This is a genomic window from Micromonospora palythoicola (genome assembly GCF_036689795.1).
In the GTDB taxonomy this organism is placed as follows: domain Bacteria; phylum Actinomycetota; class Actinomycetes; order Mycobacteriales; family Micromonosporaceae; genus Micromonospora; species Micromonospora palythoicola.
This window is the reverse complement of the sequence record NZ_JBAGKI010000004.1, coordinates 57,672-173,014: the sequence shown is the minus strand read 5'-3', so window position 1 is coordinate 173,014 and position 115,343 is coordinate 57,672. Positions and strand designations below refer to the sequence as shown.

Genomic DNA, 115,343 nt, shown 5'->3' with positions numbered 1-115,343 from the left:
CGGCGTCGGACCGACCGGCCGGAACCCGCCGCCCTGGCCGGTAATCGCTACGCTGCCCGGTCGTGCTGAGAACACGGCTCGACACCGCCCGGATCCGGGCGGCCCGCCGAATCATCGACCCGGTCTTCCTCGACACGCCGCTGTACCGATGTGCGGCGCTGGAGCCCGACCTGGGATGCGCCGTGAGCATCAAGCTCGAGACGGCGAACCCGGTCCGCAGCTTCAAGGCGCGTGGCACCGAACTTGTCGTCAACCGGCTCGCCGACGACGGGCCACCCGCGGTGGTGTGTGCCAGCGCGGGCAACCTCGGCCAGGCCCTCGCCTGGTCCGGTGGCCGTCGAGGAATCGACGTCACGGTCGTCGCCACCCGCCACGCGACCGCCGCCAAGCTCGACCGCATCCGCGCCCTGGGCGCCACCCTGGAGTTGGTCGACGGCGACCACGAACTCGCCCGCGACCGGGCGGCGGCCCTCGCGCGGCAGCGCGGCATCCGACTGCTCGAAGACAGCCTGGACGTCGAGACCTGCGAAGGCGCCGGCACCATCGGCCTGGAGTTGGTGGACCGCGCGCCGACTGTCGACGCCGTGCTGATCGCGCTCGGCGGCGGGGCGCTGGCCACCGGTGTGGGTCACGTGCTGAAGGAGCTGACACCCCACGTCGAGGTAATCTGCGTCCAGCCGCTGGGCGCACCCGCGATGACCCGTTCCTGGCACCTGCGGCGCGTCGTCACCACCGAATCGACGAACACCATCGCGGACGGCGTCGCCGGACGGCGACCGATCCCGGCGGTCCTGGACGACCTGCTCCTGGTCGCCGACGACGCCATCCTCGTCCGGGAGGCCTCGATCATCCGCGGCATGCGGATGCTGCTCGACCAGGCCGGCCTCGTCGCCGAACCGTCCGCCGCGCTCGGCATCGCCGCGATCCTGGAAGACCCCGACCGCTTCGCCGGTCGACACGTGGTCACCATCGTGTGTGGCAGCAACGTGGACATGGCCGCTTTCCACCGTTGGGTCGACCCGGGCCAGCGGTAGCGGACGTGATTGCCGCAGGTTCGAGGGGGACTGCGGCAAATCGCAGCCTGTCAGCGGTCACGGCGACCAGCGCCGCGCTCGCACGGAAGCGGCGACGCAGCGCGTCCGGCTGGTGGTCGACCGGTCCGGTCACCGGGAGCAGCGTATGGTGGCTAACCATGTCATAGCGGTCGAGATACCCCAGAATCTGGCGGAGGGGAAATGAAGCAGAACTACCTACGGTTCGGGCTGGTCCTGGCGATCAGCCTGGCGGTCATGTTCGTCCTGACCTTGTCCCAGATCCGCAACTGGTCGGACTTCTACCTGAATTTGAGCAACTTCTACATGTCACTGATCATGGTGGCCGCCATGGGGCTCATCATGATGGGCGTCATGCACCAGATGTTCGCCGCCCGGCGCCTCAACGTCGCCCTCTACATCGCGCTGGGCGTGCTCTTCGTGGGCGGGTTCGCGGCCGTGCGTACGGAGCCGTTCGTGGGCAACGAAGCGTTCCTCAAGTCCATGATCCCCCACCACTCCCGGGCCATCCTCGTGTGCCAGGAGTCCCAGATCACCGACCCCGAGATCGTCCGGCTGTGTGACCAGATCGTCCGGTCACAGCAGGAGGAGATCGACCAGATGAAGCAGATCCTCGACGACCGCTACTGACACTCCCGCCGACGAGCACTGGGGCCGATCGTGGCCACGACTCGTACCGTCGGCTTGACGATCCTGCCCGGGACGACCAAATGCCCCGAACCGGGCGTACGGCCGCTGCCGACTCCATAGTCTGCGGAAAGGCCGGTTCCGCTCGCCAGTGATCGGATCCCCGGCCCTCACCTCGAGCAGGAGGAGACGGCGTGGCAGCTGATCGTCGCGGCCGACCCCGCCGGCGAACGCCGTACCGCCGCATCGCCGGGGATGCGACGGGCGGCACCCGTCGGCGGGTCGGGGCCGTCGTGCGGTTGTTGACCGCGCTGGTGCTGGCCGGCGGGGTGTACGCGGTCTTCGCGCCCGCGGCGCGGGCGCAGGAGGAGCCACGATTCAGTGGCGCGGCCGCGGAGGGTGAGGCGCTGTTCAACGTCGGTTGCATCACCTGTCACGGGCGCAGCGCCGGTGGTGTCGAGGGGCGCGGACCCAGCCTCGTGGGGGTGGGCGCGGCGTCGGTCGAGTTCCAGGTCGGCACCGGGCGGATGCCACTGGCGCGGCAGGAGGCGCAGGCGTTACGCAAGCCACCGCAGTACACCGACGAGGAGATCCGGCAACTGGCGGCATACATCCAGGAGATCGGCGGAGGCCCGGTGGTGCCCGACACCGTCGAGCAGCAGTTGGACGACGCCGATCTGGCCCGGGGCGGAGAACTGTTCCGGATCAACTGCTCACAGTGCCACGCCTTCGGCGGCGGCGGAGGCGCCCTGTCCTCCGGCAAGTTCGCGCCGAGCCTGTATCCGGCGTCGGATCGGACGATCTACGCCGCGATGCTCAGCGGCCCGCAGAACATGCCGGTGTTCGGCGACAGTCAGCTGACCCCGGAACAGAAGGCCGACATCATCGCCTACATCCAGCAGGTCGTGCAGGAGGGTCCCGACCCGGGCGGGTTCAACCTCGGCCGCTACGGTCCGTCCACCGAGGGCTTGGCGATCTTCCTGGTCGGCATCGTCGCTCTCGTCTTCGCGAGCCTGTGGATCGCGGGCAAGTCGTGACCACCGGCCCCCGGCGACCCGGCCGCGAGCCGACGGACGTCAACGACCCCGGCGTGACCCGCTTCGAGGTGGTTCGCGAGGGTGCCCGCCGCGACGACATCGAGATAGTCCATTACGAGCCGCAGGTCACCGCCGGTTCGAAGGCCGAGCGACGGGTGGTCCGCACCGTGACGGCTCTCTTCCTGGTCGCCGGGCTGTCCGCCACCGCCTTTCTCGTCGTCTACATCTGGTGGCCGTGGCGCTATCGGCTGGTCGGTGACATCGAGGAGTACTACACCCCGCTGCTGGGTCTGACCCTCGGCGTCGCGCTGCTCATGCTGGGTTTCGGTGTCCTGGTCTGGGGCAAGCGGCTGCTGCCGAAGGAGGTGTCGATCCAGGACCGGCACGAGGGGCCGGTACCCGCCGACGATCGGCGCATCACCGGCCAGACCATGCTCTACATGGCCGACGAGCTCGGCGTGAAACGGCGTCCCCTGCTCGGCGTGTCCCTGCTCGCGGGCCTGGTCCCGGTCGGGGCGGTCGTCGCCGCCCCCCTGGTCGGCGGCCTCATCAAGGATCCGCACGACAACCGGGAACTGTTCCGCACCGGCTTCGCCCCGGCCGACGACAACGGCGCCGTCACCAGGATCCGCCTCGTACGGGAGGACCGGCGGCCCGTCCGGCCGCTGGAGCTGCTGCCCGGCGGCCAGGTCACCGTGTTCCCGGGCATCCCGCACGGCGTCAGCAACCAGTACGCCGACTCCGTCACGCTGCTCATCCGGTTGCGCGCCGAGGACGCCCTCGTCGCGCGGGAGAACAACCGTCGAGCCGGCAAGCAGGACTGGATGTGGGGTGACTTCATCGCCTACTCCAAGATCTGCACCCATGCCGGCTGCCCCGCCAGCCTCTACGAGCAACAGACCAACCGGTTGCTCTGCCCGTGCCATCAGTCCCAGTTCCTGATCACCGACAACGCGCGACCCGTCTTCGGGCCCGCCAGCCGGCCGCTGCCACAGCTGCCCATCGAGGTCGACGAAGAGGGCTTCTTCGTCGCCAGCTCCGACTATCGCGAGCCCATCGGTCCTGACTTCTGGGAGCGCCCCTGACGCGCTCCTGAGACGGAGTGCGGAACACGCGAGGAGGCACCGTGACGCGACTGGCCCGAGCGCTCCGGCGGGTGTCGCTGCCGGGCGCGGCACTTGCCGTGTCGCTGCTCGCCGGCTGCGGCGCGGGTCAGATCGCGGAGACGGCCGAGAAGGAGCCCTCCATCCAGGGCGTCAACCTGATGACCGACAACGGCGAGTACGCCGTTCGCGGTCTGCTGATCGAGTTTCCTGGCGCTGACGGCTACCGCGCCGGGGAGGACGCGTTGCTCAGCGCCGTCATCTACAACGACTCGAAGGATGCCGTCACGGTGACCGTGACCACGCAGGACGCCCGGGACATCGTCATCGTCGATGCTGTCCGGCCCGTCCCTCCCCGGTCGGGCACGCCCGCTGCGCCCAGTCCCACCATCGCCAGCCCGACGGCGACGGACACCTCCCCCGCCCCCGGCGGATCGCCCGGTGGCGCCGCGCCGGATCCACGGACCGGGCCGGCCCGGATCGAACTTCCCCCGCTGAGTTTCGTCCGGTTCAACGCGCAGGCCGGCCGGTACTTTCAGCTCCTCGACCTCGACGAGTCGCTGCGTTCGGGACAGAACGCCAGCGTCACCTTCGACTTCGGCGACGGACACCGGGTCACCGGCCCGGCACCGGTCGCCGCGGCCCTGACTCCCGTGCCGCCGCCACCGCCGATCGTCGAACCCGAGGAGGCCGAGACCCACGAGGGAGCCGACCACGGCGATTGAGGGCGCTGGGCGCGCTGCCCGGGCTCGGGCTCCACCGGCCCGGATGGTGTGTCGCGCAATCCGAGATTCCCCCGGCGGTGACTGCCTAAGGTGAAGACGCGACGGACACCACCGGTCGGCCGCCGAGAACGATGGGCAGCACCATGGCGCGGTTCCTGGAAATACTGTGGGACACGAGCAGCGTGAACGGTCGCCTCGTGACCAGTGTGGTGCTGGCCCTGCTGGCGCTCGTCGTCGCCGTCCTGGCCGGCCGACTGGCCACGATCAAGGTGCAGGACACCACCAACCGCTACTACCTCCGCAAGGCGGTGCACTACCTGACCGTGGTGGCGCTGCTGTTCGCCCTGGCCCTGCTGTGGCGGCCGTTCGCCGGTCGCATCGGTGTGGTCGTCGGCCTGCTCGCCGCCGGCCTCGCGCTGGCCCTGCAGGAGGTCCTCGGCGCCTTCGCCGGCTGGGTGAGCATCCTCACCGGTCGGCAGTTCCGGGTCGGCGACCGCATCCAGATGTGCGGCGTACGCGGCGACGTCCTGGACATCACCCCGCTACGGACCCGGATCCTGGAAAGCGGATCCTCGTCCGATCCGGAGTCCTGGATCCGTGGCCGCCAGTACACGGGGCGAGTGGTGTCACTGTCGAACCGGTTCGTGTTCACCTCGCCGGTGTTCAACAGCAGCACGGTGCTGGACCATCTGTGGGAGGAACTGACCCTGCCGGTCCCCTACGAGGCGGACTGGCATCTGGCCGAACGCATCCTGTGTGAGGAGGCGCAGAACATCTCCGCCACCGCCGACGCCCAGCACGCCATCGAGCAGATGCGCCACCGCTACCCGGTCGCCGATGCCGAGGTGGATCCTCGGGTCTTCATCCGCGCCACCCCGAACTGGATAGAACTGTCCGCCCGGTTCGTGGTGCCGGTACGCGCCGCCCGACAGGTCAAGGACCAGGTCACCAGGCGAGTGCTCGACCGGTTCGCCGAGAACGGCCTCCGGGTCGCCTCGGTGACCCAGGACATCACGGTGCGTCCGCCGCCACCAGGAGCTTCCACCCGGCCCGCCGCACCCGCTACCGGACGCCCCTGAGCCGCTGCCACCCTCCGCCCGGGTCGTCCGGTGGCTACCCCCGTCACCGGGGTCTGTGGTCTGATGTCGCCACCCAGCAGGAAGGAGACGCGAACATGGCCGTCGACCCGACCGGTCCGGATCTGAAGGAGTTCCTCACCACCGACCCCGAGGCGCCCGTGGTGATGCTCAACCTGCTGCGCTTCGCCGACGGTGGGCGGGAATCATACGAGCGGTACGCCGCCGCGCTGAGCGAGACCTTGCTCCCCCGGTACGGCGGCAAGGTGCTCTACGCCGGCGACGGCGGGCCGGCCCTGGTCGCGGAGGAGGGCCAGGAGTGGGACGCGGTGCTGCTGGTGCGGTATCCCAGCCGGACGGCGTTCAGCCGGATGGTCGCCGACCCGGAGTACCAGCAGGTCACCACGTTGCGGACCGTCGCCCTACAGGAGGCCGTCCTGCAACCGACCACGCCCTGGGGCCGCGGCTGAGCCGCGCGAGGCCGGCGGTCGACACCGGCGGACCAGCCTCCGCCCCGGGCCGCCGCCCCGTGCCGCGAGCTAGGCGCCGGCGACGGCGCGGGACGGGAGGTGCCGATCACCGACCTCAGTTGCTGCCCTTGACCTGGACAGCATGGGTCAGGGTCATCAGGAGCAGGCCACCCAGGAGGTTTCCGGCACCGGAGAGGACGATGTTGAGCCCGAGATCCGGATAGGAGACCGGGGCGCCCAGCCAGACGCCGAACAGCAGATGCAGCCCGGAGACCACGACATGGTCGAACGGGCCGAGGGCGAGGAAGAACCCCACCACGTACGCCAGGAGCATCCGGCCGCTCACCGATCCGACGGCGTGCAGCAGGTAGGACAGCAGGGTCAACAGGGTGCCGGCGGCGATGCCCCGGGTGAAGGTCGCCAAGCCCTCCTTGGCGGCGATCTCCTCGGCGACCAGGGCGAGGGTGTGGTGGGCGCGACCGGGCAGCGTGCCGGGAACGGTGAACACGGCGGCCATCACCGCCCCGCCGACGAAGTTCATCACGAGCACCAGCAACCACAGCCGGGCCAACGGCCACAGCGCGGCGAGCCGCCGACGGGCCACCGCGGCGGCGACCGGATCGAAGAAGTTCTCGGTGAACAACTCGGTGCGTCCGACCACCACGAAGATCAGACCGATGCCGAAGGCCAGCGCGCCGACCAGCTGCCCCACGCCGGAGGCGAAGTCGGGTGCGGCAAGTTCCCGGGCCACGCCCAGCGCCACGATGCCGAAGACTATCGTGACCCCGGCGATGAACCCGGTGGAGGCCTGCTCCAGAGCGCTGCTGGACAGTCGCCGCTCGCCCTCGGCGCGGGCGCTGTCGTAGATGTCCTCCGGGGATGGTGCTCGTGCCATCTTGACCGGGTACCCGCGAGGTCGCCACCGAATCACCCCTGATCGGGCACGTCGCCCTCGATCGGGTCGGGACAGCAGCTCGCGTCGTCGCCACGGCCGGGACGTCGGATCACCGCGGCCGGGTCAGAGATGTTGGCGACGCCACTCACTGGTGGCCTGCTCGGCCACCCGTTCCTCCGCGTGCACCGACGCCTTGATCCGCGCCCGCGCGTCAGCGGCGCTGTATCGCTGGATCACCGCGAGGACACCGCAGACCGCCACCAGCACGGCCAGCGCCACGAGGGGGGTGAGCGCGGCCGCCGGCACCGTCAGCAGGCTGACGACGACCGCCGCAGCCAGTGCGGTGGCGCGCAGCCGACGGAACGTACGCGCCGCGACGGCCACCCCCATCAGCAGATAGAGGGCGACACTCCCGTACAGGACGGACACGGCCGGCCAGGGCAGCGGTTCGGTCTCGCGCATGGCCACGACTTCGAGGACGAGCTTCAGCCCGAGGGCGGTCCCGACGATCGCGACGATGGTCACGAAGTGCAGGTAGGAGAAGACGTCACGGGCCAGGGCGATCCGCTCGGGGCCCCGGGTGCCGTGCATCGCCTGCTCGACGCTCGGCAGCAGGGTGTCGAAGTGCAGCCACCACAGCGTCGCCAGCAACGCGATACCGAGCACGGATCCGGTGATCACCGGCGCGGTCAGGGTGAGTCGGTCGAACCGGCCCGGGCCGAGCCCGAGCGAGATGACCGCCTCCCCGAGGGCGATGATGACGATCAGCGAGTGCCGCTCCGCCCAGTGCCCGGCCGAGGCGACGGCCCAGCGGGCGTACGGCAGGAACAGACCGACCGAGTACTCGACCAGCATGGCCGCCGCCCACAGCGCGAGACGCACGTCGAGAACGGCCTCGGCCGGTGCCCAGCGGCTCGCGGAGACCGCCAGGCCGACAAGCACTGCCGCCACCACCGCCGGAAGGCTGATCACCATGAGTTGCCGGCGGTTACCGTCGACGGCGCTCAGCGCGTACAGGAACGTGACCAGGGTGAGGCCGCGCAGGACCAGGTAGGCGACGGCGAACACCACCGGACCGGTCAGGTCGTCCGGTTGGTTGACGAACGCCTGCGGGATGGCGATGGCCAGCACAAAGGCGGCGGCCATGACGCCGAAGCCGAGCAGGGGCAGCAGTCCGTAGTCGGCGCGGACCAGGTTGCCCAGGGTGGCGAACGTCGTCCAGCAGAACCAGAGCAGCGCCAGCACGACCACGCCGGACAGCACCGCCTGCATGGTCACCTCGACGGACACCAGGCCAGCCACGTTGAGAAACGCGAAGACGAAGATCAGGTCGAAGAACAGCTCCAACCGCGTGACCCGGGAACCGGGCATGACCGGCCGGAGCCAACGGGACCGGCGCAGCTGCGGTGGAGCGCTCACCCGGTCATTCTGCGCGCAACGGCCTCAGCCGAACTCTGATTCGTACCGATTGCCGGAGTGCGGTGTCCGCTCGGCTGCCCGAGTGGCCCCCGTCGGCCCGGTACGACATGATCCGGTCAGGGGCGGCCGTCAGGGTGCAGGTCGAGGAGGTTACCGACGGCGACCGGCCCCGGCGCGACCGGCAGCCCCGCGCCGCCAGCAGGACCCGGACCCCGAGGAGGTACGACATGAACCGGAGCACCGAGCAGGTGTTGCGGGACCACCTGCGCCGCCGCAGGGACGGCGATCTGGAGGGTGACCTGCGCGTGAACTACCACCCGCAGGTGCGGCTGCTCTCCGCCGAGGGCGTGCACCACGGTCACGACGGGGTGCGGTATCTCGCCGGGATCCTGCGTAGCTACGTCGAGGACGGGGACTACAGCTACCGGCAGGTACTCACCGATGGCGACGTCGGCATGCTGGTCTGGTCAGGCCGCTGCGTGGCCGACGACATCGCCCTGCACGACGGTGTGGACTCGTACGTGGTGCGGGACGGGCTGCTGGTGGCGCAGACGATCCACTACTCGTCCGCCCCGCTGGACCAGCACCCCGACTCGTGACCACTCGTCACCCCGCCGACCGCTGGGAGTGAGCGCCTCGCTCAGGCGCGGGTGGGCTGACGGCCGAACGCGCGCATCGCGAGCGCGCCGACGGCCGGGCCCGGGGCGAGCAGCAGGAACGCCCACCGCCAGCCGACCGCGTCGGCCAGGACGGGAACGAGTTGGATGGTGACCACGGTAAGCGCGAACCCGATGGCCGTCTGCGCGGTGAGCGCGGTGCCGACGTACCGCTTGTCGGCGACCTCACTCAGGGCGGTCGAGAAGACGCCGGAGTCCGCGATCACCGCGGCACCCCACACCACACCCAGCAGTACGACGGCGCCGGGCGGCGCGGCGAAGAACAACGGTGAGGCCAGGCAGCAGGCGCCGCTGACCACCAGGGCGGTGACCGCGGCCCGGGGTCGCCCGAACCGGTCGGCGGCCCAGCCGCCGGCGAGGCATCCGGCGACCCCGGCGATCCCGATGGCCAGGAACGCGAGCAGGCTGACGTTCGCGTCGTCGCCACCGGTGCGGGCCGCCGTGCCGGCGATGAGGAAGCTGGGCAGCCAGGTCCACAACGCGTACAGCTCCCACATGTGTCCGAAGTAGCCCAGGTTCACCAGCCGGGGACCACGTTGGCCGAACATCGCCAGGGCGTACCGGGGGTACGGACGCGGCGACGTGCCCGGGGCGAACTGCGGACCTTCCCGCACCAGGGTCACGGCCAGCACCGCGCCGAGCAGCGCACAGCCGGCCGCGGTGCCCATCACGCCGCGCCACGGCAGGTCGCCCAGCCCGCCGATCAGATGCGGCAGCGCCGAGCCGAGGGTCAGCGCGCCGATCATGACGCCGAACGCGAGCCCACGGCGGGCCGGCGGCGCCCAGGACCCGGTCAGCTTCATGCCGACCGGGTACACCCCGGCCAGGAAGACACCGGTGAGGAAGCGCAGCGGGATGGCTCCGGCCAACCCGTGGACGGTGAGGGCGAAGACGCCGGTGCAGGCGGCGGCGAGCGTCGCGCTGCCGGCCATCAGCAGGTGTGGCCTGACCCGGTCGGCCAGGTTCAGCACGGTCGACGCCACGGCACCGGCCACGAAGCCGAGTTGCACGGACGCGGTCAGCCACACCGAGGCGGCGGCGCCGATCTGCCACGACTCGCGTAGCGCCGGCACCACGGCGGAGGCCGAGAACCACACCGCCAGGCTGAGCACCTGGACGGCAGCGATGAGGGCGCGCTGTACCCCGGGTCGTGACGTCATCCGCGCTCCTCCGCTGCCAGCTGGAGATCAGCTTGGTGCCTCGACCCGGGGCCGCGCCACCGCCCCTCGCGGCCGTCGCGGACGCCCTTGCCGTGCCCCGGCCCAACTTCGCGCAGGTGCCCGCCTCTGCGCCACCTGGCGTGACGCCACCCACAACCGCTACGCCATCCTAGGATGATGGTGTCCCGCTCTGGACGCCGGACGTCCGCTGCGGCAGACACCTACGGGAGCAGGACGATCTTTCCCACGTGACGGCGGTGGGCGAGTTCCTCCTGGGCGTCGGCGGCCTGGCGCAGCGGGAAGGTCGCCGCGACGACGGGCGCGATCTCGCCTCGCCGGGCCAGGTCCATCAGGAGTTCGAAGTGGGCCGGGCTGTGCATCGCGGAGCCGATCAGCTGCGCGTTGTGCAGGTAGAGGCGGCGCACGTCGAAGCCCACCTGGTAGCCGCCGAGCGCGCCGGCGACGACCCATCGACCGCCGTCGCGCAACAGGGGCAGACCCTCGTCCACGAGATCGCCGGCGACGACGTCGAGTCCGACGTCGATGCCCTCCGGGGCGACGGCGCGGACCTGCCCGACGACATCCTTCGCGCGGTCCACCACGTCGTGCGCCCCCGCCGCGCGCACCGCGTCGATCTTTTCCCCGCTGCTGATGGCGAGGACCCGCGCGCCGCGTGCCCGCGCGATCTGCACCAGCGCCAACCCCACGCCACCGGAGGCGCCCGAGACCAGGAGGGCGCTCTCGCCACCCGACCACTCGCCCTCGACACCCTGGCGGAGAGCATCGACGTGGCGCGCGGCCTCGTTCGCGCCAGCCTCCCTACCGGCGGACGGGACGGCACGGGACGATGATCCGACGTCAGTCGTCTCCGACGACCTTGACGTCCTTCCAGAACGCGACCCGGTCGCGGATCATCTCGGCCTCGGGCAGCGGCTGCGGGTAGTACCAGACCGCGTCCACGCTGGTCTGCCCGTCGTGCTCCAGCGTGTAGTACGACGCGGTGCCCTTCCATGGGCAGACCGTGTGAGTGTCGGAGTCCCTCAGCAGGTCGTCGCGGAGCGCGGCACGGGGAAAGTAGTGGTTGCCCTCGACCACGACGGTGTCCGGGCTCTCGGCGATGACCAGGTCGTTCCAGACGGCTTTCGGCATGCTCCCAGACTAGGTCGGCCCGCGCCCCGGCGGCGGCTCGCGCCTCGTCCGCAACGGTCGACTGGCGCTTGTCGGCGGCACGGCCAACCGGGTCGGGCGGCACGATCCGATGAGAGCGGTGTGGGGACGCGGCGCTAGCGCGGCACCTCGTGCAGCGTGACGGCGTCGAGCCGACCGTCGGCCAGTTCGGCGGTGAGGTACGTCGCGTACGGCTGGCGGCGCCGGTCGGTCGGCGAGCCGGGATTGAGCAACCGCGGGCCGCCGGGGGCCTCGCTGTCCCAGGGGATGTGGGAGTGGCCGAAGACGAGCAGGTCGCAGTCGGGGAAGCGAGCCGCGCACCGCCGCTCCCGGCCGCTCGCCGGCCCGGTCTCGTGCACCACCGCGATCCGCATCCCGCCGATGTCCGCGCGGGCGATCTCCGGCAGTCGGGCCCGCAGGTCGGGACCGTCGTTGTTGCCGTGCACGCCGATCAGCCGGGCGCTGCGCCGCTCCAGGTCGTCGAGCAGGGCGACGCTGACCCAGTCGCCGGCGTGGATGACAAGGTCTGCGGCGTCGACGGCGGCCCACAGCCCGGACGGCAGGTCCCGGGCACGTTTCGGCAGGTGGGTGTCTGCCATGATGACCAACCGCACCCGGTCAGCGTAGCCCCGCCCCGGCCCCGGCCCGCCCGCGTCGGCCGACCGCCGTCGAGAGGGTCAGACGCGACCGCGTACGAGCGGCAGGAAGACCTCGTCGACGATCTCGACCAGGGTCTCGTCGGGGACCGGAGGGGTGCCGCGCATCGCGTACTCGGCTCGCAGCAGCATCATCGGCGTCGCCGCGACCCGTGGGTGCACGGCCGTCGGCGGTGCCTCACCGCGGGCGACCGCCCGGTCGAGCATGGTCAACCAGGCGCGGTCCATGGTGTCCGCGCCTGACCGCTCGCGCATCAGGTCGAGCAGCGCCGGGTCGTCCGCCGCCGCGGCCAGCAGGCTGCGCAGGACCGCTCCGTGCGGCGAGGACCACGTCTCGTTCGCCTTCCGCAGCATCTCGAGCGCGTCGCCCCGCAGCGTGCCGGTGTCGGGGTTCGGCATCGCGACGTCGGAGAGGTGGCGGTACGCGGCGATGCCCAACGCCGCCCGATGCGGCCATCGGCGGTAGATGGCGTTCTTGTTGGTCCCCGCCCGGGCGGCGACCCGGTCCATGGTCATCCCCGCGTAGCCGGACCGGCGCAGTTCCTCCGCCGCCGCCCGCAGGATCGCCCCTTCCAGTTCCTCGCCCCGGCGTCTGGTGCCCATGCCTTGCAGGGTACTAGACGTACCCTATAAGGTACGCCGCGTACCCTTTGGTGAGGAGAGCTGCTGTGCGCGTCTTCGGCATGAACTACGACACCGGCTTCGTGAGCGCCGGTTCCACCACCCACGAGCCGTTCGACCCCGAGACGGTGCGGCGCGACCTGCGCGTCATCCGCGAGGAGTTGCACTGCGACGCGGTGCGCATCACCGGCGGTGTCCAGGATCGACTGGAGCTGGCCGCGCGACTCGCCGCCGAGGCGGGGCTCGAGGTGTGGTACTCCCCCTTCACCAACGGCCTCGACCGCGACGGACTGATGGTGTTCCTGCTCGACGGCGCCGAGCGGGCCGAGCGGCTCCGCCGCGCCGGCGCCTCGGTCGTGTACCTCACCGGCTCCGAGATCTCCCTGTTCACCGACGGTTTCCTGCCCGGTCGCGACCTGGCCGAGCGGCTGGCACTGTTCGCGGATCCGACGCGGATGCGGGAGGCGGTCCCGGTTGCCCGAACCGCCGTACGCGACTTCCTCGCCGAGGTGGTGCCCAGGGTGCGGGAACGCTTCGGCGGCCTGGTCGGCTACGCCTCGCTCCCGCTGGAGGGTGTCGACTGGACACCGTTCGACATCAGCGCCAGCGACGCCGGCTATCGTGACGCGACAAATGCCGCGGCGTTTCCGCAGACCCTGGCCGCGGCGGTGGGGCAGGGCAGGCCGTACGCGGTGACCGAGTTCGGCTGCTGCACCTTTCATGGCGCGGCCGAGGTCGCGGGCGCGACGGAGCCGGTGACATACGACGGGCAGGGCCGCGCCGCGCGGCTCACCGCCGAGCTGGAACGTGACGAACAGGGCCAGGCCCGCTACCTGCTGGATCTGCTACGCGATTACGAGCGCGGCGGTGTGGAGGCGGCGTTCGTCTACACGTTCGCGAACCGGCACCTACCGACCACGGAAGACCCGGCGCACGACTACGACCTGGCCGCGCGCGGAATCGTGCGGGTGTTGCCGGACGGCTCGTGGACGCCGAAGGCCGCCTTCCACGCCCTGGCCGAATACGGCCGCATTCGCGCCAGGACCTCGACCTGCTCCTGACGCGCGGCAAGCAGTGGGCTCTTTTCACCTGGTGCGCGCGACGGTGAGCCGTACCGCCATGTCCCGGAGCCTCAGGCGGCTCCGGCGGCGGCCTGCGCGTCCCACATGCTGACGACCACGCCGAACACGAAGAGCTGCAACGGCGTCGCGAGCCCCGGCAACGCGATCGCGATGTCGCCGCGCCAGAAGCTGGTCTTGCGGACCGAGCCCACCCGGGTGTCGCCGAGGACCAGTTCCTCCTCGCCGCCCCAGATGGACTTACGCCGGAAGTGGTAGGTCTGCCCGGCCGCCTCGACGGTCCACCGCTTACGACCCACCCGTTCGGCCGAGGCGACCAGTGTCCCCGCGTCGTCGACCATGGTGTAGCTGGTGCCCCAGGCGTTGGAGCGGACCTGGAAACGCCGCCCGTCCAGCTCGAACTCGCCACCGCTGCGCCACACCGAACTGTCCCAGACGGCGATCTCCCGACCTCGGTCCGTCACCACGTAGCGGCTGCGCCAGACGCTGACCCTGCGAGCTTGCATGCGACCAGGTTAGGCAACAGGACCCGCGGGTCGCGCGCGGAGGACATCGGGCGCCGCGACCGGCGACCACGCGGCAGCCAACCCTTGCTCCTCACGCGGCGTGATGCCCGATAGTCGTGCCATGACGGAGCACCTGACCGTGGGACGGGTCGCGGAGCTGGCCGGCGTCAGTGTCCGCACCCTGCACCACTACGACGAGATCGGCCTGCTCGAACCGTCCACCCGCACCGCGGCCGGGCACCGGGCCTACTCCCCCGACGATGTGGAGCGGCTCCGGGAGGTGCTCGCCTACCGGCGGCTCGGCTTCGGCCTGCGGGAGATCGCGGAGCTGGTCGACGATCCGACCACCGACGCGGTCGCGCACCTGTGCCGGCTGCGGGGCCTGCTGATGGACCAGCGCGATCGGGCTGCCGCCATGGTGACGGCCATCGACCGGGAACTGGACGCACGAGACAGGGGAATCAGGACCACACCGGAGGAGCAGTTGAGAGTGTTCGGGACGCAGTTGTACGACGCCATCGGATCCGCCTACCCCGCCACCCGGCGCACCGAGCCACGGATCGCCGCGCGCATCTGGGCCGCCCTGGGTGACGCCCGGACGGTGCTGAACGTCGGAGCCGGCACCGGCTCGTACGAGCCACCCGACCGCGACGTCACGGCGGTGGAGCCGTCGGCGGTCATGCGGGCGCTGCGGCCGCCGGGCGCGGCACCGTGCGTGGCCGCGGCCGCGGAGAGATTGCCGTTCGAGGATCAGTCCTTCGACGCCGCGATGGCGGTCAGCACCGTCCACCACTGGCCGGACCCGGTCGCCGGGCTGCGCGAGATGCGGCGGGTGGCCCGCCGCGTGGTGGTGTTCACCTACGACGCGGACGACACCCGCTGGCGGCAGCGGTTCTGGCTCACCCGCGACTACCTCCCCGAGTTCGCGGACCTGCTCGTCGGGTGGCCGTCGCTGGCCGACCTGACCGGGGCGATCGGCGGACGCGCCGAGCCGGTGCTGGTGCCGTGGGACTGCGCCGACGGGTTCTTCGAGGCGCACTGGCGCCGGCCTGAGGCGTACCTGGACGACCACGTCCGCCGCGCGGTGTCGGTGTGGACCAGGCTCGGGGAACAGGCCGAGCGGCGGGCCGTCGGCAGACTCCGCCAGGACCTGGCCTCGGGCCGGTGGGCCGAGCGCAACCGCGACCTGGTCACCCTCGACGCGGCGGAACTCGGTCTCCGTCTTCTCGTGGCCTGAACCACCGGGTGGTATCCGGTTATTCGCCGGCCAGCCACCGCGCGGCGAGTTCGGTGATGACCGCCCCACCGTGGTCGTTGAGGTGAACGTGGTCGACGTGCAGTTCGCGTCCGCCGTTGCTGGCGACCTCGTCCCAGCTTCGGCCGAGCAGGTAGTGCTGGGTCGCCGCGCCGAAGGCCAGCGGGAAACTGAAGTCGTACGGGGCCGGATCGTTCACGCGCTGCCGGAGAATGTCGGCCAGCTGCTCGTGTACCGGCAGGTAGTCGATCCGGGCGCGGGTCGCGGTCTGCGCGATCACGGTGTTGTACCTGCTGAGTTTCCGGTTCAGTTCGGAGTCCAGGTCCTCGCCCAGCGGCGGCAGCGACAGCAACGCGATCCGGGCGCTGGTGCGGGACGCGACCCGGTCGACGATCGCGCCGAGGTTGTCCCGGTACTGATCCAGCGGTACGTGGTCCCGCACGTCGTTGCCGCCGATCAGGATCAGGACCGCGGCGGGGCGGCACGCGACGATGTCGGTGTCGACCCGCCGGCGTAGGTCGGCGCTGGTGTCGCCGTTGACACCGGCGTTGACGAACTCGTAGCGACGATGGTCGGGCCGGTCACGCAGCGCACCCACCCAGTCGGCGCCGAGCGTGCCCTGCGTCGAGCTGGAGCCGGCGGCGACGACCGCGGGACGCGCGTCCGGCTTGCGGCCGTCGCCGCAGGCTTCGGCCGGTGGATTGGCGGCCGACCGGCCGAACGCGAGGTACGCGACGGTGCCGGCGGCGCCGAGTACGCCGACGAGCAGCAGGCACGCGGCGATGATGATCCGCTTCTTCATCCGTCAGTACCCCACCGAGACGGTGTGGCCGGCGGTGGTGGGGTCGTCCAGAGCGGCGAGGATGGCGTGCGCGAGATCGACGCGGGCGATGGTGAAGCCGCCGCGGACGTTGCGGTCGACGGCGGTGCGGTAGGGGCGGTGTCTGCCGTCGGTGAGACGGGGCGGGCGCATGATCGTCCAGTCGAGGTCACTGTCCCGGACGGCCTGCTCGGTGCGGGCGAAGCCGGCGAACTCCTCGCGGAGGTACCGTCGCAGCAGGGGCTTGACCACCGTTCGGGTGAACCGGTTGTCCCCGGCGTCGACGACATGCCCGCTCGCGGTGACGACGACCAGCCGCCGGATGCCCTCGGCGCGCATCGCGGTGATGATCGCGCGGGTGCCGTCGGCGCACACCGAGGCATCCGTCCGGGCGCGTGGGCCCAGCGCCGACACGATCGCGTCCTGGCCGGAAACGGCTGGCCGGATCGCCTCGGGATCCAGCGCGTCGGCGACCACAGTTTGGAGTCGCGGGTGGTCGAGCCGCGGCAGACGCGCCGGGTCGCGTACCACGGCGGTGACGTGGTGACCGGCGGCGAGCGCCTGGCGGGTGACATGGCGTCCAGTGCCGCCGGTGGCGCCGAAGACGGTGAGGCGCATGCCTGCCTCCAGGGGGTTAGTGATTACTAATCTCGATAATGGGCTAGTAATCACTAACCTGTCAATCGACGAGACGAGGCGACATGGGCACCCGGGAGCGGATCCTCGACGCGGCCGAGCAGATCCTGCGCACGCGCGGCGTCGCACTGGCCACGACGAAGGAGATCGCGCAGGCGGCGAAGGTCTCGGAACCCACGCTCTACAAGTACTTCGAGGACAAGGAGCGACTGCTGCTCGCGGTCCTCAAGGAGCGGCTGCCCGGCCCGGCCCGGATCCCGGTCCAACCAGGCGTCGGCGATGTCGAGGACAACCTCACCGAACTCGCGCACGCGGCCCTGGACTTCTACCAGCAGTCGATACCCATGCTGGGCGCGCTCCTCGCCGACCCGAAGCGGATGGCCGCACACCGGATCGCGATGAACCGGCACGGCGGTGGCCCCGACAAGGCGGCCACCATCTTCGCCAGCTACCTCCGGGCCGAGCAGGCGATCGACCGGATCAGCCCCGGCGCGGACCCGGACGCCGTCGCGGCTCTCCTGATCGGCGCCTGCTTCCACACGGCGTTCCTGCGCTACTACTCCGAAGGGCCAACCGCCACCGCCGCCCCGCGCGCAACCGCCGAGGCGTTGACCCGGGCCGTGGTCCGTCCACTCCTGCCCCCGTCCGCTCCGCAGGGATGACCAGCCGCCGGCGATCGATGGACGCCGCTGGCGTGCGGCTCGGTCGCGTCGTGGTGTGCGGGGACGCCGGCACTGTCAGAATCGGACTCAGGAGCCGGTACGCACTGGTCGAGAGGAAGACATGAGCGACTGGAACGACAAGGTCATCGCCGAGTTTCGCGCCAACGGCGGGCAGGTGGGCGGCCACTTCGCTGGCCAGCCGCTGCTGCTGTTGCACACGGTCGGCGCCAAGAGCGGCCAACCCCGCGTACACCCGATGATGTACCAGGAGGTGGACGGCGGCTATGCCGTCTTCGCCTCGAAGGCCGGCGCGCCCACCAACCCCGACTGGTATCACAACCTGCTCGCGCATCCGCACACGCAAGCGGAGATCGGCACGGACACGGTCGAGTTGGTCGCCCGCGTCGCCAGCGGAGACGAGCGGGAACGGATCTGGAGCGCGCAGAAGGCCGCGTACCCGTTCTTCGCCGACTACGAGCGGAAGACCAGCCGCCAGATTCCGGTCGTCGTACTGGAACCCGCACCGTAGCGGGCGACGTTCGAATCCCGCGTCGGGGCTCGGAAGGTCGACAAGTCCCGGTCACGGTGCCGAGGCCGGCGCCCGTCGGGGCATACCCCGCAAGACCGCCCTACGCGGAAGGTGGTCGTGGCGGTCCTCGTGCCGATCAGCCGGCCAGCTTCTCGAAAAGCTCGGTCGTCGTGTCGTAGTACCTCGTCGTTCGGCCGAGGCGCGTCATGCCGAGCCGGCGGCAGACCGCCTGGGAGGCATGGTTGTCCGGGTTCGTGACCGCGATGACCCTCGTCAGACCTCGGCCGAACACGTCGTTCAGAGCCGCCGCCGCTGCTTCGGTGGCGTAGCCGTGTCCCCAGGCGTTCGGATGCAGGTGCCAGCCGATCTCGACATCGGCCGGCCCGCCGGCAGGTTCGCCAACCGACAGGGGAATCGGTTTGAGCAGAAGGTTTCCTACCAGTTGGCCGTCGGTAGCGGTGGTGATGGCCCAGATCCCGTGCACCGGATCGTCGATGGCGCGTCGGCGTGCGATCGAGGCGAGAGCCTCCTCACGGCTGTTCATGGTTGTCGGCTGCGCGCCGAGAAACCGCACGACCTCCCAGCGCGACTCGAGGTCCAACACGAAGTCGGCGTCCTCGTCACGCCAAGGACGCAGCAGCAGGCGGTCGCTCGCGATGGTGCGCATCTGGTCCAACCTAGTGTTCTGGCCGGGGGCCGAGGGCCTGCGGAAGCGGATGTCACTGTGGCGGGCGGGGCTCGATGACACTGCTGGCCCGTTGTCGGTGAGGTCGCCATGGATGAGCAGGACTTCTGGACACGGATGGAGTTCCGCATCCGCGCCGAGTTCCAGGGCTTCGCGGACCGGCATCTTCGGTGGTACTGGTGCGATGGTCTGGTAGCCGAGCAGTACGAGTTACTGACCGCCGATCCGTGTATCCGTGGCCGGGCCTGGTCCGGGTCTACCGGCCAGGAGCCTTGGCGGTTCGTGCTGCGCATCGGCCGGGGCGCGCGGACGCGCGCGGAGATCCCTTGGACCGCGCTGCTTCCCGGCGAGCAGGCAACGGGATGGCTGTCGGCCGACCCGCGACGCAGAATCATGCTGATAAGCCCGCTGGTCGGCCACCCCGAATGACCATTCGATGCTGCCGTGAAGCGCTCGTCACCTGGCTCTGTGCGACAGTGGCTCATGCCGTTGCGCAGGTACGACCTCAGAGCGTCAATCGCGGTGTCCGACATCGAACGGGCAGTCGCGTTCTACGAAGGCAAACTCGGCCTTCAGGCAGTGCGGTCCGGACCCAGCGCGGACATCCCCGACGGCAGCCGCATCTATGGTTGCGGGGGCAGGCCGGCCCTGAATGTCTACCAGTCGGTCACCGCCGGAAAGAGCCCCGCGACACTCGCGACCTGGTACGTCGACGACATCGACCAGATCGTCGACGAGCTCGTCTCGTCCGGCGTCGAGATCATCCGGTACGACCAGTTGGAACATGACGCCAGGGGAATCACCGCGCGGGCCGGCGGTGGGCGCATCGCATGGTTCCAGGATCCGGACGGCAACACCTTCGCCCTCGAAGCCGACGTCTGACGACCGGCTACAGATTCCCGGACTCCGGCCAATCGGACCAGTGGGTGTTCGGCGGTGCGCCGGGCGCGCACCGGGTGAGATCGCCGGTGGCCAGCACGTCGGCGATCTGGCGGACGGTCTCCGACTCGCTGGGGCGCAGCCCGGCCGCCACGTCGGGATGGTGCCATGGCGCGCCGACGCGCGCTACCGGCGTCGGTTGCGGGGGTGGTTCCTGGCCGTCCGCTCGTTGCCGCGTCGGTAGTCGCCGGTGAGGCGCGCCATCAACTCCTGCGGATCTTCCTCGTGCACGTCGAGCAGGAATCGGGCCGCGGCGGCACCCCTGAGCACCACGGCGGGGCGGCCGTGGTGGAGCAGTTCCACCTCACCGTTCTTGCGGAGGCGGTAGGTGAATCCCTCAGGCACACCGGGCATCGCCGTATCGTCCTCGCAGGTGGAGCCGCACGCGACCGAATTACGCTGCCCGGCCGGACCGGGTCGGCCTCGGGCACCGGCGATGCTTCGTCGACCCGGGGGTGGGATGCTTCTTGCATGCCGTCCTATCCACCCACCTTCGCCGACCAGGTCGTCGCCCAGCCGGCGCAGGCCCAGTTCGAGGCGTTCATCGACGAGCACCGCAGGGCGCTCACCAGTTGCCTGGACGGGCTGACCGAGGAACAGGCACGCCGGTCGTTGGTGGTCTCCCGGACCACGCTGCTGGGTCTGGTGAAGCATGCCACCTTCGTGGAGAAGGTCTGGTTCGACGAAGCCGTCACGGGCCGGTCGCGCGCGGAGATCGGCATCCCGGCGACGCCGGACGACTCGTTCATCCTCGACGACGGCGACACGATCGCCAGCGTCCAGCACGCGCACCGCGAGGCCTGCGCGGCGTCCCGCCAGGCGACGTCGTCCCTGGGGCTGGACGACATTCTGCCCGGCAACCGGCGCGGCCCGCTACCACTGCGCTGGGTGTATCTGCACGTGCTGCGCGAACTTGCCCAACACTGCGGGCACGCCGACATCCTCCGCGAGCAGCTCCTGCACGAATGACGCCGTGGTGCCTCCCCCCGGTGCAGACCCTCGATGCCGGCGGTGAGGACGAGACAGGAGCCGTACGACTGTGGCCAGGGCTCCTTCCCATGCGGCTCGTACTGTCCGTCGCACAGGGACATGCCCGACCGTCCGGTTCGGCCGACCGGCCAGGTGCCGAGCGCGTCCCGACACCCGCCGGAAACGGAGGTCGTCCGATGCCACTGCCCCCGGACAGCCATGTGCACAGCGAGTGGTCGTGGGACACCCCGGTCGGTGACATGGAAGGATCGTGCGCGCGGGCCGTCGAACTCGGTCTGCCGGCGATCGCCTTCACCGAACACCTGGACCACACCGCGTGGCGGGTCGCCACCGAGGGCCCGTACGTCTCGGACCACCTCACCTCGCTCGCCGACGCGAGCGGGATACTGACGCCGCCCGCTTTCGACGCCGCCGGGTACCTGGCAGCGGTGCACCGCTGCCGGGAGCGATTCCCCCAGCTGCGCATCCTCAGCGGTCTCGAGCTGGGTGAACCCCATCGCCACGCCGATCAGATCGCGCGGGTGCTGGCCACCGGCCGATTCGACCGCCTCCTCGGTTCCCTGCACACCCTGCCCGATCAGGACGGCTTCGCCGAGCCCTGGGCGATCTACCCGCACCGCGATCCCTATGAAGTGGTCCGGGCGTACCTCGCCGACGTCGCCACCATGGTCACCACCAGCGACACGTTCGACGTGCTGGCGCACATCGACTATCCGGTCCGCTCCTGGCCGACCGACGACGTGGGCCCCTTCGATCCCACCGTCGTCGAGGACGAGTTCCGCGAGGCGTTGCGGGTGACCGCGCTGTCCGGTCGGGCGCTGGAGGTGAACACCCGACTGCCGTTGCACGCGACCGTGCTCGGCTGGTGGCACCAGGAGGGCGGCGACGCGATCACCTTCGGCAGCGACGCCCACCTGCCGGCTCTCGTCGGCCACGGCTTCGGTGAGGCCGCTCAACTGGCGCAGGCGCACGGCTTCCGACCCGGCAGGAATCTCCACGGCCTCTGGGGCCGAGGGTGAACGGCATCCGGACCCCGACCGAGATCGTGCTGGTCCGGCACGCCCGGTCCGTCCCACCCACCGCCGACGGTCCGGACGACTTCACCCGCCCGCTGACCACGCGCGGGCTGCGGCAGGCGCAGGAACTGGTGACGGCCCTCAGCGAGCCGCGACCGGCGGCGGTCTGGTCCAGCCCGTACCGGCGGGCGATCCAGACGGTCCAACCGACCGCCGACGCGCTCGGCCTACCCGTCCCGTACCCGGACCGAGCTGCGCGAGTGGGACGACGGGCTCGCCTTCACCGAGCTCTGGGAGTCGCACCACGTCAGAAGCTGGACGGATCTCTTCTACGCACGCCCGGGCGGCGAGAGCCTCGATCAGCTCGGCATCCGTGCCGTCGCCGCCCTGCGGACACTCGTCCGGCGCCACCCCGGCCGGGTGGTTCTCGTCGGCAGCCACGGCACCTTCATCTGCCGCGCGTTGGCCGGCTTCGGCGTGCCGGTCGACTGGCCCGGGGCGCGACAGATGCCGATGCCCGCGGTCTACCGACTTCGGTTCACCGACCCGCACACCGGGCCCGAGATCTCCGGATGGGCCTGATCTCCTCGGCTCGCCGTCACCCGGTCGCCGACCGCCGGCACACCTTCGGGTAGGCGAAGGTCGGGCGAACGACGTTCCGGCCGCAGGTCAGGGCAGCTCGAACGGGAGGCTGATGCCGTCCAGGCTGTGCGGACACGGGCAGTCCCGCCCAACCGGAAGTGCGGCGACCGCGTCGAGCAGCAGCCCGCGCAGCCGCTCGGTGTTCTCACCGAAGACCCGGAACACCTCCTGCTGGGTCACCCCGTGACCGCTCCGCACACCGGCGTCCAGGTCGGTCACCAGGGCGATGGAGCTGTAGCAGAGGGCCAGTTCCCGGGCGAGGACCGCCTCCGGGTGGCCGGTCATGTTGATGACCGCGCCGCCGATCGCCGCGTACCACCGGGACTCGGCGCGGGTCGAGAAACGTGGCCCCTCCACCACCACCATCGTCCCGCCGTCGTGGGCGGGCACCGACCGGCCGGTGGCGGCCGCCAGCAGGGTACGCCGACCGACCGGGCAGTACGGGTCGGCGAAGGAGACGTGCACCGCGCCCTGCTCGTAGTACGTCTGCACCCGGCCGCTGCTCCGGTCGACGAGCTGGTCGGGTACCACGAACGTGCCGGGCCCGAGGTCCGGCCGCAGGCCACCGACGGCGCACGGAGCGAGTATCTGGCGTACCCCGAGCGACCGCAGCGCCCACAGGTTGGCCCGGTAGGGAATCCGGTGCGCGGGATGCCGATGATCGCGGCCGTGCCGGGGCAGGAACGCCACCCTACGGCCGCCGACCTCGGCGATCGTCACCGCGTCGGAAGGCTCACCGTGCGGTGTCCGGACGACGTGTTCGGTCGCGCCGTCGAGCAGCGCGTAGAGTCCCGAGCCGCCGATGACGGCGAGTTCCGCGGATGGGGACACGCTCACCTCCAGTTCGCTACCGGCCGGGTCACGGCCGCCTACCACGTGGTCAGCAGCAGGTGGTTGATCGTGAGGGCCACCGCGGCCTGCGCGGTGAGCCAGGTACGGCGGCCGGTGGCGGGAATCAGGGCGGCGCCGGCCATGAGCCACCCGGTGAAGGGCAACCAGATGCGTTCGACCTCGGCCTTGCTGTAGCCGGACAGGTCCGCGGCGACGATCGCCGCCGTCGCGGCGAGCGGCAGCAGCCAGCAGGCGTACCCGAGGGTGCCGTGCCGCGGTCGCGGCAGACCACTGCCCGGCCGGAGCGACGAGACCGCCCGCCATCCGGCGACCGCCGCGCGGCTGAGGATGACGGCGACCGCCGGGCCGGCGGCGACGGTGACGATCGCCAGGTTGGCCCAGACCCAGTAGCCGTACGCGCGTCGGCTGGCGATGCCCTGGTAGTAGCGCTCGACGACCAGGTGGTAGCCGGTCAGCCAGTCGAAGCCGGCGGCCGTGAACGCACCCGCCACAAGTGCCGCCCCGCCGAGCGCCCACCAGGCGGCGGGCCGGTGCCGGTGACCCAGGATCACCACGGCGACCGCGATCGGGACCATCAGCACCAGCCCGTAGGAGAGGTAGCAGCCGAAGCCGAGCAGCGCGCCGCCGCCGAGCGCGCCGAGCGCGCTGCCCCGGGTGACGCCGTACGCCAGCAGCGCGACGCCGGTGGCGGTCACCCCGGCGAACAGGCCGTCGGCGGACACGCCGGACCAGACCGCCCCCGGGAACAACGCCGCGAACGGCAGCACCGCGCGCGCCGCGTCGTCGGTGCCGAGCAACCGCACGGTGTGTGGCACGGCGACGGCGGTGAGCGCCGCCGTCAGGATGCACAGCATCCCCGCCCAGCCGCCGCCGCCCAACCCGACCCGGTCCAGCCAGACGAACACCAGCAGCGCTCCGGGCGGGTGCCCCGACACGTGGGTGGTCCAGGAATCCGGTTGGAAGTCGAGGATCCGGGTGGTGAAGGTGCCCAGCATGGCCGGGATGTCGGTGACGCCGGGCACCTCGTGCAGGTACTCGTGGCGGGTGCTCAGCCGGCCGGCGATGCCGCGTTGCCAGCCGTCTACCAGGGCGAGGGACAGCGTCCACGCCAGCGCGGTGGCGTAGGACAGGACGAGCAGCCGCCGCCACGGCAGCCGGGTCGCCAGGGCGGGTCCACGCCAGCAGACCAGCACGGCCACCGCCACCGCCAGCGGGGTACCGGGGCCGACGTGCGGTCGCCAGTGCGCGAACAGCGGCGCCGCGCTGGCGTGCACCGGACGCCCCAGCAGGTGCAGCAGGCCACCGACACCGGCGGCGGCGGCGAACAACCCGACGGCGACGCCGACGGCGACCAGGTCGGCCCGTGCGGTGGTACGCCGCAGTCGGGCGGGCAGCGGTGTGCTCATCCGCGCAGCGGTGCGTGGGCGAACTGCCGGACTCCGTCGGCGAGGCGGACCGCCGCGCGGAACCCCAGTTCGTTCTCCGCACGGGCCGGTGAGGCGACCACGTGGCGTACGTCGCCGAGCCGGAACTCGCCGGTGACCACCGGCGTGGGCCCGCCGGTGGCCCGGGCGAGTTCGGCGGCCATCTCGCCGATGCTGGCCGGCTGGCCGGAGGCGACGTTGTAGGCCCGCCAGCCGGTGCGGCTGCCGGTGGCCGTCACCGCGGCGAGGTTGGCCGCCGCCACGTCGTCGACGTGGACGAAGTCGCGTCGCTGTCGGCCGTCCTCGAACACCCGCGGGGCCCGTCCCGCCGCCAGCGCGGACCGGAAGATCGCCGCGACGCCGCTGTACGGCGTGTCGCGCGGCATGCCGGGACCGTAGACGTTGTGGTACCGCAACGCCACCACGGTGCCACCGGTCTGCCGGCACCAGGCCGCCGTGAGGTGCTCCTGCGCCACCTTCGTGGCGGCGTACCCGCTGCGCGGGTCCAGTGGCGCCTCCTCGTCGACGAGTCCCGGCTCCAGGGCGGCGCCGCAGGTGGAGCAGGCGGGCTCGAAGCGGCGGGCGGCCAGGTCGGTGGCGGCGCGTGGGGCGGGGCGCACCGCGCCGTGCCGGACGCAGGTGTAGGCGCCCTCGCCGTAGACCACCATCGAGCTGGCCAGCACGAGCCGGTGGATGCCCGCGCGGGCCATCTCGGCGAGCAGCACGGCGGTGCCGAGGTCGTTGCAGCCGACGTACTCGGGCAGGTCGTCGAGGTCCACGCCGAGCCCGACCATGGCCGCCTGGTGCACGACCACGTCGACGCCGGTCAGGGCGGCGGCGACGGCGGTCCGGTCGCGCAGGTCGGCCTGGCGCAGCGGGGCGCCGGCCACGGTGTCCGGCAGCGGTGCGCGGTGCGCGCCGGGGTGACCGGCGTCCACGACGGACACCTGATGGCCGGCCTGGTGCAGCGCGGCGACGACGTGGGTCCCGATGAAGCCGGCTCCGCCGGTGACGAGTACGTGGGTCACGGCGCCGACGCTAGAGCCAGCCGGGCGCCGGCGGTGGCCGTGACGGGCAGCCGTCAGCGTCTCGTAAGACTTCATCATCGGCTGGTAATACCTGCCCGGCTCGATGCTGGTTAGCGTCCGCGACATGACCGATGTGGTACTTCCCTGCCGGAACGAGGCACCGGCCCTGCCCGGCCTGCTGGCCCGGATACCGGCCGGCTACCGGCCGATCGTGGTGGACAACGGCTCGACCGACGACTCGGCCGAGGTGGCGCGGGCCCACGGCGCGGAGGTGATCAGCGTCGCCGAACCCGGCTACGGCGCTGCCGTGCACGCCGGGGTCGAGGCGGCCGACCCGGTCGACGGGGTGGTGTGCGTGATGGACGCCGACGGCTCCTTCGACCCGACGCAACTGCCCCGGCTGGCCGGGTGCGTACGCACCGGTCAGGCGCAGCTGGCCACCGGCCGCCGCCGCCCGGTCGGACGGGGGGTGTGGCCGCTGCACGCCCGGGCCGCCAACGCCTTCCTCGCCCACCGGCTGCGCCGCACGACCGGCCTGGACGTCCACGACATCGGCCCGATGCGGGCGGTACGCCGCGACGACCTGCTGGCGTTGGGGCTGCGCGACCGGCGGTTCGGCTACCCGTTGGAGTTGCTGATCGCGGCGGGCCGGGCCGGTTGGCGGGTGGTCGAGATCGACGTCGACTACGGTCCCCGGGCGGCCGGCACCCGCTCGAAGGTGACCGGCACCCTGCTCGGCACCGCCCGCACGGTGCGCGACATGAGTGCGGTGCTGGCCCGGTGAGCGCCGCCCAGGTTCTGGTGCTGGCCAAGGCGCCGACACCCGGACGCGTCAAGACGCGACTCTGCCCACCCTGCACCCCCGAGCAGGCGGCCCGGGTCGCCGCCGCCGCCCTGGCCGACACCCTGGACACCGTCACCACCGCCGCGGCCGGCGCCCGCATTCTCGTGATCGACGGCGACCACCCCGCCCCGCCGGGTTGGGCCACGCTCCCCCAGCGCGGCGACTCCCTCGGCGACCGCCTCGCCAACGCGTTCGCCGACGCCCGTACACCCGGCACGCCCGCCGTGCTGATCGGCATGGACACCCCGCAGCTGCTCGTCGAACACCTCGACACCGCCCGGGAGCTGCTCGCCTCGGCGGACGGCCCGGACGCGGTGCTCGGTCCGGCCGTCGACGGCGGCTGGTGGACGTTGGGGCTGCGCGACCCCGGCCACGCCACCGTGCTGCGTACCGTCGCCACCTCCACGGCGAGCACCGGCCGACGCACCGTGGTCGCGCTGCGTCGGCGCGGCCTGCGGGTACGCCTGCTGCCCTGGTTGTCCGATGTGGACACCGCTGCCGACGCGCGCGCCGTGGCCAACCTGTGCCCGCCGGACAGCCGGTTCGCCCGCGCCGTCGCCGCCGAGGTGCCGCAGCCCGCACCGGTCGCCCGGTGAACGCCGTCGCGGTCTTCGACACCGCGCTCGACCGGGCCGCCGCCGGCATCCCGGCCGCCTTCACGGCCCGGCACGCCAGCGGCGAGGTCTACCGCTTCGACCCGGCCGCCTGGTGCCGGGACACGATCGCCGGAGACGATGCGCTGATCGGCTGCTGCACCGGTCACACCCTCGATGTCGGCTGCGGCCCGGGCCGGCTCACCAGCGCCCTCAGCCACGCCGGCCGGCCGGCCCTCGGCATCGACGTCAGCGCCAGCGCGGTGCTGCTGGCCCGCCGCCGGGGCGCGGCCGCGCTGCAACGCGACGTCTTCGGCCCGGTGCCCGGTGCCGGCCGCTGGCGGCACCTGCTGCTGGCCGACGGCAACATCGGCATCGGCGGTGACCCGCTCCGGTTGCTTCGCCGGTGCCGTCAGCTGCTGGCCGTCGACGGGCGCCTCCACGTGGAGCTGGCACCGGCCGGCACGCCGGCCTGGTCCGGAACCGCGACGGTGCGGACCCCGGACGGCGCCGACCGTGTCCTGCCCTGGGCCTGCGTACCCCTCGACGACCTTCCGGAGCTGGCCGACGCCACCGGGATGCGGGTGGTCGACACCTGGACGGAGGCGGGGCGGTGGTTCGCCACCCTGGCTTCCCGATGACCGGCCGCGTGACGGTGCTACGACGCCTCGCCCGGTGGTGCCTGGCGCCGTTGCCGGCACCACCGGTGACGCTGCGGCGCGGACCGCTGCGCCCCGGGGTGTTCCGGTCCCGGCTGCGGTCGACCCGGCTGACCGGTCAGCTCGGCGTCGCCCTCGGCGTGGCGTTCGCCGTCTGCTTCGCCACCGGTCTGCTCAGCCACCTGATCCAGCACCCGCCGGGCTGGTTCTGGTGGCCGGCCCGCCCGGTCGGGCTCTACCGGTTCACGCAGGGGCTGCACGTGGCGACCGGGCTCGCCTCGATCCCGCTGCTCGGCGCCAAGCTGTGGTCGGTGTACCCCCACCTGTTCGGCTGGCCGCCGGTCCGCTCGATCGTCCACGCGGCCGAACGCGCCAGCCTCGGTCTGCTTGTCGCCGCGGCACTGTTCCTGCTGGTCAGCGGCGTGCTCAACATTTCCCGCTGGTACGCGCCGATGCCGTTCTTCTTCACCGCCGGGCACTACTGGGTGGCCTGGTTGGCGGTCGGTGGGCTGCTGGTGCACATCGGCGTGCACCTGCCGGCGGTCCGCGCCGCGCTCGCGCGCCCCACCGGCGAGCCACCGCAGGACGGGCTGAACCGGCGTTCCCTGCTCGCCGGCGTCGCCGCCGCGTCCGGGCTGATCACCCTGACCACGGTCGGGCAGACGATCCGACCGTTGACCGGTCTCGCGGTGCTCGCCCCACGCCACCCCGACGTCGGGCCGCAGGGCCTACCGGTGAACCGGACCGCGGCCGGTGCCGGGGTGCGCGCCGCGGCGCTCGACCCGGCGTACCGGCTGCGGGTCACCGGAGAGGGCCGCAGCGTCAGCCTGGACCTCGCCGCCCTCAACCGACTTCCGCAGTACACCGCGCGACTGCCGATCGCCTGCGTGGAGGGCTGGAGCGCCACCGGGACGTGGACCGGCGTCCGGTTGGGCGATCTGGTCGCGCTCGTGGGTGCCGATCCTCGACGCTCGTCGGCCTGGGTCGAGTCGTTGCAGGTGGGCGGCGCGTACCGGGCCTGCACGGTGCCACCGGAACACGTCGCAGATCCGCTGACCCTGGTCGCGCTGCGGTTGGGCGGCGAGCCCCTGCACCTCGACCACGGCTATCCGGCACGGCTGATCGCGCCCAACCGGCCCGGCGTGCTGCAGACCAAATGGCTCAGCCGGATCACCGTGGTGGGGACGGGATGAAGACCCGGACCGTGTTGGTCGTCGGCGGTGGCCTGCTCATGGCGTACGCCGTCGTCGGTGCCCTCACCGACGCCGACCTGACGCCGGGCGGGGTGCTGCTCTTCCTGGCCGCGGTGCTGGTGGTCCACGACGTCGTCTGGATGGCGGCGGTGCTGGCTGTCGGTGTCGCGCTGACCCGCGTCCCGTCCCGGTACCGTCCGACGATCCGGACGGCCGTGATCGTCGTCGCCGCGGTCACCGTGGTGGGACTCCCCCTCGCCCTGGGGTTCGGACGCGCGGCCGACAACACCTCGGTGCTGCCGCTGCCGTACGGTCGCAACCTGGTCGCCGTCCTGCTCGCCGTCGCCGGCACGACGCTGCTGGCCTGCCTGGTGCGGCGACGCGGGACGGCGGCGGACCGTAAGGAATCCGAAAGACCCGCCGACGGTCGTCCGTGACCCGTGGTCGATAGCCTGGTCAGGATGGGACACCGGGTGTTAGTGGTCGACGACGACCCGACGGTCAGTGACGTCGTACGACGATATCTGGAGCAGGCCGGCTGCGAGGTTCAACTGGCCACCGACGGCGCCGACGGCCTCGCCGCGATCGCCGCCAAACGCCCCGATCTCGTGGTCCTCGACCTCATGATGCCCGGCATCGACGGCCTCGAGGTCTGCCGCCGGATCCGGCGGCAGTTGCCCGACCTGCCGGTGGTCATGCTCACCGCGCTCGGTGAGGAGGCCGACCGGGTGCTCGGGCTCGAGGTCGGTGCCGACGACTACGTCACCAAACCCTTCTCCCCCCGCGAACTGGTGCTGCGGATCCGCTCCGTGCTGCGCCGCACCGCCGCGCACCCCACGGCGCCGACCGTCTCGGCGAAGCTGACCGACGCGACGCTGACCGTGGACAGCGCCCGCCGCGTCGCCACCCTGGGTGGCGCGCCGCTGTCGCTCACCGCCCGGGAGATCGATCTGCTGATCTTCTTCATGCGCCATCCGGGACGGGCGTGGTCGCGTACCGACCTGCTGGACAAGGTCTGGGGGTGGCAGTTCGGCGACCAGTCGACGGTCACCGTCCACGTCCGTCGGCTGCGCGAGAAGATCGAGACCGATCCGGCCGATCCGCAGCGCATCCGCACGGTCTGGGGCGTCGGATACCGCTACGACCCACTCGAGGAGGAAGCGGCCCGGTGACCGACACGCTGCTCATCGGGCTCTACGCCCTCGCCGCCGGAGGCGTCGTCGGCCTGGCCGGCGCCGCGGCGCTACGGCTGCTGCGAGGCCGGTCGATTCTCGTGCACATCCTGGTGCTGCTCGCCGTCACCGTCCTCGCCGTGGTCGCCGGAGTCGCCACCGTCGCGCAGGCGATGTTCCTGTCCGCGCACGACCTGTGGGTCGTGCTCGTCACGGTCAGCGCCTCGGCGGTGATCAGCCTCGCCGTCGGCGCCATCTTCGGCAGGCGACTCGCCGCCGCCGCGGTCTGGGCCCGGGCGGCCCGGGAACGCGAGCGGCGGCTGGAGGCCGGCCGTCGCGAACTCGTGGCGTGGGTGTCGCACGACCTGCGGACCCCGCTGGCCGGACTGCGGGCCATGGCCGAGGCCCTCGAGGACGGCATCATCCACGACCCGGCCGTCGTCGACGAGTACCACCGGCGCATCCGAATGGAGACCGACCGGATGGCCCAGCTCGTCGACGACCTGTTCGAGCTGTCCCGGATCAACGCCGGTGCGCTGCGGCTCATGCCCACCACCGTGCCGTTGGGTGACGTGGTGTCCGACGCGATCGCCGGCGTCGCGCCGCTGGCCGCCCGCCGCCGGATCCACCTGGTGGCCGCCGACAGCGGCTGGCCCGACGTCCGGGCCGGCGAGCGTGAACTCGCCCGGATCGTCAGCAACCTGCTGATCAACTCCGTCCGTTACACACCGGAGGACGGCAGCGTGCACATCGCCGCCGGCCACGAGAGCGACAACGTGTGGCTGGCCGTCTCCGACACCTGCGGCGGCATCCCCGGCGAGGACCTGGACCGGGTCTTCGACGTCGCGTTCCGAGGTGAACGGGCCCGCACCCCCGCGGCGGCGGACTCAGGTGGTGGCGGCGGACTCGGCCTGGCCATCGTGCGCGGTCTCGTCGAGGCGCACGGCGGCCGGGTCAACGTCGCCAACACCGACCGAGGCTGCCGGTTCGAGGTACGCCTGCCCGCCACCTGACGGTCTGCCCTGGCGCCACGTCTCGGCGAGCAGGGCGTAGGTGTAGCCGTCCACCCAGCCCAGCTCGGCGTGCCAGGAGTCGCCGACACCGTGCTGCTCACGACGCATGCCGATCTTCTCGAGAAGCCGCACGGAGGGCAGGTTGTCCGCGAAACAGCCGGCGGTGATCCGGCGTACGCCCAGCCGGTCGAACGCGTACGCCACCATCGCGGTGACCGCCTCGGTCGCGTAGCCCCGCCCACCGTGAGCCGGGTCGAAGATGTAGCCGAGCTGGGCCTCGGTCCGTGCCGGCATGCCGGGTTGCCCCATGCCGTCGACCACGTCGAGCGAGACGGACCCGATCACCACGCCGCCCAGGGTCACCGCGACGCTGTGGTCGTCGGGGTCCTGCGCCGCGCGCCGCCAGGCCGCCCGGAAGGACGCCGGGTCGACCTCGGTGCGCAGCAGCCAGCGGGTGACCTCCGGCAGGTTGCGGTACTCCAGCATGCGGTCGACGTCCTCGTCCCGCACTGGACGAAGCTCGAGACGTTCGGTGCGAAGGTGCGTGCTGCCCACGAGGTGGCAGGATAGCCGCCGGTCACGGCCGCTGACGCAGCGCGCGCAGCACGCCGTGTCGGCGCAGGGCCCAGGCGAGGCGCCGGACGCTCGAATGCCGCACGAACAGCACCGCCGCCCGGCGGATCAGGCCGAGCCGCTTGTCGCTGAACTGGTTGTCGATCGCCTGCCAGATCAGCTCGCGTACCGGGGCGCTGTCCAGCACCGCCCGCACCTCGCGCCGCACCACGGGATCCTCGGCCGCCGAAGCGATGGCCGCCGCCTGATCCGGTCGGTCGACGATCGGCCGCACCGCCGCGACAAGCGGCCGGCGTACGTCGTCCTGCTCCAGCAGCAGCAACACGGCCGCCCGGATCTCGACCGTGTCGAGACCGGATCGCAGCAGCCTCAACAGGCTGCGTTCCACCTCGCGGTCGTGATCCGGGACGGACAGCGTGGCCAGCAGCACCGACACCTCGTCGAGGTCGATGAGGTGTCGCAACCCGCCCCGGAACTCCGGCATACCCCACGCAACCTGGAGACCCTTGGCGAGATTGCGGTTCATGCGCCCTCCGCTACCCGGGTGCGGCGGTCAGCGAAACCTGCGGTCTGTCAGGTCCGACGCGGCCGGGTGCCCGGGATCGGTGCGTCGGTGCTGTCGAGCTGACGACGCAGCCGGTTCCCGCTGGTACGCGGCCACGGCGTCCCGCCGGACGGCGCGAATGGTTCAGTCGGTGCCGTCGACGGGCAGGCGGTCCGGTAGCCCGAGCCGTGGGAACTGGTCGTCGTGGAACGTGACGATCTCGGCGATCGCCCCGCCGGTGACCCGCAGCACGTCGATGGTCAGCGGCAGGTACGCGCCCTCCCGCTTGCGCAGGTGGTAGAAGGCGACGGCGGGCTGCCGGTTGACCCGGGTCTCGACGGCACGCAGGCCCGTCATGCCCACGAAGCCGCTGCTGACCCAGTCCTCGACCACCACGTCGCGGCCGACGTGCAGGCCCGGGGTGGGCGGCATCGAGCAGCGCACGTCCTCACGCAGCAGCGTGGCGAGACCGTCGATGTCGGTGGCCACGCTGGCCTCGGTGTAGCGGCGCACCAGATCCCGCGTCCCGGCGTCCTCCCCGCCGCCGGTCCAGTCCTGCCGCTCGGCCGGCAGATGCTCCCGCATGCCCGCGCGGGCCCGCTGCAGCGCGCTGTTCACCGAGTTGACCGAGTCGCCGAGCAGCTCCGCGACGTCCTTCGCCGGCCAGCCGAGCACGTCCCGCAGAATCAGCACGGCCCGTGGGCGCGGCGCCAGGTGCTGGACCGCGACCAGGTACGCCAACTCGATCGTCTCCCGGGCGACGGCGACCACCTCCGGCTCGTCCTCGACGCCGGCGGCCAGCTCGTCGAGCAGCCGGTCCGGATAGGGCTGCAACCACCGCACCTCGCCGCCGGACGCCGGCTCCGGGCGGCACCTGGCGAGCAGATCCAGGCAGGCGTTGGTGGCGATCCGGTACAGCCAGGCCCGGAACGTGGATCGACCGGCGAAGGTCTCCCGCCGCCGCCAGGCGCGCAGGAACGTCTCCTGCACGGTGTCCTCGGCATCCTCGAACGACCCGAGCATCCGGTAGCAGTGCACGTGCAGTTCCCGCCGGTGCCGTTGCGCCAACCCCGAGAACGCCGGCTCGTCGATGTCCCCCAGGCCACCCACACCCAGCTCCTTCGGCCGCGTGTCCGCGTTCATCACGTCATCCTCACGTCGTCGTGTCCCGTCGTAGGTATGACGGCTACGAGCGCGACAACTCATCACCCCGGGTCGGTCCGCGGGTCGCACTACCCGCGGTCCCCGGTTGGGATGGGCTTGACGCGCCAACTCTCATGAAGCATCGTCGATTGACACTCTCGAATGCCTTGACCACGGGGAGCACTGATGAAGGCCTTCGTCACCACCACTGTCGTCGCCGTCCTGCTGCTCCTGACCCCCGGCAGCGCGCCCGCTGACCAGCCGGCAGCCGACCCGTCCTGCACCGGCCAGATCCACCCGAACCCGGGGTTCGAGCGTGGCACCGACGGTTGGGAGGCCGGCCCCCGCATCGTCGTGCTCGGCGACCCGACCCGACCCGCGCGCACCGGCCGGGCGTACGCCACCTTCGCCGGGTTGGACGTGACCCGTTCCGACCTGCTGCGCACCACCGTCACGGTGCCGGCCAACTGCGACCTGACGGTCCGCTTCTGGGTCCGGACCACCACCACCGAGACCAGCCGCGGCGACTACCTGAACGTCGGGCTGGCGGCCACCGGGATTCCCCCGAAGACCCGGTTCTCGCTGGCCTTCGACGGCGGACCGGAGTGGCGGCAGTACACCATGTCGACCGGGATCGCGGCGACCGAGCGCACCGCCACGGTCAGCTTCCTCGCCAGCGAGTCGGCCGGCAACGGCGTCACGACCTTCGACGTCGACAACGTCACCTTCCGGTTGAGCTGACCCGGGGCGTACGACGGTTGAGCCTCGACCGGCACGGTCAGGCCGTCGAGGTCCAACCGGCACCACCGAGGGCCAGGCGGTAGGTACGCACGCGGTCGCCGTCCGGGGTAGGGCGCGCCTGGCCCGCCTCCCAGCCCAGACGCTCGTAGAACCCGGTCGCGCCCAGCGGTCCGGTAGAGGTCTGCGCCTCGACCCACCGCGCGCCGCTGCTACCGACCAGCTCGACGAACCGCGCGGCCAGCAGCATCCCGACGCCGCTCTTGCGCCAGTCCGGTCGCACCGCCAGCGCGGTCATGACCGCCACCTGTGGCGCCGACACCGACTCGGTTCGCTCCCGGGTGCGCACGGTCGCCCGACGCGACACCCGACGGGCCCACGGCCGGAACCGGGTCCGCACGACCCGCAGGGCGACCCGGGGCCGGACAACCAGCGCGAACAGGCCGGCGAGGGCGAGGGACGCAATGGCACGCCGGTCCTTCGCCACCTCGGTGGTGTACCCGGCATGATCGGCGGTGCCCAGCACGAACCCGACAATCTCGTCCTGGGGCGCAGCGGCGTCGATGACGACCACGCCCACCCCGTACCGCGAGGTCAGGAACGTGCGGTGCCAACGACGCACGAAGCGGGCACCGAGCGACGGAAACAGCCCGATCGGAAGCAACTCGACATGGGCGCGGGACGTCGCCGGAAGATCCTCGCGTTCCGCCGGCCGCAGCACGAGCCGGTCCGCGGCGTGCTCCGGGGTCGACGGCGCGACGATACTCCACCGGAGATCGTCGATGATGCCTCGCGGGATGCGCATGACCTCAGCCTCCCTTCGGCAGCGTCTACCCGCCCAGGGCGACCGGACACAGGGTGACCGTGGACAACCGGTCCCGTTGGCTGAACGCAGATCAACAGTGTCCGCGACAGACGGCCGGGTATCCGGAACCGAAGGCGTCGCCGAGGCCGGGAGAGCCTCTGGCGCCGCGCGGCAGGAGTGGCCGGGCCCGAGCGGCGACCAGCCCGCTGCGAGGCCGGATCTCGACGAGATGGGGGAAATCATGAGGCGGAGCAGCCCGCCGATGGCGCCCAGCAACGAGGCCACCGAAGAGCAGCTGGACGTGGCTCGCACTCAGGGCAACGCCTACCACCGGGCCATGCGGGCCATGGCCGAGGAGGAAGGGGCGCACACCGCCCAGGTCGGGGACTACCTCATCGGATTCGTCAACGAGGAAGCCGAAGGCATGTATGCCCTCGACGACGACCAACTCGTCTGGCGTGAGGCCGCCGAGGACGCGAACGTCCACCTCGAGGTCGCCGTGGCCGACGCCGCCGACGGACGATTCGTCCCCGGCCTGGCCGTGCACCTGCGACTCAGCCGCGACGGCGCCCCGATCCTCGCCGCCGACCTGCCATTTCTGTGGCATCCGTTCCTGCATCACTACGGCACCAATGCGAGCGTCCCCGACGAAGGCCCCTACCGGGTCACCATCCGCGTCGCGGCTGCCGGTTTCATGCGCCACGACCCGGTCAACGGCCGCCGCTACGAGCGGCCGGTGGAGGTCCACTTCGACAACGTCTCCCTGGCCAACGGGCGCAAGCCCAGTCCGGATGCCCGGCCCCGAGGGCCCGCCGCGCCGACCGCGTCCGGCGCCTGACGAGCGGGCCAGGGTGTACGGGCAGCAGGTGACTCGTCCTGCTGCCCGTACCTAACCGGGCAACGTTCCACCGTCACGGCACAGCGGACCGTCAGCGGGTACCGCCGACCGCGACAGGCCGGCTCAGGTGCGCACCGACGACCTTCAGCACCTATTCGGTGATCACTGGCCAGGCATAGGCCAGCAGGGCGAACGCCGCTCCGAGCAGGGCGAGCGAGACACCCCGGGTGGAGATGGGCAGCGCGGCCAGCACGAGCAGGATGACCGCGACGACATAGAGGAATGCCTGTACCGACATGGTGTGTTCCTTCGGGCGTGGGATGATGGGCGGATCGCTCTCTACCCCCGGCGTCCGGGCCGCCAAACCCTGTGCCCACTCCGGCATCGTGCGCCGAGCGATTGACGCAGGCTCATGCCACAGTGGGAGGTGGGTCTCCCGCCCGAGCCGGATGCGTCCCGCCGGGTTTCCGGCGAGCATGTTGGCATGTCACGTACTCTTCGGACACTGAAGATGGTGGCCACCAGCGTCGCGCTGGTGGCCACCATCGCCGTCGTACCCGCATCCGCCACCGCGCAGCCGGGTACCGCAGCGCGGCCGACCGCTGGCGGACCGGATCGCGCCGCGTTGCGCGCCGCCCTCGCCGCAGTACCCGAAGCCGGCGCCCCGGGCGTGCTGGTCGCCGTGCGCGACGGCCGGCGCGACTGGCGTGACGCCGCCGGTCAGGCCTTCCTGACCAGGCCGCAACCCATGCGGCCGCAGATGCGGCACCGGATCGGCAGCATCACCAAGACGTTCGTCGCCACCACCGTGCTCCAGCTCGTCGACGAGGGCCGGTTGGGGCTGGACGACCCGGTCGGGCGGTGGCTGCCCGACATCGTGCCGGACGAGCTCGGCTCCGAGGTCACCGTCCGGATGCTGCTCAACCACACGAGCGGCATCGGCAACTACACCAACGCCATGATCAGCTCGTACGCGGCGATCAACCAGATGCGGGTCACCACGTACGCTCCGGCCGACCTGGTGGCCATCGGCCTGGCCCTGCCGCCGACGAACGCTCCCGGTGCCCGGTTCAGCTACTCGAACACCAACTACGTCCTGGCCGGACTGCTGATCGAGACGATCACCGGCAACGACGCGGCGGCCGAGGTCCAGCGGCGCATCCTGCGACCGCTGAGGCTCACCGACACGTTCTTTCCGGGCACCGACGCGCGGATCCGTGGCGCACACAGTGGCGCCTACTTCGCCCCGTTCGGCGTGCGTGATCTCAGCGAGTTCAACATGAGCTGGGCGTGGACGGCCGGCGAGATGATCGCCACCACGGCGGACCTGAACACCTTCTTCCGGGCGCTGCTCGGCGGCGACCTGCTCAGCCCGGCCGCTCTCGACGAGATGCTCACCGCCGTGCCGATGCTGCCCGAACAGCCCGCCGCCGGCAGCTACGGTCTCGGCATCTACTCGCTGCCGACCCCGTGCGGGGAGTTCTGGGGCCACGACGGCGCGGTCATCGGTCACCTGACGATCTCACTGCACAGCCGCGACGGCGCCCGTCAGGTGTCGTCCGGGATCAACATCAGCCACCACCAGATCGGCCTGCCCGATCCGCACCCGATCGACATCGCCTGGAACACGTTGCTGGGCACCGCGATCTGCCCGGCCGACGAGGCGGGCAGCCGTTCGGCGGTGACCGTTGCGCCGTTGCCGAGCGTGACCCGGTTGCCGGGCAACAACGACGCGCCGGTGGCGGCGCCCTGAGCCGAGTCCGCTCCTCGGTGATCCCCTGACGGATCGAGCTGCCGTCAGGGGATCACGCCGTCACACCGCCGGCACGGCCCGGTGCGGACGGTGGCGGCAGGGGATGGGAGAACCACGACGGTCACATCCGGGGCGTTGCCGGTGTCTTTGGGGGTGGAACCGTCCGCGAAGGGAGTCAGACATGGCAGCAGGAACCAGGGTGGTGGTGGTCGGCGGCGGATTCGCCGGCGTGATGGCCGCCAATCGGCTGACGCAACGCGACGACGTCTCGGTGACCATGGTGAATCCACGGCCGGACTTCGTCATCCGGCTCCGGCTGCACCACGTGGTCGCCGGCGTCCACGACGCGGTCACGCCGTACCGACAGGTGCTGGCCGAGGATGTTCGGCTCGTCCGGGACACCGTCACGGCAGTCGACGCGGCTCAGCGCAGGGTGACGCTGCTGGGCGGCGGCACCCTCGGCTACGACCACCTCGTCTACGCGGCGGGCAGCGCGAGTGCCGAACCACGTGTTCCCGGCGCGGCCGAGTTCGCCTATCCGATGGCCACGCTCGAGGCGGCGCGGCGGCTGCGCGCGATCCTCGACGACCAGCCTCCGGCGACACCGGTGACTGTCGTCGGCGCCGGGCCGACCGGCATCGAAACCGCCGCCGAACTGGCCGAGCGGGGCCACCGGGTCACTCTGGTCTGCGGGGACGTGCTGGGCGCGTACCTGCATCCGGCGGCACGACGCGCCGCCGCCCGGTCGCTGGGTGGGATCGGCGTGGACGTACTGGCCGGTCCCGGTGGCACGGTCACCGAGGTCACGCGGGACGCGGTGCGGCTCGACGACGGTCGGACGCTGCCGAGCGCGATCACCATCTGGACCGCGGGTTTCGGGGTGCCGGATCTGGCCACGCGCAGCGGTTTGCGGACCGACGCCATCGGACGCCTGATCACCGACGAGACGCTGACCAGCGTCGACGACGAGCGCATCGTCGCGGCCGGGGACTCGGCCGCGCCGTCCGGCGTGCCGTACCGGATGAGCGCGTACACGGCCAGTTGCCTCGGCGCGCACGCCGCGGACACGGTGCTGCGGCGCATCGCGGGCACCGCTCCCGAGCCGGCGAGCGTCTTCTTCGGTGCGATGTGTGTCGGCCTGGGCTCGCATGCCGGCATCTACCAACTCGCCGGCCGGGACGACACCGCGAACAGGATGTTCGTCGGCGGCCGCCTCGGCGCCAGACTCAAGGCCCTGACCTACCGGTTCGCCGTCGGTCACCTCACGAACGAGGCTCGCAAGCCCGGATCGCACCGGTGGCTCGGCAACAACAAGCGTCGGCAGCTTCTCCAGGCACAGGCGGCCACGGTAGGGGCTGCCGCTGACCGCCGGGCGTAGCGCGACGCGGTCCGCCCGGTCGCACTAGGGGCGGCCGGGCAGCGCGATCTCGAAGTGGACCGTCTGGTAGGTGTCGTCGCAGCCGGCACGCGGGTCGTAAATCGGCGTGGCGAGCCTCCGCCAGAACGGTTCGGCGCCGTCGACGCGTGGATCCGTGTGCAGATAGAGCGCACGGTAGCGGGGCTGCCGGGCGACGAAGTCGACGGCGAGGCCGACGAGTGCCCGGGCGAGACCGCAGCGTCGGTGTTCCGGGCGCACGTAGACCCGGAACAGCTGCGCCGTGGTGTCGTCCGGGTAGCGCTGGGCGAGGAAGCCAGGGTGCGGTGGGCTCTTGGGCCCGCCGGCGCGTACCGCGGTGGTGCCGACCACCTCGTCGCCCTTGGTGGCGACGAACAGGGCGTGCCGCTCCGGCGCGAGGTAGGTGCCGGCCAGGTCGATGACGTCCCGGTGCCAGTCGGGCCGGTAGCCGTGGCCGAAGTCGCGGTAGAAGGTGTCGAGCATGACGCCGCGGGCACCGTCGAGGTGCCGGCGGTCGGCCGGCTGGACCTCGTACGGGCCGACGTTGTGCGGGTACTGCGGCATGGTTTCTCCGGTCATGGGTTGGACGGTGTCGGGGCGGTCGCCGGGCCGGTGTACAGCAGCGCGCGGGTCAGCGGGTGGTCTGCGTGGTGCAGCAGGGCGTCGGCCGGCCCGCTGTCGACGACAACTCCGTCGTCGAGAACGACGACGTGGTCGGCGAGGTGAGCCACGACGTCGCGATCGTGACTGATCACGACGACGGCCAGCCGGAGGTCGCGTCGCAGCTCGTCGAGGAGGGTGAGGATGCCGTGCCGGGTGACGCGGTCGAGCCCGGCGGTCGTCTCGTCGCAGATGAGCACGCGGGGTTCGCTGGCCAGAGCGCGGGCGAGCGCCGCGCGGTGCAGTTCGCCGCCGGAGAGCCGGTCGGGACGCCGGGTCGCGGTGTGTTCGGCCAGACCCACCCGGTCGAGCAGGTGCCGGGCGGTGTGGTGCGCCCGGTCCGGCGTGGCGTCGCGCAGGCGTCGCGCGGGCCTGCCGATCTGGTCCACGACCGACCGGTAGGGGTCGAAGCTGGCCCGGGCGTCCTGGAAGACGTACTGGATGGCGCCGAGTTCGTGCGGCTGGCGTCGGTCGAGGTGCGCGGCGAGGCGCTGCCCGGCGAGGGACACCTGTCCGGTGTGGGCCGGGTGCAGGCCGGCGATGCACCTGGCGAGGGTGGTCTTGCCGCTGCCGGACCGGCCGACCACCGCCAGGCAGCGTCCGGCGGCCACGGCCAGGTTGACGTCGCGGAGCACCTCGTGTCGCCGACCGCCGTCGCGATGGGCGGCGCTCAGGTCGGTGACGCGGAGCAGCGGCCGATCCGGTCGGACCGTCGCCGGTGGCCGGGCCGGTGGCGTGGCGAGCAACTGCCGGGTGTGCCGGTGGCGAGGTACGGCGAGCACCTCGGCGGCCGGGCCGGATTCGACGGCGGCACCTCGGTGCAGCACGAGGATCTGGTCGGCCACGGCCCTGACGAGGTGCAGGTCGTGGCTGAGCAGGATGACGGCGATGCCGGCGCGGGCGAGTTTCGTCAGTTCTCCGGCGACGGCCTCGCGGGTGAGCGCGTCCTGTCCGGTGGTGGGTTCGTCGGCGATGAGCAGGACCGCGTGGGCCAGCAGGGCGTGGGCGATGACGAGGCGCTGCTGCTGTCCGCCGGAGATCTGGTGGGGAAACCGGCGCAGGAACCGGCGGTCGGTCGGCAGGCTGACGCGTTCGAGGGTGGTCGCCACCGTACGTCCGCGGGTACTGCGGCTGGCGCCGGGCGCCTGGTGCCGGGCGACCTCGTGGAGCACGGCGCCGATGCGGCGTACCGGGTGGAGGGCGGCACCGGGTTGCTGGGGTACGTAGCCGACGGTGCCGGGTTCCGGCGGGCTGGCGGTGGTGACCGGCCGACCGGCCAGGGTGATGGTGCCGGTGTGGGTGACGCCGGGGGTCGCCTCGCCGAGCAGGGCGCGGGCGGTGGTGGTCTTGCCGCTGCCGGATGCGCCGATGACGGCGAGGATCTCGCCGGCTCGCAGGCTGAAGGAGACGCCGTCGACAAGCGTCCGGCCGGCGGTCGTGGCCGCCAGCTCCCGCACCTGGAGGAGAGCGTCGTGGACGTGGTCGCCGGTCGTGGCCGGCGCGGGCGGTGGTGCCGGGCTGGGGACGGCAGGGGTGTGCAGCATCCGGTCGGTGACCAGGTTGAAACCGACGGCCAGGCAGACGATGAGCGCGGCCGGCACGGCGACGGACCAGGGTTGCAGGAACAGGCCGGTGCGGTTGCGGTCCACCATGACGGCCCAGTCCGCGGCGTCGGGTGCCACGCCGATGCCCAGGAAGCTGGCGGTGGCCACCAGGTAGATGGCGCCGATGAACCGGACTCCGACGTCGGCGAGCAGGACCCGGCGGATGCCGGTGCCGACGTAGCCGGGTCCGCGCCGCCACCAGGTCTCGCGGTAGAGGCGCATCGCCTCCATGGCCGGCCCGTGGGCCAGTGGCAGCGCGGCGGCCCGGGTGATCCGGGTGATCTCCGGCAGCCCGATCAGCGCGACGATCCCGACAAGGGTGAGCGGGCCGGGCGGCGCGGTGGCGGCGAGCAGGATCAGCAGCAACAGCGACGGCACCGCCAGCGCCAGGTCCAGGGGGCGCATCAGCAGCTCGTCGACCCACCGGCGGCGGGTGGCGGCGGCCAGCAGGCCGGCCGGCACGCCGAGTAGGTACGCCAGCAGCGTCGCGCTGACGGCGACCACGACGACGGACCGGCCGCCGAGCAGGACCTGCCGCGCCACGTCGCGGCCGACGAAGTCGGTGCCCAGCAGCCCGTCGTCGGCGAACGGGAACGCGCGCTCACCCGGCTCGCCGGCCAGCCACGGGCCGGCCACGGCCAGCGCGAGCGGCACCGCCAGCAGCGCCGCTCCGGTCAGGGTGCGCAGCCGCCTCACCGCACGACCCCGGTCCGGGGTGCGAGGCGGAACGCCACCAGGTCGGCGACCAGGTTCACCATTACGGTGGTGACGGCCACGAGGACGCACAGCGCCTGCACGGTGGGGATGTCGCGGGTGGACACGGCGTCGACGAGAGCGGTGCCGAGTCCGGGGATGACGAACACCGCCTCGACGACGATGACGCCGCCGAGCAGCCAGTCGGTGGTCCGGGCGAGCTGCTGCACCACCGGTGCCAGCGCGCCGGGTAGCGCGTGACGCAGCCAGAGCCGGCCGCCGGTGATGCCGAGCCGTCGGGCGTGGCGCACGTGCTCGCCGCGCAGGGCGTCGAGCAGGCCGGCGCGGGTGAGGCGGCTGATCGTGCAGATCGGCCGGGCGAGCAGCACCAGCAGCGGCAACACGAGCACGGCCGGCCGGGCGAGCAGGTCGGCGCCGAACGCGGTGGGTGGTAGCCAGCCGAGTTGGACGCCGAAGACGGCGATCAGCACGATCGCCAGGGCGAACTCGGGTACCGCGTACAGCGCGACCGACACCGCGGACACGGTCCGGTCCAGTCGCCCGCCTTCCCTACGGGCGGCCAGCATGCCCAGCGCGACGGCGAGCGGTACCAGCACCAGCAGGGTCACCGCCGCCAGCAGCAGAGTGGCGGCCGCGCTGTCGGCGAGCCGTTCGACGATCGGCCGCTGCGAGACAAGCGAGACGCCGAGGTCGCCGCGGAGCAGGTCGGTCAGCCAGTCGAGGTAGCGCTGCCAGGCCGGCTGGTCGAGGTCCAGTTGCGCCCGGATCGCGGCGATGCGGGCCGGGTCCGGGTGGTCGCCGGCGATCACCACGGCGGCGTCACCGGGCAGCGCCTCGGTGAGCACGAACACGATCGTGGTGATCCCGGCGACCTGCCCGAGGCCGAGCAGCAGCCGCCCGGCGGCGTAGCGGGGCAGACTCACCCCAGCCAGACCCTGTCGAAGCGGGCCCAGTCGAGGGTGTTGGCCGGGGCGTCGGCGGACACCCCACCGACGCGGGGCGCGGTGGCGACGAGGAAGTCCGCGAAGCCCCAGATCAGGAAGCCGCCCTCGACGTGCAGGGTGCGCTGCATGTCGCCGTACGCCTGCCGGCGGGTCGCTTCGTAGGCGCTGGAGACGGCCTCGGCGTAGCGGGCGTCGAACTCGGGTCGGGCCCACCGGGTGGCGTTGGTGGTGGAATTGGTCAGCAGCCGCTGGGAGATGTGCGTTTCGATGGGCATGGCACCGGAGCGGTACGAGGCCAGCACACCGGAGTTGAGGATGTCCTTCCAGTAGGTGTCCTTGTTGCCCAGCACGGGTTCGATGACGAGGCCGACCTGCTTGGCCTGGTCGGCGAAGACGCTCGCGGCCTCGACGAAACCACTGGCCACGGCCGCGGTGTCGAGCGGGATGCGCAGGCCCCTGGCGCCGGCCTTGTCGATGAGGAACCGGGCCCGGTCGAGGTCGCGGGTGCGCTGGGGGATGTCGTCGGCGTAGTACTGGTAGCCCTTGCCGTAAAGGTCGTTGCCGACCTGACCGGAACCGGCGAGGACGGTGTCGACCAGCTGTTGGCGGTCGGTGAGCAGGAACATGGCTTCGCGCAGGTCGCGGTTGTCGAACGGCGGCCGGTCGACCTTCATGGCGAGCGACTGCATGGTGCTGTTCGGCATCCGGGTGACGACCATCCGGCCACCATCGGCGTGGGTACGGGCGGTGGTGGGGGTGATGTCGTGCGCGTAGTCCACCTGGCCGGCGAGCAGGGCGTTGACCCGTGCCGACTCCTCGTTGCTGATCAGGTACTCCAGCTCGTCGAGGTGCGCGGCGCCCTCCCAGTAGCTGTCGTACCGCTTGAGCAGCAGCGACCGGCCGGGCTGCCAGGAGTCGAAGGTGAAGGGTCCGGAGCCGACGGGCCGCTCGAAGCTGTCGGTCCCCTCCGGGACGATGTACGCGCCGAACGCGGCCAGCGCGTTGGGGAACTCGGCGAACGGCCGCTTGAGGACCAGTTCCAGGGTGCGGTCGTCGACGGCGCGGCTGTTGGGCAGGTCGAGCAGGTCGAGGCTGGCCTTGGCGCGGAACGCCCGCTTCGGGTCGGTGATCCGGGCATAGCTGTAGAGCACGTCGGCGGCGCGGACCGGCCTGCCGTCGTGGAACGTGGCCTGCCGCAGGGTGATCCGCCAGCGGGTGAGGTCACTGCTGGGCTCCCAGCGTTCGGCGAGGCGGGGTTGGATGGAGACGTCCGGGCCGTAGTCGGCGAGCTTGTCGAACATCGCCTTGGCGCGCGACGCCTCGTTGAACAGGTTCGCCAGGTGCGGGTCCAGCGTCTCGTTGACACCGCCGCCGGCGAACGCCGCCCGCAACCGACCGCCACGCCGGGGCTGTCCGGCCGAGGTGTCGGCCGGGTCCCCGCTCGGGCCGCAGCCGGTCAGCAGGGCGGCGGAGACGGCGGCGGCACCGCCGAGCAGGCCACGGCGCGACACGCGCGGCACGGCGACTGACTGGTGGATCATCATAGGTTTCCTCTCGATGCACAGGTGAGCGTCACGCCGCGTCGTCGCGACGGCGGGCGACCAGGTGCAGCCGGTCGCCGGACAGGACGTCCGACAGCGCCGCTGTCGGACGCCAGGGCGGGTCGGTCCGAGGGCCGGGCGAGTCGAACAGCGCCACGACGTCGAACCCGGCGGTGGCGAGCAGGTGCCGCAGCTCGGCGGGGAACAGCAGCCGCCAGGCCGAGGCCTGCACCAGCGGTCGCGGGCAGGCCGGCCAGGTCCACACGCGTTCGCGGCGCAGCAACTGCTCCCGGTGGTCGATCCACAACCGGGTCGCCGAGGTGTACGTGACGGCGCGCCAGGTCACGGTGCGGGTACGGGTGCCGTCGAGCAGCTCGGTGTTGCCGAGGAAGAACGCACCGTTGCGCATCTCCGCCAGCAGCAACCCACCGGGGCGCAGGTGCCGGTGGCAGCGCCCCAGGAACGCGGTCAGGTCGGCGTTGCGGTGGCAGTACAGCAACGCACTGTCCAGGCAGGTGATGACGTCGAAGCGGTCGGCCAGGTCGAAGGTGCGCAGGTCGGCGTGGACGAACCGGACGGCGGGATGGCGGCGCCGCGCGTGGGTCAGCATCGGCAACGACGTGTCCAGCCCGGTGGCGGTGTAGCCGAGGGCGGCCAGGTGCCCGGCGTCGCGGCCGGTGCCGCACCCGACGTCGAGCAACCGCGGCGCGGCGAGGACGCGGTCGGCGAAGCGGCGGACGAGGTCGTCGACGAAGCGGGCGGCGACGTGCTCCGGGTCGGGGAACTGCTGCTCGTACAGCTCCGGGTTGTCGGTGAGGAAGTTCTGGCCGTTCACGACACACCCGCCGGCGCCGCGGCCGCCGCGGGCGTGAGCAGACCGCCACGGCGCAGCAGCCACACCGCGCCGGCCGAGGCGAGCCCGACTCCGGCGGTGAGCAGCCACGCCGTGGTGGGCACGCCGGCCGAGTTGCCCACGGCCGCGCCGACGGCGGCGGTGCAGCCGGCGGCGAGAATTCCGGACACCAGGTAGAACAGGCCGAAGTAGGTGCCGGTCAGTCGCTGTCCGGCGAAGGCGGGGATCAGCTCCAGGACGAACGGCTGGGTGATCATCACCCCGACGGTGAGCAGGACGGCAGCGGCCAGCACGGGCAGCAGTCGCCACACCGGTGGTGCCGATTCCACCCGCAGCAGCGGCAGCAGGAAACCGGCTCCCATGACGGCCATGCCGGCGGTGATGCTCGCGCCACGGCTGGCGCGGCGGTGCAGCCAGCCGGTCAGGGGCAGCTGCAGGGTGAGGGTCACGACGGTGGAGACGACGAACAGCACGGCCACCGCCACGGGCTGCCCGGTGACGTGTTCCGCCTGCACCGGCAGGATCAGGTACAGCTGGGTCTGCAACGCGAACATGCCGGCCAGCGCCGTGCTGAACGCCAGGAACCGGCGGTCGGTGACCGCGGTGCGCCAGTCGTGCCAGACGGTGGCCTCGCTGGCGGTCACCGGTTGGGCGGGCAGCCAGACCGCCTGCGCCACGGTGAGCGCGGCGAACACCGCCGCGGCGCTCAGCGCGGCAGCCCGGAAGTCGACGAGCAGCAGTGCGGCCCCGAGCAGCGGTCCGAGCAGCGCGCCGGCGCTGGCGAACACGTTGAACAACGCGAACGCCTCGGCGCGCCGGTCGGCGGCGGCCTGCGCCACGTAGCTGCGTACGGCCGGGTTGAACAACGCTCCGGCCAGCCCGGACAGGACCGACGCGGCCAGCAGCGACGGCAGCGAGGTGCTGAGGGCGAACAGTCCGAAGCCGACGGCCCGCAGGGCGCAGCCGGCGATGATGACGCCACGGGCACCGAGCCGGTCGGCGGCCGACCCACCCAGCAGGAACAGCCCCTGCTGGCTGAGGTTCCGCACACCGAGCACGATGCCGATCACGGCGGCGGACAGACCGACGTCGTCGGCCAGGTGACCGGCGAGGTAGGGCAGCAGCAGGTAGAAGCCGACGTTGACGCCGAACTGGTTGACCACCAGCAGCCGGATCGGCAGCGGGAAGCCGCGCAGGATGCTCCACGTGCTCATCGGGCCGCCCGCACGCCGAGTCCGGGTTCGTCGGTCAACCGCAGGACACCGTCCTGCCCGCCGATACCGGTCCACGGGTCGTCGGTGAGCAGCAGGTGCCCGTCCAGGTCGATCCAGCGGGCGTCGCCGGTGAGGTGCACCGCCGGCGCGATGCCCAGCGAGCTGGCCACCAGGCACCCCAGCATGAGATCCATGCCGTACCCCCGGGCCGTGGCGGCGATCCGCGCTGCGGCGTGGATTCCGCCGCACCTGGCAATCTTGACGTTGATGCCGGCGACCGCGCCCGCGAGGGCGTCGAGGTGCACCACCGTGGCGGCGTCCTCGTCGGCGATGACCGGCACGTCGGTGCGCGCGCTGATCCAGGCGAGCAGCCGCGGTGTGCCGGGCGCGATGGGTTGTTCGACGGCGTCGATGCGGTGCGGCCGGAGCGTGTCGAGCAGCCGCACGGTCTGCTCGGGTGTCCAGGCGCCGTTGGGGTCGAGCACCAGCCGGGCCTGCGGCATGGCGGCCCGTACGGCGGCGATCCGGTCCGGGTCGGCGGCGTCACCGCACTTGACCTTGACGAGCTGGAAGCCGCGCCGAGCCAGCGCCCGCGCGGTGGCGGCAGCGTGCTGCGGCCGGACCAGGCCGATGGTGTGGGCCGTGGACGCCGGGGCGAGGGTCGGCCGGCCGAGCCACTGGTACACCGGCATCCCGGCGCGACGACCCAGCAGGTCGTGGACGGCGGCGTCCAGGGCCGCCAGCACCCCGGCGGGCAGTTCGGCGGCGAGCGCGGGCAGCTCCGCGAGCAGCGTCTCGGGTTCGTCGTAGCCGGACACCCGCTGGTCGAGATCGGCCAGCAGGTCGAGGATGGCGGCCCGGTCGAGGCCGTAGTAGGCGCTGGTGACGACCTCGCCGTGGCCTGTGACGCCGTCGTGCGACAGGTCGACCTGGACGGCGTCGCGGCCCGACATCGTCGAGCGGGAGATCCGCAGCGGCTCACGGAGTCGCAGCGGGTAGCTGCGCCAGCCGAGTCTCATGCCGGCACCGCCAGCCGGCGCAGCGGGTCGAGGACGGTCCGGCAGCGACTCCACCGGGTGACCTCGACGGCGTCCGGGTGGGGGATCTCGATCGGGTGGCCCGGCGCGGGGGCGAACAGCCCGTGGGCGGCGCAGTACGCGTCGTCGAAGATCGAGTCGAGGTAGCGGTGCGGGCCGTCCGGGAAGACCGTGACCACCCGGGCGCCGGGCTGCATGCGGCTGATCCACGCGGCGACCCGGGCGACGGCGCCGGTGCTCCAGCCGCCGGTGACGAAGGCCGAACGGGCCAGCCGACGGCAGGTGTCCACCGCCTCCACCGGGCCGACCCAGTGCACCTCGTCGAAGGCGGTGTAGTCGACGTTGCGGGGAAAGATGCTGCTGCCCAGACCCCGCATGAGCCGTGGCCGCGGGGGCTGGCCGAAGATCGTCGAGCCGACGGTGTCGACACCGACGAGCCGCAGCCGTGGCCAGTGCCGCCGCAGCGCCCGGGCCAGGCCGGCGCTGTGCCCGCCGGTGCCGACGCTGCACACCAGCACGTCGGCGGCCTCGACCTGCCCGGTCAGCTCGGCGGCGAGAGCGTGGTAGCCGGCGACGTTGTCCGGGTTGTGGTACTGGTCGGGCCAGTAGGCGTCCGGGGTGCGCGCCAGGATCTCGTGCAGTCGGTCCAGGCGGGCCTGTTGCCATCCGCCGACCGGGTGCGGCCGGTCGACCTGCTCGACCACCGCCCCGTACGCGGTGAGCAACGCCCGCATCGGTCGCTCGATCTCGCGGTCCACCACGAGGACGACCGGGTGGCCCAGGGCCTGGCCGGCGAACGCCAGCCCGAGGCCGAGGGTGCCGCTGGTGGACTCCACCACGGTGGCTCCCGGCCGCAGGTCGCCGCGCTGCCGGGCGGCCCGGAGCATGGCCACGGCGGCGCGGGCCTTCATCCCACCGGGACTCAGATACTCCACCTTGGCGTGGAATCCGCCGTGCGGGTGCGGCAGCGGGGTGTCGACGAACGCCACCGGGGAGCGACCCAGCAGGCCCAACAAGTGCGGTGCGCACGTCGCCGGCGCGGGGTCGATCAGCATGACGGCCTGCCGGTGGCGCGGTAGCGGTACAGCGTCGTCGGTCCGCCGTCGAGCCAGAAGAACGGGTACGGTTCGGCGGACACGGCGCTGAGGCCGGCGCCGAGGAAACAGGGCAGGACGGCGCTGCCGGTCTGCGCGAAGGCCACCATCGGTTTGCCGGTGGCGCGGGCGTGCCGCAGCAGCGGCTCGAAGGTGCCGTTGCCCAGCGTCATGCCGGACACCAGCAGCGCGTCGCAGCGGTCCAGCAGGGCGGCGGCGTCCGGCAGGCACGGCTCGTCCCACTCGGTGCTGCCGCCCGCCAGATCGCAGGGCAGGTAGCTGAGGCCGCGCTGGCGCAGCTGCCCGAGCAGGGAGTTGACCACGCCGACGACCAGGACGTGCTGCCCCGGGGCCACCGTCAGCAGGTCCACCACCGCGGCGGCCCTGGCGGTCGACTTGGCCAGCGAGGTGCCGGCGGGGATGGTGACCGCGTCGTCGGCGGTGTGCGCGTGCGGACGGGCGGCGGCCAGGTAGGCGTCCAGGGCCGCGACGCGAACCGCCGGCACCCGGTGGGCGAGCAGCTCGGCGACGCTGCGGCCCACGCAGTCGTACGCGACGTCGTCGGTCAGCTCGTCCGGCTCCGTCGCGCAGGACCCGACGGTGGCGTCCACCCGCAGACTCAGCACCTGGTTGCGGTAGCCGCGGTCACGCCCGGCGTGCCGGGCACCCTGCCGGGTGGTGAACGCGACGCTCACCTGCTCGGTGCTCGGGTCAGGACCGAGACGGCCCGCGCTGACGGCCTCGATCAGGTCCGTCACCGACGTGAACGGCGCACCGGTCCCGACCGGTGCCGGTGTCGTCACGCCAGCGCTCCGGCCAGCTCGTCGGCGTAGCGCACCCGCAGGCCGGCGACCAGTTCCTCGGCCCGCGCCCGGGCGCCGAGGCCGGTGGTGTCCACGGTCATGACGTGCCCGAGGTAGGCGTTGTTGCTCACCGCCTCGCCGGTGCGGTGCCCGACGGGCTTCACCGCCCAGTCGACGACGTCGGGCGCCGCGGCGAGCGCGGCGGCACCGTCGATCCCGGCGACGGTGCCGGCGCGGGGCGGAAGCAGGAACGAGATGGCCGCGCTACGCACGCCCGTGTCGGTCACCGTGAGGTCCGGTCGTTCACCGAGGGCGAGCTGGGTGTACACCATGGGCAGGTCCACCCCGGTCCCCCGCCGCACCAGCTCGGTGATCTGGTTGCCCGCCGGCCGGGGGTTGATCTCCACCACCCGTGGCCCGGCCGCCGTGAGCCGCAGCTCGGTGTGCGCCACCCCCCGGTCGAAGCCGACCGCGGCGAGCGCGGCGACCGCCATGTCGCGCACCGCGGTAACCGTCGCGGCGTCCAGCGCGGCGGGGAACATGTGACCCGTCTCGACGAACCACGGCGCACCGGCCAGGCTCTTGTCCGTCACGCCGAGTACCGTCGTCGCGCCGTCGACGGTGACGGTTTCGACGCTGACCTCCGGCCCGACCAGCACCTCCTCCAGCAGTACGCGCGGTGCGCGCTGCTGGCCACGCGCGTTGACCGGGAACGCGTCGAGGGCGTCGAAGGCCGCGCGCAGTTCGGTCGGATCGGTCACCAGCCGGACGAGCATCCCGGCGCACAGGTCGACCGGCTTGACCACCAGCGGAAAGCCCAAGGCACGCGCGGCGGCCCGCGTACCCGGCCAGTCCTCGGTGACCGCGAACGCCGGGCCGGGCAGGCCGGCAGCCCGCATCCGGTGCCGCGCCAGGTCCTTGCGGCAGGCCTCCTCGACGGCCTCCGGCCGGGCGCCCGGCAGCCCCAGGTGCGCGGCCAGCTGGGCGACCGTGCCGAGGTAGTAGTCGCAGGAGGTGACGACCCCGTCGAAGCGCAGCACCTCGTGCAGCCGCTGGACCTGAGGCAGCAGCACGGCCGGGTCGTTGGTCTCGGCGGTGAGCACGTTGTCCGCGGTGAGCAGCGGGTGCACTGCGTCGCCACCGCCCTGGCGCAGGTAGTGGTGCAGGTTTCTGGTGAGGAAGGTGAACCGGTGTCCCGCTTCCCGGATCGCCCGGGGCAGCAGGGTGCTCATCGCGCCGACCCAGCTCTCGACCACCAGCACATGTCCCACCGCGCGCTCCCGATGTTCAGGGGATCCCGACCACCAGACGATAACGGTTGTCATTTGCGATGGCTAGTTCGGGCCCATGAAAGGCACCAAGGCGCGCTTCAGCCGCCTCTCCGCCAAGAGCAGGCAGTCGCAGCCACGTGCGAGGATCCGCCACCCTCCCCGGCCGGCGGCGATGGTGTTGTGGAAGGTCAGGCCCGCGTCTCGCGGCCCTCCCGGCTCGGCAGGGCGTGGTCGATCGCATGGAGAAGGAACGCGACCCGCGTCCTGAGTTCCTCCGCGGTCCGCTGAAACGGCGCGTAGCCACGCTCGGCAGCTGGATCAGGCATGCTCCAATGCGCCAGGTTTCCCGCTCGCGGAAACTCGGGACAGACCTCACGGAGGCGGTCACACAAGGTGATCACGTAGTCGAAGTGCTGTTCCAGGAACTGACTCAGCTGCTTCGGATGCCGCGTGGTCATGTCGACGCCGCTCTCGCTCATGACCCGCACCGTGTTCGGATGCAGCGGCTTGGGCTGGCCTCCGGCACTGACGACGGCGACCCGGTCACCGCCCATCTGCTGCAGTATCGCCTCGGCCATCTGCGACCGGGAGCTGTTGCCGGTACAGAGGAAGATCACCCGGGCCGGTGGCTGATCCGGTCGACGCGGATTCGGTCCGGGCGGCGCCAGCGCGGCGGGAACGAGCCGTAGGCCGTCGTGCAACGAAGCACCAGCCTCGGCAAGCAGGTTGCGGCAGGCAAGCAGATTGAGGCTGTAGTAGCTGTCCCGCTTATCCGCCGAGCTTCGGCGGACCGTGACCAGTCCGCCTGCCCGCAGCTGCCCCAGGTGGTAGGAGGTCAGGCTCTGCTGCTGGCCGACAAGCCCCATCAACTCGCGAACCTGTCGGTCGCTACGCGCCAACTCGGCCAACAACCGCCAACGCACCGGGTGCGCGGCGAGACGGAGGACTCCCGGTGGCTCTGGATTGAGGGCGGCACACACAAGCGGAACTTTACATCGAATCAGTTAGTTGGATTCCTGATGGCGTCGCGTCCCCGAGCAGGGTGATCGCGGACATCCGACTGCTCCCCGGCCACCGCCACCGGCTGCTCCGGTACCCGGGTCCGCAGCAGCGCAACGACAGAGAACGCGCTGAGCACCGCAGCCAGAATCAGGGTGCCCCGCATCCCGGCGATCTCGTAGGCGGACAGCGACCACATCAGAGTCGCCAGGGCCGGTCCCAACGCGAACCCCATGGTTCGGGAGAGATTCGTCGAGGAGCCCGTGGTGGCCAGCAGGGGCTGCGGGGCGTGCGTCATTGTCATGGCCATGTTGGGGGCGTTGAACAGACCGTTGCCGCAGCCCGCCAGGAACAGCCGCCAGGCCAGGTCACCCAACCCCCACGACGTGTCCAACGGCAGCAGTAGGACCAGGCCGACGGTGAACAGCGAGGTTCCCACAAGGGCGGTCCGCCGCGAGCCCCACCAGTCACCCAGGAAGCCACCGACGGGCCCCGTCAGCGCCATCCCCGCCGGGAAGGCCAGCACGGTAAGGCCGATGGCGGCCGGGGACGCGCCGAGCTCCTGCTGGAGGAAGAACGGGGAGATGAAGAAGACGGCGCCGATGGCCGTGGCGGCCAGTAGGAGCGCAAGGTGGGGACCGACCTCCCCCGGAGTACGGAAAAGACCCTTCAGGGCCGCACTCGTGGGCAACCGCAGCCAGAGCAGGAACAGGGGCACCGCGAGAAGCGCGAGGAGCATCCACGGCACGCCCTCGCTCGCCGTGAAGGACAGGGCGAGCAGTACGGCCGCGACCGCTCCACTGAGTAGCAACGCCTCGGTGAACCACCGACGGTCGGGCGCACGCAGGGGCGCCCCCGCCGGCAGCAGGCGCATGCCGGCCGTCATGACGAGAACGCTCACCGGCAGGTTGACGAAGAAGATCCATGGCCATCCCATGGCGTCGACGAGCAGCCCTCCGAGTCCCGGCCCGCTGATGAGCCCCACCGGCCCGAGCGTGGTGATCACACCCATCGCGCGACCGCGTGCCTGCGGCCGGACAGCCGTCGTCACCAGCGCCGGGACCAGGGAGAAGAGAAGCGCACCAAATGTGCCCTGGACCAGTCGCGCCCCGATCAGGAAGGTCAGGTCGGGTGCCAGCCCTGCCGCGAGGCTGGCGAGGGCGAATCCGGCCAGCGAGAAGACGAGCGCCGGACGCCGCCCGACGTCGTCCAGCCAGCGACCGCTGGGCAGTGCCAGTCCGGCGAGCGGCAGCAGGTAGGCCAGCACCACCCACTCGGTCGTGCTCGTCGCGATGCCGAAGTCCTGCTCGATGGCGGGCAGCGCCACGTTGACGATGCTCATGTCGACGGACGCCATGAAGACAGCAAGTCCCGCGGCGACCACCAGCCACCACTGGTCTGTCCGGGTGACCTGGTGGCTACCGGGGCCACCTCGCCGGGCTGCCTGATCACCCATGCCGGTCTCCCTCATCCCGCTCAGCTGCCTGACGCTTCTCCGCCGCCGGTGTCACCTCCCGATCCGACTTCGCCCACGGCTCGTGCGGCAGCGGGGTCCGGCACGCCGAGCAGCTCCGACGATTCGTCAGGCGACCCGTCGACACTACATCAAGGCCAGTTGATGCATCAATCCAGTTTGGTTCATTATCCGCGACCTCATCAAACAGGCTTGATGTAATCTCCCCGCAGGGCATATCTTCGTCTCGTGGCGCCGCCGCGCCTGACGCGTCCGTCGCCCACGTCGAACGTCCGCTTCAGGATTCGCGACGCGCATGCTGACAGCCACGGCGCCTGGCTCCGTCCGACGCCCCCGGCAGCGCGGAGAACCCACTGCGAGTCCGGAGCCTGCCGCCCCCGTGGCAACGAATGTGAAGGAGCAACCCGCCCATGACCGGAGACGACAGGTACGCCAGCGTCCGGTACGTCGTCGACGACGTTCAGGCCGCCATCGACTTCTACACCACCCACCTCGGCTTCACACTCAACGCCAGCGCCGCGCCCGCCTTCGCCGACGTGGTCCGCGGCCGGCTGCGGCTGCTGCTCTCCGGCGCTGCCAGCTCCGGTGCACGCGCCACACCGGCTGACGCCAGCAGCCCCGGACGCAACCGGATCCATTTGCCCGTCGAGAACCTCGACGCCGAGATCAGCAGGCTGCGCGACGCCGGACTGACGTTCCGCAGTGACGCCGTCAGCGGGCCGGGCGGTCGCCAGATTCTGCTCTCCGACCCGGCGGGCAACCTCATCGAGCTGTTCCAGCCCGCACAGTAGGCGGGCCGTACCGGCCGCGGCCCACGGCATCGGCCGGAGTATCGGGCGCTTGCCCGACGCGGCCAGGGGCGACACCACCCCGGGCCGGCGCCACCGCTCAGCGGATCCCGGCGACCACCCGAGGCCGCGACGAACGGTGACTCGGCGGCGGTCACTTGCCGTAGTACGCGGCGCGCATCAGCTCCTGCATGTCGTCGAGCATCGGCATCCGCGGGTTGGCCGGAGCGCACTGGTCCTCGTAGGCGTTGAGAGCCTGCTGCGGCAGGGCCGCGAGGAACGCCTCCTCGTCGACACCGACGGCCTGGAAGGACGGCTCGATGCCGACGGCGTCGCGCAGCCGCTCCACCGCGGCGGCGTACGACTCGACTCCCTGCTGCGGTGTGGCGGCCGGCAGGCCCAGCATCCGGGCGATGTCCTGGAACCGCTCCGGCGCCCGGTAGTGCTCGTACTTGGGCCACCCGGTCAGCTTCGCCGGCGTGGCACCGTTGTAGCGGATGACGTGCGGCATCAGGATCGCGTTGGTGCGGCCGTGCGCCACGTGGAAGGTGGCGCCCAGGGTGTGCGACATGGCGTGCACGATGCCCAGGAAGGCGCTGCCGAAGGCCATGCCGGCGATGGTTCCCGCGTTGTGCATCTTCTCCCGGGCCTCGGCGTCGGCCGCGCCGTCGCGTACCGCCCGCTCCAGGTAGTTGAAGATCAGCTTGATGGCCTGCAACGCGAGGCCGTCGGTGAAGTCGTTGGCGTAGACGGAGACGTACGACTCGGTGGCGTGGGTCAGCGCGTCGAAGCCGCTGTCCGCGGTGATCCTGGGCGGCAGGTCGGCGGCGAGCACCGGGTCGACGATGGCCACGCTCGGCGTCAGCGCGTAGTCCGCGAGGGGGAACTTCTTGCCGGTGGCGGTGTCGGTGATGACCGCGAACGGAGTCACCTCGGCGCCCGTGCCGGAGGTGGTGGGGATGCAGACCAGTCGGGCCCGCTCCCCCAGCGTCGGGAACTTGAACGCCCGCTTGCGGATGTCGAAGAACTTTTCCCGCATGTCGGCGAAGACCACCTCGGGGTGCTCGTAGCGCAGCCACATCACCTTGGCGGCGTCCATCGCCGACCCCCCGCCCAACGCGATGATCGTGTCGGGTTGGAAGGACCGCATCAGCTCCGCGCCCCGATCCACCGTGCCGACGCTCGGCTCCGGTTCGACGTCGTCGATGATCTGCAACGCCACCCGTCCGGGTCGCTGCTGCAGCACGGTGATCAGCCGGTCGACGTACCCCAGCCGGGTCATCGTGTGGTCGGTGACCACGGTGACCCGGTGCACGTCGGGCAGGTCGGCCAGGTAGCGGATCGCGTTCGGCTCGAAGTAGATCCTCGGCGGGACCTTGAACCACTGCAGGTTGTTGGTCCGGCGGCCGATCCGCTTGACGTTGAGCAGGTCGACCGCGGTGACGTTGTTCGACACCGAGTTGCGTCCGTAGCTGCCGCAGCCCAGCGTCAACGACGGCAGGAACGCGTTGTACATGTCGCCGATGCCGCCCTGGGACGCGGGAGCGTTCCAGATGATGCGTACCGCCTTGACCCGCCGCCCGTACTCCTCGACGAGCCGCTCGTCGTCGCTGTGGATGACCGCGCTGTGGCCGAGGCCGTTCAGCTCGACCATCTGCTCGGCGTACCGGATGCCGTCCTCGGTGGACTCGGCGCGCAGCACCGCCAGGACGGGGCAGAGCTTCTCGCGGGTGAGCGGCTCGGCCGGCCCGACGTGGTCCACCTCGACCAGGAGCACCAACGTGTCGGCCGGCACGGTCAGCCCGGCGCGCTCGGCGATCCACGCCGCGCTCTGGCCGACGACCTGCGGGTTGAGTCGCCCGCCGCCGCAGTCGGTGCCACCGGCGGCGCCGCCGAAGATCAGCTCCTCGATCCGGCGCTTCTCGTCCCGGGTGGCCACGTGCGCGTGCAGCCGCTGGAACTCCGCGAGCGCCGCCGGGTACACCTCGGCGTCGATGATCACCGCCTGCTCCGAGGCGCAGACCATGCCGTTGTCGAACGACTTGGACAGCACGATGTCGTGCACCGCCCGGCGCAGCCGCGCACCGCGATGGACGTACGCCGGCACGTTGCCGGCACCGACGCCGAGGGCCGGCTTGCCCGACGAGTACGCCGCGCGCACCATGCCGTTGCCGCCGGTGGCCAGGATGGTGGACACGCCCGGGTGCTTCATGAGCGCGCCGGTGGCCTCGACGGAGGGCTGCTCGATCCACTGGACGCAGTGCTCGGGTGCGCCCGCCGCGACGGCGGCGTCCCGGACCACCCGGGCCGCCTCGGCACTGCACCGCTGGGCGGCCGGATGGAAGGCGAAGATCATCGGGTTGCGGGTCTTCAGGCCGAGCAGGGCCTTGAAGATGGTCGTCGACGTGGGATTGGTGACCGGGGTGACGGCACAGACCACGCCGACCGGTTCGGCGATCTCGACGATGCCGTTGATCTCGTCCCGGGAGATGACCCCGACCGTCTTCAGGCCCGCCATGTGATTGGTGACGTGCTCACACGCGAAGATGTTCTTGACGGCCTTGTCCTCGAAGACGCCGCGTCCGGTCTCGGCCACCGCCATCCGGGCCAGGTCGGCGTGCCGGCCCAGCGCCGCCACCGAGGCCTTCGCCACGATCCGGTCGACGCGCTCCTGGTCGAAGGCGGCGTAGTCGTCAAGGGCCCGCAGTCCGTTGTCGACCAGGGTGTCGATCGTCGTTCCGGGCGCGCCGGCGGTGCCGTTCTGCGGCGGCGTGGCCGGGGCGGGTAGGAGGCTCGTCGCGGGCACGGCGGTCATCCGGATACTCCGATCGTCAGTGCCGGTCACGTCGTCCGGTCACACTCTGATCGTCACCGATGCCCCCGCGACCGCACCGGTGCCCAGCGGCCCGGACCGACCGGGTCTTTCGCCCCTGACCGCCCGGTCGCCACCGGGAGAGGCTCGAGGAGAGCTTCCAGGAGGAGACATGGTCCAGCAGCACAGCACGGCAGTCCGGCCCGAGCAGCACACCACGGCCGGGTCCGACCCGTGGCGCGGCTTCCACGGCGACGCCTGGCGCGACACCGTCGACGTGGCCGCGTTCGTCCGGGACAACGTGACCCCGTACTGGGGCGACGCCCGGTTCCTCGCCGGGCCCACCCCGCGCACCACCCGGTTGTGGGACCGGCTACGCGACATGTTCACCGTCGAACGCGAGCGCGGCGTCTACGACGTCGACCCGCACACCCCCGCCACGATCACCTCGCACGCGCCCGGCTGGATCGACCGCGACCACGAGCTGATCGTCGGGTTGCAGACCGACGCGCCGCTGCGCCGGGCGATCATGCCCAACGGTGGGCTGCGGATGGTGGAGAACGGGCTGACCGCGTACGGCTTCGCCATGGACCCGCAGGTGCGCCACATCTTCACCGCGTACCGCAAGACCCACAACGCCGGGGTCTTCGACGCCTACCCCGCCGACGTGCTGGCGGCGCGGCGCTCGCACATCGTCACCGGGCTGCCCGACGCGTACGGCCGCGGCCGGATCATCGGCGACTACCGGCGGGTCGCGCTCTACGGCGTCGACCGCCTCGTCGCCGAGCGTGCGGCGATCAAGGCGTCCCTGGACGACCGTCCCGGCACCGAGGAGGTCATCCGGGACCGGGAGGAACTGGCCGAGCAGATCCGCGCCCTCGGCGAACTCAAGGAGATGGCCGCCGGCTACGGCCACGACATCAGCGCGCCCGCCACCACCGGCCGCGAGGCGATCCAGTGGCTCTACTTCGCCTACCTGGCCGCCACCAAGGAACAGAACGGCGCGGCCATGTCGCTGGGCCGCACGTCGACCTTCGTCGACGTGTTCCTGGACCGGGACATCGCCGAGGGCCGGCTCACCGAGTCCGCCGCCCAGGAGCTGATCGACGACTTCGTGATCAAGCTGCGGATCATCCGGTTCCTGCGCACCCCCGAGTACGACGAGTTGTTCTCCGGCGACCCCACCTGGGTGACCGAGGCGATCGGCGGCGTCGACGCGGGCGGTCGCCCGCTGGTGACCCGAACCAGCTTCCGCTTCCTGCAGACGCTGTACAACCTCGGTCCGGCGCCGGAGCCGAACCTGACCGTCCTCTGGTCGCCCGACCTGCCCAAGGGTTTCAAACGCTTCTGCGCGCAGGTGTCGCTGGACACCAGCGCCATCCAGTACGAGAACGACGACCTGATCCGGCCGGTGTACTCCGACGACACCGCGATCGCCTGCTGCGTGTCGGCCATGCGCGTCGGCAAGGACATGCAGTACTTCGGCGCCCGGGCCAACCTCGCCAAGGCCCTGCTCTACGCGATCAACGGCGGCCGGGACGAGCTCACTGGTGAGCAGGTCGCACCCGCGACGCCGCCGGTCACCGACGACGTGTTGGACTACGACACCGTGCTGGCCGCCTTCGACCGGACCCTCGACTGGCTGGCCCGCACCTACGTCCGCGCGCTCAACGTCATCCACTACATGCACGACAAGTACGCCTACGAGCGGCTGGAGATGGCGCTGCACGACCACCCGGTGCACCGCTTCCTCGCCACCGGGATCGCCGGACTCTCCGTGGCCGTGGACAGCCTTTCGGCGATCCGGCACGCCCAGGTGAAGGTGCTGCGGGACGGCACCGGCCTGGTCACCGACTACACCGTCGACGGCGACTACCCCGCCTTCGGCAACAATGACGACCGGGCCGACGCCATCGCCGTGGACCTGGTGGAGCGCTTCATGGAGAAGGTACGGGCACAGCCGACGTACCGGGGTGCCGAGCCGAGCCTGTCGGTGCTCACCATCACCTCGAACGTGGTCTACGGCAAGCACACCGGCAACACCCCGGACGGTCGTCGAACCGGCGAGCCTTTCGCGCCGGGCGCGAACCCGATGAACGGCCGGGACACCCACGGCCTGGTCGCGGCGGCGCTGTCGGTGGCGAAGCTGCCGTACGCCAGCGCCCGCGACGGCATCTCGCTCACCGCCACGGTCACCCCCGACGGGCTCGGTCGCACCCGCGACGAGCAGATCGACAATCTCGTCGGAGTGCTCGACGGTTACACCGACGCGGGCGGCTTCCACCTCAACGTCAACGTCCTCGACCGGGCCACCCTCGAAGACGCCATGGCCCACCCCGAGCGGTATCCGCAACTGACCATCCGGGTCTCCGGGTACGCGGTGAACTTCGTCCGGTTGACCCGCGAGCAGCAGCGCGACGTCATCTCCCGCACCGTCCACGGCCGGCTGTGACCGCGGTGGCCTGGCCGTCGCGCCCGTCCTACGTGCCCGCCGGCACGGTGCTCGGTTCCGTCCACTCCTTCGACACCTCCACCGGAGTGGACGGACCCGGGACCCGCTTCGTGGCGTTCCTCGCCGGCTGCCCGCTGCGCTGCCGCTTCTGCCACAGCCCCGACACCTGGTACCAGCGCAGCGGACGGACCATGACGGTGGACGACCTGGTCACCGAGATCCGGCGGTACGAGCGCTTCATCAAGGTGGCCGGTGGTGGCGTCACGCTCAGCGGCGGCGAGCCGCTGCAACAGCCCCGGTTCACCGCGGCGGTGCTGCGACGCTGCGCGGAGCTGGGTCTGCACACCGCGCTGGACACCAGCGGTTTCCTCGGCGACCGCGCCACCCCGGAGCTGCTCGACGCGACCGATCTGGTGCTGCTGGACATCAAGAGCCGGGATCCGGCGACCTACCGCCGGGTCACCCGGACCGGTACGGTCACGCCGACACTACGCTTCGCCCACCGGCTCGCCGATCGGGGCATTCCGATCTGGATCCGCTTCGTGCTCGTGCCCGGTCTCACCGACGACCCGGCGAATGTCGCGGGCGTCGCCGACTTCGTCGCCACTCTACCCACGGTGCAGCGGGTGGAGGTGCTGCCGTTCCACCGGCTCGGCGCGCACAAGTACCGCGAGCTGGGGCTGCCCTACCCGTGCGCCGACATCGAGCCGCCCACGCCCGAGCTGCTCGCACGGGTCCGTGCCCAGTTCACGGATCGGGGCCTGGTGGCCCGGTGACCGGCGTCGGGCTCGCACCGACACCTCCCCTACTCGCCCTGGTCCTCCCGTAACCGCGCCGGTTCGAGCCCGAGAGACCGCCGCCGCGCATTCCGGTACGCGGTGCCGGTCCTTAGCATTCGTTACATGCCCACTGTCGACAAGAGCGCCCCGCCGCCATCGACGGCGGGAACGGAGAAACAGTCACCGGTTCGGAGCGTGCCATGATCGAGGCGATTCTCCCGGCCGGCACCGTCGCCGTCGACACCTTCACCGAGGCGCCCGACCCGTTTCTCTTTCCGGACGAGGAAAGGGTCGTCCGCGTCGCGGTCGACAAACGGCGGCGCGAGTTCACCACCGGCCGCTGGTGCGCCCGGCAGGCGATGGCCCGCCTCGGACGCGCACCGGCGTCGGTACCGCCTGGGCCGCGCGGCGAACCGCGCTGGCCGGCCGGCCTGATCGGCAGCATCACGCACTGCGACGGCTACCGCGCCGCGGTGCTCGCCGAAACCGAGGTCATCACCACCATCGGCATCGACGCCGAGCCGAACGCACCGCTGCTCGACGACGTCCTGCCGGCCGTGTCGCTGCCGCAGGAACGGGACCGGATCGTCCTGCTGCGGCGCGACCATCCCGACGTGTGCTGGGACCGGTTGCTGTTCAGCGCCAAGGAGTCCGTCTACAAGGCCTGGTTCCCGCTGACCGGGCGCTGGCTGGACTTCGAGGACGCCGACATCACCTTCGACCCGCTGGCCGGCACCTTCGAGGCCCGGATACTGGTGACGGGGGCGCAGTTGCACGGGCGCCGGCTCACCGGCTTCAACGGCCGCTGGCTGGCCCGGCACGGGCTGGTCGTGACGGCCATCGCGGTGGTGGCACCCGCCCTGGCCGTCGTCTGAGCCGCCGGTCCAGCCGAACGCTCCGAGAGCACGGCAGCAGGCCGCACCCGTCGGGTGCGGCCTGCTGCCTCTACCGTGCCGGTCGCTCAGACGCTGGCGGAGTAGTCCGGGCTCAGACTCGCCGGCAGGTCGCCACGGCGGGCGACGTTCAACTTGCGGTACGTACGGGTCAGATGCTGCTCGACCGTGCTGATCGTGATGAACAGCTTCGCGGAGATCTCCCGGTTGCTGTAACCGGCCGCCGCCAGGGCGGCGACGCGATGCTCGGCCTCGCTCAGTACCGCCACCGCCACGACCGGGTTGATCGCATCCGGGGTGTCCCCCTCGTCCCAGCCGGACTCCAGGCTGAGCGCCTGGAGCAGCGGTAGCGCCCCCGCCTTCTCGGCCGTGGCACGCGCCCGCCGGGCGATGAGGCGGACCCGCCGCGACTCGCCGAGCGTCTGGAACGCCTCGGTCAGGTCGACCAGGGTGCGGGCCAGCTCGTAGTCGTCACCGCCGTTGTGCAGGTCGGCGGCCTGGCGCAGGAACATCGGCCGGTGCCGGAGCTCACCGCAGGCGGCGTAGAGGCGCAGGGCCATCGCGCGCACCCGCGGCTGGCCGTCGCCGCAGCGCTTCAGCTGGTCCTCGACCAGCTGCTGGGCCTGCTCCGGCGCGTTCATCCGCAGCAACGTCTCGGCCGCGTCGACCCGCCACGGCACCAGGCCGGGGGTGTCCATTCCCCACTGCGCGGCCAACTGGCCGCAGAGCCTGAAGTCGCGCAACGCCAGCGGCAGCTCACCGACGGCGAGACTGTACCGGCCCCGGGCGTACAGGTAGTGCAGTCCGAACCGGGTCTGGAACATCTCCTCCGGCACCGGCTGATCCAGGTGGTCGCGGACGGCACCGATGTCACCGATCGCGGTGGTCGCCATGATCAGAACAGCCAGCGGACCACCGACCGCGACGCCCCAACTGCTCGACGGCATCACCGTCAGCGCGTCGGTGGCGTACCGCCGCGCCCCGGTCAGGTCGCCCAGGCGCATCGAGATCTCCGCGCGGATGGCCGCCAGCCGCGCCTGCCGGCTCGGCGAGCGCCGCATCCGTGCCTCGTCGACGAACGCGTCGCACCACACCGCGGCGCTGGCCGGGCAGCCACCGTAGGTGAGCGCCAGCAACGCACTCTCCACGGTGTCCAGGCTCATCTCGTCCAGGCGCGAGTTGCGCAGAATCCGTTCGGCCACCGCGATCGCCCGCTCCGACGGGCCGTCGCTGAGCACCCCGGCCAGCGCGGTGGCCGCCGACAGCCGATGACTGGCCGACACCGTCGGCATCGCCACCGGCGGCTGGATGCCCGGGTGCAGCAGCGGCCGGAAGGACGGATACGTCGCCAGCATCAGCGGCCGGGTGATGACCAACTCGGCGAGCGTCTCCGCGTCGGCCTTGCCGCTGTGCGCGCTGATCAGCTCGAACGCCTCCCGGGCTTCGGTGAACTGGCCGTGCCAGAGCAACGCCTTGGTGAGCACCAGCGCGTCTACCCCGCGCAGGTGCCCGCCACGCAGGGCGGCGGCCAGCTCGGGCAGGTACCCGGTCGGCGCGCTCGGGTTGATCCGCCACTCGGCGCGGACCAGGGCGGCGGTGATCCGGGCGCGCCGCTGGCTGTCGGTGCAGGCGCCCAGCGCGAGTTGCAGGTAGCGCACCGCCGCCGCCACCTGGCCCTCCCGCAACGACTGCCGGGCCGCGTCTTCGAGCACCGGTACGGCCCACGCCTCGTTGACGTCGCCGGCGCCGACCAGGTGCTCGGCCACCACCGCGCTGGACGCGCCACCGCGATGAGCGAGCACCGCGGCCCGGCTGAACAGGTCGGCGCGGTCCAGCTCGTCGATGTCGGCCAGCACCGCCGCGCGAGCGGCCGGATGCCGGAAGTCCGCACCCGACAGCAGGCCCATCGTGGTCAGCGTGCGTACCGCCGGGCCGATCTGCCCGCCGTCGTCCGGGACCAACTGTTCGAGCAGCGCGAGATCGCCGCAGACCGCCAGCCCCTGGGCCACCCGCAGCACCCGGGCGCTGGTGCGGTGCAGGCAGGAGACCACCGCCCGAGCGAAGTTCTCCCCGGTCACCGGTTCGCCGCCGACCCCGGCGCCGGCGGCCGACGCCTCCCGGTGATCGTCGAGCAGGCCACGCAGCAGCAGCGGGTTGCCACCGCTGAGCTGCTGCCAGGCCGGTGCCAGCCGCTCGGCGTCGGCTTCGCCGACGTAGCTGGCCGCCAGTTCGCGCATCGCGTCGGCCGACAGGGCCGACAGGACGATCCGGGAGCCGTGCGGCGGCCGCCAGAACGCCTCGGTGTCGAATGCGACGTCGTCCCGGCGACCCTGCTCGGTTTGGGTGAACAGCAGCAGCAGCGGCGCGAAGCGCGCCCGCCGGGCCAGGTAGGACAGGCAGACGATCGACAACCGGTCGGCGCGGTCGATGTCGTCGACCGCGATGATCAGCGGATAGCGGTGGGACAGTTCCAACAGGATCGTGCAGAGGGCGTGCACGATCTGCGGGTCGATCTGGTTGTCGCAGTCGTCGGCGCGGACCCCTTCGTACAGCAGGTTCATCGCGCGCCGCTGCTCCTCGGGCACCAGCGGCGCGTCGAGCAGCAACTGGGTGAGCACACCGAGCGGCAGGTCACGCTCGGCGTCCGCGCCGATCGCGGTGATCGCCAGGGCGTCGCGGTCCACCGCCCGGTCGGCGTAGGTGTTCAACAACTCGGTTTTGCCGGACGCTACCGCGCCCGCTATCACGGCGATCCGTCCTTTGCCGGCGACGGCCGAGGCAAGGAGGCCGTCCAGCGTGGCGATCGCGTCCGCGCGCTCGACCAACTTCATGATCATCCTTTCGATACGATCGCAGCTCCGGCTCGCTCACATGGGATCGGCCGGTACTCCAGACGCTACGGACGGCCGCTGTCGTGTCCCTATCGCCGCGCCATCCGTCGATGGTGCTCACCCGACCCGGGCGTAGCGCGGTGCGACCGCCGGCGCCTGGTCCTGCGTCGGCGGCGACGCCAGCGGGGTCCGACCGACCCGGGCCACCGCCGAGCGCACCGCGGCCGACACCGCCGCCGGCAGGTCGGCCTCGATGCCGGCGCCCCACAGGGTCTCCTCGCCCACCCGCAGCTCCGCGTAGACGACCAGGCCGGTCGAGTCGGCCAGCCCGGTGCCGGTACGGTGCACCGCCCGCACCTCGACGCCCCAGCGGGCCAACGACCGCCCGATCCGCTCCAGCTCGTCGGTGCGTTGCCCACCGACGGTGAACGCGGCACCGTCGATGTGCAGATAGGCGGACACCGGACGGGCCGTCGCCACCGGCACCACCATCAGCGACCCGGACACGTACTCGTCGCGGAACAGGGCGCACACCCGCTCGGGGTCGATCTCGCCGCCCTCGGCATCGGCGTAGGACTGCACCAGGCCGGCGAACTCCAGCTGCAGCTCACGCGGCGGATGCAGCCCGAGCCGGGAACTCAACACGTACGCCACCCCGCCCTTGCCGGACTGGCTGTTGATCCGCACCACACTCTCGTAGGCGCGACCCACGTCCTGCGGGTCGATCGGCAGATAGGGAATCTCCCAGGCGACGTCGTCCACCGGGACGCCCTGCTCGGCCGCGACCCGGCTCTGCTCGGCGAAGCCCTTGTTGATGGCGTCCTGGTGGGAGCCGGAGAAGGCGGTGTAGGCCAGGTCCCCGGCGTACGGGTGCCGGGGGTGCACCGGTAGCTCGGTGCACCGTTCGGCGGTGCGCCGGATCCGGTCCAGACCGGAGAAGTCGATGCCCGGGTCGACACCCTGGCTGAACAGGTTCAGCCCCAGCGTCACCAGGTCGACGTTGCCGGCCCGCTCGCCGTTGCCGAACAGGCAGCCCTCGATGCGCTCGGCACCGGCGAGCACGGCCATCTCCGCGGTGGCTACCCCGGTACCCCGGTCGTTGTGCGGATGCACCGACAGGCACAGGTGCTCGCGCCGGCTCAGATGCCGGTCCATCCACTCGATCCGGTCGGCGAAGACGTTGGGCATGGTGCGTTCGACGGTGGTCGGGAAGTTCAGGACGATCGGCCGGCCGGGCTCCGGCTGCCACACGTCCATCACCGCCTCGCAGACCTCCAGGGAGAAGTCCGCCTCGGTGTCGTTGAACAGCTCGGGCGAGTACTGGTAGCCCAGATCGCAGTCGGCGAGGCTCTCCTCGGCGTACTTGATCATCAGCTGCGTGCCGTGCACGGCGAGCTGCCGGCACCCGTCCCGGTCGACGCCGAGCACCATCCGGCGGAACAGCGGCGAGGTCGCGTTGTAGAGGTGCACGGTGGCGCGGGGCGCGCCGACCAGGCTCTGCACGGTGCGCCGGATCAGGTCGTCGCGCGCCTGGACCAGCACGGTGATCCGTACGTCGTCGGGGATCAGGTCCTTCTCGATGAGCAGCCGCAGGAAGTCGTGGTCGTCCCTGCTCGCCGACGGGAAGCCGACCTCGATCTCCCGGTAACCCATCGTCACCAGCAACCGGAACATGCTCAGCTTCCGGGCCGGGTCCATCGGGTTGACCAGCGACTGGTTGCCGTCGCGAAGGTCGGTCGAGAGCCAGCGGGGGGCCGCGGCGATGACCCGATCCGGCCAGGTGCGGTCCGGCAGCGGCTCATGGACGGTCGGCCGGTAGCGCTTCACCGCATTGTGAAAGGAATGCATGCTGTCCTCCTTGATCATCGCCGCGGCGTGGTGGTCGCGGCGCGTTCAGCACGACGGCGCGCGCGGCGCGCCCGTCGATGTCAGCTGCGAGCACCGAGAAACATCGAGCACGAGTACGGCGCCAGCAGCACCTGGATCTCACAGGCGTCCGTGTCGTCGAGGAGCCCGACGACAACCGCGATCTCGGGGTAGGTGGTGCTGACTCCGAGATTGGCGAAATAGGAGCCACTGTCGAAGACGACGCGGTAGTCACCCTTGACCAGTCGACCGTCCGTCCAGTCGAGGATGTGGCCGGCGTCGCCGGTCGCCGTGCCGGCCACCGGCTCCCAGCCTCTGGGCGTACGCCGTTCCAGCCGTGCCGGAACTCCGGCAGCGGGTCGGCCGTATACCACATCAAGGGCCTGCGCAGTGACCTTCATCGACTTTTGCTCCTGTTCAGCCCGCGACTGCGCGGGCGCCTGGTTTCCGCGATCATCGAGTGGGCTGCTATCGCCGTGCATTCGAATGCCTATCGTCGCGGCTGTGGCCGAGCATTGGAGGCAGAAAAGAAGTTCAATAGTGCGTCAATGGGCCGGGGCCATAACTTCGTTTCCAGAACCGCTGCCGCACCGCTCTCAAGGCAGCCGGTAATCCGCTAAGAAACGAGGATTAACCATGCGTTCGACTGCTGCTCACATCGCCAAGGCCATTGTCGCCGGTTTGTTCGGTATCGGGCTCGCCCTGGCCGGCGCCTCCGCCGCACAAGCCGACGCCACGCTCTCCGCCGGCGAGACGACCGTGAACTCGACCACGCTGGACAACTGGCCCTGGACCTGATCGACGCCGCACCGGACGGAATGCCTCACAGCAACGGATCCGTACTGCCGTACGACCCGCCATATTGCAGAAAGACGGTGTGCAGGCTTATCGCCCGCACACCGTCTTCATGCGATTCCGGGTCGCTAGCGGAACCACCATGCCCCGCCGAGCGGACCGGCCGACACCGCCGGTGACCAGTCGCCCGGTCCCGACCGCGCGGCGGCAGCGGCTACGTCGCGGTCATCTCGCGGTGAGCCGGCGCGGCGGCCGCCTCGCTCTCCGCCGGCTCGGCGTACGGCTGGTCGCCACCACCGGCGGCGGCGTACGCCTCGCCGAGCATCACCAGCACCCGCGCCTCGAACCTCGGTGCCTGGATGCTGCGGAACAGGCTGAGGGCCCGGTGCAGGTGCACCACCGCCTGCGGCGCCTTTCCGACCGCCAGGTCCAACTCGCCCAGGCTGCGTTCGACCCGCGCCTCGATCATCCGCTCGCCGGTGCTGGCCGCCAACCCCCGCGCTTCGGTGAGCGCGCGGCCAGCCTGATCGTGGTCGCCGGAGCACAGGTGGGCCAGGCCCAGTCCGTGCAGCGCGTAGGCCTGGCCGATCGGATCACCCAGGTCGCGCACCACGGTCAGGGTCTCGTCGAACGCCGACACGGCCGCCGCATGGTCCCCGGCGCTCAGGTGCGCGTCGGCGAGCCGATGCAGCACCTGCGCCTCGACGCGCCGGCTGCCGGCCTGTCGGCTCAGCTCCAGCGCGCGCGGCAACATCCGCTTGGCCTCCTCCGGGTTGCCGCGTTCCAGCGCGGTCTGCGCCATGCTGTTCAGCACGTACGCCGCCGCGGTCAGATCACCGGCGGCGAGCAGCACGTGCAGCGCACTCTCGTAGCGACGCGTCGCGTTGTCGAAGTCGCTGGCGATCCGATCCAGGTAGGCCAGTTGACGGCTGACCAGGGCGACCCCGTGCTCGGCACCGAGCTGTTTGAACAGCAGCTCGGACTGCTCCAGGTTCTCCCGCGCGTCGGTGAAGCGCTTCTCGACGACGCCCAGCGAGCCGGTGGAGTACAGCATCACCGCCTCACCGCGCTGATCGCCCACGGATCGGCACGCCGCCAGGGCCACCCGGTGGGTCTCTCGCCAGTCGTCGAGATAGATCCGTGACTCGAACAGGGTCACCGACGTGAACGCGAGGTCCCAGCACAGCTCGACCAGGCCGACCTTGACCGTCTGGCGCACGGCGGCGACCAGGTTCAGGCGCTCACGCTCCAACCAGCCCAGCGGATCACGGATGACCCGCGCCACCACCTCCGGGGTGAACGTCCACCGCTCGGCCCGGCTGTGCACCTGCCGGGTGTCGCAACCGTGCAACCGCTCGTGCGCCTGCTCGGCGAGGAAGAGCAGCGCGCCGAGCACCCGTGACAGTGCCGCGCTGCGGTCGGTGGCGCCCTCCTCCACGGCCAGCCGTTCCCGGGCGAACACCCGGATGAGATCGTGGAGCCGGTACTGGGCGCGCAGACCCCCCTCGGTGCCGGTGATCTCGACCAGCTGCGCGTCGACCAGCTCATCGAGCAGGTCCTGCGCGTCGGCCAGCGGCTGGTCGAGCAGCGCGGCGCTGACCCAGCCACCGAAGGCCGGGAAATCGAGCAGGGCCAGCCGGCGGAACAGCCGGCGGGCCTCGTCGGCCAGGTTGTCGTAGGTGAGCGAGATGCTCACCCGGATCCCCAGGGCACCGTGCTTGAGCTCGTCGAGTCGGCGGGACTCGTTCTCCAGACGGCTGGCGAGCTGCTCCACCGTCCAGTGCGGGCGCGCCGACAGCCGCGCGCCGGCGATCCGCAACGCCAGCGGCAGCTGCCCGCACAGCTCGGCCAATTCGGCCGCCGCGTCCGCCTCGGCCTGCACCCGGTCGCCCCCGGCTATCCGCGACAGCAGCGCGATCGACTGGACCGAGTCGAAGACATCCACCTCGATGTGCACCGCGCCCGGGAGCCCGGCCAGGCGCCGCCGGCTGGTGACCAGCACCGCGGAGCTGGGGTTGCCGGGCAGCAGCGGCAGCAGTTGCGTCTCGCTGCCGGCGTTGTCCAGCACGACCAGGATACGCCGGTCGGCCAGCAGGTCGCGGTACATCTCCGCGCGCTCCTCCAGCTCGTCCGGGATCGCATTGCCCGGCACGCCGAGGCCGCGCAGGAAGCGTTCCAGCACCTGGGTCGGACTGGCCTGCCGGGACGCACCGCCGTGCAGGTCGGCGAAGAGTTGGCCGTCCGGATAGCGCCAGGCGAGCCGGTGCGCGACGTGTACGCACAGCGAGGTCTTGCCGATGCCGGGCTTGCCGGCGACCACGACGATCGGCACCGCCAACTGAGCTGGATTCTCCGCGGCCTCGGCGAGGCGTTCCTGGATCTCCTGGACCTGTTCGGTGCGACCGGTGAAGTCCGCGATGTCGGTGGGCAGCAGGCTCGGGCCGCCACCGGTGGCCGGCAGGGGCACGCCGGCGCCGGCGACCGGCAGGATCGGGCCGACGCCGGCGACCGGCAGGATCGGATCGACGCCGGTGACCGGCAGGATCGGATCGACGCCGGCGGCCGGCAGGATCGGGCCGTCGGCGGCCGGCGGGGGCGGGCCGACGCCGTCGGGCGCCGCCTGCTCGACGATGGCGACCGGCGGCGGGTTCACCACCGGCTCGGCCGCGACGGGCAGCCCGATCCCGATCCTCGCCGGGGGCAGCGGCGCGCTGAGCCCGATGTCGGAGCCGAGGATCGAGCGTTCCAACCGCTGCAACCGCTCGCTGGGCTCCAGGCCGAGGTCCTCGATCAGAATCCGGCGGGCCGAGCGGTAGCACTCCAGCGCCTCGGCCTGCCGGCCGGACCGGTAGAGCGCGAGCATCAGCTGCCCGCGCAGCCGTTCGCGCAGCGGATGGGCGGCCACCAGCCCGGTCAGCTCGGCGATCACGTCATCGTGTCGACCCAGGGCGAGCTCGAAGTCGATGCACTCCTCGACGGCGGCCAGCCGGCGCTCGACGAGTCGGTCGGCGGCCGCGCGCAACGGCTCACTGTCCAGGCCCTCCAGCGGCGCGCCACGCCACATGCGCAGCGCCTCGCGGTAGAGCCGCACCGCCTCGTCCTTGTCGACGGTCGCGCCCGCCCGGGTGAGCAACGACTCGTACCGTTGCAGATCGACAGCGTCGTCGGGCACCTCCAGGGCGTACCCCTGGTGCCGGGTGGTGATCGCCTCCGGGCGCCCGTTGGCCGCCAGCAGCCGGCGGAGCGCGGACACACAGATCTGCACCTGGGCACGGGCGCTGTTGGGCAGCCGCTCGCCGTAGACCGCGGTCACCAGTCGCCCGACCGAGATCACCCGGCGCGGTTCCAGGGCAAGGCTGGCGAGGACGATCTGCTGGCGATGACCCCCCAGGTCGACGCGACCCCCGTCGTCGTCGACCGCTTCCAGCGGGCCGAGTACCCGGAATTCCATCGGCCCGCCTACCCTGCGCCACCGTGACGTATTCGTCCCGATGGGGTAGCCATACTCACGACTTGTCGACGCCTGCCCTGCTAATCAGCATATCTGCCCCAATTTCGGTGACCACACCACAATGCACCCCTCGACCGTGTGTCACATTGAGATTACGAACGCATCCATGGCCGCCGCTACCCGATAACCAGAACACTTCGTCCAATCAGGACTGTCCGTTCAATCGATTGTGCAACGACCTGCTGTGTGGGCCCGGTGACGGAGCGCAGCGCCGCTCGGTGATTCGCGACGGTCGACCCGAATGGACATCGCCAAACCCTTAGCAGCCCCGGATTTTCCGGCAGGCGGAGAAAAGGGGTGCCGCCGGCATCAGACCCGCTCTTAGCGTAGCGGGCATGCAGGATCAAACGGCGACAGCTCTCGTGGTGGAGTATCTCAACCGCGCCGCCGCTCACCACGGTGCGGGCCATGTGACCCGCGACGACGTCGACACCGCCATGCGCCTCGGCTGCGGCCTGCCGCAGGGTCCACTCGCTCACCTCGACGACATCGGCATCGACGTCGCCATCGCCATGCTCGACGACGCCGGGGTGCGGCCCGCGGCGATTCTCATCCGGATGGCTTGCGACGGTCGGCTGGGCCGCCGCGTCGGCCGGGGCTTCTACGACTACGACCGACCGGACACCGGCCAGACCGGCGCCCCGCGGGACTCCGCTGCGTCGGGTGACCCGCGTCCACTGCGCCGACTCGGCGTCGTCGGGTCGGGCACCATGGCACGCGGCATCGCGCAGGTCGGCGCCGTCGCCGGCCTGCACACCACGGTGGTGGCCCGGACCGACGAGCGGGCCGCCCTGGCCCGTGCGCAGATCGGCCGCTCGCTCACCACCGCGGTGTCGCGCGGCCGCCTCGACGAGCCGACCCGGATGACCGCCGAGGAGTGCCTGACCACCTCGGCCGACCAGGCCGCACTCGCCGGTTGCGACGTCGTCGTCGAGGCGGTGGCCGAGGACGCCGACATCAAGCGGCGGGTGTTCGCCACCCTGGCCGCCGCCTGCCCGACCGACACGGTGCTCGCCACCACCACCTCGAGCCTGTCCGTCGCCGCGTGCGCGGCCGCCGCCGGCCGTCCCGCCGACGTGCTCGGTCTGCACTTCTTCAACCCGGCGCCGGCGATGCGGCTGGTCGAGATCGCCGCCACCGCGACCACCTCGGCGCAGACGGTGGCGACGGCGCACGCCCTGGTGCGGCGCCTGGGCAAGGTCGCCGTGCACAGCGCCGACCGGTGCGGATTCATCGTCAACTACCTGCTGTTCGGCTATCTCAACCGCGCCATCACCGCGCTGGAGCGCGGCGAGGTGCGGGCCGAGGAGCTCGACGCCACCATCCGCGCCGAGTTCGGCTACCCGATGGGCCCGTTCGCGCTGCTCGACACCATCGGACTCGACGTGTCGCTGGCCATTCTGCGCCGGCTCCACGACGAATTCGGCGAGCCCTGCTTCGCCCCCGCGCCGGCCCTGTCCGCGCTGGTCGCCGCCGGGCGGCTGGGTCGCAAGACCGGCACCGGCTTCCTGAGCGAGATCCCTCGAACCCGGCCACGACAGACGGCGATGGCCGGCAACGCCGTCGCCACAGGAGGTGTCCGATGAACGCGAACTTCGGCGCGGCGGTCGTGGCCGCGCCCGACGCCGCGGCGGTGGCCGCCATACCGGTACCGGAGTACTACCGAGGAGCCGTGCTGCTCGAAGAGGACCAGCACATGTTCGACGACATCCCGCTCGCCGAGCGCGAACCGGCCAAGGCGTTGCACGTGCGCGACGTGCCGACCCCGGAGCCAGGGCCCGGTGAGGCGCTGATCGCCGTGATGGCGAGCGCGGTCAACTACAACACCGTGTGGAGCGCCCTGTTCGCACCGGTGCCCACCTTCAGCTTCCTGCGCCGTTACGCCCGTACCGGTGATCTCGCCGCCCGGCACGCCCAGCCGTACCACGTGATCGGCTCCGACCTCGCCGGCGTCGTCCTGCGCACCGGGCCGGGGGTGCAGCGTTGGCGCCCGGGTGATCGCGTGGTCGCGCACTGCCTGTCGGTGCAGCTACAGCACCCGGACGGCCACGACGACAGCATGCTGGACCCGGAACAGCGCATCTGGGGGTACGAGACGAACTTCGGTGGGCTCGCCGACCTGGCGCTGGTGAACGCGAACCAACTCATGCCGAAGGCGACGCACCTGACCTGGGAGGAGGCCGCGTCGCCCGGGCTGGTCAACTCCACCGTCTATCGGCAGTTGGTGTCACCGCACGGCGCGGGCATGCGCCTCGGCGACAACGTGCTGATCTGGGGCGCGGCCGGCGGGCTGGGCTCGTTCGCCGTGCAGTACGCGCTGTGCGGCGGTGCCACTCCGATATGCGTGGTCTCCAGCCCCGAGAAGGCTGAGGTGTGCCGGCGCATGGGTGCCGAGGCGGTCATCGACCGGGAGGCCGAGGCCTACCGGTTCTGGCGCGACGAGACCACCCAGGACCCGCGCGAGTGGCGCCGGTTCGGCCAGCGTATCCGGGAGCTGACCGGAGGAGACGACGTCGACATCGTCTTCGAGCACCCCGGGCGCGAGACGTTCGGCGCGTCCGTCTATGTCGCCCGCCGTGGCGGCACCGTGGTCACCTGTGCCTCCACCAGCGGGTACGAGCACCAGTTCGACAACCGCCATCTGTGGATGAGTCTCAAGCGGATCGTCGGGACGCACTTCGCCAACTACCGCGAGGCATGGCAGGCCAACCGGCTCGTCGTGCGGGGCCGGATCCACCCGACGCTGTCCGTCACCTATCCCCTCGACGACGTCGGTCAGGCCGTCGACGACCTGCACCGCAACCGGCACCAGGGCAAGGTCGGCGTGCTCTGCCTGGCAACCGCCGAGGGCGGCGGCGTCGAGGACCCCGAGCTGCGGCAGCGGCACCTGACGGCGATCAACCGGTTCCGGCCGCCGGCCGGGTGTGCGGCATGAACGGTCCCGATCCGCGCTGGATCCGGCGGTACCACCGCGGGCCGGACGCCGGCGTCACCCTCGCCTGTCTGGCCCACGCCGGTGGCTCGGCCAGCTTCTTCTACCCGTTCTCGGCAGCCCTGTCCCGCTCGGTCGACCTGGTGGCCGTGCAGTACCCAGGCCGCCAGGACCGCCACGACGAGCCGCAGGTCGACAGCGTGGCGGCGCTCGCCGCGGCGGTGGCCGAGCAGCTGGCCGCCTTCGGCCCGCGACCGGTCGCGCTGTTCGGGCACAGCATGGGCGCGCTCGTGGGTTACGAGACCGCGCGGCTGCTGGAACAGGCCGGCCACCAGCCGACACACCTGTTCGCCTCCGGCCGGCGGGCCCCGTCGACGAGCCGGCCGGAGGCGGTCCATCGGCTCAGCGACGACCGGCTGGTTGCCCACGTGCAGGAACTCGACGGCGACGCCGGCGTCGCCGAGGCGCTCAACGATCCCGACGTGCGCACCATGGCGCTGCCCGCGCTGCGGACCGACTACCGCGCCGTGGAGACCTACCCGGTCACGGCCGGCCCGCCGCTGCACTGCCCGATCACGGTGCTCACCGGCCGCGACGACCCGGTGGTAAGCGCCGCCGAAGCGGCCGCCTGGCAAGGGCACACCCTCGGCGGCTTCGAGTGTCTGACCTTCCCGGGCCGGCACTTCTTCCTGGCCACCCACCGGGACGCGGTCGTGTCCGAGATCGAGCGCCGGCTCGTCGCGGTGCCGAGCGCTCCCCGCTGAAGCCACCGGAATGCGCCGGGTGGGTCGGGAACGGGCCGTGCACCGCCGGGTGGGCCGGAAACCACCACGATCAGGAGGCGTCGCCCCGGTCGGTCTCGAGCTTCGTGTGCAGGATCTCGCGGGCCTGACCCGCGGCGCGGGCGATGCTCTCCGAGACGAAGTCGACGAAGCGGGCGATGTTCTCCAGCCGGGTGGCGGCCGGGGTGCCACGGCCGAGGACACCCACACCCTGCCGGGCGATCTCGCCGAGGTGGGCGGTGGCTCGGGCGCTGGCCATCACCGACTCGTACAGCACGTCGTCGTCGACGACGTAGCGTTCGCGACGCCGTTCGTCACGTTCCCGGCGGACCAGGCCCTGGCTGTCGAGAAAGGCGACCGCCTTGGAGACCGACGCCGGACTCACCCGCAGGCGGCCGACCAGCTCCGAGGCGCTGAGGCTGCCGGTGTCGGTCGTGTAGAGGCAGGCCAGCGTCCGGGCCGTCATCCGGGGCAGCCCCGACTGCATGAAGACCGTGGCGAAGGTCTCCTCGTACTCCTGAACGGCCTCGGCGTCACGACCGTGCGCCTGCGGCGGGGTGTCGGCACGCCCGGAGGTGGTCCTCCGGCGGCGCCGGACGCGTCGCTCGGTGGCATGGTGAGCGAGGTCGGCGCGGTAGGCGGTGGGACCGCCGTTGCGCATCACCTCGCGGGTGATCGTCGAGGTCGGCCGGTTGAGACGCCGGGCGATCGCCGCGTAGGCGAGGCCGTCGGCCAACCCGAGGGCGATCTGCTGGCGCTCGGGTTGAGTGAGCCTACCTCCCGGCATCATGGCCTCCTTCCGTGATCCGCACCGGCCCCGAGCATAGCGTTCACTTGCCCGCCATTGCAACGGACCCGGTAGACAGCGTTGCATTGAACGGCGTGCCATTGCAACGAAATAACCGCCTTGAGCTGGCCATACGCATCTCGTTTGCAACGTAGTTGTTGCCATCTCATTGAAAGCAACGTAGTGTTTCCTGCATCGGAAACATCAGCCAGGAGGAGTCATGATGCAGAGGTTCGACACCCCCGCCGCCATCTCGGCCGTGCTCGACATCCCCGCGGGACGCATCCAGATCATTGCCGCCGACCGCACCGACACGACCGTGGAGATCCTGCCTTCCGACGCCGGCAAGTCCCGCGACGTGACCGCGGCCGAGCGCGTCGTGGTCACCTTCGACGACGGTGTCCTGCGCGTCCAGGCGGCGGAGCCGGCGCGGCGGATCCTCGGCTCGTCCGGGTCCGTCGAGGTGACGGTGCAGCTGCCCGCCGGCTCACGGGTCGAGGCGGAGGCCGCCAGCGTCGAGTTCCGTGGCGTCGGCCGCCTCGGCGACGTCACCTTCGACGGCGCCGAGGGCGCGGTGAAGCTCGACGAGACCGCGCAGGCCCGGCTGACCCTGCAGTCGGGCGACATCACCATCGGCCGTCTCGGCGGCCCCGCGCAGATCAGCACCCAGCGGGGCAACCTGACCGTCGCCGAGGCCGTCGCCGGCACCGTCACCCTGCGCACCGAGCAGGGCAACATCACGATCGGCGCCGCCCGCGACAGCTCGGCCACCCTGGACGCCGGCACCACGTACGGCCGGGTCCGCAACGAGCTCCGCAACACCGACGGCGCCGCCGCCGGCCTGAACATCCACGCGACCACCTCCTACGGCGACATCGCCGCCCGCAGCCTGTAGGGGTCGCCGGCCACGGCCGACCCGGCGGTGACGAGCAAGCCACCACCCGCACCACCGCCACTCTGCTTCCCACTCCCCCGCCCGGGCGGCGTGCGCCGACACCACCGTCGGCGTACGCCGCCCGTCGGTGGTGTCCGGCCAGGGAACGTCGTGCCGCTCAGGCCGCCTCGGGCACCAGCAACCGCGCCGGTGGTCTCGGCCCCGGGTCGGCGACAAGTGCCCGCGCTAGCGCGTCGACGAAGGCGTCGGCCTGAGCCGCGGTGAGCACCAGGGGCGGGGCGAGCCGGATCACGGCGGGCTGAACGGCGTCGACCAGGAAGCCGGCCGTCCGCAGCCAGTCGGTCACCGGCACGGCGACCGGTTCGGTGAGCGCGATGCCGAGCAGCAGCCCGGCACCACGCACCCCGGCGATCAGCGGGTGCGCGACCGCCTCGATGCCGGCACGCAGCCGGTCGCCGACCCGCTTGACGTGGTCGAGCAGGCCCATGCCGGCAATCGTGCGGATCACCGCCAACCCCGCCGCGCAGCTGAGCGGGCTGCCACCCACCGTGGTCCCGTGGGCACCGGTGGCCAGCAGGTCGGCCGCTGTCCCGAACGCCAGGCAGGCCCCGAGCGGCAGGCCGCCACCGAGGCCCTGCGCCAGGGTGACGAAGTCCGGCGCGATCCCCTCGCTCTGGTGGTGGAACCAGTACCCGGTGCGGCCGAGGGCGGTGTGCACCTCGTCCAGCACCAGCAACGCCCCGGTCGCCGTACAGATCGTGCGAGCCGCCGCGAGGTAGCCGGGCGGCGGCACCAGCACGCCGTTCTCGCCCTGAATCGCCTCCAGGATCACCATCGCCGTGGTCTCGCTGACCGCGCCACGCAGTGCCTCGACGTCACCGAACGGGACATGGGTGACGGCGTCCGGCAGCGTCCGGAACGGATGCGCCCGGCCCGGCTGGCCGGTGAACGCGAGCGTCCCCATGGTCCGGCCGTGGAAGGCACCGGTCGTCGCGACCACCTCGGACCGTCCGGTGAGGCGCGCGACCTGGAACGCCGTCTCGTTCGCCTCGGCACCCGAGTCGGTGAACACCACCCGCCCCGGCCCGGTCAGGGCCAGCAGCAGTTCGCCGAGCAGGACGGTCGGCTCGGCCACGTCCCGGCTGGACACGTGGCCGAGCGTCGCGGCCTGCCTGGACACCGCGTTCACGACGGCCGGGTGGGCATGCCCCAGCACGTTCGTCGCGGCGCCGCCCATCAGGTCGAGGTACTCCCGGCCGGCGTCGTCGGTCACCACCGCGCCACTGCCCCTGACCAGGGCCAGACCCGGGGTGCCGTAACTGCTCACCGTCGTACGCGACCAACGTTCGGTAAGTGCTCTGCGGCCACCGCCGTCAACGCGGATCGCCATCACGGCCTCCCGGCGCCCAGATCCGCGCCATGTCGGTCAGCAGCCTGCTCTCCTCGTCCCGGAGATAGAAATGCCCACCGGGAAACAGCCGGAGCTGGAAGGGACCGCGCGTGACGTCCGCCCACCCCCGCATCTTCTCCGGGCTGATCGCGGAGTCCTGCTCACCCAGGTACCCGAACACCGGGCAGTCGAGCGGCGGCCGACGCCCGCCGCGATAGTCGTTGACCAGCTCCAGGTCCGCGCGGATGGCGGGCAACGCGAACTCCCGCAGTTCCAGGTCGGCGAAGACCTCGGTACGGCTCGCGTCGTGGCGGACGATCTCGGCGATGATCTCGTCATCGGTGTATCTCATCCGTGGCTGGTCGACCAGCGCCGCAGGAGGAAGCCGGGCCGACACGCACAGCGCGGCCGGAGGACGACCCCGCCGGTGCAGGCGCACCGCCACCTCGTGCGCCACCGACGCGCCCATGCTGTGCCCGAACAGCACGATCCGCTGCCCGGCCAGCCCGTCGAGCACGTCGGTCACGTCGTCGGCCAGAGCCTCGATACTGGACGGGAACGGCTCGGTGAGGCGGTCCTCCCGGCCCGGGTACCGGATGCCGAGCACGCCGACGTCCGTCGGCAGGCTCGCCGGCCAGGTGCGGTACGCGCTCGCCCAGCCGCCGGCATGGGGAAAACAGACGAGCTTCGTCGTACACCCCTCGCCGTCGTGGAAGCGGCGTAGCCACCGGTCCTTCGTCAGGGTTCTCATCACACCGTCTCCTCTCCAGGTCGCGGCGGCCGCACGCGACGATCAACGGACTCCGCCCGCGGCCCTGGCGTACATGGAGCGCTTGTCGTTTCGTCCGGCACTCCGGGCGAGGATCGAGTCGACGATCTCGCCGCTGCGTACGGCGATGTTCGACAGCAGCGAGGAACTGAGGCCGTGGGTGTGCTCGGTGCCGCCCTGCAGGTAGATGCCGCAGGGCACGTCCGGGGTGGTGGCGACGCGGTAGTCACGTTCCATCCGGAGCCGACCAGTCTCGTCACGCAGACAGTGCTCGTCGAGCGCGCAGAGCAGCCCGGTGGGCTCCATCGAGTCGTAGCCGGTCGCGCAGACCAGCGCGTCCACCTCGAGCTCGTCCTTCTCGCCGGCGGGGCCACCCCGGAGAAGGACGCGGGTCTCGGCGCCCGAGCGCTTCACCGCGTCCACCCTGGTCAGGTTGAGGAAGTGGAGCCGGTCGACGCCGCGCACCTCGTCGTCGTACGCCCTGCGGTAGAGATCCCGGATCACCTCGTCGTCGACCACCGCGTAGTTGGTGTTGCGGTGGTACCGCCAGAACGCCTCGCGCGTCTGGTCGGAGCCGAAGTAGTAGTGGTCGACGGCCCGGGGATCGAAGATCTGGTTCGCGAACGGCGTGGCGTCTGCGATGGAGTAGCCGTAGGACGGGATGATCGCCGAAACCTGGGCGTGCGGGAGTTCGTCGTACAGGAATCTGGTGATCTCGGCGGCGCTCTGGCCCGCCCCGACCACCGCCACCCGGCGCAGCTCGCGCGGGTCCATGCGGCGGAACTTCTGCAGGAACTCGGAGCTGTGCCAGACCCGATCGTCACTCGTGACCCCGTCGAGCATCTTCGGCACCAGGCCCGTCGAGATCACCACGTTGCGGGCCTCGACCACGCGGCTGATCTGACCGGCGACGTCCGCCACGGTCAGCCGCAGCCGGTCCGGTTGCCCCGTGGGGTCGACCGGGACCAGGCGGAGCGAGGTCACCGCGGAGCCGTACGAGACGCGGCCGGCCACCCGGGACTGCGCCCACTCGAGGTACTGGTGGAACTCCTGACGGGTCGGGAAGAAGTCCTGGTTGTTGACGAACTGCGGAAGCCGTCCCGCCGCGTGCAGGAAGGAGATGAAGCTGAAGCTCGACGTCGGATTGCGGAAGGTCACCAGGTCCTTGAGGAAGGAGATCTGCATGGTCGCCGAGGGCAGCAACATGTCGCGGTGCCAGCCGAATCGCGGCTGACGCTCGAAGAAGTGATTGCTGAGCGCACGTTCCGGCTCGTCCAGTGCGCGCTCTTCCAGGGCGATGGAAAGCGACAGGTTGGACGGTCCGAACCCGATGCCGACCACGTCGTAGATCTCATGTTCACGATTCGTCATGAATACTCTCCCGCTGGCATGGCCGCACGACGCGCTGTTCGTATGTCGGCCGGCAATAGTGGCTCTGCGGGATCCCCGGCGAGCGATCGCCCGCCGGGGATCCCCGGTTCAGTGCGCGGAACCCGGTACCTGGTTGCAACCGTTGACCGGTGACGACACGCTCGTCACCGGACGCAGGACGACTCGGACAGCACGCTGGCTGCGCCCGGCTCCGCCCCCAGGCTGATCGTCGCCTGCACCGTGAAGGCGTCCTTGGCGGTCTTGGTGATCGTCGTGGTCAGCGGCAGCGAGGTGCCGTCCGGCTGGATCAGCACGCCGGTCGAGGTGAGCGTGTTGTCGACCCACCCGGGGGTCGTCTGCGCGCCGCGCTGACCGGAGTTGTCGAAGCGGTCCGCCGTGAAGAGGCCCTGCTGGGCGTCCCAACCCCAGATGTACTCGGCCGAGGCGATCGGCGTGCCGTCGATGGTGTTCGTCTCCTGCCACCGCATGAAGTTGCCGTCGAGGATGAACTTGGCGGTCGACTGGGTGTCGAACGCCAACTGGCTGCCGTCCGGCAGGGTCGTCGTCCCGGTGCAGGTCCACTTACCTTTCAGCTTCTTCAGCGGCTGGAGCGCGGAGGTCGGCGCCACCCCCTGAGCCGACGAGCCGAACGACTCGGTGGCCTGGGCGACGGCCGGGCTCAGCACCGCCGCGGCGAGCAGCGCCACGCCGGTGACGGCCGCTGTTGTCGGAGAAATCCTCATTGACATCCACGTCCTCCTATACTTTCGCGCCATCGACATGTCGATGTCGCTGGGATGTGATCCGGCTGAGCGAGCGGCTGCCCGCTCAGACGATTGCTCCGCCTTTCGTCCGCCGGCGCAGCGCGGGCCTGCTCGACTTGTTGAGGTTCTCCCAACGCTGGGACAGGCCGGCGACGGTGCGCGCGGCGAACAACGTGCGGATGGAAACTTCCAGGTGCAGCTCCGCGCGGATCAGCCCGACGAGTCTGATCGCCCGCAGTGAGTTGCCCCCGAGATCGAAGAAGTCCTCGTCGATCCCGATCCGGTCCAGTTCGAGAACGTCGGCGAAGAGCTTCGCCAGGACCTGCTCGGTGTGGTTGCGCGGCGCCCGGTACGAACCGTCGCGGAACTCGGGCACCGGTAGCCGGTTCCGGTCCACCCGGCCGCCGGCCGTGACCGGCAGCCGGTCCAGCACCACGAAGGCCGAGGGCACCAGGGACTCGGGCACCCGCCCGGCGACGAACCGGCTCAGCTCCTCGTGGAAGGCCTCGCTGCCGGGGTCGAGGGCGCCGGCACCCGTCGTGTCGCGGGCGGGCAGCGGGACCACGTACGCCACCAGGCGCTGCTGGCCGGCGGGATCGGCACCGACGTCCACGAACGACTGCGCGAGCCGGGGATGCTCGGCGAGCACCTCCTCGAGGTGACCGGTGTCGACCCGGGCGCCGCCGAGACTCGCCTGACCACCGGCCCGGCCCACGTACTCCAACCGGCCGTCGGCACCCCACCGGGCTCGGTCCCCGGTGCGGTACATGCGCCCGCCCGGCGGCCCGAACGGACAGGCCACGAACCGTTGTGCGGTGTGCCCGGGGCGCCGGGCGTAGCCGCGCGCGACGGCCGGGCCGGCCACGTACAGCTCACCGACCACGCCGTCCGGCACCGGTGTCAGCCCGGGGCCCAGCACGTAGCGGGCCACGCCATCGGTCAGTCCGGCGGCGGCAGCGGGCCGCTGCTCGTCGGTCGCCGCGCCGCGCGCCCGGACCAGGGCGGTGGCGCCGACCGGACCATGACCGTTGACGATCGACAGCCCCGGACAGGCCGCGCGGACCCGCTGCATGGCGGTCGCGGTCACCTGGTCGGCCGGGATCCACACCTGGCTGAGTCCCGCCAGGGCGTCGGGGCGTTCGGCGGCGACGGCGGAGAACAGCCGCGCGCTCAGCCAGACGACGGAAATCTGGTGTGCCGACCGGATCGCGGTGAGCCCGTCGCCGTCCAGCCCGGTCTGCTCGGCCACGACGACCCGGCCGCCGGTGAGCAGGGGCAGCCACAGTTCGAGCGCGAGTGCGTCGGAGGCGGGCGACGTGTGCCACAGGACCGTGTCGCGGCTGTCGCGTGGCCAGTGTCGGTCCAGGACGAAGCGGGCCAGGTTCCGCTGGGTGACCACGACGCCGGTGTCCGGGTCGGCCGAGGCGCAGCCGTACAGCACGGCGACCGCGCCGTCGGCGGGTGCCCGGGCCGGCTCGGCGCCATCGGTGGCGGCCGCCTCGAGGTCGTGGCACATCACCACCGGCACCGTCGAATCGGCCCGCAGCCGGTCGGCCGGCGCGGCGTCGACGAGCAGCATGCCCGCGTCGGACGTGTCGAGCTGCGAGCGGAGCTGGTCGGCCGGCAGGCCCGGGTCGACCGGCAGGTAGGCGGCACCCGCCCGAACCACGCCCAGGAGCGCGACGACCAGGTCCACCGATCGGGGCATCGCCACCGCCACGACCGTCTCGGGTCCGATGCCGCGACCACGCAGCGCCGCGGCCAGCCGACCGGATCGCTCGTCCAGTTGCCGGTAGGAGATCGACGAGTCGCCGGTCACGAGGGCGACCGCGTCGGGATCCCGCGCCACCCGTCGCGCGAACAGCTCCGGAATCGTCGGAGCCGAGGCCGTCGACTCCTCCGGTGCCGTCAGCATCCGGTCCCGCTCGGTGTCGCCGGCCACGTCCAACGCGCCGATCGGCTGTGCGCCGGTGGCGACCACGGCCCGGATGAACGCGATCAGGTCCTCGCCGATCAGGCGCAGCTCCGCCCGCGAGTACAGGCTCGCGGCCGCGTCCAGCCGGATGAACAGGTCGCTGTCGGGGGTTCCGTCGCGGTACACGCCGATCGAGAGCTCGTTGAAGCTCCCGGTCGTCGCCCCGGAGTAGCGCGCCGGGTGGTCGGCGAAGTGGATCTGGTCGACGAACTCGATGACGTTCATGACCACGCCGAAGCTCCCGCGTTCGCTGGGAGTCACCGCGATCGCGCGTTGGATGTCGGAGTAGTGGCGCTGTGTGTGCCCGGAGATCTCGTAGGTCTCCTCGACGATCGCGTCGGCCAGCTCGGCGACGGTCACGCTCATCGGGACGCGGACCCGCACCGGCACCACGTTGACGGCCAGCCCGGGGGTCGTGCCCGCCGGTCCGCTCCGGTTGCCGGCGGCCAGGGAGAGCAGGAACTCGGGAAGATCGCAGCGGTGCCGCAGGAACGCCGCCGCGGCCGTGGTCAGCATGGACGACATCCACACGCCCATCGACTCCGCGGCGGCGGCCCACGCGTCGGCCTCGGCTCGTGCGACGGTAAGCGTCCGGCTGGCCATGCCGATCGCGCCGGCCACCTCGGCCCAGCTGTCCGCGCTGCTCATCGGGGTTTCCAGCTCAGCCCGCCGCGCATCGGGGACGACGATCCGGGGAACCTGCGCCGGCGGGGGTGCTTCCTTCAGGTAGTCACGCCAGAACTCGGCGTCCGCCGTGGACTGGTCCGAGGCGAGGTACTCGGTGGCGATCGCCGCGAACGACTCGACGTCCCAGCGGTGCGGCAGCGTCGGGATCTCCTGCCCCCGCGCCAGAGCCGTGTACACCTCGGCCAGGCGCCGCGACAGCAGGCCGCCGGCGCCGTAGCCGTCGGCGACGAGGTGGTGGTAGGCGATCACCAGTAACGACCGGTCGGCGGCGAGCTTGACCACGCCCAGCCGGAACAGCACGTCGCGCGACACGTCGAACGGCTTGCTGATCATTTCGGCCAGGGCGTCCCGCGCGGCCCCCTCGGGATCGTCCGTGTCCGCGAGGTCCAGGAAGAACGGTCGCCAGTCGCCCAGCTCCCGGGGTACCAGCCTCAGTCCGTCGCCGTCGTCGACGAAGGTGACCCGAAGGATCTCCGCCTCGTCGAGGACGTGCCGGAACGCGGACGCGATGGCTGTCTCGTCCAGCTCACCCGCCACGTCCCACATCGTCAGCGCGTGGTTGAGCGTGGCGGACGCCATGCCGTCCGCCAGCCACAGTCCCTTGTGTGCGGGCGACGCATCGAACGAGCGCACACGAATCACCCCTCAGCAATAGCGCGGGAATCGAATAAATTCGCCAACCACCTCCCACATTCCGTGAGGTGATCCAGCTTTACAAGCCATTTGGAAAGCGGAGGCGGCACGCTCACCGCCCTTACCTGCCTCGTCCCGCTGGCGGGACAATGCATCGGCGACGGAGCCCGGAAAGCCCCTTTTCGCCTTACTGCTGGTCGCTGCCCGCAAGGGTGGACACGATGTGCCCGGCGACCATTCGTGGTGACGGATGGCGCAGCACCAGGTTCGCCCGGAGTTTGACACCCGTGGAGGTGGTCAGGCGCTTACTCAGCTCCATGGAGAGCAGTGAGTCGAACCCGATCTCCTTGAACTGCTGGTCCGGGTTGATGCTCGTGCCGCAGCTGCGGCCCAGCACGACGGCGACCTTGTCGAGGACGTGCGCCAGGACGAGTGCCGTCGCGTCCTCCGCCGGCAGGGCGGAGATCTGGTCGGACAGGGGCGCCTGCGGCTCGTCGACCGTCGGTGGCACCGGGGACGGCAACTCCGGCGCGGCCTCGCGGCGTACGGAGTCCACCCAGTAGCGTTGCCGCTGGAAGGCGTAGGTCGGCAGGTCCACCCGCCGGCTCGACGCGATCAGCGCGTTCCAGTCCACCGTCCCGCCACGGGCGTGCAGGTGGGCGAGCGAACCGAGCAACGCCGCCACCTCCTCCCGATCGCGGCGGGTCGACGACAGCACCAACGCGTCGTCGAGGTCCTCGACGATCTCCTGCACCGGAACGGTCAGCACCGGATGCGGACTCATCTCGATGAATAGCCGGAATCCGTCCTCGGTCGAGCGTCGCACGGCGGAATCGAACAGCACCCTTTCGCGCAGATTGTCGTACCAGTAGTCCCGGTCGAGTTCGGCGGTGTCCAGGCGCGTGCCGTGCAGCGTCGAATAGAGGGGCACCGGGGCGGTGACCGGTGCCACGCCGTCCAGCGCACCGATCACCTTGTCGCGTACCCGGGCCACCTGATGGGAATGCGACGCGTAGTCGACGGAAATCCTGCGCGCCTGGATGTCTTCGGCCTTCATCGCGTCGATGAACTCGTCGAGCGCCGCCGGCTCGCCGGACACCACCACCGAGCGGGGTCCGTTGACGACGGCGATGCTCACCCGGCCCTGCCACGGCGCCAGGCGCTGCGCCACGACATCGACGCCGGCCACCACCGAACCCATGCCACCGTGCCCGATCAGATCCACGAGTGCCTGGCTACGCAGCGCCACGATCCGGGTGGCGTCCCGCAGGGACAGGGCGCCGCAGACATGGGCCGCGGCGATCTCACCCTGGCTGTGCCCGATCACCGCGGCCGGCACGACCCCCCATGACTGCCACAACGCGGCCATGGACACCATCACCGAGAACAGCACCGGTTGCACCACGTCGACCCCGTCCAGCGTCGGCGCACCGGGCACCCCCCGCATGACATCCAGCAGGGACCAGTCGACCCACTCGGCCAGCGCCGCGGCGCACTCGTCGAACCTGGTGGCGAAAGCCGGGAAGGAGTCGTACAACTGCCGGCCCATGCCGACCCACTGCGAGCCCTGCCCGGGGAACAGGAAGACGGCCCCGCCCAGGTTGCCGGCGACCCCGCGCACCACCGAGGGCGAGTCCGCGCCGTCGCGTACCGCCGTCAGTCCCTGCAGCAGCTCGTCCCGATCGTGGCCAAGCACGACCGCCCGGTGCGGGAACCGGGTGCGGTGCGAGATCAACGAGGAGGCGACGTCGGCGACGTCGACGGCGGGATCAGCGGCGACGAAGTCGTGCAACCTGGCGGCCTGCTGCGCCACGGCGGCGGCGCTCTTGCCCGACACCACCCACGGCACCAGCCCACCGGGCACGGCGGAGCGCGGGCGGTGGTCGTCCGCCTCGGCCGCCGCCGGCTCCTCCAGAATGACGTGGGCGTTGGTGCCGCTGACCCCGAACGACGACACCGCGGCCCGCCGCGGACCGTCCGCCGCTTCCCACTCGCGCCCCTCGACCAGGAGCTGGACGGCACCGGAGGACCAGTCCACGTGCCCGGAGGGTGCGCCCACGTGCAGTGTCTTCGGCAGGTACCGGTGTCGCATCGCCAGCACCGCCTTGATCACCCCGGCGACGCCGGCCGCGGCCTGGGCGTGGCCGATGTTGGACTTCAGGGAGCCCAGCCAGACCGGACGGCCCGCCGCCCGGTCCCGGCCGTAGGTCGCGAGCAGGGCCCCGGCCTCGATCGGGTCGCCCAGCACCGTCCCGGTGCCGTGCGCCTCGACCAGGTCCACCTCGGACGCCGACACGCCGGCGTTGACCAACGCCCGCCGGATGACCTCCTCCTGGGCCCGGCCGTTGGGGGCGGTCAGCCCGTTGCTGGCGCCGTCCTGGTTCACCGCGGATCCGCGCAGCACGGCCAGCACCGGATGGCCGTTGCGGCGGGCGTCCGACAGTCGCTCCAGCAGCAGCACGCCCACCCCCTCGGCCCAACCCGTCCCGTCGGCGCCGTCCGCGAAGGACTTGCACCGGCCGTCGGGCGCCAGCCCGCGCTGTCGGGAGAACTCCACGAAGATGGAGGGCGTCGACATCACCAACGCCCCGCCGGCCAGCGCGAGCGAGCACTCCCCCGCCCGCAGCGACTGCGCCGCCAGGTGCAGGGCCACCAGCGACGAGGAACACGCCGTGTCGATCGACACCGCCGGCCCGGTCAGCCCCAGCTCGTACGCCACCCGGCCGGAGGCGACGCTCAGGGTGCTGCCCTGCAGCAGGTAACCCTCCAGTTCGCTGGGGCCGTCCAGGAGTCGGGTCCCGTACTCCGACGAGCTCACCCCGGTGAACACGCCGACCTCGGCACCACGCACCTCGGCGGGCACGATGCCGGCCCGCTCGAACGCCTCCCACGAGGTCTCCAGCAGCAGCCGTTGCTGCGGATCGACGGCCAGCGCCTCGCGCGGGGAGATGCCGAAGAAGTCGGCGTCGAACCCGGCCATGTCGGTGAGGAACCCGCCCTGCCGCACGTACGAGCTTCCCGTGGTGTCGGGGTCGGGGTGGTAGACGTCGCGCCAGCCCCGATCGGTGGGGAAGTCCGACACGACGTCCCGGCCGGCGCGGATCACCTCCCACAGTTCCTCCGGTGAGGAGACCCCGCCCGGGTAGCGACAGGCCATCGCCACCACCGCGATCGGCTCACCCCGGCCGGCCTTCAATGCGTCGTTCTCCTGGCGGAGCCGGTCACGTTCGGCCAGCAGGGCGCGCAGGGCCTGTTGCACCCGGTCGCCGCCCGCGCTCACGGCCGGACCGTCAATGGCGTCGCTCATGTCAGTTGTTCCTCCCGTCGAGAGCCAGGTCCAGCAGCGCCTCCAGGTCCAGCTCCGCCAACTCGTCCGGCTCGGCACCGGCCGCCGGAACCGAACCGTCCAGTTGCACCGGTTGGGCACAGGCCAGAATCTGTTCGAGAATGCCCAGGTCACGCAGCCGGTCGATGGAGACCGTGCGCAGCGCCTCACGGATCGCCTCGTCACCGGCCTCGACCGCGTCCTCGGCCGGGTCGGACTGCGGCTCCGGACGCAGCAGGTCGTTGAGGTGCCGCCCCAACTCGTCCGGCGTCGGATAGCTGAAGACGAGCGTGGAGGGCAGGCGCAGCCCGGTCGCGGAGGCCAGGCGGTTGCACAGCTCCACCGAGGTCAGCGAGTCGAACCCGAGCACGGTGAACGGCTGCTCGGCGTCGACCGCCGCACCGGCCGGATAGCCGAGCACGACCGCGACCTGTTCGCAGACCCACTCCCGTACGGCCGCCTGCGCCTCGTCGCCGTTCAGCGTCGCCAGCCGGTCGCGCAACCCACGGGAGCCGCCGTCGGGGGCCCGGCGGGAGCCGGAGCGTACCGATCGGCCACTGTCGGCGAGTTCGCGCAGCACCGCCGGCAGTTCGTCGGCGGGCCTGCCGCGCAGCGCCGCGGAGTCCAGTCGCGCCGGGATCAGCACCGGTGTGTCCAGCGCACACGCCGCGTCGAAGAGGGCCAGCGCCTGGGACGTGGGCAACGGACCGACGCCCAGTCGCCGCAGCCGGGACAGGTCGGCCTGGCCCAGGTCCTCGGTCATGCCGCTGCTCTGCTCCCACCACCCCCAGCACAGCGAGGTGGCGACGAGGCCGCCGGCTCGGCGCCGTGACGCCAGCCCGTCCAGGAACGCGTTCGCCGCGGCGTAGTTGGCCTGTCCCGCGGTACCCAGCGTGCCGGCGAGCGCGGAGAACTGGATGAACGCCGACAGGGGGCGATCCCTGGTCAGCTCGTGCAGGTTCACCGCACCGCCGACCTTGGCCCGGAGCACCCGGTCGAGGCTCTCCCGATTGAGCGACTCGATGGTGCCGTCCGCCAGCACACCCGCCGCGTGCACGATCGCCGTCAGCGGGTACCGGCCGGGCACGGCGGCCAGCAGCTCCGCCACGGCCTGCCGGTCGGCCACGTCGCAGGCCACGACCCGGACCGCGGCACCGGCGCCTTCCAGGTCCGCGACCAGCTCCGGCACCCCGGGGGACGCGGGGCCGCCACGGCTCGCCAGCAGCAGACTACGGACGCCGTGCTCGGCGACGAGATGCCGGGCCACGAGCGAGCCCACTCCCCCGGTGCCACCGGTGACCAGCACGGTGCCGCCACCCAGGCCCCCGCCCAGGTCGAGGACCAGCTTGCCGACGTGGCGGCCCTGGCTCATCTCCCGGAACGTCCGGCGGGCGTCCCGGACGTCGCGCACCGAGACCGGGTTCAGTCGCACCCGCCCGTCGGCGAACAGCTCCATGACCTTCTCGAACATGTCCCGGAGCGCGTCCGGACCCGCCTCGTAGAGGTCGAAGGCCGTGTAGTCGACGCCCGGATGCTCGGCCGCCACCCGGCCAGGGTCCCGGATGTCCGTCTTGCCCATCTCGATGAAGGTGCCGCCCCGGGGCAGCAGCCGCAGGGAGGCGTCCACGAAGTCGTGTGCGAGGGAGTTCAGCACGACGTCGAGCCCGCGACCATCCGTGGTGGCCGAGAACTTCGTCGCGAACTCCAGGTCACGCGACGAGGCCAGGTGTTCGTCGTCGATTCCCAGGGCCCGCAGCGCGGGCCACTTGCCGGGGCTGGCGGTGGCGTAGACCTCGGCCCCGACGTACCTGGCCAACTGGACGGCGGCCATACCCACGCCGCCGGCACCGGCGTGGATCAGGATGCGCTGTCCGGCCGTGAGCCTGGTCACCTGGAACAGGGCGTGGTAGGCGGTCAGGAAGGCGCTCGGCATCGACGCCGCCTCGGCGAAGCTCCACCCGTCGGGGATCGCGGTGACCAGGCGGTGGTCCGCCACGGCCACTGGCGCGAACGCGCCGGGGAAGATGCCCAGCACCCGGTCGCCCGGCGCGAGCCCGGTCACGTCGTCGGCCACCTCGAGCACGACGCCGGCGCCCTCACTGCCGAGCCCGGCGTCGAAGGCGGTTCGCTCCACCAGCCCGAGGGCGATGGTGACGTCCCGGAAGTTGAGGCCGGCGGCCTGCACCGCGACCCGCACCTGTCCACTCGCCAGGGGGGCCTGCGCCTGCGGGCCCGGGATCCAGGTCAGGTTCTCCAGGGTGCCGGCGCTCGACATTCCCAGCCGGTGGGCGTCGTCCGGTGGCGGTTCGAGTTGGTGCTCCGCGGGCGTGACCGGAACCATCCGGGGAACGAGATACGCGCCGCCACGCACGGCCAGTTGTTCGTCGCCCGCGGCGAGCACGGCCGGGAAGCAGGCGGGTGCGGCTGCTTCGTCGTCGACGTCCACGATCCGGAACCGTCCGGGGTGCTCCGTCTGGGCGGACCGGATCAGGCCCCACACCGACGCGCCGGGCAGGCCGTCCACCCCGTCGCCGGTGTCCACGGCCGACCGGGTGATCACCACGAGCGTCGTGGCGGCCAGCCGCTCCTCGGTCAGGAACCGCTGGACCAGCGTGAGGACGCCGTTGGTCGCGTGGCTCACCTCGGCCACCGGGTCGCCGCCGACGAGCAGGTCGTCCACCCCGATAACGAGGTGTCGCGGCGGACCGGCCTCGATCGCCGCGTCGACGGACTCGTACCGAGTCACGTCGCCGTCCGCGTCCCCGAGACGGGCCGCCAGGCCGTCCTCGGCACCCAGCACCGCCCACTGCCCGCGGTGGGGTCCCCGTTCGGGCGGCTCGACCTGCCGCCATCGCAGCTCGAACAGCGACTGCTCCGGAGTGCCGGCGGCCGAGCGCACCTGCTCCGCACTGACCCGCCGGAACGTCAACGCGTCGACGTGCGCGACCGCACGGCCACGCTCGTCGGCGACCGTCACCGAGAAGGCACCTTCGCCGACCGGGGACAGCCGGACCCGGACCGACGGTCCACAGTCACCGACCAGCCGTACGCCGGACCAGGCGAACGGCATCCAGCCCTGCTCGCCGTGTACCTCGATGGCGCCGCCGGCCACCAGGGCGTGCAGCACCGTGTCCAGCAGCGCCGGGTGCAGCGTGAACCCGCCACCGGACGAGGTCGTCGCGGCCTCGGGCAGCGTGGCGGCGGCGAACAGGTCGTCGCCGTCCCGCCACACCTCGGCCAATCCGCGGAACGCCGGACCGTAGTCGAATCCCGCGTCCGCCAGGGAGTCGTACAGATCCGCCAACTCCAGCCGTCGGGCGCCGGCCGGGGGCCACTGCGTGACGGTCCGGGCGGGCGGCGGCGCGGTGACCGGAGCCAGCCGGCCGATGGCGTGGCGGGTCCACGCCGCTGCCGGCTGGTCGTCGCCGGAACACGAGTAGACGGTCAGGCAGCGACGTCCGGCCTCGTCCGGTGCACCGGCGACCAGCCGCACCCGCACGTCACCGGCGTCCGGGAGAATCAACGGGACTTCCAGGGAGAGCTCCTCGACCGCCGCGCAGCCGACCTGGTCGCCCACCCACAACGCCAGGTCCAGGTACGCGGTCGCCGGCACGACCACCTGGCCGTACACCGTGTGGTCGACCAGCCACTGGTGGGTCCGCACCGACCACCGGTCGCTGAACATCACCTCGCCGCTGTCGGGATGGTCGACGGCGGCACCGAGCAGCGGATGGTCCGTTGCCGCCAGGCCGGCGGTCGCCACGTCCGCCGTCGTGCCGGCCCGGAAGTCCAGCCAGTAACGTCGGCGCTGGAACGCGTACGTCGGCAGGTCGACCCACTGGCGGGTACCGAGCAGGTCGGCCCAGCCCACGGCGCCGCCCCGCACGTGCAGCCGCGCCAACGCCTCGGCCAGTCCCGCCGCGGCCTCGCGACCACGGCGCGCCGACGACACCACCAGCGCGTCGTCGACGTTCGCGGTGGCGAAGGCGTCCGTGGTGATGCTCGCGAGCGTCGAGCCCGGCCCCACCTCGAAGAACACGTCGACGCCGGCGGCGCGGGCCTGCTCCACGGCGGCGTGGAAGCGGACCGGTTCGCGCACGTGGCTCACCCAGTGTTCGACGGAGGTCAGCTCGGCCAGGGTCGCTTCCCGGCCGAGCCGGGTCGACACGATCGGTACCGTCATCGTGCCCGGCGCGAGCTCGCCGATCGCGGCGGCGAACTCGGCCAGGACCGGGTCCATCAGCGGGGAGTGGAACGCGTGGTCGACGTCGAGCAGCTTCGCCGACACGCCGCGGGCGAGGAGCCGGTCCCGCAGGTCGTGCACGTCGTCACGGGTACCCGAGGCCACCACCGAGTCCGGGCCGTTCACCGCGGCGATGGCGACGCGGTCGTACCGGTCGAGCAGTTCGCCCACGGTCTCCTCGTCCGCGCGTACCGCCAGCATGGCACCGCGTTCGCGGACCGTCTGCATGATCCGCCCCCGCGCGGCCACCAGCCTGGTGGCGTCGTCGAGGTTGAGCGCCCCGGAGACGTGCGCGGCGGCGATCTCGCCGACGGAGTGACCGATCAGGAAGTTCGGTCGTGGACCGTAGCGGGTGACGAGCCGGTACAGGCTGACCTGCAGGGTGAACAGGGCCGGCTGGGCGATGTCCGTCCGGTTGTGGTCCGCGGGCTGCTCGGCGAGCAGGATGGGCTTGAGAGCGAACGGGAGGTGCGCGTCGAAGCGCGCGCAGATCTCGTCCAGGCTCCGCGCGAAGTCGGGGAAGGCGTCGTACCACTGCCGCGCCACTGCGCTCCAGCGCGCTCCCTGGCCGGGGAACATGAGGGCGACGCCGCCGATCTCCGTGGCGACGCCACGCACGACTCCCGCCGCCTCCTCGCCGTCGGCTGTCGCGGTGAGGCCGGCGAGCAGTTCCTCGCGGGTGTCACCGAGGACCACCGCCCGATGCTCGAACAACGACCGCGTCGACAACAACGAATGCGCCACATCCGCCACATCCACACCCGGCGCACCCACCACAAAATCCCGCAACCGGGCCGCCTGCGCCCGCAACGCCGACTCCGAACGCCCCGACACCACCCACGGCACCACACCACCGACAACCGGCACCCCGGCCACCCCCACCGGCCCCTCCAAAGCCGGCGCCTCCTCCACAATCACATGCGCATTCGTCCCACTGGCGCCGAAGGCCGACACACCCGCCCGCCGCACCCGACCCGCACCACCAACCCACGGCCTCGCCCGCGTCAACAACTCCACCGCACCAACCGACCAGTCCACATGCGACGACGGCCGATCCACATGCAACGTCCGCGGCAACACCCCACACCGCAACGCCATCACCATCTTGATCACACCAGCCACACCCGCCGCAGCCTGCGTATGACCAATATTCGACTTCAACGACCCCAACCACACCGGCACACCAGAATCCCGACCCTGCCCATACGTCGCCAACAACGCCTGCGCCTCAATCGGATCCCCCAACCGCGTACCAGTCCCATGCGCCTCCACCACATCCACATCACCAGCACGCAAACCCGCATCCACCAACGCCGCACGAATCACCCGCTGCTGCGCCAACCCATTCGGCGCCGTCAAACCATTCGACGCACCATCCTGATTAACCGCCGAACCACGAATCACCGCCCACACCCGACGACCATTCCGCCGCGCATCCGACAACCGCTCCAAAACCAAAACCCCAGCACCCTCCGAAAAACCCGTACCATCCGCCGCATCCGCGAACGCCTTACACCGCCCATCCACCGACAAACCCCGCTGCCGGGCGAACTCCCGGAACACCTGCGGCGTCGCGGTGACCGTCACGCCGCCGGCCAGGGCGAGGTCGCACTCGCCCTGGCGCAGCGAACGCACCGCCTGGTGCACCGTGACCAGCGACGAGGAGCAGGCCGTGTCGGTCGACACCGCCGGACCCTCCAGGCCCAGCACGTACGACACCCGGCCCGACGCCACGCTCGCCAGCGATCCGGTCTGCGCGTACCCGGAGATGACCTCGGGCGTGACGAAGTGGTTGCCGTATCCGAAGTAGGCCAGGCCGGCGAACACACCGGTTCGGCTGCCACGCAACGAGTGCGGGTCGATGCCGGCACGTTCCAGCGACTCCCACGACACCTCCAGCAGGAGCCGCTGCTGCGGGTCGGCGGCCAGCGCCTCGCGCGGGTTGATGCCGAAGAACTCGGCGTCGAAGTCTCCGGCGTCGCTCAGGAAGCCACCGGTGCGGGTGTAGCAGGTGCCGGGTCGGCCGGCGTTCGGGTCGTACAGCTCGTCGAGGTCCCAGTTCCGGTCGGTGGGAAAGTCGGACATGACGTCCGCGCCCGACTCGACAAGGTCCCACAACGCCTCCGGAGTCACCGCGCCGCCCGGGAACCGGCAGGCCAGGCCGACCACCGCGATCGGCTCGCTGGCGGCCTCGGTCAACTCGCGCAACCGCTTGCGCGTCTCCATCAGCTCGATGGACGTCCGACGGAGGTAGTCCAGGACGTCGGCATTGTTGTCGTTGGTCATCGCTCTTCCCCTAGCCGAGCTCGTGGTCCAGCAGCGAGAGCAGCTCTCCCGCCGAGGCCGAACTGATCCGGTCGACGATGCCGACCGGTGCCCCAACGCCCGTCTTCGCCGTCACCCGGCCGCGCAACTCACCCAGCAGGGCGGCGATGCTCGCCTGCTCCTCGGGCCCGAGACCGAGGTACACGTCGTCGAGCTGGTTGCCCAGCGCCTCGATCTCCCTGGTCAGCCGATCGACGACGGAACCGGTGTCGGTGCCGGCGTCCGGAGCGATCCGGGTGAGCAGGAACTTGGTGAGCGCGCGCGGGTTCGGATGGTCGAAGACCATCGTGGCGGGCAGTTTGCCGCCGACGATCGCCGACAGCTTGTTCCGCAGTTCCAACGCGGTCAGCGAGTCGATGCCCAGTTCCTTGAAGGCCGTGGTGGCACCGGCCGTCTTGACGTCGGAGTGCCCGAGCACCATCGCGGTCTGGGTACGGACGGCGTCCAGCAGCACCGTCTCCGCCTCGTCCGGGGGCAGCGTGCGGAGGCGCCGCACGAGTGCCGGCTCCGCGGCGGCATCGGCTGCCGGGTCGGTGCCCTCGACCGGCGCCGCGAGCAGACCCCGCAGCAGCGGCGAGGCAAGCCGTTCGGCGTCGGGTGTGTGCGGCGACGGCTGCGCCAGGCGGGCGGGCACCAGCACCGCCCGGTCGTGGTCGAGTGCCGCGTCGAAGAGCGCGAGGCCCTGGTCCGAGGACAACGGCAGCACACCCTGCCGACGCAGCCGAACCAGGTCCGCGTCGCCGAGTTCGGCGACCATCTCGCTGCGCTCGGCCCAGAAGCCCCAGCACAGGGAGCTGGCGGGCAGTCCTGCCGCCCGGCGGACCTCCGCCAGACCGTTGAGGAAGGCGTTGGCCGCCGCGTAGTTCGCCTGCCCGGCGGTGCCCAGCACGCTCGCGATCGACGAGAACAGGACGAACGCGGAGAGGTTCAGGTGGCTGGTCAGCTCGTGCAGATGCCACGCACCGCGCACCTTCGGCGCCAGCACCGTGTCGATCTGGTCATCGGTCAGGGTCACCACGACCCCGTCGTCGAGGACCCCCGCACAGTGGATCACCGCAGTCAGTGGGTGGTCGGCCGGCACCGCCGCGATCAGCTCGGCCACCGCGGCCCGGTCGGTGATGTCACAGGCCACCACCTCGACCTCGGCACCCGCCTCGGTCAGCGCCTGGCGTAGACCTGCCGCGGCCGGGGCCGTCGGCCCGCGGCGACTGGTCAGCAGGAGTCGACGGACGCCGTGCCGCCGTACGAGGTGACGGGCCAGCATGGCGCCCAGTCCGCTGGTGCCGCCGGTGATCAACACCGTTCCGGCGCCGAGCGTGGCGTCGTCCGGGCGCGACGGCGCTCGGCCGGGGTGGTGCGGCGCGGCGCCGTCGGCGTCGGCGTGGGCCAGCCGCGGGGTGCTCGGCACGCCGGCCCGGATCTTGATCTGGGTCTCTCCGGTCGCCACGGCCGCCGGGACGAGCTCCCACGACGTGGGTTGGTCGTCGACGTCGACGAGCGTGATCCGGTCCGGGTTCTCGGTCTGCGCGCTCCGCACGAATCCCCAGATCGCGGTCGCGACGAGATCCGGGGCGACGACCTGCTCGTCCTGGATCGCGTCGCGCGTCACGATGGCCAGCCGGGTGTCGGCGAAGCGGTCGTCGCCGAGCCAGCGCGGCAACCACCGGAGCAGCCGGTGCAGGCGGTCCTCGACGGTCGCCGGTGTGTCGGGGCCCGCCTCGGGCGCACCCGCGACCGGGACGACGACGACCGGGGGTGGGTCGTCGAGGCCGGTGAGGGCGGTCTCGGACGGCTCCAGGACCACGTGCCGCCCGACCGGCTCGGCCGTGTCGACGGCACGGGGCAGCCAGTCCACCTGGTACAGCCGGTCGGTCCGCTGGTCCGGCCCGGGCTCGGCGGCACCGTCGTGCGGGGTGTTCAACCAGTACCGCTGTCGTTGCCACGGGTAGGTCGGCAACGGCGTCCACCGACCGTCCCGGCCGGGTAGCGCGGCGTCCCAGGACACCGGCAGGCCCGCCACGAACGCCTCGGCCGCCGACCGGAGCAGGCGATCGAGGCCGCCCTCGTCGCGGCGCAGCGTGCCCACGACCGTGCCGGTGACGTCCGTGCTGTCCAGCGTCTGGGCGATGCCGACGGTCAGCACCGGGTGGGCGGACGCCTCGATGAAGAAGGTGAAGCCCTGGTCGGCGAGGGACCGGGTGGCTTCCTCGAAGCGGACGGTGTGCCGCAGGTTGGTGTACCAGTACCCGGCGTCGAGCCGGGTGGTGTCCAGCCAGTCGGCGGTGACCGTGGAGAAGAACGGCACCTCGGACGGGCGCGGGGTGATTCCCGCGAGCACCCGGGCCAACTCGTCGCGTACGTCGTCCACCTGGGCGGAGTGCGAGGCGTAGTCCACCGGGATCCGCCGGGCCCGCACCCCCTCCGCGTCGCACCGGGCCAGGAGCGCGTCGAGCGCGGCGACCTCACCGGAGACCACGACCGACGACGGCCCGTTGACCGCCGCCACCGACAGCCCTTCGGTCAGGCGGGCCCGCACGGCGTCGACCGGCAGCCCGACCGACACCATCCCGCCGCGACCCGACAGCGCCAGGATCGCCTTCGACCGCAGTGCGACCACCTTGGCCGCGTCCGGCAGGGTCAGGGCGCCGGCGACACAGGCGGCGGCGATCTCGCCCTGCGAGTGGCCGATCACGGCGGCCGGTTCGACGCCGTAGGAGCGCCACGCCTCGGCCAGCGACACCATGACGGCCCACAGCACGGGCTGGATGACGTCCACCCGGTGCAGTGCCTCGGCGTCGTCGAGGACGTCCAGCAGCGACCAGCTCACATGGGGCGACAGCGCGTCGGCGCACTCCTGCATGCGGCGCGCGAAGGCCGGCGAGGACGCGCACAACTCGCGTCCCATGCCCACCCACTGCGAACCCTGCCCGGGGAAGACGAACACCGTCCGGCCACCCGGCGTCGCCGGTGCGGACGGGCCGTCGGTTCCGTCGGCTGTCGCGGTGAGGCCGGCGAGCAGTTCCTCGCGGGTGTCACCGAGGACCACCGCCCGATGCTCGAACAACGACCGCGTCGACAACAACGAATGCGCCACATCCGCCACATCCACACCCGGCGCACCCACCACAAAATCCCGCAACCGGGCCGCCTGCGCCCGCAACGCCGACTCCGAACGCCCCGACACCACCCACGGCACCACACCACCGACAACCGGCACCCCGGCCACCCCCACCGGCCCCTCCAAAGCCGGCGCCTCCTCCACAATCACATGCGCATTCGTCCCACTGGCGCCGAAGGCCGACACACCCGCCCGCCGCACCCGACCCGCACCACCAACCCACGGCCTCGCCCGCGTCAACAACTCCACCGCACCAACCGACCAGTCCACATGCGACGACGGCCGATCCACATGCAACGTCCGCGGCAACACCCCACACCGCAACGCCATCACCATCTTGATCACACCAGCCACACCCGCCGCAGCCTGCGTATGACCAATATTCGACTTCAACGACCCCAACCACACCGGCACACCAGAATCCCGACCCTGCCCATACGTCGCCAACAACGCCTGCGCCTCAATCGGATCCCCCAACCGCGTACCAGTCCCATGCGCCTCCACCACATCCACATCACCAGCACGCAAACCCGCATCCACCAACGCCGCACGAATCACCCGCTGCTGCGCCAACCCATTCGGCGCCGTCAAACCATTCGACGCACCATCCTGATTAACCGCCGAACCACGAATCACCGCCCACACCCGACGACCATTCCGCCGCGCATCCGACAACCGCTCCAAAACCAAAACCCCAGCACCCTCCGAAAAACCCGTACCATCCGCCGCATCCGCGAACGCCTTACACCGCCCATCCGCCGACAAACCCCGCTGCCGGCCCAACTCGACGAGCACGCCGGGCGTCGGCATCGTGGACACCCCGCCGGCCAGCGCGAGCGCGCACTCCCCGGAGCGCAGGGAACGCACCGCCTGGTGGATGGCGGTCAGCGACGACGAGCAGGCGGTGTCGGTCGACACCGCCGGACCCGTCAGGCCCAGCACGTAGGCCACCCGGCCCGACGCCACGCTGGGGTACGTCCCGGTGAGCGTGTAGCCCTGGACCTCGCCAGCGGCGCCGCTGCCCATGCGGGGGCCGTAGTCGACGGGGTAGAGGCCGGTGAACACACCGGTGTCGGTGTCGCGCAGTCCGGTCGGATCGATACCCGCCCGTTCCAGGGCCTCCCAGGAGATCTCCAGCATCAGCCGTTGCTGCGGGTCCATGGCCAGCGCCTCGCGCGGGCTGATCCCGAAGAACGGCGCGTCGAACCCCGCGAGGTCGGCCAGGAAGCCGCCGGCGCGCGGGTACGTCGTGCCGGCCGCGTCGGGTTCCGGGCCGGACAGCGACGCCAGGTTCCAGCCGCGATCCGACGGCAGGTCGCTGAGGGCGTCCACCTCGCCGGAGACGATGTCCCACAGGTCCTCGGGAGACGCGACGCCGCCCGGGAAGCGACACCCCACGCCCACCACCGCGATCGGCTCGCGGGCGGACTCCTCCAGGTGACGTACCCGGTCGCGCAGCTGCTGCGCGTCACTGACGGCACGTCGCAAGTAGGACCGGAGCTTGTCGAGATCCTCCACCGGGCCCTCCCTAACGTTTACGGACGGACGAGAACGGACGTGACTACAGGTATCCGCGGTCGATGAGCGCGTACAGCTCGTCGTCGGCGCGGTCGTCGAGCTCCGCCGGCTCGGCCGGCGGGTCCGGCTTCGGCGGTTCGACCAGAGCGAAGAGGTGTGCCGCCAGCGCCTGCGGCGTGGGGTAGGTGAAGGCGACCGTGGCGGAGAGCCGCAGTCCGGTGATCCCGGCCAGCCGGTTGCGGAGTCCGACCACCATGGCGGAGTCGAAGCCGAGGTCCCGGAAGGTCTGTGCCGACCGCGCCGTGAGTACGGCCGGGGTCAGGCCCGGTTTCGTCGTGCTCAGCATCGCCGCCGCCTCGGCGCACACCAGGCCCAGGGCGGATGCCTCGCTGTCCGGGCGGACGCCGTCGGCCGGTGCCGGAGCACCGGGCGACGTGGCGGCGTCGTCGGCGGTCAGCCAGTACCGCTGCCGCTGGAACGGATAGGTCGGCAGGCCGATGCGGCGGGCGGGCCGGAGGCCGCAGGCCGCGCTCCAGTCGACGGGCAGGCCCCGCACGTGCAGCTCGGCCAGCGAGCCGTACACCTTGAGCAGGCCAGCGTCGTCCCGGTGCAGGGTGTTGACCAGCACCGGAGAGGCGGCCAGCGCGTCAGCGGTCTCGGCCATCGCCAGCTGGAGCACCGGATGCGGGCTGACCTCCACGAACACGGTCCCGGGCACCGCCATCAGCTGCTCGACGACCTCGCCGAACCGGACCATCGAGCGCAGGTTGGCGTACCAGTGGGCGCTGTCCAGCCCGCGGGTGTCGAACGGGCCGCCGGTGACGGTCGAGTAGAACCTGACCGCCGACTCCCGGGACGTGACGTCCGCGATGGCGTCGAGCAACGTCTCCCGGAGGGGTTCGAGGTAGTGGGAGTGGCCGGCCAGGTCGACCTTGACCCGGCGTACCCGGACGCCCTCGGCACCGGCCAGCTCGGCGAACTCGTCGAGGGCCGTCCCCTCGCCGGAGATCACCACGGACGACGGCCCGTTGACCGCGGCGACGGACAGCCGCCCGGACCACCGCGCCAGCCGATCCCCGACCCACTCCGGTGACGCGGCCACCGCGGTCATCCCACCGCAGCCGGTCAGTTCGGCCATGGCCTGGCTGCGCACGCTGACGATCCGTGCGGCGTCGTCGAGCGAGATCGCCCCACAGTCGTACGCCGCGGCGATCTCGCCCTGCGAATGCCCCACCACCGCGTCGGGCACCACGCCGAGCGAGCGCCACACCCGCGCCAGCGACACCATCATCGCGAACAGCGCCGGCTGGATGACGTCGATCCGGTCCAGCGAGGCCGCCGATTCGGCGCCGGTCACCACGTCCACCAGGGACCAGTCGAGCCACGGTTGGAAGGCCCGGGCACAGTCGTCGATGGCGCGGGCGAAGACCTCTGACTCCGCGTACAGCTGCCGGCCCATGCCCTGCCACTGGGATCCCTGGCCGGGGAAGACGAAAACGGTCGGGCCGACCGGGCCGTCGACCACCCCGCGGACCGCCCGGGCGGCGCTCTGCCCGCCGGCCACCAGGTCGAGACCGGTCAGCGCGGCCTCGCGCCCGTCGCCGAGCACCACCGCCCGGTGCGCGAACGTGGTCCGCGTCGCCACGAGCGAGTACGCCACGTCGGCCGCCGACAGCGACGGGTCCGCGGCGACGAACTCCCGCAGCCGGCCCGCCTGCGCCCGGAGCGCCTCCGGCGACCGGGCCGAGAGCACCCACGGCACCCCGGCGGTCCGCGCGGCGGTGGGCGTGGGCGGTTGCCCGGGTGCCTGTTCGAGGATCACGTGTGCGGTGGTGCCACCCATGCCGAACGCCGACACCCCCGCCCGACGGGGCCGGCCGGGCTGCCCCGGCCAGGGCTGGGTGACGCGGGCGACCTCGAAGTCCCGCGCGAAGTCGGCGACAGCGGGGTTCGGCGACCGGAAGTTCAGGCTCGGGACCAGCTGCCCGCGGTCCACACAGAGCGCCGTCTTGACGAAGCCGACGATCCCCGCGGCCGGTTCCAGGTGGCCCACGTTGGTCTTCACCGACCCGACGGCCAGCGGGCGGGTGCGGCCGGTCTGCCGGAAGACCTCGCGCAGTCCGGCGAGTTCCGCCGGGTCACCGAGCCGGGTGCCGGTACCGTGCGCCTCGACGTAGTCGACGTCGCCGAAGTCGACGGCGGCACGCTCCAGCGCGGTGCGGGTGGCCGCGGCCTGGCCGCTGGGGCTGGGGTCCGGCATCCGGCTGGAGGCTCCGCCGCTGGCGACGCCCCAGCCCCGGACCACCGCGTAGATGTGGTCGCCGTCGGCGACGGCGAGGTCCAACCGCTTGAGCACGACGATCGCCCCGCCCTCGCCGCGGACGAAACCGTTGGCCCGCTCGTCGAAGGTGAAGCAGCGGCCGTCGGGCGACAACGCGCCCAGATTGGCCAGGCTGATGCCCGCCTCAGGGTCGGTGATCAGGTGTACGCCGCCGGCGATGGCCAGCTCGACCGCGCCGCTGCGGATCCGGTCGCAGGCCAACGCCAGCGCCACCAGCGAGGAGGACTGGCCGGAGTCCGCGCAGAAGCTCATGCCCCGGACGTCGAGGAGGCTGGAGATCCGGTTCGCGATCAACGCACCACTCGAGCCGAGCGCGGCGTAGTGGTCGTCCCGGTCGCTGCCGGACAGCTTGCGGAGCAGGTCGTACCCGGAGGGCGCGGTGCTCACCACGACGTCGACCTCGCGGCCGGCGAGCGCGGTCGCCGGGATCCGGGCGTCCTCGACCGCCTCCCAGGCCAGCTCCAGCCCGAGCCGCTGGGTGGGGTCCATGGCCGCCGCCTCCGCGCCGCCGGTGCCGAAGAACGCGGCGTCGAATCCGTCGATGGCGTCGAGGAACGACCCGGTCGTCAGGGTCGCGGCGTCCGGGTGGGACGAGACCGTCGAACCGCTCAGCCGGTGTTCCGGGAACGTCGCGACGGTCGACTCGCCGTTGACCAGCAGACGCCAGAACTCCGTCAAGCCGGGCACGCCGGGAAAGCGGCACGACATCCCGATCACCGCGATGTCCGCTCCTGCCCTAACCATGCGATTTCCTTCCGCTCCGCACGGCGGACGACTCTCGTCCCGCCGTGCCGCCGTCACCGCCAGGTGGTCAACAGATCTCGAAGTTCGTCGGGCGCGTCCATGAAGTCGTAGTGACCGCCGGCGACGACCCGGAACTGCACCGAGTCGGAGTAGTGGCGCCATCCGGCCAGCTCGTCGAGGCTCACCTCGGGGTCGTCCCGCCAGTGCACGACGACGATCGGGCAGGCCAACCGGACCGGCTCCGACCGCCGGTACCGCGCGGCGGCGGCGTGGTCGTCGAGCAGCACCGACAGACCCATGTCGATCATGTCCGGCCGGGGGTCGATGCCCCGCCCACGCAGGAACGCCTCCACCTCCCGGCGCAGCTCCGGCTCGCTCATCGCGAGCATCCGGTCGCGCGACGCGTCGTGCGGGGCCGGCTGACCCGACACGAAGAGGCACTCCGGGCCGGGCAGGCCACGCGCGGCCAGCCGAACCACGGCCTCGAAGGCCGGCAGGGCGCCGGCGCAGTGGCCGAACAGCGCGAACGGGCGGTCGAGCGTCGGTGACAGCGCGTCGACCAGGCCGTCGGCGAGGTTCTCGTAGGTGCCGTAGTGCGGATGGGCCAGCCGGTTCTCCCGCCCGGGGAACTGCACCGGGCAGATCTCGGCGTCGCCGAGTGCGGCGGGCCAACCGTTGAAGGCCGAGGCCCCGGCCCCGGAGAAGGGCAGGCAGAAGATCCGGGACGGATGCGCGGTGGACGGTTGCCGGATGAACCACGGCGAGACGGTGCTGACGGTCATGATGTCGGCCGTTTCTGGGCGACGATGGGCAGGTGGGTCATCCCCGCGATGAAGTACGACCGCAGGTGCTGCGGCTCACCGGCGAGTTCGATGACGCCGAACCGGTCGAGCAGCTCCTCGAAGAAGATGCGCAGCGTCATCCGGGCCAGCGGCGCGCCGATGCAGAAGTGCGGGCCGAAGCCGAACGCGACCTGACGCTTCGCGCCGACGCGGTTGATGTCGAACACGTGCGGATCGGGGAACTGCAACTCGTCCCGGTTGGCCGAACCGATCCAGGCGACGACCGCGGCGCGCGCCGGGATGGTGCCACCGCCGATCTGGACGTCGTCCACCGCGTACCGCATGAAGTTGCACGCCGCGGACGTCCAGCGCAGTCCCTCCTCCACCAGGTTCGGGATCAGCGACGGGTCGGCCTGTGCCCGGGCGAACTGTTCGGGTCGCTCGATGAGCGCCTCGACCGTGCCGGACACGGTGTGCGGTGTGGTCACGTTGGCGCCGAGCAGGATGCTGTAGCCGTCGAGGGCGATCTCCTCGTCGGTCAACGGCGCTCCCTCCACGCTGAGGTTCATCAGGTGGTCGAGCAGACTCCCGTCGTCGCCACCGCCCGCCCGCCGCCGCCGTACCCACTCGGTGACGTAGGTGATGAGCTCGTGGTGGGCGATCGCCAGGGTCGCGGCCTCGCTGCCGTGCTGGAAGTGCGGGTCGGCGGGGGCCGTCACCATCGCGGTCAGCTCCACCAGTTCCTGCCAGTCCCGCTCGGGGATGCCGAGCAGGGGGCCGGTGACCAACGCCGGCAGCAGCAGCGCCCGGTCGGCCAGGTCGAAGACCTCCCCGTCGAGCGCCGGCTCGAGGAAGTCCACGACGGTGGTGCGGATGGTCTCGGCCCAGGGCGCCACCGCCCGCGCGGTGAGTTTGGCGCCGATGGCGCGACGTACCCGGGTGTGGCGTGGCGGGTCGGTCGAGGTGAGCAGCCTGCCCGCAGCCGGGTCGTCCGTGCCCAGGTGGGTGGGGACCGTGCCCCGCTCGGAGGTGAACTCGCGGTGGTCGCCGAGCACCCGACAGACGTCCTCGTACCGGGTCACCGACCAGAACTCCCGACCGTCGGGCAGGACCTGGTGGTGCAGCGGCGCCTTGGCCCGCATCACGTCCCAGACGGGATGCGGGTCGCCGTAGGAGTAGAGGTCCAGGTCGAACAGATCGACGGTGTCCAGGTCGATGTCGCGGGCGGGACCCGGGGTGAGCCTCACGTCCCGGCCCTGCCCTGTGCGATCAGCTCGGCGACCCGGGCCGGTGTCTGCGCCAGGTAGAAGGCCCGGACGGACAGCCGTACGCCGTAGTCGTCGGCCATCCGGTCGATGATCTTGATGCCGGCCAGCGAGGTGCCACCGAGCGCGAAGAAGTCGTCGTCCTCCTTAACCTCGGCGCCCAGATACTCCGACCACAGGTCCGCGATGGCCTGCGCCTGCGGGACGGGTCGCGCCACGGCTGCGCCGCCGCCACCATTCTGGTGGTCCGTCCGTGGTGACGATTCCATTCTTCAGCTCCCTTTGGTCCGCCGGTCGGGATTGCCTTTCCGATCCTTTTCGGCCCGATTCGGGCCGGCACCGCCGACACCACCACGCGGCGTGCGGAAAGTGCCACCGATGGAAGTCACCTCATGCGACGAGGCAATTCCTTGGTGGCCGGTTCGAGTGTGGCGCGATTCTTCGTACGGGAAAACCGGTAAAGGCGGATACAGGGGTTCACCAGGGGTGCGGTCGAGGTGACCCACACGTAGCCGTCCCGCTGGCGGGACAGTACAAGGTGGACCGACCGCGGACCGCCACGGCGCCGCCGCCGGTTGCCTCACGGCCGTCGGCGGGTGACCGTGACGGTAATTCGACGACACATGGCGCAGGGACGTGAGGGGAACGACGTGGAAGACAGCGGTGTGGATGCGGACGTGGTGATCGCCGGTGCCGGACCCACCGGTCTGATGCTGGCCTGCGAACTCCGCCTGGCGGGTGTCGATGTGCTGGTGGTGGAGCGGCTCGGGCAACGAACGGGCGAGTCACGGGCCGGCGGAATGCACTCGCGCACCCTCGAGGTGCTGGACCAGCGTGGGATCCTGGATCGCTTCACGGACATCGGCGTTCCGCAACCCGTAGGTCATTTCTCCGGTCTTTATCTGGAGTTCGACGAGGCGGAGTCGCGGCACCCCTATCCGTTGATGATCCTGCAGACCGACATCGAGCGACTGCTCGAGGAATGGGCCGTCGCGCTGGGTGTGCGTATCCAACGGTCGTCCGAGGTGACCGGAATCAGCCAGGACGGTGCCGGGGTGACCGTCGAGCTGGGCACCGCGCCGGGACCGACGGGTACGCTGCTCGCCCGCTATCTGGTCGGCTGCGACGGCGGACGCAGCGCCGTACGCAAACTGGCGGGCATCGACTTCGTGGGCACGTCGGCGACGATGACGGCGCTGATCGGCGACGTCGAGCTCCCGGAGCTGACCGAGGACTACATCTGGGTGCGGCGCTGCCCCACCGGCGACTACTCGGTGATCGCCTTCGAGCCGGGCTGGTACCGGGTCATCGCCTCCGAGTACGACCGCGTCGTCGACCGCGACGAGCCGGTGACGTTCGAGCAGCTCCGCGAGTCGCTGCTCAGGCTCGCCGGCACCGACTTCGGAATGCGCAACCCACGGTGGGTCTCCCGGTTCAGCGACGCCGCGCGACAGGCCGACCGGTACCGGGCCGGTCGGGTGCTGCTGGCCGGCGACGCCGCACACATCCATTTCCCGGCCGGCGGACAGGGGCTGAACCTGGGCGTGCAGGACGCGGTCAATCTCGGGTGGAAGCTCGCCGCGGTGGTCAACGGTCAGGCCCCGGAGAGCCTGCTGGACACCTATCACCACGAGCGCCACCCGGTCGGCGAGCGGGTGCTGCACAACACCCGGGCGCAGTCGGCGCTGGCCCGCCCCGGCCCGCACACGGACGCGCTGCGCGACGTCTTCGGCGAACTCCTGCAGTTCGACGACGTCAACCGGCAGCTGTGCGGCAAGCTGACCGCGCTGAACCTCCGCTACCCGGTCGACGGCGATCACCCGCTGGTCGGCCGCCGGGTTCCCGACGTCGACCTCAAGACGACCGGTGGCGCCACCCGGATGTACGAGTTGCTGCACGCCGCCCGACCGGTGCTCGTCGATCTGCACGGCGGCACCGAGGTGGCCGCGGCGGCCGACGGCTGGGCCGACCGGGTCGACCTGGTCGAGGCGACGAGCGGGGACGACCACTGGATCGTCCCGGACCTCGACGAGCTGCCCGCTCCGGCCGCGCTGCTCGTCCGCCCGGACGGTCACGTCGCCTGGGCGGCCTCCGCCGACGAGCCGCTGGACACCGCGGCGCTGCGGGCCGCCCTCGCCACCTGGTTCGGTCCGGTGCGACCGGGTCGATGACGAGGCACCACCCGACACCACGACAGGGCCCCGAGCGACGCTCGGGGCCCTGTCGTTCGTCGGTCGCGGTCCGCCTCAGACCGGTGCCGGGCTCCTGCCGGTGCTGACCTGCTCGATGACGTCCAGCACCTCCCGACCCTGATCCACCAGGTACATGTGATCGCCGGGGAACTCCACGTAGCTGAACTCGCCGGTGGTGGCCGTCTGCCACTGCCGGGCCTCCGCGGCGGTCACCAGGCCGTCGGAGTCACCGCGCAGCGAGCAGATCGGCACCGCTACCGGCCCGTCGAAGCTCGGCAGGTAGGCCTCGTGCATCTCGCAGTCGGCCTGCAACGCGGGAAGGATCAGCTCCCGCATCTCCGGATGGTCGAGCGCCTCGTGCCGGAAGCCGGCGAACTCCTCGACCCGGGCGAGGAACTCCTCGTCCGGGAGCCCGGCCGCCCGCCGCTCGCGCTGCGTCCACGGCCCCGGTGAACCGCTGACGATCAGCCGCTCCACCACGACGCCCCGGCTGCTCAGCAGGGGCACCAGCTCGTACGCGAGCACCGCGCCCAGGCTGTGTCCGAACAGCACGGTCCGGGTACCGGCGCCGAGGTCGGCGGCGATGGTGTCGACCTCGGTCCGGGCCGCTTCCACCACGTTGCGGTACGGCTCCTCCAGGAATCGCCGTTCCCGGCCCGGCAGCTCCACGGAGGTGACGCGCCACCGGCCGGCCGCCAGCTCGCGCCACGGGTGGAAGAAGGAAGCACCCGCTCCCGCGAACGGCACGCACAACAGCGTGCCGCGTTCCCGCGCCTCATCGGTCGCGCCCTGCCCTGTCATCTCAGATCAGCTCCTGTCCTTCGCCGGTTGTCGGTTCACTGCGCCGCGAGCTTGCGGTTGATGACCTCGAAGATCTCGGCCACCGGGCCGGGCAGGTTCATCTCGTGGTGCGTGGCGTGCACGTCGTGCTCCTCGATGGCGCCGAGGACGTAGGGCCGCCACAGGTTCGCGTACAGGTCGTCCTTGAGCACCGCGTTGAAGAACAGCACGTCACCGTCGTAGACCGGCGACTCGAACGTCATCATGAGCTGGGAGTTGTTGGCCAGTACCCGGGCCATGACGTCGATGGAGTCCTGCTGGTTGTCGGTGCCGATGTACTGGCCGAAGAAGTCCTCCAGCTCGTCCCGGTAGTCCTCGACGGTCTTGTTGGCGTGGATCTCGGTCCAGCCGTGCCCGCCGGGCTGCGAGTCGAGGATGGCCGTCAGGGCGATCTCGTGCCCGCGCCGGGCGAGGCCGGCCGCGACGGCCTGGGCCACGGTGCCACCGTAGGACCAGCCGATCAGGTGGAACGGACCCTCCGGCTGGATCTTCAGCATCTCCTCGATGTAGCCGTCGACCATCTCCTCGACCGACGACACCAGCTCACCCACGCCGTTGTAGCCGCGCGACTGCAGGGCGTACGCCGGCCGGTCCGGCACGTGCACCACGAAGCTGAAGTACGCCCAGCCCAGCCCGCCTCCCCCGTGGAAGAACCACAGTGGGGGCTTGCCCGTGCCGGGGTCGATGTTGAGCGGCAGCACCACGCCGAGCGGGTCGGCGATCTCCCCGGCGGGCTGACCGATCAGCAGCAGCGACGCCAGCTCGGCCACGGTGGGGAACTTGATGATCGTACGGAGTGGGAACTCGATGCCGAACTCCTTGCGGATGCGCACGCTGAGCCGGGTGGCCAGCAGCGAGTGCCCGCCGAGGGCGAAGAAGTCCTCGTCCACCCCGACGGTCTCCCGGCCGAGCAGTTCGCCGAAGATCGCACACAGCCGCTGCTCCTGCGAGGTGTGTGCCTGTCGACCGGTCGCCTTGCTGGTGTCCTCCTCGGGTAGCGCCCGACGGTCGAGCTTCCCGTTCGGCGTGAGCGGCAGCTCGGCGAGGGCAATCACCGTGGCCGGCACCATGTAGTCCGGCAGGCGTCCGCGCAGGTACGTGGTGAGTTCGGTGCGGAGCTGGTCAGCCGCGACACCTCCGGTGGGCGCCGGCACCACGTAGCTCACGATGCTCTTGTCGCCCTGCTGGTTCTCGCGCACCACGACCGCGGCCTGCGCCACGCCGGGGTGCCCGGCCAGCACGTGCTCGATCTCCCCCAGCTCGATCCGGAAGCCCCGGACCTTCACCTGGAAGTCGGTGCGCGCGATGTACTCCAGCTGCCCGGCCCGGTTCCACCGCGCCAGGTCTCCGGTCCGGTACATGCGCGATCCGGCCGGCCCGAACGGGTTGGGCACGAACCGCTCGGCGGTCAGGTCCGGTCGGCCCTGGTAGCCACGGGCCAGGCCGTCGCCGGCGAGGTAAACCTCCCCGGCGACGCCGCGCGGCACCGGGCAGAAGCGCGGGTCGAGCAGGTACACCTGGGTGTTGCCGATCGGGGTACCGATCGCCACCGGCGCTCCCGGGGTCAGCGGCGCCATGGTCGACCAGGTCGTCGTCTCCGACGGGCCGTACCAGTTGCCGACCTCGGTGGCCTGCGCGGCCAGGGTCTCGGCGAGGCGGGCGGGCACCGCCTCCGCCCCGGTCATGATGCGCAGCCCCCGCGCGGCGTCCGGGTCGTGGGCCAGCAGCATCTGCCAGAAACCCGGCGTGGCCTGCACCACGCTGACCTCGTTGCGGCGGATGTACGCCAGCACCGCCGCCGGATCGGTGACCGTCTCCTTGGCCGCCATCACCATCGTCGCGCCGGTGACGAACGGCAGGTACAGCTCGGTGTTCGCCATGTCGAAGGAGACCGTCGTGCTGAACAGCATGCGCTCCCCCGGCGACAGCGGGAACCGCCGCTGGACGGAGGCCAGGAAGTTCGCGACCGCACCGCGCGGGATCGTCACCCCCTTCGGCGCGCCGGTGGAACCGGAGGTGTAGATCACGTACTGGGTGTTCGCCGGGTGCGCGACCACCGCCGGCGGCAGGTCCGGACAGCCCGAGCAGTCGGCGCCGGCGAGCGTGTCGTCGTCGAGCACCAGCACCGGCTTCGCCTGCGCCAGGATGTGGTCGAGGCGGGAGCGTGGGTGCTCCGGGTCGAGCGGTACGTAGGCGCCGCCGGCCTTGAGGACCGCCAGCAGCGCCACCATCAGGTTCACCGTCCGGGGCAGGCACACGGCGACCAGCGACTCGGCTCGCACGCCGCGCTCCACCAGCCAGTGCGCCAGCCGGTTCGACCGGATGTCCAGCTCCTGGTAGGTGATCGAGTCGTCCTCGGTGAGCACGGCGAGTGCCTGGGGTGACTCCTGGACCCGGCGGCTCACCGCCGCCAGCAGCCCGCCCTCCAGCGTCGGCTCGGCGGTGTCGTTCACCTCCACCAGCAGTCGCTCGCGCTCGGTCGCGCTGAGCACGTCGACGTCGCCCACGCACCGGGTCGGGTCGGCGACCACCTGCTCCAGGACGCGGACGAACCGCGCGGCCATGGCCTCGACGGTGTCCCGGTCGAACAGTCTGGTCCCGTACTGGATGTCGCCGTAGAGCACGCCCGCCGCGTCGTCCAGGGTCATGCTGAAGAAGAGATCGACCATGGCCTTCGTGGTGAGGGCCTGCTGGAACTCGGCCGTGAGTCCCGGGAAGTCGAGCACCGGCTTGGCGAAGTTCTGCCAGCCGCACATCACCTGGAACATCGGCCGGTACTTGGCGGAACGGTCCGGATTGATCTCCTCGACCAGCACGTCGAACGGCACGTCCTGGTGCTCGTACGCGGTGAGTGCCTTGTTGCGCACCTGGGCGAGCAGGTCCAGGAAGGTCGGGTTGCCGGACAGGTCGACGCGCAGCACCAGGTTGTTGACGAAGCAGCCGACCAGGTCGGCCAGCGCCTCGTCGGTCCGCCCGGCGATCGGGGACCCGATCGGCACGTCCTCGCCGCCGCCGAGCTTGCTCAGCAGCACCGCCAGCGCGGCCTGCACGATCATCGACATGGTCATGCCACGCTCGGCGGCGAGGCGTTCCAGCCCGGCGGTGACGGCGGGCCGCACCACGAAGGCCACCGCGTCACCGTCGGTGCTCAGGTCCGCCGACCGTGGATGATCCAGCGGCAGGTTCAGCGGCTGTGGTACGCCGGTGAGTTCCTTGCGCCAGTACTCCAGCTGGGCCGCGGCGAGGCTGTTCGGATCCTTCAGGTCACCGAGCACCTCCCGCTGCCACAGCGTGAAGTCCTTGTACTGCACCGGCAGCGGCTCGAACGCCGGGGCCCGACCGGCCCGCCGGGCGCCGTAGGCCGTGGCCAGGTCCCGGGCCAGCGGGAAACTGGAGCTGCCGTCGGTGGCGATGTGGTGGATGGCCAGGACGAGGACGTGCTCACGGGGCGAGGAGCGGATCAGGCTGGTCCGGAACGGAACCTCGGTCGCCAGGTCGAAGGTGTGCGCGACCGCGCGGTCGACCGCACCGGACACCTCCTCCGGTGGCACCTCCAGCACCGGCGTCTCCACCCGGGCCAGCGCCTCCGCCACCGGCAGGATCCGCTGGTACGGCTCGCCCTGGTCGTCCACCACGTAGGTGGTGCGCAGGATCTCGTGCCGCTCGACCACGTCCCTGATCGCCGCGTCCATCGCGGACAGGTCCAGGTCCCCGGTCAGCCGCAGGGCCGCCGACATGTTCCAGGTCTCGCCACCCTCCAGTTGGTGCAGATACCAGTAGCGGCGCTGGGCGAAGGACAACGGAATCATGTGCTTACTCCTCTACGGTCATCTTGCGCAAGCGAGGGCGACGCGGAGCTGCCGGTGCTTCCAGTCCCGCCCGGTCCAGCCATTCGGCGAGCGCGGCCACCGTGGGCCGGTCGAAGATCGTGCGGATGGGGATCTCCGCGCCGGTCTCCGCCCGGGCCCGGCTGATCAGCCGGGTGGCGAGCAGCGAATGCCCGCCCAGATCGAAGAAATCGTCGTCGACGCCGACCCGCTCCAACCCCAGCACCTCGGCGAAGAGCCTGGTCAGGCACTCCTCCCGTGGGGTGCGCGGCCCCCGGTAGTCGGTTCCGCCGAACTCCGGCTCGGGCAGCGCGGACCGGTCGAGCTTGCCGTTGGCCAGCAACGGCAGCCGGTCCAGCAGCACGAAGGCGGCGGGCACCATGAACTCCGGCAACCGCTCGGCGGTGTACCGGCCGAGTTCCGCGGCGTCGACCTCGCCCGCGGCCACGACGTAGGCGGCGAGCCGGGCGCCGGTGCCCGCGCCCGGCCGGGACACCACGACGGCCTGGTCGACCGCCGGGTGCGCGCCGACAACCGTCTCGACCTCGCCCGGCTCGATCCGGAAGCCGCGCACCTTCACCTGGGCGTCACCCCGGCCCGCGTACTCCAGTTGCCCGTCGTCGTTCCACCGGGCCAGGTCGCCGGTGCGGTACATCCGGGCACCGGGCGGGCCGAAGGCATCGGCGACGAAGCGCTCGGCGGTCAGGCCGGCCCGGCCGTGGTAGCCACGACCGACGCTGCCGCCGACGTACAGTTCGCCGACCACCCCCGGCGGTACCGGCGCCAGGCCCGGGCCCAGGACGTAGGCCCGCATGTTGCCCAGCGGCGTGCCGATCGGCACGCTCCCCGCCGGGTGCGCCGCGTCCTCGGCGACCGTGCAGGTGGTGGCGTAGAACGACTCACTCTGCCCGTAGGCGTTCACCACACGTACCCCGGGGAAGGCCTGCCGGGTCTTCTCCACCAGCGAGACGGGGAGGGCCTCACCGGCGAAGACCACGGTCTCCACGCTGGTCCGGCCGGCGATCTCGCCGACGAGTTCGGCGAAGGCGGACGGCACGGTGGAGATGACGCTGCCGTGCCAACCCGCCGGCTCGGCCAGGGCCAGCACGTCCCGGACCACCTCGACGACGCCGCCGGAGGCCAGGGTCGTGAAGATCTCGAACGCCGAGACGTCGAAGTTCACCGAGGTGCCGGCGAGCAGCCGCTTGCCGGGCGCCAGGCCCACCCGGGAGGCGAGCCGCAGCACCCCGTTGACCAGGTTGGCGTGCGTGATGGCCACCCCCTTGGGCCGGCCCGTGGAGCCGGAGGTGTACATCACGTACGCCAGCTGCTGTGCCTGGACCCGCGGTTCACCACCGGTGTGCTCGCCGGTCAGGTCGAGCGTGTCGAGCAGGACGTCCGGCGCGTCGTGCTCCGGCAGCACCGCGACCGTCGCGGAGTCGGTCAGGACCAGGCAGGGCCGGGCCTCCCCGAGGATGGCGGCGGTGCGGGCGCTGGGATACCGGGGGTCGACCGGCAGGTACGCGCCGCCCGCCCGCAGGATCGCCAGCAGGGCGACGACCAGATCCGCCGAGCGCGGCAGCGACACCGCCACCACCGACTCCGGACCCACGCCGCGGCCGGACAGCTCGTCCGCCAGGCGGGCGGCCCGGGCGGTCAACTCGCGGTACGTGAGCGACTCGCCCCCGGCGACAACGGCGACCTCGTCCGGGGTCCGCGCCGCCTGGGCCTCGACGAGCCCGACGATCGTGGTCCGCGGCGTCGGCGTGGCCGTGTCGTTGACCTCGGTGAGCAGCAGGTGGCGTTCCGCCGGGTCCAGGATGTCGAGCTGCGCGACGGTCAGGCTCGGGGTGGCCACCATGTGCCGCAGCACCCGGGCGAGACGCGCCGCCAACGTCTGCACCACCTCCGGGCCGAAGACACCCCGCGCGTACTGCAGGAGCAGTTGGAGCTGCGGATCCGCCGCCGCCATCAGGGTCAGCGGATAGTTGGTGGCCGTCGACGGGCGCAGCCCGGTGAAGGCGACACCGTCCGCGGCGTCGGTGGCGGCGTCGAGCGCGTCCCGGTCGACCGGGTAGGACTCGAAGACTACGAGCGTGTCGAACAGCGACGGCAGGCCGACCGCCTGCTGGATCTCGGTCAACCCGTAGTAGTGGTGCTCCAGCAGGCGGGCCTGCCGACCCTGCAGCCGGGTGAGGACCGCCGCGACGGTGTCGCCGGGCGCGTACTCGACGCGTACCGGAAGGGTGTTGATGAACATGCCGACCGTCGAGTCGACACCGGACACCGCGGGCGGACGCCCGGAGACGGTCGCGCCGAACAACACGTCCCGGCGGCCGGTGAGCTGGCCGAGCAGCAGCGCCCAGGCACCCTGAACCAGGGTGTTGACGGTGATGCCCCACTCGGCTGCCCGCCGGACGAGGGCCTGCGCCTCGTCCGGGTCGAGCGCGACGGCGAGCTGACCGACCCCCTCGACGGCCACCTGGTCCGAGCCGGGAGCGAACAGGGTGGGTTCCTCGATCCCGGCCAGCTCGGCCGCCCACACCCGCGCGGACTCCGCGTCGTCCTGCTGGGCGCGCCAGCGCAGGAACTCACCGAAGTCACCGGACGCGGGCAACCCGGCCGGGTCGCCGCCGGAGGCGTAGAGCAGCAGCAGGTCCCGCATCAGCAGCGGCATGGACCAACCGTCGATCAGCACGTGGTGGGCGGTCAGCACCAGTTCCGCGCGGCCCGGTGTCGTGACGACCAGGGCCATCCGGATCAGCGGTGGGCTGCCCACGTCGAAGTGCGCGGACCGGTCGTGGGCGAGGAAGCGCTCGAACCTGTCGGTCCGCTCCGCCTCGCCGAACGTGGTCAGGTCGTGGTACTGCCACGGCAGGGCCACCTCCTGCGGCACCACCTGCACCACCCCGCCGTCCGCACGGTCGACGAAGGCGGCCCGGAGGCTGGCGTGCTGTCCCAGCAACGCCTGCGCGGCCCGGCGCATCCGCTCCGGGTCGACCGCGCCGGACAGGTGGAAGACCAGCTGCATGTGGTACGCGTCGAACGACGACCCGGCCAGCATGGTGTGGAACAACATCCCGGACTGCACCGGCGTGGTCGGCCAGACGGTGGCCAGCGCACCGAAACGGTTCTCCCACGCGTCGATCTCCGCCTGGCTCACCGCGACCAGGGGCGCGTCGCTCGGGGTCAGCCCCCCGGCGTCGGGGGTGGTGGCGTGGCGCGCCAGGGCGGTCAGCGCGTCGACCCACAGCCCGGCCAGTTCGGTCACCTCGTCGCGGTCGAGCACGCCGGTGGGGAAACCGAAGTAGGCGGTCAACTCGTCACCGTCGGCGGTGCTCGCGGCGACAGCGTTGATCTCCAGCGCCGACAACGCCGGCATGTCCGGGTCCGGTGCGGCGATCAGATCCCGGTACGCGGTGTCCGGCGCCCAACCCAGGCCGCGCAGGTGCTCCGGGATGTCCGCGCCGGAGGAGCGGCCCAGGTAGTTGAAACCGATCTGCGGCTCACGTGCCCCGGCCAGTGCGCTCGCGGTGTCCGGGTTCAGGTGGCGCAGCAGGCCGTAACCCGTGCCGTTGTCCGGCACGGCCCGTAGCTGCTCCTTGACCGCCTTGATCGCCCGGCCGGCGGCCGGACCACCGGCGAACGCGTCCATCACGTCGACGCCCGCCAGGTCCAGCCGCACCGGGAACATCGCGGTGAACCAGCCGACGGTGCTCGACAGGTCGGCGCCGGGGACCACGTGTTCGGCCCGGCCATGCCCCTCCAGCCGCACCAGCGTCGAGGTGCCCGACCCGCCCCGGGTCGCACGCCAGCGGCTCAGCGCCAGCGCCAGGCCGGCCAGCAGGCCGGCGTCCACACCGGCCCGGAACACCGTGGGCACGGTGGTCAGCAGGGTCTGCGTGACCTCCGGCGGCACCTGGACGCGCAACGTGTCCACGGTGGCCGCGACGTCGCGGGCCGGATCGAGCGGACGGGCGCCCAGCACCGGCTCGTCGGCCCGCAGGATCTCCTGCCAGACGGGCAGTTCCGCCACTCGTTGCGGGCTGGTCGCGGCATCGGCCAGCCCGCACATCCACCGCCGTAGCGAGGTGCCCACCGCCGCCGGTGGGATGGGCCGGCCGCCACTGATCCGCTGCCAGGCGGCTGCCAGGTCCGGGACCAGGATCCGCCACGACACCCCGTCGACGACCAGGTGGTGCAGCACGATCAGCAGCCGGTCCACGTCCGTGTCGGAGGTGAATCGCACGAACTGGGCCATCACGCCCGCGTCCGGGTCCAGCCGGTCCGCGGCCGCGTCCAACTCCACCCGCGCATCGGCGTCGCCCAGGACGACGTCGCGCAGCAACACGTCGGCGTCCACGGTGCCCACGGCCGCCATGACGAGGCCCGACCCGGCCCGGTCGAGCCGGGACCGCAGCACGTCGTGCCGGTCCAGCACGGCCTGCAGCGTCGCGACGAGTCCGGCCCGGTCGATGCCCTCGGGCAGGGTGAGCATCGCGGACATGCAGAACCGGCCGACACCCCCGCCCAGCGCGAGCACGTGCGCCGCCGTCGGCGGCAACGGCGCCCAGCCCACGCCGCCGCCCGGAAGCTCGGCCAGGGTCACCGGCTCCTCGTCCGCCCGGCCGTCGACCAGTTCGGCGAGCCGGGCGACGGTGCGGTGCTCGAAGATCTCCCGTGGGCTGACGACCAGCCCACGCGTCTTGGCCCGCGCGGCGACCTGGATGGAACGGATACTGTCGCCGCCGCTGGTGAAGAAGTCGTCGTCGATGCCCACCGGCCCGGCGCCGAGGACGTCGGCGTACACCTCGGCCAGCAGCTGCTCCACCGCGCTGCGTGGCGCCCGATGCTCGGTGCCGGTGAACTCCGGCACGGGCAACGCGCCCCGGTCCAGCTTTCCGCTCGCCGTCAACGGCAGCCGGTCCAGCACCACGAACTGGGTCGGGACCAGGTAGTCCGGCAGCCGGTCGGCCGCGAACGCGCGCAGCTGCGCCTGGGACAGGTCGGCCACCCGTCGCGCAGCGCTACCGGTGGGGCTCTCCGGCGGCGCCACGTAGCCGACGAGCCGGGCCCGGCCGCTGTGGTCCTCGCACACGGTCACCGCCGCCCGGCCGACCTCGGGGTGCCGGGCGAGGACGGCCTCGATCTCGGTCGGCTCGACCCGGATGCCGTTCACCTTCACCTGCGTGTCGACGCGTCCCGCGTACCGCAGGTGACCGTCGTCGTCCCACCGGGCCAGGTCGCCGGTCCGGTACATGCGCGCACCGGCCGGGCCGAAGGGGCAGGCGACGAACCGCTCGGCGGTCGACCCGCCGTCGCGGTGGTAGCCGCGGGCGAGCCGGCCACCGACGTACAGCTCACCGATCACGCCGGGCGCGACCGGAGCGAGTTCGGGCCCCAGCACGTAGGCGCGCATGTTGGCCAGGGGCGCTCCGATCGGCACCGCTTCGGCGCCGGCCAGCTGCGGCGGAACCGGGTAGGTGGTGGCGTAGAAGCTCTCCGTCTGCCCGTACGCGTTGACGACGCGGACGCCGGGCAGGGCCCGCCGGACGTCGTGAACCAGATCCGCCGAGAGCGCCTCACCGGCGAACACGACGGTTTCCACGTCGAGCGCGGGACGTGCCGCAGGGCCCGAACCGAGCTGATCCAGCAGGGCGGAGAACACCGTGGGCACGGCGCTGACGGTGGTTCCCGACCAGCCGCCACGTTCGGCGAGTTCGAGCACGTCACGGACGATCTCGATGCTCGCGCCGGTGGTCAGCGCGGTGAAGATCTCGAACACCGAGACGTCGAAGTTCACCGACGTCGCCGCCAGCATCCGGGAGCCCGCCTCGACCCCCACCCGGCGGCGCAGGTCCCACACGCCGTTGACCACACCGCCGTGGGTG

90 protein-coding genes and 3 pseudogenes (1 of these 93 only partly in view) are annotated in these 115,343 nt (G+C 71.7%); 39 read left to right on the top strand and 54 right to left on the bottom strand.

Annotated elements, in window-relative coordinates:
- The first annotated feature begins 62 nt into the window (after positions 1-62).
- From V5O40_RS03410 to V5O40_RS03380, 7 genes are all read left to right on the top strand, one after another.
- Positions 63-1,034 carry a threonine ammonia-lyase gene (locus tag V5O40_RS03410; RefSeq protein WP_332904093.1) on the top strand — a complete coding sequence of 324 codons (972 nt, stop codon included), beginning with the start codon at positions 63-65 and terminating at the stop codon, positions 1,032-1,034.
- Positions 1,035-1,235: 201 nt separating this feature from the next.
- Positions 1,236-1,682, top strand: coding sequence for a DUF305 domain-containing protein (locus tag V5O40_RS03405; protein ID WP_332904092.1), 447 nt, complete (start codon positions 1,236-1,238; stop codon positions 1,680-1,682).
- A 191-nt stretch (positions 1,683-1,873) separates the two neighbouring features.
- On the top strand, positions 1,874-2,716 hold the full coding sequence (gene qcrC, locus V5O40_RS03400; protein ID WP_408631820.1) for a cytochrome bc1 complex diheme cytochrome c subunit: 843 nt from the start codon (positions 1,874-1,876) through the stop codon (positions 2,714-2,716).
- Complete coding sequence (gene qcrA, locus V5O40_RS03395) at positions 2,713-3,801, top strand: cytochrome bc1 complex Rieske iron-sulfur subunit (RefSeq protein WP_332904091.1); 1,089 nt, start codon at positions 2,713-2,715, stop codon at positions 3,799-3,801. The genes qcrC and qcrA overlap by 4 nt, the downstream gene beginning before the upstream one ends.
- Before the next feature lie 41 nt (positions 3,802-3,842).
- Positions 3,843-4,544, top strand: coding sequence for a hypothetical protein (locus V5O40_RS03390; RefSeq protein ID WP_332904090.1), 702 nt, complete (start codon positions 3,843-3,845; stop codon positions 4,542-4,544).
- A 197-nt stretch (positions 4,545-4,741) separates the two neighbouring features.
- The gene (locus V5O40_RS03385) at positions 4,742-5,623 is read left to right on the top strand and encodes a mechanosensitive ion channel family protein (protein ID WP_332904089.1); all 882 of its coding nucleotides are present in this window, start codon (positions 4,742-4,744) and stop codon (positions 5,621-5,623) included.
- A 95-nt stretch (positions 5,624-5,718) separates the two neighbouring features.
- A complete protein-coding gene (locus V5O40_RS03380; protein ID WP_332904088.1) occupies positions 5,719-6,090 on the top strand; it encodes a DUF1330 domain-containing protein in 372 nt (123 codons plus the stop codon).
- Between the two features lie 115 nt (positions 6,091-6,205).
- On the opposite strand, the gene V5O40_RS03375 is transcribed toward V5O40_RS03380, so the two are convergent.
- Entirely contained in the window at positions 6,206-6,985 is a 780-nt protein-coding gene (locus V5O40_RS03375; RefSeq protein WP_332904087.1) for a formate/nitrite transporter family protein, read from the bottom strand.
- 123 nt (positions 6,986-7,108) lie between these two features.
- Entirely contained in the window at positions 7,109-8,404 is a 1,296-nt protein-coding gene (locus V5O40_RS03370) for a low temperature requirement protein A (protein WP_332904086.1), read from the bottom strand.
- Positions 8,405-8,631: 227 nt separating this feature from the next.
- Between V5O40_RS03370 and V5O40_RS03365 the strand changes: the two genes are divergently transcribed.
- Positions 8,632-9,003, top strand: a complete 372-nt coding sequence (locus V5O40_RS03365) for a nuclear transport factor 2 family protein (RefSeq protein WP_332904085.1) — start codon at positions 8,632-8,634, stop codon at positions 9,001-9,003.
- 41 nt (positions 9,004-9,044) lie between these two features.
- Here V5O40_RS03365 and V5O40_RS03360 read toward each other — a convergent pair whose 3' ends face one another.
- The 5 genes from V5O40_RS03360 to V5O40_RS03340 form a co-directional block, all read right to left on the bottom strand.
- Positions 9,045-10,241, bottom strand: a complete 1,197-nt coding sequence (locus tag V5O40_RS03360) for an MFS transporter (RefSeq protein WP_332904084.1) — start codon at positions 10,239-10,241, stop codon at positions 9,045-9,047.
- A gap of 221 nt (positions 10,242-10,462) precedes the next feature.
- Positions 10,463-10,948, bottom strand: a complete 486-nt coding sequence (locus V5O40_RS03355) for a zinc-binding dehydrogenase (RefSeq protein ID WP_332904083.1) — start codon at positions 10,946-10,948, stop codon at positions 10,463-10,465.
- 151 nt (positions 10,949-11,099) lie between these two features.
- Entirely contained in the window at positions 11,100-11,390 is a 291-nt protein-coding gene (locus V5O40_RS03350; RefSeq protein WP_269742000.1) for a DUF427 domain-containing protein, read from the bottom strand.
- Between the two features lie 134 nt (positions 11,391-11,524).
- Positions 11,525-12,022, bottom strand: a complete 498-nt coding sequence (locus tag V5O40_RS03345) for a metallophosphoesterase family protein (protein ID WP_332904082.1) — start codon at positions 12,020-12,022, stop codon at positions 11,525-11,527.
- Between the two features lie 63 nt (positions 12,023-12,085).
- The gene (locus tag V5O40_RS03340; RefSeq protein WP_332904081.1) at positions 12,086-12,667 is read right to left on the bottom strand and encodes a TetR/AcrR family transcriptional regulator; all 582 of its coding nucleotides are present in this window, start codon (positions 12,665-12,667) and stop codon (positions 12,086-12,088) included.
- Between the two features lie 65 nt (positions 12,668-12,732).
- On the opposite strand from V5O40_RS03340, the gene V5O40_RS03335 reads away from it, so the two are divergent.
- A complete protein-coding gene (locus tag V5O40_RS03335; protein ID WP_332904080.1) occupies positions 12,733-13,746 on the top strand; it encodes a hypothetical protein in 1,014 nt (337 codons plus the stop codon).
- A 71-nt stretch (positions 13,747-13,817) separates the two neighbouring features.
- Here the strand turns inward: V5O40_RS03335 and V5O40_RS03330 are convergent, their stop codons facing one another.
- Positions 13,818-14,270, bottom strand: a complete 453-nt coding sequence (locus V5O40_RS03330; RefSeq protein WP_332904079.1) for a hypothetical protein — start codon at positions 14,268-14,270, stop codon at positions 13,818-13,820.
- 121 nt (positions 14,271-14,391) lie between these two features.
- Here V5O40_RS03330 and V5O40_RS03325 point away from each other — a divergent pair, with 121 nt between their 5' ends.
- The gene (locus V5O40_RS03325) at positions 14,392-15,507 is read left to right on the top strand and encodes a MerR family transcriptional regulator (RefSeq protein ID WP_332904078.1); all 1,116 of its coding nucleotides are present in this window, start codon (positions 14,392-14,394) and stop codon (positions 15,505-15,507) included.
- A gap of 19 nt (positions 15,508-15,526) precedes the next feature.
- Here V5O40_RS03325 and V5O40_RS03320 read toward each other — a convergent pair whose 3' ends face one another.
- On the bottom strand, positions 15,527-16,327 hold the full coding sequence (locus tag V5O40_RS03320) for an SGNH/GDSL hydrolase family protein (RefSeq protein WP_332904077.1): 801 nt from the start codon (positions 16,325-16,327) through the stop codon (positions 15,527-15,529).
- A 3-nt stretch (positions 16,328-16,330) separates the two neighbouring features.
- Positions 16,331-16,963 (bottom strand): NAD(P)-dependent oxidoreductase, encoded by a 633-nt coding sequence (locus V5O40_RS03315; protein WP_332904076.1) that lies wholly within the window; start codon positions 16,961-16,963, stop codon positions 16,331-16,333.
- An 83-nt stretch (positions 16,964-17,046) separates the two neighbouring features.
- Here V5O40_RS03315 and V5O40_RS03310 point away from each other — a divergent pair, with 83 nt between their 5' ends.
- On the top strand, positions 17,047-17,643 hold the full coding sequence (locus tag V5O40_RS03310; protein WP_332904075.1) for a TetR/AcrR family transcriptional regulator: 597 nt from the start codon (positions 17,047-17,049) through the stop codon (positions 17,641-17,643).
- A gap of 121 nt (positions 17,644-17,764) precedes the next feature.
- Complete coding sequence (locus V5O40_RS03305; protein ID WP_332904074.1) at positions 17,765-18,172, top strand: nitroreductase family deazaflavin-dependent oxidoreductase; 408 nt, start codon at positions 17,765-17,767, stop codon at positions 18,170-18,172.
- A 136-nt stretch (positions 18,173-18,308) separates the two neighbouring features.
- On the opposite strand, the gene V5O40_RS03300 is transcribed toward V5O40_RS03305, so the two are convergent.
- Positions 18,309-18,839 (bottom strand): GNAT family N-acetyltransferase, encoded by a 531-nt coding sequence (locus V5O40_RS03300; RefSeq protein WP_332904073.1) that lies wholly within the window; start codon positions 18,837-18,839, stop codon positions 18,309-18,311.
- Positions 18,840-18,947: 108 nt separating this feature from the next.
- Here V5O40_RS03300 and V5O40_RS03295 point away from each other — a divergent pair, with 108 nt between their 5' ends.
- Both V5O40_RS03295 and V5O40_RS03290 read left to right on the top strand, forming a co-directional pair.
- Positions 18,948-19,286, top strand: a complete 339-nt coding sequence (locus V5O40_RS03295) for a hypothetical protein (protein WP_332904072.1) — start codon at positions 18,948-18,950, stop codon at positions 19,284-19,286.
- A gap of 93 nt (positions 19,287-19,379) precedes the next feature.
- The gene (locus tag V5O40_RS03290) at positions 19,380-19,739 is read left to right on the top strand and encodes a VOC family protein (RefSeq protein ID WP_281581428.1); all 360 of its coding nucleotides are present in this window, start codon (positions 19,380-19,382) and stop codon (positions 19,737-19,739) included.
- Positions 19,740-19,746: 7 nt separating this feature from the next.
- Here the strand turns inward: V5O40_RS03290 and V5O40_RS03285 are convergent.
- Positions 19,747-19,896 (bottom strand): annotated as a pseudogene (locus tag V5O40_RS03285) (DUF7003 family protein); the annotation flags it as partial.
- 26 nt (positions 19,897-19,922) lie between these two features.
- On the bottom strand, positions 19,923-20,150 hold the full coding sequence (locus V5O40_RS03280; protein ID WP_332904070.1) for a hypothetical protein: 228 nt from the start codon (positions 20,148-20,150) through the stop codon (positions 19,923-19,925).
- Between the two features lie 117 nt (positions 20,151-20,267).
- Here V5O40_RS03280 and V5O40_RS03275 point away from each other — a divergent pair, with 117 nt between their 5' ends.
- The 4 genes and pseudogenes from V5O40_RS03275 (at position 20,268) to V5O40_RS03265 (ending at position 22,384) form a co-directional block, all read left to right on the top strand.
- Positions 20,268-20,765, top strand: coding sequence for a DinB family protein (locus V5O40_RS03275; protein ID WP_332904069.1), 498 nt, complete (start codon positions 20,268-20,270; stop codon positions 20,763-20,765).
- Positions 20,766-20,962: 197 nt separating this feature from the next.
- On the top strand, positions 20,963-21,805 hold the full coding sequence (locus V5O40_RS03270; protein WP_332904068.1) for a PHP domain-containing protein: 843 nt from the start codon (positions 20,963-20,965) through the stop codon (positions 21,803-21,805).
- Positions 21,802-22,029, top strand: a pseudogene (locus tag V5O40_RS27885) (SixA phosphatase family protein); the annotation flags it as partial. The gene V5O40_RS03270 and the pseudogene V5O40_RS27885, both read left to right, overlap by 4 nt.
- 25 nt (positions 22,030-22,054) lie before the next feature.
- The gene (locus tag V5O40_RS03265) at positions 22,055-22,384 is read left to right on the top strand and encodes a histidine phosphatase family protein (protein ID WP_408631821.1); all 330 of its coding nucleotides are present in this window, start codon (positions 22,055-22,057) and stop codon (positions 22,382-22,384) included.
- 87 nt (positions 22,385-22,471) lie between these two features.
- Here the strand turns inward: V5O40_RS03265 and V5O40_RS03260 are convergent, their stop codons facing one another.
- The 3 genes from V5O40_RS03260 to V5O40_RS03250 are packed head-to-tail and all read right to left on the bottom strand — an operon-like array spanning position 22,472 to position 25,748.
- Positions 22,472-23,275 (bottom strand): S-methyl-5'-thioadenosine phosphorylase, encoded by an 804-nt coding sequence (locus V5O40_RS03260; protein ID WP_332904098.1) that lies wholly within the window; start codon positions 23,273-23,275, stop codon positions 22,472-22,474.
- Between the two features lie 38 nt (positions 23,276-23,313).
- Complete coding sequence (locus tag V5O40_RS03255; RefSeq protein ID WP_332904067.1) at positions 23,314-24,702, bottom strand: hypothetical protein; 1,389 nt, start codon at positions 24,700-24,702, stop codon at positions 23,314-23,316.
- Positions 24,699-25,748 (bottom strand): NAD-dependent epimerase/dehydratase family protein, encoded by a 1,050-nt coding sequence (locus V5O40_RS03250; RefSeq protein WP_332904066.1) that lies wholly within the window; start codon positions 25,746-25,748, stop codon positions 24,699-24,701. The genes V5O40_RS03255 and V5O40_RS03250 overlap by 4 nt, the downstream gene beginning before the upstream one ends.
- Positions 25,749-25,872: 124 nt before the next feature.
- On the opposite strand from V5O40_RS03250, the gene V5O40_RS03245 reads away from it, so the two are divergent.
- From V5O40_RS03245 to V5O40_RS03215, 7 genes are read left to right on the top strand one after another with little or no spacing between them, the layout of a single operon-like run.
- Positions 25,873-26,532 carry a glycosyltransferase family 2 protein gene (locus V5O40_RS03245; RefSeq protein ID WP_332904065.1) on the top strand — a complete coding sequence of 220 codons (660 nt, stop codon included), beginning with the start codon at positions 25,873-25,875 and terminating at the stop codon, positions 26,530-26,532.
- Positions 26,529-27,188 (top strand): TIGR04282 family arsenosugar biosynthesis glycosyltransferase, encoded by a 660-nt coding sequence (locus V5O40_RS03240; RefSeq protein WP_332904064.1) that lies wholly within the window; start codon positions 26,529-26,531, stop codon positions 27,186-27,188. Before V5O40_RS03245 ends, V5O40_RS03240 begins: the two co-directional genes overlap by 4 nt.
- A complete protein-coding gene (locus tag V5O40_RS03235) occupies positions 27,185-27,826 on the top strand; it encodes a class I SAM-dependent methyltransferase (protein ID WP_332904063.1) in 642 nt (213 codons plus the stop codon). Before V5O40_RS03240 ends, V5O40_RS03235 begins: the two co-directional genes overlap by 4 nt.
- Complete coding sequence (locus V5O40_RS03230) at positions 27,823-29,037, top strand: molybdopterin-dependent oxidoreductase (protein ID WP_332904062.1); 1,215 nt, start codon at positions 27,823-27,825, stop codon at positions 29,035-29,037. Before V5O40_RS03235 ends, V5O40_RS03230 begins: the two co-directional genes overlap by 4 nt.
- The gene (locus V5O40_RS03225; RefSeq protein ID WP_332904061.1) at positions 29,034-29,474 is read left to right on the top strand and encodes a hypothetical protein; all 441 of its coding nucleotides are present in this window, start codon (positions 29,034-29,036) and stop codon (positions 29,472-29,474) included. The genes V5O40_RS03230 and V5O40_RS03225 overlap by 4 nt, the downstream gene beginning before the upstream one ends.
- Positions 29,475-29,498: 24 nt before the next feature.
- On the top strand, positions 29,499-30,209 hold the full coding sequence (locus V5O40_RS03220; protein ID WP_332904060.1) for a response regulator transcription factor: 711 nt from the start codon (positions 29,499-29,501) through the stop codon (positions 30,207-30,209).
- Positions 30,206-31,222, top strand: coding sequence for a sensor histidine kinase (locus V5O40_RS03215; RefSeq protein ID WP_332904059.1), 1,017 nt, complete (start codon positions 30,206-30,208; stop codon positions 31,220-31,222). Before V5O40_RS03220 ends, V5O40_RS03215 begins: the two co-directional genes overlap by 4 nt.
- Before the next feature lie 12 nt (positions 31,223-31,234).
- On the opposite strand, the pseudogene V5O40_RS03210 reads toward V5O40_RS03215, so the two are convergent.
- From V5O40_RS03210 to V5O40_RS03200, 3 genes and pseudogenes are all read right to left on the bottom strand, one after another.
- Positions 31,235-31,777 (bottom strand): annotated as a pseudogene (locus V5O40_RS03210) (GNAT family N-acetyltransferase); the annotation flags it as partial.
- 22 nt (positions 31,778-31,799) lie between these two features.
- Positions 31,800-32,321 (bottom strand): hypothetical protein, encoded by a 522-nt coding sequence (locus V5O40_RS03205; protein ID WP_332904058.1) that lies wholly within the window; start codon positions 32,319-32,321, stop codon positions 31,800-31,802.
- A gap of 162 nt (positions 32,322-32,483) precedes the next feature.
- On the bottom strand, positions 32,484-33,485 hold the full coding sequence (locus tag V5O40_RS03200) for an RNA polymerase subunit sigma-70 (RefSeq protein ID WP_408631819.1): 1,002 nt from the start codon (positions 33,483-33,485) through the stop codon (positions 32,484-32,486).
- A 183-nt stretch (positions 33,486-33,668) separates the two neighbouring features.
- Between V5O40_RS03200 and V5O40_RS03195 the strand changes: the two genes are divergently transcribed.
- Positions 33,669-34,223: a hypothetical protein gene (locus tag V5O40_RS03195; RefSeq protein ID WP_332904056.1), complete on the top strand. Its 555-nt coding sequence runs from the start codon at positions 33,669-33,671 to the stop codon at positions 34,221-34,223.
- 37 nt (positions 34,224-34,260) lie between these two features.
- Here the strand turns inward: V5O40_RS03195 and V5O40_RS03190 are convergent, their stop codons facing one another.
- Positions 34,261-35,025 carry a GNAT family N-acetyltransferase gene (locus tag V5O40_RS03190; protein ID WP_332904055.1) on the bottom strand — a complete coding sequence of 255 codons (765 nt, stop codon included), beginning with the start codon at positions 35,023-35,025 and terminating at the stop codon, positions 34,261-34,263.
- A gap of 262 nt (positions 35,026-35,287) precedes the next feature.
- On the opposite strand from V5O40_RS03190, the gene V5O40_RS03185 reads away from it, so the two are divergent.
- Positions 35,288-35,863, top strand: a complete 576-nt coding sequence (locus V5O40_RS03185) for an iron transporter (protein WP_332904054.1) — start codon at positions 35,288-35,290, stop codon at positions 35,861-35,863.
- A gap of 151 nt (positions 35,864-36,014) precedes the next feature.
- On the opposite strand, the gene V5O40_RS03180 is transcribed toward V5O40_RS03185, so the two are convergent.
- Entirely contained in the window at positions 36,015-36,161 is a 147-nt protein-coding gene (locus tag V5O40_RS03180) for a hypothetical protein (RefSeq protein WP_166458961.1), read from the bottom strand.
- Between the two features lie 216 nt (positions 36,162-36,377).
- Here V5O40_RS03180 and V5O40_RS03175 point away from each other — a divergent pair, with 216 nt between their 5' ends.
- Both V5O40_RS03175 and V5O40_RS03170 read left to right on the top strand, forming a co-directional pair.
- Entirely contained in the window at positions 36,378-37,616 is a 1,239-nt protein-coding gene (locus tag V5O40_RS03175) for a serine hydrolase domain-containing protein (protein ID WP_332904097.1), read from the top strand.
- A gap of 181 nt (positions 37,617-37,797) precedes the next feature.
- Complete coding sequence (locus V5O40_RS03170) at positions 37,798-38,994, top strand: NAD(P)/FAD-dependent oxidoreductase (protein ID WP_332904053.1); 1,197 nt, start codon at positions 37,798-37,800, stop codon at positions 38,992-38,994.
- A 24-nt stretch (positions 38,995-39,018) separates the two neighbouring features.
- On the opposite strand, the gene V5O40_RS03165 is transcribed toward V5O40_RS03170, so the two are convergent.
- The 12 genes from V5O40_RS03165 to V5O40_RS03110 form a co-directional block, all read right to left on the bottom strand.
- Positions 39,019-39,591, bottom strand: a complete 573-nt coding sequence (locus V5O40_RS03165) for a GNAT family N-acetyltransferase (protein ID WP_332904052.1) — start codon at positions 39,589-39,591, stop codon at positions 39,019-39,021.
- Positions 39,588-41,972 (bottom strand): ABC transporter ATP-binding protein/permease, encoded by a 2,385-nt coding sequence (locus V5O40_RS03160; protein ID WP_332904051.1) that lies wholly within the window; start codon positions 41,970-41,972, stop codon positions 39,588-39,590. Before V5O40_RS03160 ends, V5O40_RS03165 begins: the two co-directional genes overlap by 4 nt.
- The gene (locus V5O40_RS03155) at positions 41,969-42,913 is read right to left on the bottom strand and encodes an ABC transporter permease (RefSeq protein ID WP_332904050.1); all 945 of its coding nucleotides are present in this window, start codon (positions 42,911-42,913) and stop codon (positions 41,969-41,971) included. Before V5O40_RS03155 ends, V5O40_RS03160 begins: the two co-directional genes overlap by 4 nt.
- Entirely contained in the window at positions 42,910-44,475 is a 1,566-nt protein-coding gene (locus tag V5O40_RS03150; protein ID WP_332904049.1) for an ABC transporter substrate-binding protein, read from the bottom strand. Before V5O40_RS03150 ends, V5O40_RS03155 begins: the two co-directional genes overlap by 4 nt.
- A 31-nt stretch (positions 44,476-44,506) precedes the next feature.
- The gene (locus tag V5O40_RS03145; RefSeq protein WP_332904048.1) at positions 44,507-45,310 is read right to left on the bottom strand and encodes a class I SAM-dependent methyltransferase; all 804 of its coding nucleotides are present in this window, start codon (positions 45,308-45,310) and stop codon (positions 44,507-44,509) included.
- Positions 45,307-46,542: an MFS transporter gene (locus V5O40_RS03140; protein ID WP_332904047.1), complete on the bottom strand. Its 1,236-nt coding sequence runs from the start codon at positions 46,540-46,542 to the stop codon at positions 45,307-45,309. The genes V5O40_RS03145 and V5O40_RS03140 overlap by 4 nt, the downstream gene beginning before the upstream one ends.
- Positions 46,539-47,561: an enolase C-terminal domain-like protein gene (locus V5O40_RS03135; protein ID WP_332904046.1), complete on the bottom strand. Its 1,023-nt coding sequence runs from the start codon at positions 47,559-47,561 to the stop codon at positions 46,539-46,541. The genes V5O40_RS03140 and V5O40_RS03135 overlap by 4 nt, the downstream gene beginning before the upstream one ends.
- Positions 47,558-48,634 (bottom strand): PLP-dependent cysteine synthase family protein, encoded by a 1,077-nt coding sequence (locus tag V5O40_RS03130; RefSeq protein ID WP_332904045.1) that lies wholly within the window; start codon positions 48,632-48,634, stop codon positions 47,558-47,560. The genes V5O40_RS03135 and V5O40_RS03130 overlap by 4 nt, the downstream gene beginning before the upstream one ends.
- Positions 48,628-49,476: a Rossmann-like domain-containing protein gene (locus V5O40_RS03125; protein ID WP_332904044.1), complete on the bottom strand. Its 849-nt coding sequence runs from the start codon at positions 49,474-49,476 to the stop codon at positions 48,628-48,630. Before V5O40_RS03125 ends, V5O40_RS03130 begins: the two co-directional genes overlap by 7 nt.
- Positions 49,473-50,747 (bottom strand): ATP-grasp domain-containing protein, encoded by a 1,275-nt coding sequence (locus V5O40_RS03120; RefSeq protein WP_332904043.1) that lies wholly within the window; start codon positions 50,745-50,747, stop codon positions 49,473-49,475. The genes V5O40_RS03125 and V5O40_RS03120 overlap by 4 nt, the downstream gene beginning before the upstream one ends.
- Before the next feature lie 188 nt (positions 50,748-50,935).
- The gene (locus tag V5O40_RS03115; protein ID WP_332904096.1) at positions 50,936-51,670 is read right to left on the bottom strand and encodes an arsenate reductase/protein-tyrosine-phosphatase family protein; all 735 of its coding nucleotides are present in this window, start codon (positions 51,668-51,670) and stop codon (positions 50,936-50,938) included.
- Between the two features lie 77 nt (positions 51,671-51,747).
- Positions 51,748-53,202 (bottom strand): MFS transporter, encoded by a 1,455-nt coding sequence (locus V5O40_RS03110; protein ID WP_332904042.1) that lies wholly within the window; start codon positions 53,200-53,202, stop codon positions 51,748-51,750.
- A 428-nt stretch (positions 53,203-53,630) separates the two neighbouring features.
- Between V5O40_RS03110 and V5O40_RS03105 the strand changes: the two genes are divergently transcribed.
- On the top strand, positions 53,631-54,011 hold the full coding sequence (locus V5O40_RS03105; RefSeq protein WP_332904041.1) for a VOC family protein: 381 nt from the start codon (positions 53,631-53,633) through the stop codon (positions 54,009-54,011).
- Between the two features lie 151 nt (positions 54,012-54,162).
- On the opposite strand, the gene adhE is transcribed toward V5O40_RS03105, so the two are convergent.
- A complete protein-coding gene (adhE, locus tag V5O40_RS03100) occupies positions 54,163-56,823 on the bottom strand; it encodes a bifunctional acetaldehyde-CoA/alcohol dehydrogenase (protein ID WP_332904040.1) in 2,661 nt (886 codons plus the stop codon).
- 169 nt (positions 56,824-56,992) lie between these two features.
- Here adhE and pflB point away from each other — a divergent pair, with 169 nt between their 5' ends.
- The 3 genes from pflB (at position 56,993) to V5O40_RS03085 (ending at position 60,926) form a co-directional block, all read left to right on the top strand.
- Positions 56,993-59,272: a formate C-acetyltransferase gene (gene pflB / locus V5O40_RS03095; protein ID WP_332904039.1), complete on the top strand. Its 2,280-nt coding sequence runs from the start codon at positions 56,993-56,995 to the stop codon at positions 59,270-59,272.
- Entirely contained in the window at positions 59,269-60,048 is a 780-nt protein-coding gene (pflA, locus tag V5O40_RS03090; RefSeq protein WP_332904038.1) for a pyruvate formate-lyase-activating protein, read from the top strand. Before pflB ends, pflA begins: the two co-directional genes overlap by 4 nt.
- A 203-nt stretch (positions 60,049-60,251) precedes the next feature.
- Positions 60,252-60,926, top strand: a complete 675-nt coding sequence (locus tag V5O40_RS03085; protein WP_332904037.1) for a 4'-phosphopantetheinyl transferase family protein — start codon at positions 60,252-60,254, stop codon at positions 60,924-60,926.
- 86 nt (positions 60,927-61,012) lie between these two features.
- On the opposite strand, the gene V5O40_RS03080 is transcribed toward V5O40_RS03085, so the two are convergent.
- The 3 genes from V5O40_RS03080 to V5O40_RS03070 all read right to left on the bottom strand — a co-directional run bounded on the left by V5O40_RS03080 (position 61,013) and on the right by V5O40_RS03070 (position 66,042).
- Entirely contained in the window at positions 61,013-63,775 is a 2,763-nt protein-coding gene (locus V5O40_RS03080; protein WP_332904036.1) for a helix-turn-helix transcriptional regulator, read from the bottom strand.
- A 117-nt stretch (positions 63,776-63,892) separates the two neighbouring features.
- Positions 63,893-65,623, bottom strand: coding sequence for a 2-isopropylmalate synthase (locus tag V5O40_RS03075; RefSeq protein WP_332904035.1), 1,731 nt, complete (start codon positions 65,621-65,623; stop codon positions 63,893-63,895).
- Between the two features lie 80 nt (positions 65,624-65,703).
- Positions 65,704-66,042 carry a hydroxyisourate hydrolase gene (locus V5O40_RS03070; protein WP_332904034.1) on the bottom strand — a complete coding sequence of 113 codons (339 nt, stop codon included), beginning with the start codon at positions 66,040-66,042 and terminating at the stop codon, positions 65,704-65,706.
- A 235-nt stretch (positions 66,043-66,277) separates the two neighbouring features.
- Between V5O40_RS03070 and V5O40_RS03065 the strand changes: the two genes are divergently transcribed.
- Positions 66,278-66,439, top strand: a complete 162-nt coding sequence (locus V5O40_RS03065; RefSeq protein WP_332904033.1) for a hypothetical protein — start codon at positions 66,278-66,280, stop codon at positions 66,437-66,439.
- Positions 66,440-66,650: 211 nt separating this feature from the next.
- Here the strand turns inward: V5O40_RS03065 and V5O40_RS03060 are convergent, their stop codons facing one another.
- Positions 66,651-69,887 (bottom strand): AfsR/SARP family transcriptional regulator, encoded by a 3,237-nt coding sequence (locus tag V5O40_RS03060; RefSeq protein WP_332904032.1) that lies wholly within the window; start codon positions 69,885-69,887, stop codon positions 66,651-66,653.
- Positions 69,888-70,282: 395 nt separating this feature from the next.
- Between V5O40_RS03060 and V5O40_RS03055 the strand changes: the two genes are divergently transcribed.
- Genes V5O40_RS03055 through V5O40_RS03045 form a run of 3 tightly spaced genes read left to right on the top strand, consistent with a single transcriptional unit; the run spans position 70,283 to position 73,643 of the window.
- Positions 70,283-71,533 carry a 3-hydroxyacyl-CoA dehydrogenase NAD-binding domain-containing protein gene (locus tag V5O40_RS03055; protein WP_332904031.1) on the top strand — a complete coding sequence of 417 codons (1,251 nt, stop codon included), beginning with the start codon at positions 70,283-70,285 and terminating at the stop codon, positions 71,531-71,533.
- The gene (gene ccrA / locus V5O40_RS03050) at positions 71,530-72,882 is read left to right on the top strand and encodes a crotonyl-CoA carboxylase/reductase (protein WP_332904030.1); all 1,353 of its coding nucleotides are present in this window, start codon (positions 71,530-71,532) and stop codon (positions 72,880-72,882) included. The genes V5O40_RS03055 and ccrA overlap by 4 nt, the downstream gene beginning before the upstream one ends.
- Positions 72,879-73,643, top strand: coding sequence for a thioesterase II family protein (locus V5O40_RS03045; protein ID WP_332904029.1), 765 nt, complete (start codon positions 72,879-72,881; stop codon positions 73,641-73,643). Before ccrA ends, V5O40_RS03045 begins: the two co-directional genes overlap by 4 nt.
- A gap of 70 nt (positions 73,644-73,713) precedes the next feature.
- On the opposite strand, the gene V5O40_RS03040 is transcribed toward V5O40_RS03045, so the two are convergent.
- Positions 73,714-74,448 carry a helix-turn-helix domain-containing protein gene (locus tag V5O40_RS03040; protein ID WP_332904028.1) on the bottom strand — a complete coding sequence of 245 codons (735 nt, stop codon included), beginning with the start codon at positions 74,446-74,448 and terminating at the stop codon, positions 73,714-73,716.
- 223 nt (positions 74,449-74,671) lie between these two features.
- Here V5O40_RS03040 and V5O40_RS03035 point away from each other — a divergent pair, with 223 nt between their 5' ends.
- A complete protein-coding gene (locus V5O40_RS03035) occupies positions 74,672-75,343 on the top strand; it encodes a DUF4097 family beta strand repeat-containing protein (protein WP_332904027.1) in 672 nt (223 codons plus the stop codon).
- Positions 75,344-75,500: 157 nt separating this feature from the next.
- Here the strand turns inward: V5O40_RS03035 and V5O40_RS03030 are convergent, their stop codons facing one another.
- The 12 genes from V5O40_RS03030 to V5O40_RS02975 all read right to left on the bottom strand — a co-directional run bounded on the left by V5O40_RS03030 (position 75,501) and on the right by V5O40_RS02975 (position 102,862).
- A complete protein-coding gene (locus tag V5O40_RS03030; protein ID WP_332904026.1) occupies positions 75,501-76,733 on the bottom strand; it encodes an acetylornithine transaminase in 1,233 nt (410 codons plus the stop codon).
- Positions 76,717-77,484 carry a thioesterase II family protein gene (locus V5O40_RS03025; RefSeq protein ID WP_332904025.1) on the bottom strand — a complete coding sequence of 256 codons (768 nt, stop codon included), beginning with the start codon at positions 77,482-77,484 and terminating at the stop codon, positions 76,717-76,719. The genes V5O40_RS03030 and V5O40_RS03025 overlap by 17 nt, the downstream gene beginning before the upstream one ends.
- Positions 77,485-77,526: 42 nt before the next feature.
- Positions 77,527-78,873 carry a lysine N(6)-hydroxylase/L-ornithine N(5)-oxygenase family protein gene (locus V5O40_RS03020; RefSeq protein ID WP_332904024.1) on the bottom strand — a complete coding sequence of 449 codons (1,347 nt, stop codon included), beginning with the start codon at positions 78,871-78,873 and terminating at the stop codon, positions 77,527-77,529.
- Positions 78,874-79,037: 164 nt separating this feature from the next.
- The gene (locus V5O40_RS03015) at positions 79,038-79,622 is read right to left on the bottom strand and encodes a DUF1579 family protein (RefSeq protein WP_332904023.1); all 585 of its coding nucleotides are present in this window, start codon (positions 79,620-79,622) and stop codon (positions 79,038-79,040) included.
- A gap of 79 nt (positions 79,623-79,701) precedes the next feature.
- Positions 79,702-82,932, bottom strand: a complete 3,231-nt coding sequence (locus V5O40_RS03010) for an AMP-binding protein (RefSeq protein WP_332904022.1) — start codon at positions 82,930-82,932, stop codon at positions 79,702-79,704.
- A 187-nt stretch (positions 82,933-83,119) separates the two neighbouring features.
- Entirely contained in the window at positions 83,120-86,239 is a 3,120-nt protein-coding gene (locus tag V5O40_RS03005) for a type I polyketide synthase (RefSeq protein WP_332904021.1), read from the bottom strand.
- 1 nt (position 86,240) lies between these two features.
- On the bottom strand, positions 86,241-92,786 hold the full coding sequence (locus tag V5O40_RS03000) for a type I polyketide synthase (protein ID WP_332904020.1): 6,546 nt from the start codon (positions 92,784-92,786) through the stop codon (positions 86,241-86,243).
- Between the two features lie 10 nt (positions 92,787-92,796).
- Complete coding sequence (locus tag V5O40_RS02995; protein WP_332904019.1) at positions 92,797-97,461, bottom strand: type I polyketide synthase; 4,665 nt, start codon at positions 97,459-97,461, stop codon at positions 92,797-92,799.
- A 43-nt stretch (positions 97,462-97,504) separates the two neighbouring features.
- Positions 97,505-100,546, bottom strand: coding sequence for a type I polyketide synthase (locus V5O40_RS02990; RefSeq protein WP_332904018.1), 3,042 nt, complete (start codon positions 100,544-100,546; stop codon positions 97,505-97,507).
- A 53-nt stretch (positions 100,547-100,599) separates the two neighbouring features.
- The gene (locus V5O40_RS02985) at positions 100,600-101,328 is read right to left on the bottom strand and encodes a thioesterase II family protein (RefSeq protein ID WP_332904017.1); all 729 of its coding nucleotides are present in this window, start codon (positions 101,326-101,328) and stop codon (positions 100,600-100,602) included.
- Positions 101,325-102,575 carry a cytochrome P450 gene (locus tag V5O40_RS02980; RefSeq protein ID WP_332904016.1) on the bottom strand — a complete coding sequence of 417 codons (1,251 nt, stop codon included), beginning with the start codon at positions 102,573-102,575 and terminating at the stop codon, positions 101,325-101,327. Before V5O40_RS02980 ends, V5O40_RS02985 begins: the two co-directional genes overlap by 4 nt.
- Entirely contained in the window at positions 102,572-102,862 is a 291-nt protein-coding gene (locus V5O40_RS02975) for an acyl carrier protein (RefSeq protein ID WP_332904015.1), read from the bottom strand. The genes V5O40_RS02980 and V5O40_RS02975 overlap by 4 nt, the downstream gene beginning before the upstream one ends.
- A 381-nt stretch (positions 102,863-103,243) precedes the next feature.
- Between V5O40_RS02975 and V5O40_RS02970 the strand changes: the two genes are divergently transcribed.
- Entirely contained in the window at positions 103,244-104,764 is a 1,521-nt protein-coding gene (locus V5O40_RS02970) for an FAD-dependent monooxygenase (protein WP_332904014.1), read from the top strand.
- Positions 104,765-104,839: 75 nt separating this feature from the next.
- On the opposite strand, the gene V5O40_RS02965 is transcribed toward V5O40_RS02970, so the two are convergent.
- The 3 genes in view from V5O40_RS02965 to V5O40_RS02955 are tightly spaced (at most 35 nt apart) and all read right to left on the bottom strand, a layout consistent with a single transcriptional unit that may run on beyond the window.
- Complete coding sequence (locus tag V5O40_RS02965) at positions 104,840-105,586, bottom strand: thioesterase II family protein (RefSeq protein WP_269742070.1); 747 nt, start codon at positions 105,584-105,586, stop codon at positions 104,840-104,842.
- Between the two features lie 35 nt (positions 105,587-105,621).
- Positions 105,622-109,434 carry a non-ribosomal peptide synthetase gene (locus V5O40_RS02960; protein WP_332904013.1) on the bottom strand — a complete coding sequence of 1,271 codons (3,813 nt, stop codon included), beginning with the start codon at positions 109,432-109,434 and terminating at the stop codon, positions 105,622-105,624.
- A gap of 4 nt (positions 109,435-109,438) precedes the next feature.
- Positions 109,439-115,343 carry the 3' portion of an amino acid adenylation domain-containing protein gene (locus tag V5O40_RS02955; protein ID WP_332904012.1) on the bottom strand. The gene runs 1,856 nt beyond the window's last position, so the window shows 5,905 of its 7,761 coding nt (coding positions 1,857-7,761); its start codon lies beyond the right edge, outside the window; the stop codon is at positions 109,439-109,441.

Excerpts from the sequence above, each read along its gene's own strand:
- V5O40_RS03310 (WP_332904075.1), top strand. The coding sequence starts at position 17,047 with ATGGGCACCCGGGAGCGGATCCTCGACGCGGCCGAGCAGATCCTGCGC.
- V5O40_RS02965 (WP_269742070.1), bottom strand. The coding sequence starts at position 105,586 with ATGACAGGGCAGGGCGCGACCGATGAGGCGCGGGAACGCGGCACGCTG.
- V5O40_RS03025 (WP_332904025.1), bottom strand. The coding sequence starts at position 77,484 with ATGAGAACCCTGACGAAGGACCGGTGGCTACGCCGCTTCCACGACGGC.
- V5O40_RS03040 (WP_332904028.1), bottom strand. The coding sequence starts at position 74,448 with ATGCCGGGAGGTAGGCTCACTCAACCCGAGCGCCAGCAGATCGCCCTC.
- adhE (WP_332904040.1), bottom strand. The coding sequence starts at position 56,823 with ATGACCGCCGTGCCCGCGACGAGCCTCCTACCCGCCCCGGCCACGCCG.
- V5O40_RS03035 (WP_332904027.1), top strand. The coding sequence starts at position 74,672 with ATGCAGAGGTTCGACACCCCCGCCGCCATCTCGGCCGTGCTCGACATC.
- V5O40_RS03405 (WP_332904092.1), top strand. The coding sequence starts at position 1,236 with ATGAAGCAGAACTACCTACGGTTCGGGCTGGTCCTGGCGATCAGCCTG.
- V5O40_RS03300 (WP_332904073.1), bottom strand. The coding sequence starts at position 18,839 with ATGCGCACCATCGCGAGCGACCGCCTGCTGCTGCGTCCTTGGCGTGAC.
- V5O40_RS03315 (WP_332904076.1), bottom strand. The coding sequence starts at position 16,963 with ATGCGCCTCACCGTCTTCGGCGCCACCGGCGGCACTGGACGCCATGTC.
- V5O40_RS03110 (WP_332904042.1), bottom strand. The coding sequence starts at position 53,202 with ATGGGTGATCAGGCAGCCCGGCGAGGTGGCCCCGGTAGCCACCAGGTC.
- V5O40_RS03030 (WP_332904026.1), bottom strand. The coding sequence starts at position 76,733 with ATGGCGATCCGCGTTGACGGCGGTGGCCGCAGAGCACTTACCGAACGT.
- V5O40_RS03005 (WP_332904021.1), bottom strand. The coding sequence starts at position 86,239 with ATGAGCGACGCCATTGACGGTCCGGCCGTGAGCGCGGGCGGCGACCGG.
- ccrA (WP_332904030.1), top strand. The coding sequence starts at position 71,530 with ATGAACGCGAACTTCGGCGCGGCGGTCGTGGCCGCGCCCGACGCCGCG.
- V5O40_RS03365 (WP_332904085.1), top strand. The coding sequence starts at position 8,632 with ATGAACCGGAGCACCGAGCAGGTGTTGCGGGACCACCTGCGCCGCCGC.
- V5O40_RS03075 (WP_332904035.1), bottom strand. The coding sequence starts at position 65,623 with ATGCATTCCTTTCACAATGCGGTGAAGCGCTACCGGCCGACCGTCCAT.
- V5O40_RS02985 (WP_332904017.1), bottom strand. The coding sequence starts at position 101,328 with ATGACCGTCAGCACCGTCTCGCCGTGGTTCATCCGGCAACCGTCCACC.
- V5O40_RS03225 (WP_332904061.1), top strand. The coding sequence starts at position 29,034 with ATGAAGACCCGGACCGTGTTGGTCGTCGGCGGTGGCCTGCTCATGGCG.
- V5O40_RS03170 (WP_332904053.1), top strand. The coding sequence starts at position 37,798 with ATGGCAGCAGGAACCAGGGTGGTGGTGGTCGGCGGCGGATTCGCCGGC.
- V5O40_RS02990 (WP_332904018.1), bottom strand. The coding sequence starts at position 100,546 with ATGGTTAGGGCAGGAGCGGACATCGCGGTGATCGGGATGTCGTGCCGC.
- V5O40_RS03015 (WP_332904023.1), bottom strand. The coding sequence starts at position 79,622 with ATGTCAATGAGGATTTCTCCGACAACAGCGGCCGTCACCGGCGTGGCG.
- V5O40_RS03350 (WP_269742000.1), bottom strand. The coding sequence starts at position 11,390 with ATGCCGAAAGCCGTCTGGAACGACCTGGTCATCGCCGAGAGCCCGGAC.
- V5O40_RS03190 (WP_332904055.1), bottom strand. The coding sequence starts at position 35,025 with ATGCGCATCCCGCGAGGCATCATCGACGATCTCCGGTGGAGTATCGTC.
- V5O40_RS03205 (WP_332904058.1), bottom strand. The coding sequence starts at position 32,321 with ATGAACCGCAATCTCGCCAAGGGTCTCCAGGTTGCGTGGGGTATGCCG.
- V5O40_RS02975 (WP_332904015.1), bottom strand. The coding sequence starts at position 102,862 with ATGGAATCGTCACCACGGACGGACCACCAGAATGGTGGCGGCGGCGCA.
- V5O40_RS03330 (WP_332904079.1), bottom strand. The coding sequence starts at position 14,270 with ATGCAAGCTCGCAGGGTCAGCGTCTGGCGCAGCCGCTACGTGGTGACG.
- V5O40_RS03140 (WP_332904047.1), bottom strand. The coding sequence starts at position 46,542 with ATGAGCACGTGGAGCATCCTGCGCGGCTTCCCGCTGCCGATCCGGCTG.
- V5O40_RS03000 (WP_332904020.1), bottom strand. The coding sequence starts at position 92,786 with ATGACCAACGACAACAATGCCGACGTCCTGGACTACCTCCGTCGGACG.
- V5O40_RS03080 (WP_332904036.1), bottom strand. The coding sequence starts at position 63,775 with ATGAAGTTGGTCGAGCGCGCGGACGCGATCGCCACGCTGGACGGCCTC.
- V5O40_RS03070 (WP_332904034.1), bottom strand. The coding sequence starts at position 66,042 with ATGAAGGTCACTGCGCAGGCCCTTGATGTGGTATACGGCCGACCCGCT.
- V5O40_RS03320 (WP_332904077.1), bottom strand. The coding sequence starts at position 16,327 with ATGAAGAAGCGGATCATCATCGCCGCGTGCCTGCTGCTCGTCGGCGTA.
- V5O40_RS03375 (WP_332904087.1), bottom strand. The coding sequence starts at position 6,985 with ATGGCACGAGCACCATCCCCGGAGGACATCTACGACAGCGCCCGCGCC.
- V5O40_RS03135 (WP_332904046.1), bottom strand. The coding sequence starts at position 47,561 with ATGAGACTCGGCTGGCGCAGCTACCCGCTGCGACTCCGTGAGCCGCTG.
- V5O40_RS03165 (WP_332904052.1), bottom strand. The coding sequence starts at position 39,591 with ATGACCGGAGAAACCATGCCGCAGTACCCGCACAACGTCGGCCCGTAC.
- V5O40_RS03105 (WP_332904041.1), top strand. The coding sequence starts at position 53,631 with ATGACCGGAGACGACAGGTACGCCAGCGTCCGGTACGTCGTCGACGAC.
- V5O40_RS03085 (WP_332904037.1), top strand. The coding sequence starts at position 60,252 with ATGATCGAGGCGATTCTCCCGGCCGGCACCGTCGCCGTCGACACCTTC.
- V5O40_RS03360 (WP_332904084.1), bottom strand. The coding sequence starts at position 10,241 with ATGACGTCACGACCCGGGGTACAGCGCGCCCTCATCGCTGCCGTCCAG.
- V5O40_RS03325 (WP_332904078.1), top strand. The coding sequence starts at position 14,392 with ATGACGGAGCACCTGACCGTGGGACGGGTCGCGGAGCTGGCCGGCGTC.
- V5O40_RS03150 (WP_332904049.1), bottom strand. The coding sequence starts at position 44,475 with ATGATCCACCAGTCAGTCGCCGTGCCGCGCGTGTCGCGCCGTGGCCTG.
- V5O40_RS02960 (WP_332904013.1), bottom strand. The coding sequence starts at position 109,434 with ATGATTCCGTTGTCCTTCGCCCAGCGCCGCTACTGGTATCTGCACCAA.
- V5O40_RS03020 (WP_332904024.1), bottom strand. The coding sequence starts at position 78,873 with ATGACGAATCGTGAACATGAGATCTACGACGTGGTCGGCATCGGGTTC.
- V5O40_RS03340 (WP_332904081.1), bottom strand. The coding sequence starts at position 12,667 with ATGGGCACCAGACGCCGGGGCGAGGAACTGGAAGGGGCGATCCTGCGG.
- V5O40_RS03275 (WP_332904069.1), top strand. The coding sequence starts at position 20,268 with ATGCCGTCCTATCCACCCACCTTCGCCGACCAGGTCGTCGCCCAGCCG.
- V5O40_RS03305 (WP_332904074.1), top strand. The coding sequence starts at position 17,765 with ATGAGCGACTGGAACGACAAGGTCATCGCCGAGTTTCGCGCCAACGGC.
- V5O40_RS03045 (WP_332904029.1), top strand. The coding sequence starts at position 72,879 with ATGAACGGTCCCGATCCGCGCTGGATCCGGCGGTACCACCGCGGGCCG.
- V5O40_RS03255 (WP_332904067.1), bottom strand. The coding sequence starts at position 24,702 with ATGAGCACACCGCTGCCCGCCCGACTGCGGCGTACCACCGCACGGGCC.
- V5O40_RS03270 (WP_332904068.1), top strand. The coding sequence starts at position 20,963 with ATGCCACTGCCCCCGGACAGCCATGTGCACAGCGAGTGGTCGTGGGAC.
- V5O40_RS03280 (WP_332904070.1), bottom strand. The coding sequence starts at position 20,150 with ATGCCCGGTGTGCCTGAGGGATTCACCTACCGCCTCCGCAAGAACGGT.
- V5O40_RS03230 (WP_332904062.1), top strand. The coding sequence starts at position 27,823 with ATGACCGGCCGCGTGACGGTGCTACGACGCCTCGCCCGGTGGTGCCTG.
- V5O40_RS03185 (WP_332904054.1), top strand. The coding sequence starts at position 35,288 with ATGGCGCCCAGCAACGAGGCCACCGAAGAGCAGCTGGACGTGGCTCGC.
- V5O40_RS03380 (WP_332904088.1), top strand. The coding sequence starts at position 5,719 with ATGGCCGTCGACCCGACCGGTCCGGATCTGAAGGAGTTCCTCACCACC.
- pflB (WP_332904039.1), top strand. The coding sequence starts at position 56,993 with ATGGTCCAGCAGCACAGCACGGCAGTCCGGCCCGAGCAGCACACCACG.
- V5O40_RS03245 (WP_332904065.1), top strand. The coding sequence starts at position 25,873 with ATGACCGATGTGGTACTTCCCTGCCGGAACGAGGCACCGGCCCTGCCC.
- V5O40_RS03060 (WP_332904032.1), bottom strand. The coding sequence starts at position 69,887 with ATGGAATTCCGGGTACTCGGCCCGCTGGAAGCGGTCGACGACGACGGG.
- V5O40_RS03130 (WP_332904045.1), bottom strand. The coding sequence starts at position 48,634 with ATGCTGATCGACCCCGCGCCGGCGACGTGCGCACCGCACTTGTTGGGC.
- V5O40_RS03295 (WP_332904072.1), top strand. The coding sequence starts at position 18,948 with ATGGATGAGCAGGACTTCTGGACACGGATGGAGTTCCGCATCCGCGCC.
- V5O40_RS03220 (WP_332904060.1), top strand. The coding sequence starts at position 29,499 with ATGGGACACCGGGTGTTAGTGGTCGACGACGACCCGACGGTCAGTGAC.
- V5O40_RS03180 (WP_166458961.1), bottom strand. The coding sequence starts at position 36,161 with ATGTCGGTACAGGCATTCCTCTATGTCGTCGCGGTCATCCTGCTCGTG.
- V5O40_RS03055 (WP_332904031.1), top strand. The coding sequence starts at position 70,283 with ATGCAGGATCAAACGGCGACAGCTCTCGTGGTGGAGTATCTCAACCGC.
- V5O40_RS03065 (WP_332904033.1), top strand. The coding sequence starts at position 66,278 with ATGCGTTCGACTGCTGCTCACATCGCCAAGGCCATTGTCGCCGGTTTG.
- V5O40_RS03195 (WP_332904056.1), top strand. The coding sequence starts at position 33,669 with ATGAAGGCCTTCGTCACCACCACTGTCGTCGCCGTCCTGCTGCTCCTG.